This window comes from Streptomyces sirii (genome assembly GCF_045690365.1).
Lineage (GTDB): Bacteria > Actinomycetota > Actinomycetes > Streptomycetales > Streptomycetaceae > Streptomyces > Streptomyces sirii.
This window is the reverse complement of the sequence record NZ_CP147982.1, coordinates 971,223-1,086,304: the sequence shown is the minus strand read 5'-3', so window position 1 is coordinate 1,086,304 and position 115,082 is coordinate 971,223. Positions and strand designations below refer to the sequence as shown.

The following is a 115,082-nucleotide window of genomic DNA, read 5'->3' as shown; positions in this document are numbered from 1 at the left end:
CAGGACGGACCGGGCGTCCCCACTCTGCGCGACCGCGTCCGCCATGGGGCCGTTGGGCGCGACCCGCTGCCACCGGGACGCGGCCTGCTCGGCCAACTGCTGACGGATCGCCTGCATCGTCCGGGCGGCGCCGTCGAGGTCGCCGGACCTCTGCAGGGCGAAGGCCAGGGCGCCCCGCAGCCGTGTCGCCTCCTCGACGAGGTCGGCGCGCCCGGCCGAGATCACCCGCTGATAGGCGTCCAGCCCCTGGTGGGCGCAGGCCACCGCCTGCGCGGTGTAGCCGAGCCTGAGCAGGGTGTTGGCCTGGCGCTGACGGGCGTCGGCGAGGTCGGCATGCGCCGCCTCACCGCGCTCCACCAGGGACTCCACGGCCGAGGTCGCGGCGTCGAGAACCGCCAGCGAGTCCTCGTGGCGGCCCGCGTCGCCGAGAGCGGCGCTGAGCGTCTGCAGGCACAGCACCCGTGTGCGTTCCTCCTGCGGCGCGGCCGGGGTGCCCAGCAGGTCGAGGGCGGTCCGCGCCTCCCGGCAGGCCGCTTCCAGATCGCCCGTCCTGCGATGCAGTACGGCCCGCCCTCGATGAACCAGCACCTCGACGGTACGGGTGTACGGGTCGCCGTCAGCCCGCCCGGGCGCCGACTCCACGAGGCGCAGGGCCGCGTCGAACTCCCGGGCGGCGTCGGCCGCTTCGCCCGCCTCCAGGAGCGCGACGGCGAGCTTCTGGTGCGCACCGGCCCGTTCGGCGACCCAGCCGCGCCTGCCGTCCGTGTCGCCGAGCCGCCCCCACATCTCGACGGCGCGCCGGGCGAGCGCGACGGCGCTGCCGGGGTCCTCCAGATCGCGTACGAGGGTCGACTCGTGGTCGTGGACCTGGGCGAGGTAGCGGACGTACTCCAGGCGGCCGTCGCGCAGCACGCTCTGCTCCAGCGCCGAGCGGGCCGACCGGTACGCGGCCAGTGCCTCCTGCGGCCGACTGGAGTGTTCGTGGCCCAGAGCGGTCAGCAGCAGCGCGTGGCCCAGGTCCCCGGCGATGTCGTGGCGGCCGTGCACCTCCACCAGCGGCCGGTACAGCTCGACCGCCGCCTGGGCGAACGGTGCCGCCTCCCGCGGGCTGCCGGCGACGATCGCCCGGTTGAGGAGATTCCGCCCGCGGACCGCGTCGATGTCGGAGCGGCCGGGCGCGGCTCCGGCCTGGAGCAGCGCGTCGGCCTGCTCCCACAGGGCGTCGGCGTCGGCGCCGAGGCCCAGCTGCTCCAGGGCCGCCGCCCGCCCCGACAGGGCCGTGGCCACCCCCTCGTCGTCACCCGCGATGCGCAGCTCGGCGAGGGCCTGCTCATGCAGCCCGGCCCGCTCGCCCGGGTCCTCGACGGCGTTCGCCTTCGTGTTGAGCGTCATGCCCCGGACCCGCGCGGCTTCGACGGGGTCCGTGATGGCCGCCGCCGAGTCCAGGACGCGCTCGCAGACGGCCAGCGACTCGTCGGCGGCGCCCGACAGGCGCAGCACGATCGCCAGGGAGTGCAGCACCGCGAGCCGCAGCGCACCGCCGTCCGCCGAGTCGAGGGTCTCCAGCGTCCGCACGCTGCTCCGGTAGTCGCCCACGGCTCCCGGCAGGTCGCCCAGGCTGTGCCGGACCCGGCCCGATTCGGCGAGGGCCAGCGCGTGCAGATGGCGGACCGGCGGGGCGGGCGCGTCCACGGTGCCAAGGACGCGCCCGGCCTCGGTGAGCGCACGTAGATCCGCCAGGCCCTGGGCGGCGCGGCTGCCGTGTCCGCCCGGCCAGAACCGCACGGCGTCCGCGGGGTCCAAACCAGCCGCCTGGTAGGCCGATCCGAGCAGCTCGCGCGGATCGCGCCACGAGGCACCGCCCGGCATCCGCCGCACATACGCCCCTTGGGCGGGAACCCGCGGCCGGGAGGGCGGCGCGGCGCTCTCCAGCGTGATTCCGCACTCCTGTGCCGCGGTCCGCACCAGGCTGTCCGCCGCCTCCCGCAGCGACCGGGGACGCTCGTCCGGGTCCAGCCGGAAGCAGGAGCGCAGCAGGTCCGCCACCCCTTCCGGGATCGGGACGGGCCCCCGCGCCCCGTCCGCACTGCCCAGATACGCCTCCAGTGCGGCCCCGGCGACGGTCCCCGACGGCCAGGTGCGCCCGCCGGTGAACATCTCCAGCACCGTCGCGGCCCAGCTCCACAGGTCGGCGGACGGGCCCAGCGGCCGCCCCTCCGCCTGTTCGGGGGACACATAGCCCTGGGTGCCGCCCTCGGACACGGCACGCAGCGACGAGGGCTCGTCCGCCCGGGCGTCCTGCAACGCCTGCAGCACCACGGACTTGACCAGCTCGCGGGCCGCGTCGTCCATGGCTCCCGGCTCGCCGGAGATGAAGTCCGCCACCCGCTCCCGGTCGACGATCTCCTGGGTGTCGCGCGCGGGGCCGGTCGCCAGGCCGAAGTCGGTGATCCGCGCGGTGGCCCGCCCGGTGAGCAGGACGTTCGCCGGCTTGGTGTCGAGATGCAGCAGACCGTGGGTGTGCGCGGCGTCGAGGCCGTACGCGGCCTCGACGGCGACCCGGAGCACGGTGTGCAGGGCCTCGCGCGGGCCGCGGGCGTAGAGCCGGCCGTCGGCGATCCAGTCCGCGAGCGAGCCCTGCTCGGCGTACTCGCTGAACACCGCCATCTCGTCGGCGACGGTGCGGGTGAAGTGGCAGGGGGTGATGTGTGGGTGGGGCGGTAAACCGATCCAGCGCTGCGCCTCGGCGAGAAGGCGTCCCTGCTCCGCCGGGTCGTCGTGGCGGACGCGCTTGACGGCGTACCGTGCGCCGCTGCGCCGGCTCACCGCCAGCACGACCTCGCCGTACCCGCCGCGGCCCAGGATCCGCTCGATGACGAACTCCCCCAGGACGGTCCGGCCCACCTGCCAGGCCGCACCGCTCGGTTCGTGGCCGCCCCGGCCCGAGGGGCCGGAACGCGAGGTGGGTGCGGACATGGGGAATCCTCCAGTTCTCCGACCGGGCGGCCGGTGTCACACGGACTCGAGTGCCGCGCGGAAGTCGGCGGCGGTGGGGAAGTGGATCCGCGGATCGTCGACCAGCGCCGCGTCCACCACGCGGGCCAGCCGCGACGGCACCCCGCGCACCCGCTCCGGCAGCGGTACCGGGGCGGTGTTCCACACGGTCAGCCACGGGTCGCGGCCCGCCGCGAACTCCCGTGGGGCCTGGCCGCTCAGCGCGAAGTACAGCGACGCCGCGGCCGCCCACACATCCACATCGGGCCTGGCGTACTTGAAGTTGACCACCTGCTGCCGCGGCATGAACGCGGGCGTACCGGCCGATGCGCCGGTGTGCGTCACGCCGCTCACCCCGGCGAGTTCGTAGGACTTCGCCAGGCCGAAGTCGGCGATCTTGACCAGGGGCGCCGCGGCCGAGCCCGTCAGCAGGAGGTTCTGCGGCTTGATGTCGCGGTGGACGACGCCCCGGACCGCCACCCGCCCGCCCGCAGCGTCCACGGCGTCCAGCGGCGCCGAGTGCGCGTACCGCAGACCGTCGAGCACATCGAGGAACAGGGCGACGGCCCGCTCCGCGTCCAGTGGTCCCGCACGCCGCACCAGCTCGGCCAGGCTGCCGAGTTCGCACCGCTCCATGACGAGGAAGTACCGACCGTCGGCGTACCCGCAGGCGTGTGCGCGCACGATGTGCGGGTGTACGAGGGCCTCGGCGGTCCGCAGTTCGCGCAGCACACCGGCGTCCGCGCCCGGCCCTTGCGAGGACGGGCCGGCGAGCGGCCGGAAGAACTTCACGGCGCACCGTTCGCCGGTGGCCCGGTCGAGCGCCGAGTGCACCGTCCCCGCCCCGCCGCTGCCCAGCGGCTCACCGAGCGTCCATCGCTCCACCGTGAGCGGCGCAGCTGTCCGGTCCATCGGTGCTCCCCCGTTCCGCACCCGGTCGGGGGCAACGGCGCCGCCCCCGCTGACTCGTAGCGTAGAGGCCGCCCCGGTCCGGGCGGGCCGGTTCCCGGACAAAGCCCGCCCAGGGGTGGAACACTGGCAGCGCTCGCCGCGGGGGTCAGGGAGGAGAACAGGATGGCTCAGGAGCGCTCGACGGATCCGTTCAGCATTTTCCTCAACACCACGAGCCGGCCACAGGTGCACATGGGGGCCGCGCAGAGCTCCGAGCCCCTGCCGCCCGTCGCCATGGCGGTGCTCACCGCGCTGCGTGACCGGCCGCGGACGCAGGTGGACGCACTGCGCCTGGCCACCGGGCTCACCACGCTCCGCATCGCCGAGGTCGTGTCGATGCTGCTGCGCCTGGAGCTGATCTCGGTACACGGGGACGGTGCCGACGACGAGGTGGAGCTGACGGCGCGGGGCCGGGAGCTGCTCGCGGCGCGCTGAGCGGCCGCACCCAGGCACGGCACATTCGGGTTCACAACGATCGGCGGAGGAGGGGCATCCGGTGCTGGAGTTCGTCGCGGCGGGCGGGTTGGGCGCGCTCGTGGGGGCCGCGGAGCTGGGATCGCGCTACCGCGACCGGCCGTCGGCCCTGCTGGGCGTGGCGAGCGCCTGGCTCTACGTCCTGCTGAACGCCGCGGCGAGCGCCGGGTGCCTGTGGCTGGTCCATGTCTTCGACTGGAAGTTCGGCTCCACCTCCCCCGAGCAGACGGCCGCACTGCAGGTCCTGGTCGCCGGACTCACCGCGCTCGCCCTGTTCCGCAGCGCACTGTTCACGGTCCGCATCGGCGACCAGGAGGTCGGAGTGGGCCCGAACCTCATCCTCGTGGTGCTGCTGGGCGTGGCCGACCGGGGCGTGGACCGGATGCGGGCCAAGGACCGCTCCCAGCAGGTCACCCGGATCATGCGCGGAGTGCAGTTCACCAAGGCCCGGATCGCGCTGCCCGCCTTCTGTCTGGCGCTGCTGCAGAACCTGCCCGACCAGGAGCAGCAGGATCTGGGCGTCGCCGTGGAAGCACTGGCCGGCAGCGAGATGACGGACACTCAGAAGTCCTACGCTCTCGGCCTGTTGCTGATCAATGTCGTCGGTCCCGATGTGCTGCAGAGCGCCGTCACGGCGCTGGACCGGGAGATCAGAAGCGCTCCGGTGCCCGCTGCCCAGCTCCGTTGACATCCGGCGGACCGATGGCGAAAGCGGAGCCGAAAGGGGTCGGCTTCGCCAGCGCGCCCATCGGCCTACCGCCGGTCGAGGAACGTCTCGACGGTCCGGACGAAGTGCTGCGGGTCGTCCAGCCAGGGGTAGTGGCCGGCTCCCGGCTGGACGACCAGCTCGCCCCGGGGGAACAGTCGCGCGATATCGGCGGCGACGCGGGGGAGCGGGCCGCTGTCCAGTTCACCCGCGAGGACCAGGACCCGCGCGTCCCACTCGGCGAGGGCGGCCCGCGCCGCGGCCGGTTCGAACGCGCCGGCGCCCGCGTACCGCTCCCCGGCCTCGTCGTTGCACTGGGCCACCTCGGAAGCCGCGTGCGCCTGCGCGGCCGCGTCCCAACGGCCGTAGAAGAACGGGCCGATGGCGTCCCAGTCGGCGTCGCTCGTCGAGCCGGCCCAGACGGCTTCGTAGGCGGCGTACGCGGCCGGGAACCAGGGCTCCGCGGCGCGCAGGGCGGCCGCCTCGCGCCGGTGCTCCTCGGTGAAGTCGACGCCGAGGGCACGAGCCCGGGCGGTGACCAGAGTCAGGGTGCGGATCCGCTCCGGGTACCGAGCCGCGTACAGCAGGGCGAGATCGCCACCCGCGGAGTGCGTGAGCAGGTCGACACGGTCCAGGCCGAGGCACTCGCGGAGGGCCTCGACATCGTCGACCTGCCGGTCGCAGCGGTAGGTGGCCGGGTCGGCGGGGATCTGGGAGTCTCCGGTGCCGCGCAGATCGGGCAGGACCAGCCAGCGCCGCTTGGACAGTCCGCCGAGATCGCCGAGGTAGGCGGAGGCGCGCATCGGGCCGCCGGGCAGGCAGAGCAGCGGCTCGCCCTCACCGACCTCGTGGTAGGCGAGTTCGGTGCCGTCGACAGCGGTGAGAGTGGGCATGGCGCCATCCTCATCGCCGTACCAGGCCCCGACAAGCGAATCGGCGCGCCGCCCGCCGGGTTCGGCACGGCTCCCTTCGTCACCCCAACGCAGGAACTCCAGGCAAATGGGGAGGTCGCACGCGAGTCCGGCACGGTGCCCTGCTTAACATCACCGGCATCCCCGGGATATGCAGCCGGGCACCTCGCCACGAACAAGGTCTTTCCGTCAGGAGGCGGCATGAGTGCGGAATCGGGCTCGGCGCAGACACTCGTCATCCAGCCGACCGGAGGCACGGGGCAGCACGCCGGCCGCCGTGACACCTTCGCCCAGCCGCTGACGGCCCGGCTCCTCGACAGCGGCTCCCGCAGGCCGGTGCCCCATGCCGAGGTGACGTTCGCCTGGGTGTCCACGAGCGAGCAGGCCCTCTTCGAGGGGGACCGGCAGACCATCACGGTACGGACGGACGACGACGGCTATGCGCGGACGTCGCCGCTCGTGGCCGGCGATTCCGACGGCGTCGCGCTCTTCACCGTCACCGCCGCCGGTGCGGCCCCCGAGCAGGTCGAGGTCACGGTCGACCTGTGACGACCCCCGCCGGCCCCGGGTGCGGGCCGGAGGGGGTGTGGCGGCCGATGCGGGCTCAGTGCCGCTTGACGACGCGCTGGATGTTGTTCTTGCTCCCCTGCGCGGCACCGTCGACGAAATTGCTGCTGGTGGTGGACCCGTTGGTGCTGGTGACGTTGCCGCTGTCGTTCGGATTTCCGCGGTTGTGGAAGTTTCCGCCGTGCAGGGTGTTTCCGCTGTGCACCGGTCCGTTCAGACAGGCGCGGGAGTCCCTGGCGGGTGCGTGGTAGTTGATGTTGCCGAGCCGGTTGTTGCACGCCACACCCTGAGGCGCACCCGTAAGGGAGACGAGGTCGGCGCCCACCGCGGCGTCCAGCAGATCCGGAATGGGCTGGGCCCGGACGATTCCCGCGCTCAGCAGAACGAGGCCGCAGGCCCCGGCGATACTTCCCACCCGCACAACGCTTCTCACGATGCTCCTTGCCGTTCTCTCTTGTGATGCCGGAGGTATCGTCCTGCCGCCGACAGCCCGTCACGTCGGCAACCCGCTGGAGTCGAAACGCCCGTCGGGCACAATCAGCCGGGTGGCGCAATGGAAAGCCGCTGCCGTCCCGTCGCGCGCACGGCCACCTCTTCGTAATTCACTCCTACGGCCCCCTGTGCACGCGCCATGGCCCGCCGGGGAGCGGCCATTATGGCGGGGAGGGTTTTCCGCGGCGGAGTTCCTGAGGGTGGAAGGGGCGTAGGTGACGGAGGTAAAGGAGGCCGAACGGGCGGCACCGGAAAAGGACCGGTCGAAGCCGGGCCGGGTCGTGCTGGGGTGGCTCACGACGACCGATCACAAGGTCATCGGCAACCTCTATATGGTCACCGCATTCGGATTCTTCCTCTTGGCCGGAACGCTGGCCATGCTGATGCGGGCCGAACTCGCCGCCCCGGGACTCCAGCTGGTCTCCCACGAGCAGTACAACCAGCTGTTCACCATTCACGGCACGATCATGATGCTGCTCTTCGCCACCCCCATGTTCGCGGGCTTCGCCAACGCGGTGATGCCGCTTCAGATCGGTTCACCGGACGTCGCCTTCCCGCGGCTGAACGCCTTTACCTACTGGCTCTTTCTGCTCGGCGGCCTCATGGTGGTGTCGGGCTTCATCGTTCCCGGTGGGGCCGCGTCATTCGGCTGGTTCGCCTACGCGCCCCTGAACGGCCCGGTGTTCTCGCCCGGGCCGGGCGGCGATCTGTGGATCATGGGGCTCGTCGTGGCCGGTCTGAGCACGATCCTGGGCGCGGTGAACTTCATCGCCACGATCGTGTGCCTGCGCGCCCCCGGCATGACGATGTTCCGAATGCCGATCTTCAGCTGGAACGTGCTGTTCACTTCCATCCTGGCGCTGCTGGCGTTCCCGGTGCTGGCGGCCACCCTCCTGGTGCTGGAGGCGGACCGGAAGTTCGGCGCGCATGTCTTCGACGCCGCGAACGGGGGCGCCATCCTGTGGCAGCACCTGTTCTGGTTCTTCGGCCACCCGGAGGTCTATATCGTCGCGCTGCCGTTCTTCGGCGTGATCTCCGAGATCATCCCGGTGTTCAGCCGCAAGCCGATCTTCGGGTATGTCGGGATGGTCGGCGCCACGATCGCCATCACCATGCTGTCCGCCTCGGTGTGGGCCCATCACATGTTCGCGACCGGGGCGGTGCTGCTGCCGTTCTTCGCCGTACTGTCCTTCCTGATCGCGGTGCCGACCGGTGTGAAGTTCTTCAACTGGATCGGCACCATGTGGCACGGGAGCCTGTCGTTCGAGACCCCGATGCTGTGGAGCATCGGATTCCTTGTCTCCTTTCTGCTCGGTGGGCTCAGCGGTGTGCTGATCGCGTCCCCGCCGCTGGACTTCCAGGTCACCGACAGCTACTTCATCGTGGCGCATCTGCATTACGTGCTGTTCGGCACGGTCGTCTTCGCGATGTTCGGCGGATTCTATTTCTGGTGGCCCAAATGGACCGGGAAGATGCTGGACGAGCGGCTCGGGAAGATCCACTTCTGGATGCTGTTCCTCGGCTTTCAGGGCACGTTCCTGGTGCAGCACTGGCTGGGCGAGATGGGGATGCCCCGCCGCTACGCGGACTACCTGGCCGCCGACGGCTTCACCCTCCTGAACTCGATCTCCTCGGCCGGCTCCTTCCTGCTCGGCGCTTCCACACTGCCGTTCCTGTACAACGTCTGGCACACCGCCCGCTACGCACCGCAGGTCCGTGTGGACGACCCCTGGGGCTTCGGCAGATCGCTGGAGTGGGCGACCTCCTGCCCGCCGCCCCGTCACAACTTCCATACGATGCCGCGGGTCCGCTCCGATTCGCCGGCCTTCGATCTGCACCACCCGGAAGTCGGCGAGCACGTGCCCGTTCCCGCCGCTGGTCACCGGCCCTCGGCCGACCGGGAATCCCCTCGTCCCCCCGACACCCCGGCCGAGTGAGCGACGATGAAGATCGAAACGTGTCTCTTCGCCGGCGTCACCTTGTTCTTCTTCGTGACGGCGATCGGCTATACCTGGTGGTCGGACGCCGAACCGGCCGGCTCGACCGCGCTCACGGTGTCCTTCCTCATGAGTGCCCTGGTGTTCCTCTTCCTCTACGTGCAGCAGCGCAAGCACGGCTCCCGCCCCGAGGACCACAAGGACGCCGAAATCCAGCAGCGGTCCGGCCCGGTGGACTTCTTCCCGCCGCGCAGCATCTGCCCCGTGATGACCGCCGTCGGATACACCGTGGCCGCGCTGGGCGTGGTCTACGGGGTGTGGCTGTTCCTGATCGGCCTGGGTCTTCTGGCCGGCGGCGTCTTCGGTTTCATCTTCGAATACGGCGACCGCGAACCCTGACGCTCCTTCAGAACCTGCTCGACCTGCCGCCTTTACGGGAACCGCGAAGCCCGACGCTACGAGCCGTCGGCTCCCGGCCCGCCGGGGACCGCCGCGGCCTGCTGCTTCTGCTGCCGTACGGGCGGCAGGGCGACCTGGTCGCGGTAGTACCAGCGGCTCAGCGCGAGGCGCAGCCGTTGCCGCCGGGGAAGGGTTTCGGCGACTTCCGCGGGTGGCGCCTCCAGGGCCCGCGGTGCCTGCCGTGCGAGGGCCGAGTAGCGCTGCGCGGCGGGCAGCGGCCGGTGCTCCTCGTAGAGGCCGCCGTAGACGGACTGGTGCACCTGCCCGGTCTCCTCGCCCTCGGCCAGTCGCTCCCGATCGCGGTGCTGCAGTGCCAGACACAGCCACTTGGTCACCAGAAACCCGAGCAGCGGAACGACCACCACCGCCGCGCGCAGCACCCATGTCAGGGCATTGATCGACAGGCCGAACACGAAGGCGATGACGTCGTTCCCGCCGGCCAGTTGGAGCACCGCGTAGAAGCAGATCGCGGCGACCCCGAGAGCGGTACGGGTGTGCTGCTCGCGGGGGCGGTCGCACACATGCAGTTCACCGCGGTCGGCGGTCACCCACCGCTCGAAGAAGGGGTAGGCGTACAGCACACCGAAGAGCACGCCGGGCAGAGCCACCGCGGGGATGAAGACGTTCCACATGACGGTGTGCCCCCACAGGTTGGTCTCCCAGGGAGGCATCAACCGCAGCGCGCCTTCGAGGAATCCCACGTACCAGTCGGGCTGTGCGTTGGTGGACACCTGGTCCGCCTGGAAGGGGCCGTAGTCCCAGACCGGGTTGATCTGGCCGACCGCCCCGAGGACGGCGAAGACTGCCGACAGGATGAGGAGGAGTCCGGTGGACTTCGTGAGCCACAGCGGGAACATGGGCTGGCCGATCACATTCGTGTTGGTTCTCCCCGGACCGCGCCACTGTGTGTGTTTGAGATACACCACGAGAATGAGATGGACCGTCACGAGCCCGATGAGGAGGCCGGGTACGAGGAGAATGTGAAGGGTGTACAGGCGCGGAATGATGTCGTTGCCGGGGAACTCGCCGCCGAAGGAGAAGAAGGAGAGATAGGTTCCTACGACGGGAATGGAGCCGATGATGGTGTCCGCGGTACGCAGGCCGGTGCCGGAGAGCAGATCGTCCGGCAGGGAATATCCGCAGAATCCCTCCAGCAGGGCCAGGAGAAAGAGCGTCACGCCGATCAGCCAGTTGCCCTCGCGGGGCCGGCGGAAGGCGCCGGTGAAGAAGATCCGCAGCATATGCACGCCGATGCTGGCCAGGAACGTGAGGGCCGCCCAGTGGTGCACCTGGCGGAGGAGCAGTCCGCCGCGCACGTCGAAGCTGATGTGGAGGGTGGAGGCGTACGCCTGGGTCATCCGCGTGCCGTGCAAGGGGCGGTAGGAGCCGTGGTAGGTGATCTCGGCCATGCTCGGGTCGAAGAAGAACGCCAGGAAGACGCCGGTGAGCACCAGCACCAAAAGGCTGTAGAGCGCCAGCTCGCCGAGCAGAAAGGCCCAGTGGTCCGGAAACGCCTTGCGCAGGAGTTTCCCCGCCGATGCCGCCGGCAGCCGCTCGTCGAGGCGGCGGAAGCCTTTCTCAGCCGCGCCTTGCAGCCTGCGCCCGAGCCGTTCCGTGCGCTTCCGGAAAACCATGCACCGCGCTCCTCACGCGTCGACTGGCCGCTACGTGTTCCCTTCCACCGGATGGTGCTAGTCCGTAATGTACTGAGAATTGCACGGGGAGCACGGCAGGACCGACCGCCAGTCGTCGGCAGGCGGATCGTTCCTCATCAGTGCGTTCCTCCCCTTCGGGTGGTCGGTCTGCCGCGGGGGGCTGCTCCGCCTCGTCATCCTGGCAAGACCGCCGGCCGCCGGCCGCCCCGTACGCCGGTAGCGGACGGGGCGGGAGGCGGACGGAGCGGGACGGGCGAACGCCGGTGCCTGCGACGCGGCTCAGCCGAGCCCGGGGATCTGGGAGATCAGCAGGTCGATGAGTTTGATGCCGACGAACGGGGCGATCAGGCCGCCGAGTCCGTAGCGGGTGAGGTTGCGGCGCAGCAGGTCGTGAGCGGAGGCGGGGGTGTAGCGGACGCCGCGCAGGGCGAGGGGGATCAGGGCGACGATGATGAGCGCGTTGAAGATGATCGCGGAGGTGATGGCGGAGGTCGGGCTGTGCAGGCCCATGATGTTCAGGGCCGACAGGCCCGGGTAGGCGCCGGCGAACATCGCGGGGATGATCGCGAAGTACTTGGCGACGTCGTTGGTGATCGAGAACGTGGTCAGCGCACCGCGGGTGATCAGCAGCTGCTTGCCGATCTCGACGATCTCGATGAGCTTGGTCGGGTTGGAGTCCAGGTCCACCATGTTCCCGGCCTCCTTGGCGGCCGAGGTCCCGGTGTTCATGGCCACACCGACGTCCGCCTGGGCCAGCGCGGGCGCGTCGTTGGTACCGTCGCCGGTCATCGCGACCAGCTTGCCGCCCTCCTGTTCCTGGGCGATCAGGGCGAGCTTGTCCTCGGGGGTGGCCTCGGCGAGGTAGTCGTCGACGCCCGCCTCCTGGGCGATGGCCCTGGCCGTGAGCGGGTTGTCACCCGTGATCATGACCGTCCGGATGCCCATCCGGCGCAGCTCGGCGAAGCGTTCGCGGATGCCGTCCTTGACGATGTCCTTGAGGTGGATGACGCCGAGCACCCGTGCCCCGTACCGGTCGTGCACCGCGACCACCAGCGGAGTGCCGCCGGACGCCGCGATCGCGTCGGTGAACATCCGTGCCTCGGACGGCACTTGGCCGCCGAGACCGGTCACCCACTCGACGACCTGAGCCGCCGCGCCCTTGCGGATCCGGCAACCGGACCCGTCGGCCCAGCGCAGATCGACGCCGCTCATCCGGGTCTGCGCACTGAAGTCGACGTACGCGGCGTGTTGCAGCTCCCCCTCGGCGGGCGCCCGCAGCTCGTACCTCTCCTTCGCGAGGACGACGACGGAGCGGCCCTCGGGCGTCTCGTCGGCGAGCGAGGAGAGCTGGGCCGTGTCCGCGAGCCGGAGTTCGTCGATGCCGGGCAGCGGGACGAAGGCGACCGCCTCGCGGTTGCCGAGGGTGATGGTGCCGGTCTTGTCGAGCAGGAGGGTGTTGATGTCGCCGGCGGCCTCGACCGCGCGGCCTGACATGGCCAGGACGTTGCGCTGGACGAGCCGGTCCATACCGGCGATGCCGATCGCGGTGAGCAGCGCACCGATCGTCGTCGGGATCAGGGTGACGAGCAGTGCGACGAGCACCGCGGTCTGCTGGGCGGCGCCGGCGTAGGAGGCCATCGGCTGCACCGTGACGACGACGAGGACGAAGACGATGGTGAGCGCGGCGAGCAGGATGTGCAGCGCGATCTCGTTCGGGGTGCGCTGCCGGGTCGCGCCCTCGACCAGGGCGATCATCCGGTCCAGGAAGGACTGCCCGGGGCGGGAGGTGACGCGGACGACCAGCCGGTCGGACAGCACGGTGGTGCCGCCGGTGACGCCGGAACGGTCGCCTCCGGACTCGCGGATGACCGGGGCCGATTCGCCGGTGACCGCCGATTCGTCGACCGCGGCCACACCGTCGACCACCTCGCCGTCCGCCGGGATCACCTCGCCCGCCTCGACCACTACGAAGTCGAAGGGTTGGAGGTCGGCGGCGGCGACCGGTTCGGTCACGGCGCCCCGCAGGTCGATGCCGACCCGCCAGTTGTCCCGCAGCCGCCGGGCGGAGATGTCCGTACGCGCCTTGCGCAGCGACGCGGCCTGCGCCCTGCCGCGGCCCTCGGCGACCGCCTCGGCGAGATGCGCGAAGAGGACGGTCAGCCAGAGCCAGCCGCTGATGACCCAGGTGAAGACGGACGGGTTGATCAGCGCGGAGAGTGTGGTCAGGCCGGAGCCGCAGGCCACCACGAACAGGACGGGGTTGGTGGCCAGCGCCCGCGGGTGCATCTTGCGCAGCGCCTCGGGCAGGGCCGTCAGCAGCACCTTGGGGTCGAAGAGTCCACCCGGCTGCCGCCGTCGCCGCCGGCGGCCGCCCCGCGCCGGGGCGCCGTGCGGGGGGAGGGAGGCCGTCCCGTCGGCCGAGGAGGTCGGCGTGGTCGGGGCGTGGGGTGGGGCGGGAGCCATGGGAAGACTTTCTGGGAGCGCGGCCTCCTGCCTGGGCGGGCGGCCGGACGGCCGGGGGACGGTGGCCGAGGACGGCGGGCCGGTGGGCGGAGCGAGGCCGCTTCGCGCATCCGTCGGCCGAGATCGAACCTAGGGTGACGCCGGGCGCCACAAGCCCTGCCCCGTAGGGAATTTGCGGCTCTCTTACGGCCCGGCGCGAAAGACCCGGCCCGGCCTGACGCGACCTTGACGCCCGGTCGCTTCCCCGGCCCGTCCTGCGCGGGTGCTGCCACGACGTTCGCCACGCGGGAGGCGGCGTGCGGTGCTCGGCCGTTCTCCACTTCGCGCGCGGTATCGTCGAAATCGACCGCCGACCGTGTGGGGTGCCGTCAGCACGCCGTCTGGCCGGGCGAGGACCCTGTGAGGAGGCCCCCGTGGCGGAACTGCGCCGACTGGTCGTCCTGCGACATGCCAAGTCCGCCTGGCCGCCGGACGTGGAGGACCAGGAGCGGCCGCTGGCGAAGCGCGGACGGCGCGACGCCCCCGCCGCGGGCCGCTGGCTGCGGGCCGCCGACTGCGTCCCGGACCTGGTCGTCTGCTCCACCGCCGAACGCACCCGGCAGACCTGGGAACTGGCCACCGCCCAGTTCGACACGTCGCCCACGGTCCGTCACGACCCCCGGCTCTACGGCGCGACCGCCGACGAGCTGCTCGCCGTCGTCCGCGAAACCCCGGACAGCGTGCGCACCTTGCTGCTGGTCGGCCACAGTCCCGGAGTCCAGGACCTGGTCCTGCTGCTCGCCGCGGAGGCGCTCGGCGACGCCCTCGAACGAACCCGGGAGAAGTTCCCGACCTGCGCGATCGCCGTCCTCACCCAGCAGGGCGCCTGGCCGGCGGCCGCGCCGAGCACGGCGCTGCTCACAGATGTGGCGGTGGCGCGCGGGTCGCGCTGATGCCGATCAGGCCACCGTCGTACCGCCCTGGCGGCGCACCATCTCGGTGATCCAGACGGGCGCGAACGGAGAGGTGCAGCCCGGGGAGGTCGGGTAGTCCTTGAGCACCTCCAGGCGCTCACCGATGTCGATCGCACGGGCGCGGTGCTCGGCGTGCTCGATCCCGATCTGGGCCAGGCAGTGGTTCATCGCCCACTGCAGGCGATCCGGGGCGTCCTTCAGCTCCGCCTCGATGACGTCGAGCAGGCCCGTGAGGTCGAGGCCCGCGGGCTTCTTCGCCACGCGCTCGGCGGTCAGCGCCCAGCCGGCACCGGCGACCACGGGATCCGGATCGGCGGACCAGGCCCGGCGCAGCCCTTCGGCGTGCGGGTTCTTCTTCACCACGTAGTTCACGAGCCAGTCGTGCACCTTGGGTGTGCGCGCCTCGCGCACCATGGCGTCCAACTCGTCACGCTCGAACGCCTTCGGGCGGCAGATCAGGAGCGCCAGCAGTCGCGCCGCGCTGTCGTCCGTGGCCCAGAGCCGGCGCGCGAGTTCCGCTTGCGTCTTCAGCCGCTTCGCGAGCGCGCGCAGCTTGCCGAGGTTCACACCGTGATCGTCACCGTGCCTCTCGTTCACCTTGCTTACCTTGGGATCCTCCAGCGCGGCCAGCTCGGCCATCACCTCGGCGACCGTCGCCTGGGTCTGCGTCGTCTCGGCCACCTCGGCCTCCCGTCCCTCACGTGCGGAGATTCAGCCTATGACGGAACCCGGCCGGCTACCGTGCAGGCCGGTTCGGCTGCCATGACCGCTTCGGACGACTTCTTGGAGGCGCAGGTCTCAGAGGCGCACGATGACGAGGGCGATGTCGTCGCGTGCGCCGGCGCTGACGCCGAGGCGGGCCAGCAGGGCGTCGGCGAGGCGTTCCGGGCTGAGTCTGCTGCAGGGGGCGAGGGCGTCGGTGAGGCGGGCCAGGCTGGCGTCGATGTCCTCGTCGCGGCGTTCGATGAGCCCGTCGGTGTAGAGGACGAGGGAGTCGCCGGGGGTGTAGGACAGCTGGGCCTGGGGGCGGAGTACGAGTTCGGGGCGGGCGCCCAGAGGCGGGTCGGTGGCCCCGTCGAGGATGTCGTGGCTGCCGTCGGGGTGCAGCAGGACGGGCGGCGGGTGACCGGCGCTGCTGTAGACGATCCGGTGGTCGGCGGTGTCGACCAGCGCCTGGACCGCGGTCGTGGCCAGGGCGTTCTCGATGGAGCGGGCGTACAGGCCCAGCACCGTCAGCGCCCGTGCGGGATCGTGCACGGAGCGGGCGGCGGCGCTGAGGGCGCTGCGGAGCATGCCCATGACGGCGGCGGCCTCCAGGCCGTGCCCGACGACATCGCCGACCGCGACGGCGAATCCGTTCTCCGGGAGGTCGATGATGTCGTACCAGTCGCCGCAGACGTTCAGTGAGCCGATGGCGGGGAGGTAGCGCACCGCGATGTCGTGGTGCCGGGCGAGGTCCGGGGAGTGGAGCATGGCCTCCTGCAGGGTGAGGGCGACCTGGCGTTCGCGGGCGTGCGCCCGGCGGAGTTCCTCGTTGAGCCGTTGCAGCTCGCGCGCCCGGACGTACAGCTCGGCTTCCATCGCCTCCTCGCGTTCGCTCAACTGACCACCGGGCATCTGCCGGGCCCGGCGGGAGTGGACGAACGCGGTCACGTCCTCCACCCGGTGGATGATCCACGCCACCGTGCCGTCCGGCCCCAGGACCGGGGTGTTGATCGTCGACCACCACCGCTCCTCGAACACCCCCGGCCGGTCGCGGACGGCGATGTCGTACCGCTGGACGGCCATGGGGTCCGGCTCCCGGGAGACCAGCACCTGGCGCAGCGAGTCGGTCAGCTCCTGTACGCCCGCGGCCTCGGGGTCGGCGGGGTTGTCCGGGAAGGCGTCGAAGACGTACTGCCCGATCAGCTCGTCCCGGGTGCGGTCGGTCGCCCGGAGGTACGCCCGGTTGACGTCCACGATCATCAGCTCCGGATCGAGGACGAGGCATGCGCTCGGTGTCGCGGCGAACAGCGCCGCGTGATCGAGATCCGGTCTCCTCACGCGCGCCCGCCTGTCTTCCCGCAGCCCACGGACCCGCTCACCCGACCAATCTATGAGGCGCCGGGTACCCGCGCTCGCCGGGACGGCCGTGGCCGGCGCCCTTTCGGCCGGCGCGACCGGCCGACCGGGCCGCGCCGCGGGGCGCCTCAGGGCGAGCCGTCTCCCCAGCCCTGTTCCAGCAGGGTGAACACCTCGTGCAGGGCGCGCCGGGGGTCGTCGTGCCCGCGGACCAGGCGCGGGCTCTCCATGACGAAGTGGGCCAGCGCCGCGGCGCCGATATCGCCTTCGGGGGCCCCGGTCGCCTCGGCGATGGCGGCGGCCAGGGCGGTCTCGTGCCGCAGCCACATGCGGTCGACGTACTCCTGGAGTGCGGGGGTCGCGTTCACCAGCCGGATGAAGGCGGCCGCGTCCGGGGCGCCGTCGGCGAGGGACAGGCGGGTGCGCGCCACATGGTCGCGCAGGGCGTGCAGGACGGGTCGGCCCGGGGCCCGGTCGCGTACGGCGGCGACCAGGGCGGCCTCATGGTCCTCGTCCTGGTCGAAGACGAGCGCCTCCTTGCCGGGGAAGTGCTTGAACAGGGTGGTCACCGACACGTCCGCCGCTTCCGCCACGTCCCGGACGCCGACGTTGTCGTAACCGTGCTCCAGGAAGAGTCGCAGGGCGGCGTCCGCCAGGGCCTGGCGCGTTCGGGCCTTCTTGCGCTCGCGGCGCCCCGTCGTCTCGGTCATGCCGCCCACCCTACCCGGCACGGTTGACCTGATGCGAAAGTTTAGCCGTTACACCGGCGACTGCGCTGCGGGTCGCGGGAAGCCCGCGGCGGCTTCATACGGGCCGCTCGTACACGGAGACGTGGTAGCTGCTGGTGTCCTTCAGGCGTGCGCCGGACCACCCGCCGGCGCGGTGCCGCAGCCGCAGTCCGGCGGCCGCGGCCATCAGGTCCAGTTCGCCGGGGGAGGCGTAGCGGAAGGTGATCCGCACATGGCGCAGCCGGTCGTCGTCGAGGACCACGTAGTCGGAGACATAGCGCTGCTGGGCCGGGTGCACGGTGCGGGTGCGCAGCACGAAGTCCAGGCCGGAGGTGTCCACGGGCCGCGTCCCGGACGGCACCGTCGCCAGGGCCTCCGGCAGATGGGCGTCCAGGACGAAGAGGCCGCCCGGCCGCAGGCGTCGTGCGGCGTTGGCGAAGCAGGCGAGCTGGCCGGCCTGTGTGGTCAGTTCGCCGAACGTTCCGTTGGCGACGTAGACGATGGCGTATCCGCCGGACTCGTCCGCGGTGGGCGGGGCGGCGAAGTCGCCGATGGTCACCGGGATATCGCGGCCACCGGGCTCGGCGCGCAGCTGCGCGACCAGCTGCGGGGAGCTGTCGACGCCGTGTACGGCCAGGCCGTGCCGGGCGAGGGGCAGGGCGACACGGCCGGCGCCGATGCCGAGTTCGAGCAGGGGGCCGGGCGGGGCTTCCGCGGCGAGCGAGACCAGGAAGCCGACGGTGGCGTCCGTGGCGCCGGCCGCCGCGAACCAGTCGTCGTACCGGTCGGCGATATGCCGGGCGTACGCGGCCTCGGGCGGCACGTCCTGGGGGAGTGCTGGTGGCATGGTGTCCTCCGGTACGAAGGGGCGGTGGTCGGCGCGGACGGCGGCCGGGTGCGGGGCGGTGGTGGAGGAACGCGGCTTCGGCCGACACCACACCTCGTCCGAGCGAGCCCAAAGGCGTTCCCCGTACCCGGAGTTGGCGCGTGCCCGAGGCGCGGCACCGCACCGGAGTGCTCGATCTCCTCGTGCCCCATTCCGGACCTCACTTTGGGCGTGTGCGGCCCGTGACGGATTGTTCGGCGGGTCGCCGGCGGTCAGCCCACCAGTTACCCCGGCGCCGGTCGGCCATGTGGTCTGCCGGGCCGCGCAACCGGAATCCGGTCACCGGCGAGGGGCCGGCATCCGCGTGGTGCGTCACGCTGCGGAGGTGTACCGGGAATTGCCGGTGGGCGAGGTCGGCGGAGTTCCTTGCCGAGACGGTGCGGCGTATGTGCGATATCCGATCGGTGCCGGGCATCGTCAATTGCGCCACGGCCGACCCGGCGCACGGCACGGATACTTGTCCGGTTCCCTCGCGTGCCGGGCGGGGTGTGCGCTTATCCGTGCGCCCCGTGCGCTCTTTGTGCTCTCCGTGCCACCGGCGGATTTTCCGGATTCATTGCCATGGTCGCCGGCGGCGATCACAATGCAACGCTGTGATGTCCCCTTTTTCCGCTGTTTCCGCTCCTTCTGCCGCACCGCGGACCACCGCGGGAACGGGTGAAGCGGACGGCGACGTCCATGTCATTTCGTTCCCCAAGTGCGGCCGGACCTGGCTGCGTGTCCTGATGGCCAAGGCGATTTCCGAGGCCCGCGGGCTGCCGATGGAAATCTGCCGCGATCTGGAACTCACGGAATTCAGCGCGGTCGATTCCGCCGTTCCGCGCATCGTCTTCCGGCACGACGACCGGGTCGGCCGGCGGACCCCGGAACAGCTGTCCTGGGACAAGAGCTTCTACCGCGACCGGAAGGTCGTCCTCGTCCTCCGCGATGTCCGGGACACCGTCGTCTCCTGCTACTTCCAGCGGTCCCGCCGGAAGGACAATCCCTACTCCGGCGGGCTCGGCACGTTCCTGACCGAGCCGGAGGGCAGCGTGCGAACCTGCCTGACGTTCTGGAACATCTGGCACGCCCGCCAGGACGTGCCGGCGGCGTTCCTGCGCACCTCGTACGAGCGGCTGGCCGCCGACACCGCCGGCGAGCTCGCCCGCGTGCTGCGCTTCTGCGGGCTGCCGCCGGCCGGCGCGGAGGCGCTGCGCACGGCGGCGGACTTCGGGGACTTCGCCTCCCCGCGCACCATGGAACGCGCCGACGCGCCGGGCGCGGAGCGGCTGCGGCCGGCGGTGCCCGGCGACCCGGAGTCCTTCAGAACCCGCCACGGCGTCGTCGGGGGCTTTCGCGACCACCTCACCCGCGAGCAGACCGGCCATGTGAACGGTCTGGTGCGTCGCCGTCTGGTCCTGCCGTGGCAGGAGGCCGCCCTGGCGGCGGACCACTGGCGTGCGCCTCGTGCGCGCTGACGACCCACACCCCGTCGGAGGGTGGCCGCCCGCCCGCGCCCGGACGTGACATCGACAATGGCCGGTTTCCCGGTGTGAGCGGGGGTGCCGATACGGCTTGGCTGGAGGGGTCCGTATGCAGGCCGCACAAGGGGGACGGGTGTACGACTACATCATCGTGGGTGCAGGCTCGGCCGGGTGCGTGCTGGCGTCCCGGCTCACCGAGGACCGGGACGTCCGGGTGCTGCTCGTCGAGGCCGGGCCGGTGGACGACGCGCCGGAGATCCATGTTCCCGCCGCCTTCAACAAGTTGTTCCGCACGAAGTACGACTGGAGTTATCTCGGCGAGCGCGAACCGGGGCTGGGCGGCCGCCGCACCTTCCTGCCCCGGGGCCGGATGCTCGGCGGTTCGTCGTCGATGAACGCGATGATCTACATCCGCGGCCACCGGCACGACTACGACGGCTGGGGCGCCGCCGGCGCCGAGGAGTGGGGCTGGGACGACGTCCTGCCGTACTTCCTGCGCGCCGAGGACTTCCAGGGGCGCAGATCGCCCTGGCACGGGACCGGGGGACCGCTCACGGTCAGCGAGGGCCGCTCCCGGCATCCCTTGATGGCCGCCTACGTGGCCGCCGCCCAGGAGGCCGGCCACCCGTACACCGCCGACTTCAACGGCCCCGAACAGGACGGCGTCGGCTACTACCACCTCACCCAGCGCGAGGGTATGCGCTGCAGCACCGCGGACGCCTATCTGCGACCCGCCCTGACCCGGCCCAACTTGGAGGTGCTCACCGGCGCGACCTGCACGCGGGTGCTGTTCGACGGCGACCGGGCCGGCGGTGTCGAGCTGGACCGTGGCGGCGAGCAACTGCAGTTGCGCGCCGGACGGGAGGTGGTGCTCTGCGCCGGTGCGTACAACTCCCCACAGCTGCTGATGCTGTCCGGCATCGGCGTGGCCGACGAACTGGCGGCGCACGGCATCACACCTCGGGTGGACCTCCCGGTGGGGGAGAACCTCCAGGACCACCCGCACGTCGGCCTCTCGTACCTGACCGACACCGAGACCCTGCTGACCGCCGCGTCACCGGACAACGTCCGCCTCCTGGAGGCCGAACGCCGCGGCCCGCTCACCTCCAACGTCGGCGAGGCCGGGGGATTCCACCGGACCCGTGAAGAACTCGACGCCCCCGACATCCAGGTGCACGCCGCTCCGGTGATGTTCCACGACGAGGGCCTCGGCCCGGTCTTCGACCACGCCTTCATGTTCGGCGCGGTCCTGCTCACCCCCACCAGCCGGGGCAAGGTCTCGCTGCGGTCGGCGCTGCCCAGCGCCCAACCGCACATTCTGCACAACTACCTGGCCACCGAGGACGATCGCGCGACGATGGTACGGGCCGTGCGGATGCTGTTGGACATCGCCGACCAGCCGAGCCTGCGCAAGCACCGCAGGGCCGACTTCCGGGTCCCCGAGTCGCTGACCGACGACGGGCTGCTGGACTTCGCGCGGCGCGAGCTGCAGACCCTGTACCACCCGGCGGGCACCTGCGCCATCGGTCCGGTCGTCGACAGCCGGCTCCGGGTGCACGGTGTGCGCGGACTGCGGGTGGTGGACGCCTCCGTGATGCCGACCGTCGTACGGGGCAACACCAATGCCCCCACCATCATGATCGCCGAGAAGGCGGCGGACATGCTGCGCGACCTCCCGGCTCCGGCCTGACCTTCCCGGCGCCGAAGAGGCTTCTCCGTGTGCACAAGCCGCCTCGGAGTGGCCCGTTACCGGCCAGCCGGACCAATCCGAACAAGGCCTGCCCAAGGGCCGCCCCGCCAGGGATTACGGGCCAGCCCTTGGTAAGCAGTTCAATTAGTCGCGCTATCGCCCGACGTTATCGCCCGGCGTCGTGAGTTACTTCACAGTACAAATCCCTCTGTTAGGGCCCGTTAATGCGTGCGCGGAGCTGCCCTTTCCTATTCTCATTCGCGGTATCTGGTTACACTCACGCTCCATGCGAACCGCTACCCCCCACAGCATTCGCCCCGGTAAACAGCGCAATCGTCCGGTATTTGTCGACACGTCAGGCAGGCGTCGACGCCTGCTGGGACATGCAGCGCTGACCGCAGGGTGCATGTGCACCGGATATCTCGTGCTCCTCGCCGTCGTGTTCGGCGGCCTCCAGCAACCGGACGCCAAGCCGGCGCCGGGAAAGGCAGGACCGCTACCGGAGCAGACCGCCCACCACGAGCCCGGCGTCCCGGACGACGCCCGTCCTTCGGCTCCCGACCGCACCTCCGGACCGACGGTACCCGTCGGCCATCACACCTCCGGGCCGGCGGTACCCGTCGGCCACCACATATCCCGAGCCCCCGTCGAGACCAGACCCGCTCCGTGAGAAACGCCGGACCGGCGCGCGCCACCCGCTGGGTGTGAAGCCCGACCGGTCCCACCCGAGGCGTGTCCGTCCGCGCCCCCCATCCGTGCTCGCCGCTCCGGCGAGCCGGCGCGGACGCACGCCTCGCACGTGGCATGTCTCCTCGACGGAAAGGGCCCATTGTGGCGTTGTCAGGGCAGGCGCGGCACGCGCTGCGCCACTCCCCACGCTGGCACTGGTTACTACTGGTGCTGATCCTCCCCATAGTCGCTACGTCACTGCTCTTCGAAGGCTGGACCACCCACGAGGTCGACGGCGCACGCACCAGGCGCGCGTGCACCAGCCCCATACCGAAGTCCGCGGACAACGGAGCCCCCGTCCTGCGCGTCACCGGCACCGCCGCCGAGACCGCGCAGATGGCGCACCGGACCGCCGCGCTCACCTTCGACGGCGGGCCCGACCCGGTGTGGACACCTCGGCTGCTCGACCTGCTGCGCGCCCAGCACGCGCATGCGACGTTCTTCCTCTACGGAACCCAGGCGGCCCGCCACCCGGAACTGGTGCGGCGCATCCGCGACGAGGGCCATGAGATCGGCTCGTACACCTACACCGGCGGCGACTTGGGAAGTGCCTCCGGGCTCCGCTCCCAACTGGAGCTCTCGCTCACCCAGACCGCGCTGGCGGGCGCCGCGGACGTCAACACCCGGCTGCTGCGGATGCCGCACACCACCACCGCCGACACGATGTGCGGTGCGGAGTGGACGGCCGCGCGGCGCGCCACCGACCAGGGGTACCTGCTCGTCGCCGCCACGCACCGCTCCCGCAAGCCCCCGCTGGGCGTGGTGCGGCAGTTCAGCCACACCGCCCTGGGGTACCAGGAAGCCAAGCAGCTGCTGGCCGACCCGGAAGTGGGGCGGTTCACCACCGTCACGCGCGGGCTCGGACGGCCCTCGCTCACCACCAGGGCCTCCCTGCCCGAGCGCGTGCAGGGAGAGGCGCTGATCTGGATCCAGTCCATCGGGCACTCCTTCGCGCGCTCGATGACCTGGGCGCTGGGGATCGCGGGCGGGCTGGGAGTGCTCCGGCTGCTGCTGCTCGCCTTCCTCGCCCGTGTGCACGTACGGCGCCGGCGCCGGCACCGGTCGGGTGCGCCCTGGCTGCGCGCGGTGACCGATCCGGTGACGGTGCTGGTCCCCGCGCACAACGAGGAAGCGGGCATCGAGGCCACGGTGCGCTCGCTGCTGGCGTCCACGCACCGGGACCTGCAGATCATCGTCATCGACGACGGGTCGACGGACCGGACCGCGGAGATCGCCCGGAGTATCGTCGACCCCCGGCTGACGGTGGTGCAGCAGCCCAACTCCGGTAAGCCCGGGGCGCTCAGCACGGGCTTGGGCTACGCGCGTTGCGACATCATCGTGATGATCGACGCGGATACGGTCTTCGAACCGGACGCCCTCCACCGGCTCATCCAGCCGCTCGCCGACCCGACGATCGGGGCGGTCAGCGGCAACACCAAGGTGGGCAACCGGCGCAGCCTGCTCGGCCGATGGCAACACCTCGAATACGTCCTCGGGTTCAACCTGGACCGGCGGATGTTCGAGGTGCTCGAATGCATGCCGACCGTGCCCGGCGCCATCGGCGCCTTCCGCCGGGACGCGCTGCGCGCCATCGGCGGGATCAGCGACGACACCCTCGCCGAGGACACCGACCTCACCATGGCCCTGTGGCGGGTGGGCCGGCGCGTGGTCTACGAGGAGACGGCCATCGCCTGGACCGAAGTGCCCAGTACCTTCAGCCAGTTGTGGCGGCAGCGCTACCGCTGGTGCTACGGCACCCTGCAGTCGATGTGGAAGCATCGCCACGCCGTGCTGGAGGTCGGCCCGGCCGGGCGCTTCGGCCGTCGCGGGCTCACCTATCTCGCCCTGTTCCAGATCGTCCTGCCGCTGTTCGCGCCGGTCGTCGACGTCTTCGCCCTGTACGGGCTGTGCTTCGGCGACACCGGGCAGGCGATCGGGGTCTGGCTCGGCTTCCTCGTCGTCCAGCTGATCACCGCGGCGTACGCGTTGCACCTGGACCGCGAACCGCTCCGTGTGCTGTGGGCGCTACCGCTCCAGCTGTTCTTCTACCGGCAGTTGCTGTACCTCGTGGTCATCCAGTCCGTGGTCACCGCGCTGCTCGGCACCCGGCTCAAGTGGCACCGCATGCACCGTACCGGCACCGCCAACCAGCACCTGCTCTCGGAGCCCGTGCCGCATCTGAGCACCGTGTCGCCGAAGTGACCGAGGAGAGTGAGAAATGAGCGACTCGTCAGGCCGCCGGGCCGGCAGCGGCATATCCGACGACGGTGGCGGCGGCCCGTATCACCACGAGCCCGGAGCGCCGCCCCCACGGCCCCGGTCCCACCGCTCCCGGCGCCGGCGGCCCCTGCTGCGGATGGCCATCGCGCTGCTCGTGACGCTCCTGGCCATCCCCGCCGGCGCCCTGGCCTGGGCCGGCGGCAAGCTCGACAGCCAGGTCGACCTCGGCGCACCGGAACAGCGTCAGGACACCGGAAAGGGCACCAACTACCTCCTCGTCGGCTCCGACAGCCGCAGCGGGCTGACCGACCGGGAGAAGCGGGATCTGCACACCGGATCGGCCGGCGGCCGCCGCACGGACTCGATGATCCTGCTGCACACCGGAGCGGGCGGCACCACGATGGTGAGCCTGCCCCGCGACTCGTGGCTGACCATCCCGGCCTGGACCAGCCCCATGACCGGCAAGCGCCACGCCCCCGCGAAGAACAAGCTCAACGCGGCGTTCGCGCTCGGCGGCCCCAAGATGCTGGTGCGCACCATCGAGCACAACACCGGCCTGACGATCGACCACTACGTGGAGGTGGGCTTCGCGGGTTTTGTGAACCTCGTCAACGCGGTCGGCGGCGTCCCGATGTGCCTGGAGCGGGACCTGAAGGACGAGAAGTCCGGCGCCGACCTGCGGAAGGGCTGCCAGACCCTCGACGGCACCGCGGCGCTCGCCTTCGTCCGCCAGCGCCATCAGGAGGCCCAGGGCGATCTGGGGCGTACCCGCAACCAGCAGAAGTTCCTGTCCGCCCTCGCCCATCGGGCCGGGAGGCCGGGGACCGTGCTCAACCCGTTCGCCGTCTTCCCCGCGCTGGACGCGGGGTTGGACACCGTCGTCGTCGACCGGAACACCGGTTTGCTGGACCTCGCCTCGCTGTTCCAGGCCGTCCGCGGGGTCACGGCCGGTCAGGGCAAGCAGGTCAACGTCCCCGTGTCCGCCGTAGGCATCCCCACCTCCAAGGGCAGCGCCGTGCTCTGGGACCGGACACGGGCGGGACGGCTCTTCGGCGAGCTGAACGACGACCGGCCGGTGAGCCTGAAGGACGGGACGACCCGCTGAGGGCGACGGACCGGCCGGCGACCACCGGCCGGTCCGCTCCCGCGCGGCGTGCGCTCACGCCCGGGTCAGTGCCTGGGGGAAGCCGAAGACCTCGTCCGGGTCGTAGTCGCGGGCGATGGAGCGCAGACGATCCAGGTTCGGTCCGTAGTAGGCCGCCGGCCAGTCGGGCAGCGCCGGGTCGATGTAGTTCACATAACCGCCCCCCATGCCCAGGGAAGCGAGTTTGGCCACGACCTCGCCGACGCTGCGCGTCACTTCGGCTTCGGACGCCGCCGTCGCGCCCGCATAGATCTGCGCCGTGGCGAAGGCTTTACGGTGCGGGAAGGCGGTCTGCTGGACGCCCACGTCGGCCACCGCACCACCGAGCGGGTCGAGGATCAGATTCATGCCCGCACGGCCGGTGAGCAGGCCGACCACGGCTCCCGGATTGGCGGCGGGCGCGCTGAGGACCCGTGAGGAGGCGACGAAGGACTCCCGGTCGGGCTTGCCGGCGAAGAAGCGCATGGCCTTGAAGTAGTCGCGGTCCTCGACCCGCTTGGTCGGTACGACGCCGCAGCGTGCGATCAGGTCGTCCACCAGCGGATGGCAGGCGGTGCTCGGGCCGACGAAGCAGCCGGCCACCGCGCAACTCGGCTTGGTCCCACCCGAGATGTTGCAGTTCGCCCACAGCTCGCGGGGCGCATCCTTGATCCACGGTTGCCATGCGGTCAGCACCGCCGGCACCGTGTCCTCGGGGAACGCGAGCCGGAAGATCGTCAGCGCCGGAGCCGGGTCGGTCTGGAAGGTGAACTGGGTGACGACCCCGAAGTTGCCTCCGCCGCCCCCGCGCAGCGCCCAGAACAGGTCCGGTGCCCGGGAGGCCGACACGGTCAGGGACCTGCCGTCCGCGGTGACGATCTCGGCGCCCACGAGGTGGTCGCAGGTGAGGCCGAACTTCCGCTGCAGTACGCCGATTCCGCCGCCCAGGGCCACCCCGGCGATGCCGACGGTGAAGCAGGAGCCCCCGGGCATACAGCGGCCCGCCTGGCCGAGTGCGGTGTAGACGTCCCGCAGTGTGGCGCCGGCGCCGATGGTCGCGGTGCCGTCCGCCCGGACGTTCACGGCCGACATCCGGCGCAGGTCGAGGGTGAGGCCGCCGCGCGGCGCCGAGTAGCCGACGTAGGAGTGCCCGCCACTGCGGGCGGCCAGCGGAACCCGGTGGGCGGCCGTCAGCACCGCCTCGCGGACATCGGACACCGACTCGCACTGTGCCACCGCGGCGGGCACACGGTCGTCGTTGAGCGGATTGAAGAGCTTCCTGGCGTCCTCGAATCCGGGGTCTCCGGGCCGCAGTAACGCTCCGCGCATCCGTTGGCGGAGGCCGGCCCAGTCCACGTTGGCCGCGACGGCGGCCGTTCGTGCCGCGGTCCAGGTGGTGGACTCCTCGGCTTTCCGGGCCTGGGTGCCGGCCCGGGGCGCATGGAACAGATGGTTCCGCGCCATGGTCACCATCTCCCTCTGGTGGTTCGGGGAAAGCGGGGGAGAACGGGCGAGCGCAGATATCCGCACGTCCGTTCGATGCGGATATGTTCACGCTAACACGGTGTGATCACCCCCTCCAGTCGAGGAGGAGGCGCCCTTGTCGCGTGTCGGGCGGGTGGAGTCGAAGTGCGTCGTCACGCCGCCGTCATCACGCTCCGTGGGACTTCAGGGGGGCGGCTTTCGGGACACGCCGACTCGAAGGGGTGAATCCGTGCACCCATTGTGACGCTTCCGCCGCGCAGCCCGGGTTGGGGCGATCCTACGTTTGAGGCCTTCGGGGAGATATGCGTGTCCGCCCAAGGAAAGGCCCCTAGATGGACAGCTCGACGGACCAGCAGATAGTCCAGGTGAAGATCCACCCGGCCATCGGCATCGCCCGCGTCGGCAACAGTACCCAGCCGCCCTTCATCGGCCCCGAGTCGCCGGACGAACCGCCGCTGGCGGCCGGCTCTTATAAGGACGCCTCGGGCAGGATCATCCGGCAGGCGGCCCGTTTCCGGCTCTACGGCTACAACCAGGCGGGGACGGTCGTCAGGGAACTCACCCTGGACGACCCGGACGTGAGCGAGATCAAGTGGTCGGTGCATCTGGCCAACAAGAAGGCCGCCTGGTACCAGTTCCACATCCCGCTCGACATCCCCGAGGCAGGCAGCCTGACGGCCGACAAGCGGAGCCGACGGAACGCCACTGTCACCGGAGCGGCGCGCAAGGGCCTCGTGGCCGACCCCGGCCGCAAGACCATTCGCGCCTCCACGCACGAGACCGCCGCCTTCGACGGCAAGATCATGCAAAAGCCGGTCTCCCTGGGCTCGGCCTCCACCCAGGACGACGGCCGCCTGCTGGTCGTCGGCGGCGTCGGCACCTCGGCCTCGTGGGTCCAACCGGAGAAGCCGATCACCGGCGTCGCCAACAACGACACCTGGTACGACGACGTCTCCGACGGCCCGGTCACGGCGGAGGTCACCATCGGCGGCGCCACGAAGACGGCCTCCCCGGCCTGGGTCGTGGTCGCCCCGCCGCACTACGCACCCGGCGTGAAGACCGTCCGGACCCTCTACGACGTGCTCTACGACGTGTATGTCACCGAGCAGACGCTGCCGGTCGAGCCGAAGCCGTCGTACCCGGACGACATCGAACCGCTGCTGACCCGCTTCTGCGACCTGCAATGGGTCAACCACGGCTTCGCCACCCAGTTCGGCTGGAAGGGCCCGCACGACTTCCGCGACCCGGAGATGCGCAAGCGGCTCGCCGACCCGGGCGACACCAGCCGCGAACTGCGCCGCCAGATCTACATCCACATGCGCGACTACTCCCGGGACGGGATGTCCCCGCTGCCCTGGCCGTGGCTCTACGGCGACGCCATGTCCAGCAAGCCCAACTCCGTCCGGCAGCACATCAAGCTCTCGCCCACCCAGGACAAGATGCTGGCGCTCTGGGCCGAGGGCCACTTCACCACCGGCCCGCCCCGCAAGGGCTACCCGGACGTGGACCAGGCGCCCATCGCCGAACGGCCGGGCCTGCTGGACCGGGCCGCGCTGGAGAACTGCGCCGCCGACGCCTTCCACCCGGGCTGCGAGGTCACCTGGCCGATGCGGCACAAGACCATGTACTCCGAGCCGTTCCGCGTCCTGCACCGCGCGCAGGGCAGCCCGGAACCCGACTACGGCGATCACTTCGCGCTCCAGGAGATGCTGGGGAAGAACGGTCCGCTGCACGCGCAGGGACCGGGCGACCTCACCCGCTGGATGGCCGCTCCCTGGCAGTGCGACACGGCCAGCTGCCGTTCCGGTTATGAGGTACTCGCCAACCTGGGACCCCGTTACAGCCCTTATCTGCCGACCTTCTGGCCCGCCCAGATGCCCAACCACGTACTGAAGATGTCGGACTTCACCACCGTCAACACCAAGCCGAGCGGCGGCGACGACACCGCCAGGGAGAAGGCGTTCGAGCACCGGGCGGTGTGGCTGCGCGGTCTGACAGGCACCGATTTCAACAAGCAGCGCCGACAGATGATCAACGACTGGTACATGTTCGGCATCGTCGAGCCCCATGAATACACCGTGGGCGACGGCAAGTTCCCCAAGTACATCCAGGTCGAGTCGGAGCCCGGATTCGGCACGGTCCCCGACCACGCCAACCTGATCAACATCCAGGTGCCCGAGGCGGGTGTACCCCAACTGGCCGCCGCGGCCGGCACCTGGGGAGGCAGCATCCCGGCCGAGGACGTCGAAGCGGATCTCGTCCAGCAGGCGGTCCAGGAGGTCATGGCCGCGACCGGCCAGGACGAGGAGTCGATCGCCGCCGGATACCTGGAGAAGCTCGATCCCCTCCACGGCACCCAGCAGTGAGCCCCCCACCCGCCTACGACGTCGTGGTCGCGGGTGGTGGCCCGGCCGGCTGCGCGGCCGCGCTCGCCCTCGTACGGGCCGGGCGCACGGTCCTGCTGGCGGACTCGGGCACCGGCCCGCCCAAGACGGGCGAGGCACTGGTGTCCGTGGGGCGGCTGGTCCTGGCCGACCTCGGCGTCGACCAGCCGGTCCTGGGCACCGGCCATCTGCCCTGCCACGGCAACCTGTCCGCCTGGGGCTCCACCGAACTGCACGCCGTGGACGCCCTCCACGACCCCTACGGCCACGGCTGGCACCTCGACCGTCCGCTCTTCGACCGGCGGCTGCGCGCCGCGGCCCGCGAGGCGGGCGCCGAGGTCACCGAGCACACCGCAGTACGGCGCCCCGCCCGGCAGCCGGACGGCACCTGGCGACTGGCCCTGTGCGACCGCTCCGGCGGCAGCCGGGAGCGCACGGTCCGCTGCCGCTGGATGGTGGACGCCACCGGACGGGGCGCCGCGATCGCCGTCCGCTCCGGCGCCCGGCGGCGCCGCGGTGACCGGCTGACCGCCCTCCACCTCACCCTCGATCCGGCCCCGCGGACCGCGCTCGACGGCCGTTCGCTGGTCGAGTCCGACCAGGACGGCTGGTGGTACACCGCACTGCTGCCCTCCCGGCGGCGTCTGGTGGCCTACTTCACCGACCCCGACCTGCCCGGCGCCGCCGGTGGCGCCGAGCGGTTCCGCGACCGGCTGCTGGCGACCCGGCACATAGCGCACCGGGCCCGTCCGCACGGACTGCGCCCGCTGCCGCCACCCCGCCGAGCCCCCGCGCACAGCGCGCATCTGGACCGGGTGCACGGCGACGGCTGGACGGCGGCCGGCGACGCGGCGGTCGCCTTCGACCCGCTCAGCTCACAGGGCATCCTCACCGCCCTCTACACCGGGCTGAGCGCGGGCGAGGCGGTGGACGCCCGGCTGCGCGGCGACCGGTCGGCACTGGACGACTACGCGGCGAAGGTCACCACCGCCCGCACCGCCTACCAGCGCGGCCACCGTGCCGCGCACGCCCAAGAGACCCGCTGGAGCGAACGGCCCTTCTGGGCCCGGCGCCAGCGTGACACCCAACCGAACCCCCTCCGATGAAAGGCGACAACGCACCATGACCAGCCACCCCGATTCCGACCACGCCGGACACGAGCACATCCACCGCTTCCTGATCCTGGGCAAGGAAAAGCTCTTCTTCTACCACCTGGCGCTGTACAACCCGCAGTCCGGCCACAACTACCAGGCCGTGTTCAGCTTCAGCATCAAGGACAGCGGTGAGCTGAAGAAGATGTACCTCGACGACCGGGCCAAGCACGAGGACGAGCGGGTCTTCTACTCGCTGCGCTGTCCGCACCACTTCGAGCTGCCGGAGCTGAAGAACGGCAAGCAGTTCAAGGTCCACCTGGAGCGGGTGGTGGTGAAGCCGGACGGCAGCCGCGACTTCCAGCAGATGACCACGGCCGAGACCACGGTGGACTGCAAGAAGGAGGACGTGCTCTCCTTCCGCGAGCTGGGCGGCATGCCCTACCCCGAGTACCTCACCTACCTGGTGTTCGGCGAGGGCGACGAGATCCACCTCGCCCACCAGCTCGCGGAGCGCCCGAACTGGGACGAGGCCGTCACCATCCACCCCATGGGCGCCATCGACGCGGCGACGCTGAAGAAGGTCCCGACCCTGGTCATCGACTCGATCAAGGACGCCCACGGCAAGCTGGTCGAGAGCCCGCTGAAGAAGGGCCAGCAGTACCAGGGCAAGCTCAACGGGTCCGGTGCGACGGTCGACTTCACCGTCGGACGCCAGGGCTGGTGGAACCACACCAGCCTCAACAGCTGACCGCACCCCAGCTCTGAGTCTCTCCCCTGGCCCGGGTCGCGACGCCGGTCGCGGCCCGGGCCGGCCGGGACAACACACCTGGGGCCCGGGGTTACCGGGTCCGCTCGTACACCGTCACCCGGCGGCCGCCCGTCTCGGTGACGTCGACGGGGGTGAAGTGCCGGGCGAGGACGGCGCGTTTGACCAGGTCGCGTGGCGAGGGCGGCACCGGGGAGGAGGCGCTGTCGCTCTCGTCGTCGGCGTCACCGACGACGACGATGCGCCGATGGGCGAGCATGGCGGTCCGTATGCGTTCGGGGGCGGCCTCGATGCCGTACAACGTCCCGGAGGCGACCGGGCTTTCGGCCAGCGCGAGATCGTCGAGTCCGCGGAACGCGCCGGGCGTGACCAGCGCGGCGTCCCGCCGCTGGTCGGGCAGGAACACCACACCGTCCCCCGGGCGAGCGAGCGTCGCGACCTCGTGCGCGGCGACCCGTACGTCGTCCGTCCGGCTCGCCCACGTACGCAGCCCCAGCTCCAGCGGCAGCAGCGCCAGGAAGACGACCGCCATGACCCCGGCGAGCAGCGTCTCGCTCCGTGCCCGCCCCCAGTTGCGGCCCCGCGCCCGGCCGTACGCCGGCACCGCCCGTACCGCCCAGGCGAGGGTGGGACCGACCAGCAGCGACAGCCCGATGTACGAGAAGAGCACATAGCGGTCGACATAGAGCGGCTCGACGAGCAAGGAGGCCAGCAGCAACCCCAGCTGCGGCAGGGCGAGCAGCGGCAGCCCCACCGGGACCGGCGACGGCCGCTCCGGCGCGCGGCGCGGTATTCGCGCGCACACCAGGCCGACCACCAGCATCGCGGTCACCCCCAGCAGACTGGCCGCGGACGCGGGCGGTATCCACGCCACCTGCCCCGCCTGCGGACGGCTGGCGAGTATCAGCGGCAGCGTCCCCGGCACGATCACCGTCGCGGTCGGCAACCACCGTGCCAGCAGCGGGCGTCGGCCGCGGCGCAGGGCGAGGACGACGGTCACCCCGTGGGCCGCCCACGCGAACAGCGAGAGCCAGTTGAGCAGTGCGGTGACCAGCATGACCGCCGTGTAGGCGCCCCAGCGCCACCCCCAGGCGTCCCACCACCGGCGGCCGTCGCGGGCAGCCGTGCGCTCCGCCGGGTACACCGCGCCCACCAGCAGCCAGGTCGCCACCGCCACCCCTGCCGCCACCAGGGCGAAGGAGCGCCCCTCCTGCGCGTAGCGCTGCATCACCGGCAGCAGGGCCAGCACCAGTCCGGCCGAGAGCCCGGCCAGGGGGCCGGCGAGCCGGCGGCCGGTCGCCGCGGTGGCCGCCACGGCGACGACCAGGCCCAGCACCGACGGCAGCCGCAGCGCCGCCAGACTCGCTCCGAAGACCTCGAACACGGTGTGGATCAGCAGGTAGTAGAGGCAGTGGACGACATCCACCTGACCGACCAGGTGCCCTATCTCGGGTAGGGACCGCTGCGCCACCTCCCAGGTGGCAGCCTCGTCCCGCCAGATGGCGCCCTGGCGGCGCAGTCCCCACAGACCCAGTACGAGCGCCAGCAGCGCGGGCACCCCGCAGACCAGCATGCCCCGCGTACGGGACGCTCCGACGTGGCCGGAGGCGGCGCGTCCCCCGAGGGCGGCGGCGGTTCCCTGGCCAAGATCGAGAGACATGCCGGGCACTCTATACTTGATGCATACATGGCACGCCTGAGTGTGCAGATGCCGCGACACCCGATCACCCGGGCCCTTGCGCTCCGCCTCGCTCCGCCTCGCTCCGCCTCGGCTCTTCGTGCGACTTCCGGATGCCGAGCCGCACGGCACCAGACGCCGCAGGCTCATCCCCGCAGATCGGGAAGACACCCCCTAGACTCGCCGGATGGCGAAGTACTTCGACGTGCACCCCGAGAATCCTCAGCGGCGCACCCTCAGCAGTGTGGCCGACAGCATCCGCTCAGGCGCTCTCGTCGTGTACCCGACGGACTCCTGCTTCGCGCTGGGATGCCAACTGGGAAGCCGTGACGGCATCGACCGGATCCGCTCGATCCGCAACCTCGACGACCGCCACCACTTCACCCTCGTATGCCAGAACTTCGCGCAGCTGGGGCAGTTCGTGCACGTCGACAACGACGTGTTCCGCGCCGTCAAGGCCGCGACTCCGGGCAGCTACACCTTCATCCTCCCCGCGACGAAGGAGGTGCCGCGCCAGCTGATGCACCCGAAGAAGAAGACGGTCGGAGTCCGGATTCCCGACCATGTCGTCGCTCAGGCCCTGCTGGCCGAGCTCGGTGAGCCGCTGCTCTCCAGCACCCTGCTGCTGCCCGACGAGGAGGAGCCGATGACGCAGGGGTGGGAGATCAAGGAGCGGCTCGACCATGTCGTGGACGCGGTGGTCGACTCGGGCGACTGCGGCACCGAACCGACCACGGTCATCGACTTCTCCGGCGGCGGCTTCGAGATCGTCCGCCGGGGCGCGGGCGACCCGACGCGGTTCGAGTAGCCGCGGCCGGCTCCGGGCGCCCGGACGGTCCCGCGCGGTGCTCCCCGCGCGGCCGGGACGCCGTGCGCCTAGCGTGGGAAGTGGGAGAGGAGTGAGCCATCCCATGAGCGATTTCCCCGAAGGCGCCCCCTGCTGGGCGGACGCCATGTTCAAGGACGTCGAAGGAGCCAAGGGCTTCTACGGTGAGGTGCTCGGTTGGACGTTCGGCGAGTCCTCCGGCGAGTACGGCAACTACACCCAGGCCTACTCCGGTGGCAAGGCCGTCGCCGCCGTCGTCCCGCCGATGCCCGGCACCGAGGACGCGCCCTCCGCCTGGTGTCTGTACTTCGCCTCCTCCGACGTGCACGAGACCGCCGAGAAGATCAAGGGTGCGGGCGGCACTCTGCTCATGGAGCCGATGCAGGTCGGCCCCTTCGGCTCCATGGCGCTCGCCAAGGAGCCCAGCGGTGCCGTCTTCGGCGTCTGGCAGGCCGGCGAGCACCACGGGTTCGAGAAGACGGCCGAACCGGGCGCGTACTGCTGGGCCGAGCTCTTCACCCGCCGGCCGGACGCGGCCGACGACTTCCTCAAGAAGGTCTTCCCGTACTCGGCGCGGAAGATGGAGCCCGGTGACGACCCCGAGGCCCAGGGCATGGACTTCAAGGTCTTCAGCGTCGGTGGTACCGACAACCCGGTGCTGGGCCGGATGAAGATGGGCGAGGAGTTCCCGAAGGAGATCCCCAGCTACGTCCAGATCTACTTCGACGTCGAGGACTGCGACGACGCCGTCGCCAAGGCCAGGAAGCTCGGCGGCCGGCTGCACTTCGGCCCGATGGACACCCCGTTCGGCCGCTTCGCCGCCCTCACCGACCCGCAGGGCGCGGCCTTCGCGGTGATCGATATGCGCACGACGGTCGGTGACATGCCGAAGATGAGCGAGGCGTAGCGGCGGCCTGCGTCGCCACGTCTTCCGGGCCGGTGGGGCGCCGGGGTCGAGGAGGCCGACGAGGGCCTCGATGTCCCTGGCCTCCCACGCCTCTTTGAAACGCCGCACCAGATCGGCCTGCCCGGCCGCCGGAGCCGCCGGAGCCTGCGCCGCGCGCATCCGCCGCCGGGCCGAGGACGCCAGTTGCCGGCAGGCCGCCGGTGTCCGTCCGACGATCTGAGCGACCTCGGCGAAGGGGTATCGGAAGACGTCGTGCAGGATGAACGCCACACGTTCGGCAGGCGTCATCGACTCCAGTACGACGAGGAAGGCCATGCTCACCGACTCGTCCAAGGCGACCCGGTCGGCGGGGTCGGCCTTGTCGCCGCCCGCCGGCCCGCCGCTCCACTCCGTACGGTCGGGCAGCGGCTCGGGTATCCATGAGCCGACGTAGCGCTCGCGCCGGACCCGCGCCGAACCGAGCAGGTCCAGGCAGATACGGGTGGCCACCGTCGTCAGCCAGCCGCCGGGCGACTCGATGTCCTGCCACCGGCGCCGCGACATCGCGTACCAACGGGTGTAGGTCTCCTGGACGGCGTCCTCGGCCTCGGCCAGCGAACCGAGCAGCCGGTAGGCGAGATTGATCAGCTGGCGCCGTTCGCCGACGACCGCTCGGATCGCCCCGCCCCGTCCTGTACGCCTCCGGCTTCCTCGTACTCGCCTCGGTGTAGGTGGCCCTGGGCATCGCGCACCTGCCGTCGCTCCATGTCCCCCTGGGTGTGGTGATGTTCGGCCTGAGCGTGCTGCTGCTGGGTCGGGCACCGTCCGCCCGCTTGCCGGAGCGCCTCGGCAAGCGGGCGTAGCCGCCGCGCGCCGAGGAGTCCCGGGCGACTCGGGTCAGGAAAGGCGCAGATCGATCCAGGGAATGGTGTCCCCCGGCAGCAGGTACCGCTCGATCTCGACGAACCCGTGCTGGTGGGCGAACCGCAGACCGTCCTCGTTGGAGGACAGGACCACCGTTTCGATCACCTTGGCGCCCCACTCTCGCGCCCGGTCGAGCCCGCGCGCATAGAGCTCCTCGCCGAACCCCTGCCCACGGTGCGGAGCGAGTACGCGGGCGATCACCGTGGCCGTCGACGTGTCGTCCGACGGAGGGCGCACCGTGCTGCAGCCCACGAGAACGCCGCCGAGGTATGCGACCTCCAGGTGGTGGAGCTGTGCGCGTTCCCGTACGTCGTCGAGAGGCAGGAGGTGCGTAGGGATGATCACGTTGTGGACGTGCTGCCAGTCCTTGAGCGTGGCGTCATCGTCCGGCTGTTGGAAGCGAAGGTCAGACATCGCAGCAGAAGACCCGAGTGCGCCTCGGACGTCAACTCCATTTTGCCGCGTAACTGGTTGTCGGCCACCGCGCTACGGAGGTCAGCCCGCGTCCTTGCGTGTGGCGTAGCCGAGTGCGCGTTCGCCCAGCATCTCCTCGACGAGGTCGAGGAGTTCCAGTGCGGCATCGGCGATCTCGTCGGGCTTCTCACCCGCCTCGATGCGCCGGCCGATCTCGCTGTAGAGCAGTGCGTGGAACCAGCCGATCTGGCTGGCCACCAGGCGCGGGGTCTGGTCGTCGGGGGCGGCCGCGGTCTCCTCGGCGAGGACGTGGGCGAGCGCCTCGGTCATCTGCCGGCCGAGGTCCTCCAGGCGGGCGGTGAGGGTGGGGGCGGCCCGCATCATGCTGAAGACGCGGCCGAAGCCCGCGGTCAGGCCCACCTTGCGGTCACGGCGCCGCAGTTCGTCCCGGAGGTGGTCGAGTACGGCCCGTGCGGCGGACTCGCCCGGCCGCCGGTCGCGGACGATGTCGGCGAGCCGCCGCGGGGAGGCCTGGTCCGGCGGCAGGACCAGGTCTTCCTTGGCCTCGTAGTAGTTGTAGAGGGTGTTGACCGAGACGTCCGCCGCCGCCGCGACCTCGGCGATGGTGACGTGGTCGAAGCCCCGCTCCACGAACAGGCCGATCGCCACTTCGGAGATGCGCTGCCGCGTCTGCCGCTTCTTGCGTTCCCGCAGCCCTTCGCTCATACCGCAACCCTAATCGTCCTGCCGCAGTGCACTGCATCGCGCTGTGCTGCACCTTTGCGGGGCGCGCGGCGCGGGGCGCTGTCAGCGTGCCGGGAGCGGTGCGCGGTCGGGCAGGTGCTGGGGGAGCCACCGGGCCGAGACCCGCGCACGGGCGGCGAGGTGGGTGACGTAGGCGTCGCGGACCTCATCCGGTGTGCCGAATCCCGGCTCGTCGAGCAGCCAGGCGTCCGGGACGGCGGCGACGACCTCGCGCGGCACGGTCCACATTCGCGGTGAACGCGTCCAGCTAAGGGCCGTCCCGTAAATGATCTTTAGCGCGGGAGAGCGCGGTCAGTCGACTGGCGGGCCGCTCTCTATCCGGCTAGGGCGAGGTCCAGTAGCGCCCTGTCTTCCAGGGAAAGGCTCCAGCGCCGCCTCCTGCGGACCGCGTCCGCGCCTGCCCGCCGCAGCACGGTCACCAGCTTGGCGAACTGGCGCGGGCTCAACCCAGTGAACGGGGCTATCCAGGACGACGACTCCGACGCCGTGATCACACCAGCCACACCGTGATCACCCCATCCCGGCTGATCCCTCCGGGCGGGCGAAGGCGAGGATGTCGGGGACTGCTTCACACAGGCTCCCGAAGTGACGGTGCACGCCGTCCACCGCAACCGCAGCGTTGACCCCCCACACCGTCATACCGGCCCGCAGCCCTGCCTCGACTCCGGAGGGGGCGTCCTCAATGACCAGGCAGTCCTCGGGCTTGGCACCGAGTTGCTCGGCGGCCAGCAGGTAGGGCACGGGGGACGGTTTGCCCTCCTCCACCGCGGCGGCGTCAACTATGACGCGCGGGAGTGGCAGGCCCGTCCGGGCAAATCGCCCGCGCACCCGGTGCTCGTAGTTCGAGGTCACCAGCGCCCACGACGACGCGGGCAGGGTGCCCAGAAGCTCCGACGCACCGTCGAAGGCCGTATAGACGCCGGACCGAACGTCCTCGTCCTCCAGTTCATGCAGCACAGCCAGGCACTCCGTTGGATCCTGGTCCGGAGCTACCTGTGCGAAGGTCTCCGTCGGCCGCGTCCGCAGCGCCACCCGATAGACCTCATCCGCGTCCAGCCGGTATCGCCCCGCCCACATCTCCCAGACCCGGCGTTGGTTGTCCACGGCGTCGATCAACGTGCCGTCGACATCGAAGAGTACGTACTTCCTGGGGCTGGGCTGCACAAGCTCACTGGTCACGTCGTGATCATGCCAGGAAGCTCTGGAGATCATTTACGGGACGGCCCTTAGACGACCCTGGCGCACTCCATCGGATCGACGTCCAGTGCGCCCGGTGCGAAGTCGGCGGCGTCCATACCGAGGTTGAGGCCCGCGCTGGAGTGCAGCCGATCCTGGACTTCCTGGTGCGGTTCCTCGGCGGTGACCGCGGGGTCGAAGTCGACCAGCACCAACTCCGGTACCCGCAGCCCGAGTCGGCGGGCCGGCTCGCCGACGTCGACCTCGGCGACGAGCGCCTTGCGCCCGAGCCGTATGGCCTGGCAGGCCATACAGGCAATGCGGGTTGCCTCCAGCGGGTTCCACCGCCGACGTCGGCGGTGGAACCACATGGCCCAGGTTGTCAATAGCGTCTTGTGCGGTCCAGATGGTCTAGATCGGGAGCGTTTTCGCAGGTCAGGTCCTACCCTGACGGCCTGGCACCGCCGCTTGGTGAAGGGGAAGTGGACGTATCCGAACACCGCGGGACGCCCGCCGGCCCCGGACGAGGCGGGCAGGCCGTCGACACGAGCGGGTGCCACGACAGGGTATGGAATCAACGCGCGCGCTCGCCGCCCAGGCTCAAAGTCGCGGCGCCGGAGGATGTGGTGGCAGGCGGTACCAGGTCAGCGGCGATCACGACGTCCCGGTAGGCCACGTGTCCGGGGGGTAGAACTGACGCACCCAACGGCGGTATTGGCCGATGGCGCTCTCCCCAGGGGTGAGCTGGGGGTTTGGCTCGTACCGCTTCCGGTTCCAGATCCTGGCATCCTGGCCCATCTGGTGGGCTATGGTCCGCACGAGCGCTTGCCCCGCCACCGCGGACAAGGACATGGAGGCGGCCTTCCGGAGCCGGGGGGAATCCGCGCGCGAAGCGGCCTCTGTCACGACGGCTACACGCAAGTGCGTCTGCCATGGCCCGACCGGGGTCGCCATAAGCACTACCCCCAACGTCATTCCGACCTGGTGCAGCGTCACCTCCCCCGACGCCAGGCCAAGGCCGGACAGGACCAAGCCCTGCTCCACCGTTATGGTCGCCAAGCGGACGGACAGCCTGATGGCCGCGCTGAAGGATATGCGCAGCAACGGCCCTTCATCTACCGGCGGGGTCACCTCATGAAGGGAAACGTTGTGCACGATCGGCTGATGCTGGTAGTCGACGAAGCTCTCCATGACCTCCTGTGGGTGCGAGGCCAGGAGCGTGCTCCAGGAGGCGGCGGGCGCGAACCTGTCATCAGGCAGCTCTGAAGGCTCCCAGGCAGGCGGTGCGGCATCATGGCCGTGCCACACGTAGATGATCTTGCTCCGCTCGCGCACGGTGAACTGCGCCAGCGTCGCCCGGGGCGGGGCTCCGCCTGGGACCTTGACGCAGGATCCCTCGACGTCGAAGGCGAAGCGGTGGAACGGGCACACCAGATGCTCGCCATCAACTACCCCCCCGGCGCCGAGGTGGGCGCCCAGGTGGGGGCAGTGGGCATCCACGACCCGCAGGACGCCGCCCCTGGTGCGGTAGAGGACAACATCGCGGCCCATGAAGCGCCGGTTCACCACCGCGCCGGCCGGCACCTCACGGGACAGCGCCAGGCAGAACCATCCCGACGGGTACGGCAGTGGCACCCGGTCTCCCTCTCCCATGGCGAGGTCAGCCCGCAACGGAACGGCTCCCGGCCGCACTCGGTGTCGGAGCCTGGCCAGCGATTGCCTGTTCAAGGTCTTCCTCCTCGTCCCTTTGCTCACGGCCGCCACCCGAGCGGCCACTGCGCTAGTAGCGACTGGACCGCTCCTGACGGCGATCACCGCGCCGACCTGCCCCTGCAGTGTCAGCAGCCGTGCAGTTCCGGGCGGTCCTGCCCGGCAGCGCCCTTCGGTGCGGCCTTGCTGTCCGCGGCGGCCGGCCTGGGGCGCGGCCGCCACGGAGTCGAGCACGATCGTGTCTGTGGATGCCTTGCGCGTGCCTTTGGGGTGTCATCTACCTGCCACACCGGTCCACCGTGTCGCAGGAACTTCTACGGTAGGCGCCGAGGCGGCCTCGAGGGAGTTCCATGGACCAGTTCAACGGTGAACCGAAGGTGAACCGGAAAACCGCGCTCAATGACGAATTTGTGCTGCTGGTATTAGGATCCCCGCCTCGGTTCCACTCGCGCGACGGTCGCATGGGGCGCACGTCGATTTAGCTGCTCGGCGCGGGCCTGATACGGCAGCAGCGTATCCGGCTTCGGTTTCCCACCGGGGCGCGATCACGGTGAACATGGCTGTGACCTGGGGTGATTCCGTCCGAGCGAATGGGAACGGTGCTCTCCCGCCGTGATCCGCATCGTCACCTTTCGTATGCGCATTGGCGCGAGGCGACTCTTTTGGAAGCCCTGAAAGTGAGCAAGGCGACGATCTAGGAACTGATCCGGCCAGAGGGGTGCGAATGCTGCTAGCCTGACTGCCGCGAAAGGCGCTCATCTACGTCGCATCAATAAGACACTCAATCATTCATTATCGGCCCTCTTTTCAGATGGGCCTGAATGTGACTTGACGCACCTGGGGGAATCGCATGCGCAACGTGCTTGCACGCAAGAGGACCACCGCAGATCCCAGCGAGACCGTTCCTGTAGCGCCTGGCGGCCTCCCGGTCGTGGGTCATGCGGTGAAGGCACTCCGTGATCCAAGGGGGTTCCTGCGTTCGCTGCCCGCGGACGGCGACATGATGCGCGTCAACGTCGGCCCGCTCAAGGCGGTGATGGTCTGTGACCCGGAGTTGATCTCGCAGATATATCTCAACGATCGCACCTACGACAAGGGCGGTCTGCTGTTCGACAAGGCCAGGGAGGTATTCGGCGACGGTCTGGTGACCTGCCCGCATGCCATGCACCGACGGGAGCGCCGGCTGGTTCAGCCTGCGTTCCACCGCAGCCGACTTCCCGGCTACGCCCGGGCCATGACCGAGGGGACAATCCTGCGGACCAGTCCGTGGCGTGATGGTCAGGTCCTGGACATGCCGGCGGAAATGCTCAGCCTGACGATGCATAACATGTTGCAGGCGATGCTCGGCGGGATGGTGTCCCCAGAGGACCTGCGTCAGACGGTCGGCGACGCCATCGAGGTGCTGCACGCGACGTACCGGCAGACATTCAGCCCGGCGGTGCTGAACCGGATTCCGACCCCCGGCAACCGGCGCTATCAGCGGGCTGTGGCCGGACTCCACAACACCGTGACCGACATCATCGCCAAGGCCCAGGTGGACCCGGAGGACCGTGGGGATCTGCTCTCCGCGCTCCTGACAGCCCGCGATCCAGGCAACCCCGATGACCCGGCCGACGGCAGCCAGAGCGAGCGGCTCAGCAGCGCCGAACTCCGCAACGAGGTCCTGACCTTCCTGGTGGCAGGTTCGGAGACAACAGCGATTGCCCTGTCATGGGCGCTGTACCTTATCGCCTGCAATCCGGATATCGAGGAGCGGCTGTGGGCCGAGACCGATCGCGTCCTGGACGGCAGGCCGGTTTCCCTCGACCACCTGCCCGACCTGAAAATTGCTAACCAGATCATCACCGAGACGCTGCGGCTGTACCCGCCGGCTGGGATGCTATGGACCAGGCTCGTCACAGCAAACACCCACCTGGGCGGCTATGAAATCCCGGCCGGGACGACCATCGCGTACAGCTCTTACGCCGTGCACCGCCAAGCGCGCTACTACACGGACCCTGACGTCTTCAATCCTGACCGCTGGGACGCTGAAATGCTGCGTTCAGCACCGCGCAATAAGGCCTATCTCCCCTTTGGCGGCGGTGCACGCAAATGCATCGGCGACCAGTTCGCCATCGCTGAGGCTGTGCTGGCGCTTACGGAAATCGCCTCTCGCTGGCGCGTGGAAACCATTCCCGGACAGAAACCTCCGGCTATCACTCCCTCAATGGGACCACGTCATCTCAAGATGCGCCTGAGTGCCAGGACTGCACCAGAGCGCAAATCATAGCGCGAGCGCACGGATCCATTTGAGATAGTGCGGCAGGTTCTGCCGCCCAGGGAGATCGGCAAGCCGATCTCAAAGGTCGCCCGTGCCCTGGAGTGAGGAAGCCTCCAGGGTTTCCGGGGAATATCGACCTATTTCCGGCAGCGCGGCAGCGTTCCTTTTACGTGACGCGCCAGAAGGCCCGCGAGGACATTGTGCGGTGGATCGGGCTCCGCTAAATCCGGATCGTCTTTACTCTTTATCGGTTACTGGTCCCCGCATGGGGACCAGTATGAGTATCTTTGAGAATTTCTGAGAATTACAGGCAGCCGCGTAAATAACTGCAAGGTCCCCTGTCCGGAAACGCGAGGGGTCACTCATATGAAAAACGCGGACGGTCACGCGTGCGGAAAAATATGTGAAAGGCAGGCGCAGTGATGGTGAGTCAGGAGCGAGGCGACATGAGTGGTGCGAGGATTGCCGAGGGGCCGGGGGAGCCTGTTGCGGTGATTGGGGTGGGGCTCCGTCTCCCGGGGGGGATCACCACGTTGGGCGGGCTGTGGGATGCCTTGGCCGCTGGCCAGGATCTTGTGACGTCGGTACCCGGCGACCGGTTCAGTACCGATGATTTCGTTGTCAGCGATGGTGCGGTGCGACCGGGTAAGGCGTATACCGGGGCGGCCGGCATTGTCGGGGACGTGTGGGGGTTCGACCCGGAGTATTTTGGTATTTCGCCAAAGGAGGCAGGCCAGATCGATCCGCAGCAACGACTGCTGCTGGAGTGCGCGGTGGAGGCCTTCGATGACGGGGGCGTGGATCCGCGGCTGCTGGCGGGTTCGGACGTGGCGGTCGTGATGGGGCTGACCGTTCAGGACTACTGGGGTCTGCTGCTGCGACGTCCCGGGGTGATGAATTCGTTCGCCCCCACCGGAACGGGGGCGTTCAGTGCGGCGAACCGCCTGTCGTACCTCTTTGATTTCCATGGACCGTCCCACACGGTGGACACGGCGTGTTCGTCGTCCTTGACGGCACTGCATCTGGCGGCTGAGACGGTCCGTTCGGGCCGTTGCGAGGCTGCGTTGGCCGGCGGGGTGAATCTGGTGCTCGGCCCGGGCGGGCACGTCATCTCCAGCCAGGCGTCGATGCTCTCCCCGACGGGGCGTTGTCACTCGTTTTCGCAGGACGGCGATGGCTTCGTCCGGTCGGAGGGCGCGGGGGTGGTGCTCTTGAAGACGTTGAGCCGTGCTCTGGCCGACGGTGACCGGGTGCACGCGGTGATCAGGTCTTCGGTGGTCAATTCCGACGGGCGGACTCTGGGGATGTCCATGCCGGGCGCGGATGCGCAGGCGGCGATGTTGGAGCGTGCGTACGCCGAGGCTGGTGTGCGCGCTGACCAGGTGTCGTACGTGGAGGCTCACGGGACCGGGACGGCTGCGGGCGACCCGACGGAGTGCGAGGCTCTGGGGCGGGTTCTGGGGCGGCGGCGCGGCGGGAAGTCGTTGCCGATCGGGTCGGTGAAGTCGAATTTGGGTCACCTGGAAGCGGCGGCCGGCATGGCGGGACTGTTCAAGGCCATGCTGGTCCTGCGCGAGCAGCGGGTGCCCGCCACCTTGCATGCGGAACCGTTGAACCAGGCGATCGATTTCGGCGGGCTGGGGCTGGACCCGGTGACGGCGATGAAGCCGCTGGACGGTGGGGCTGACGCGCGGCGTATCGCCGGGGTCAATTCGTTCGGTATCGGCGGCTCGAACGCGCACGTGGTGCTGGAGTTGCCGGATGCGCCGCCGGCCCCGGGCGTCATCGGGGACGGGGCCGAGGGGACTGAGGGCAGGCAGCCGGGTGTGGCCGTGCCGGTGGTGGTCACCGGCCGGACGGATGCGGCGTTGCGGGAGTCGGCGCTGGCGATGGCCTCCTACCTGGAAGGCCTTGACGATTCCGCCCTGGTGGATGTCGGGTTCACCACGGCGCGGCGTCGTGAGCGCCGTGAGTTGTGCACGGCCGTGCTGGCCTCCAGCGGCGCAGCGGCCGCGAAAGCACTGCGGGAGACGGCGGAAAAGGGCGCGTCGGACGAGGCGGCATCGGCCGTCAGCATGGCCCGGGGACGTGTCGGGTTCATTTTCAGCGGGAACGGTACCCAGTGGCCGAGGATGGGTGCGGAGTTGCTGGGGCAGGACGCTGCCTTCACCGCCGAGGTTCGGGCTGTCAGCCGCGAACTGGAACCGCTGCTGGGCTGGTCGGTCGAGGCGGAAATGGCGACGCCGGACACCGGGCGGTGGGCGCTGACAGAGGTGGCGCAGCCGATGCTGTTCGCCCTGCAGGCCGGATTGATCATGTCGCTGCGCGAGCGGGGGGTGCGACCGCACGGGGTCGCGGGTCATAGCGTCGGTGAGGTCGCGGCCGCCTACTGCGCCGGAATTCTGGATCGTTCCCAGGCATGTCGCGTGATCGCGCACCGTAGCCTCGCGCAGGCGCCCACCTTCGGGACCGGGCGGATGGCGGCGTTGGCGCTGTCGCCTGCGCAGGCTCAGCGGTTGCTCGATGAGATGGGGGCGAGCGACCGTGTGGTGATCGCGGCTGTGAACTCCGGCAATGACGTCACCCTGGCCGGGGACAGCCAGACATTGGAGGCTGTTGAGGGTCGCTGTGTTCGCGACAGTGTGTCCTTCCGGTTCCTGCGCTTGGACTACCCCTTCCACAGCCCGGCCATGGATGTTGTCCGCGGCCCGCTGCTGGACGGCCTCGGAGAGCTTGAGGCCGGCCAGGGCGAGATCCCGATGGTCTCCACCGTCACCGGCCGCGCGCTCGCAGATCACGAGATGGACGCCGACTACTGGTGGCGCAACGTGCGTGAACCGGTCCAGTTCGCCGCGGCGGTCGAGGCGCTCGTCGGTGAGGAGCATGGCTGTGACGTTCTGGTCGAAGTCGGCCCTCACCCGGCGCTCAGCGGCTACCTGCGCCGCATCGCCGTCGATGAGGGAGCGTCGGTGGAGGTGGCGTCGACGCTGACCCGGATCAGCGCCGGCCCACAAGCGCTGAACGGCACCGTGCTGCACGCGGTCGCGGCTGGGGCGCAGCTGGACTGGGATCGGTTCTTCCCCCAGGGCGGACGCGTCGTGGATGTCCCGGGCTACTCGTGGCAGCGCCAGCGCTACCAGTTGGGAGACCCCTCGTGGTGGTCCGACCACGAGATGGCGCCGGTGACGCAGCCGGTTCCGTCCAATCCGCTGCTGGGCCGGCGCCTGCTTGCGGCCGACCCGACGTGGGGGCGGGAGCAGAGCGCAGCCTGGATCGCTGATCACAAGGTCGGCGACGCTGTCCTCATGCCTGGCACGGGCTTTCTCGACATGGCGCTGTCGGCGGCCCGCGAGGTGTCCGGCGGACCCGTGGAATTGCTCGACATATCCCTGGCCAGGTCGCTGGTCCTGCCCAGCGACCCCGGATCGGCTCCGGTACGCACCACCACCACCGTCCGTCCCGATGGGACCTTCGTCGTCGCCGGGCACACTGGTGCGGATATTGAGGCCGTCCAGCACGTGAACGGGCGGTGGCGCGGCTTGGCCGATGTCAGGCCTGCCCCGGTCGACGTGGCTGCTCTCGCCGGCCGCATCAGCGAACCCGTGGACATGTCCGACCACTACCGGGCCTGCGCCGCGGTATCGCTCAACTACGGGCCGGCATTCCGTACGCTGGCAACGCTGACTGTCAAGGACAGCGAAGGGCTGGCGAGGCTTCATACAGATCAGTTCGCCGGCACTGAGCATCAGGCCCGTGTCGTTCTCCTCGACGGCTGCCTCCAAGCGATGCTGCCGCTGTCCGCTCACGTCGTCTCCGGCTCCGCGCAGCCTTACGTTCCGCACCTCCCGGTGTCGGTGGGGAGCGTCCGCGTCTGGGGTCCCCTGCCCGCCACCGTCATGGCGTACATGCGGCTGACGTCCGTTACTGAGACCGGGCTCATGGCTGACATCACCGTCTGTGACACCGGCGGAACAGTCCTGCTCGGCCTGGGGGACGTATACGCGCGGCGCATCGAGAACAGCGGTTCTCCTGCGCCCGAGCTCTACACCGAGGTACTCAGGGCACGCCCGCGGATGACCGCGCTGCCCGGCACCCCCTGTCCGCTCCCTGCGCCTTCGCGCGTCGTCGATGAGTGCGGCCCGGTCGTCACCCGGCTCGATGACGCGTTCCGGGACCATGGCTATGACGGCCACATGGAAAGGTCTCGGCAGCTGAGCGCGCACTACATGGCGGCTGCGGTGAGCAGCATCCTGGACTCCGCGGTGGCACGAGGTGCGATCAAGCTCGACGGACCGGTCGGTGGACAGGCTTTCAGCCTCGATGACCTGAAGAGCGCCGGCGTCAGGGAGAGCCTGTGCCCGTTGGTGGAGATGATGTTGGCGATTGCGGTCCGGTACGGGCTGCTGACCGCTCGTGCCGAGGGGGGCTGGTGCCAGAGCGGAACACCGGCGCCTGAGGAGCTTTTGCAGGACAGGCTGAACGAATTCCCAGAGCTCATCGTGATGTGGCAGGCCGCTGCGTGGGTCGGGCGCAGCCTGCCCAGCGTCCTCACTGGTGAGGTGGAGGGGCTGGAGGTGCTGTTCGGCGAATCCGGTCCGATCGCGGCGCAGGTGTACAACCATGATCCAGGGCTCACGTACCTGTCCGATGCCGCCGTGGCATACATCCGCGCCGCCCTGGCCGACTGGCCGGCTGATCGGCCATTGCGGATTCTGGAGATCGGCGCCGGCACCGGGGGCTTCACCGCTCGCATCCTGCCCCACCTGCCGCCCGAGCGCACGCATTACGTGTACACCGACGTCTCCTCGGCGTTCTTCCCCAAGGCCGAGGCTCGCTTCGCCGCCTTCAACTTCCTCGAGTACCACGCCCTCGACCTGAGCGCTGATCCCACCGAGCAAGGGTTCGTAGCGGGATCCTTCGATCTCGTCGTCGCGAGCAATGCCCTGCACACAACGACCGACATCACCCAGGGGCTGCGTAACGCCGCCACGCTCCTGGACGACAACGGTCAGCTCGTTGCCCTTGAACTGCACACCAATTCCTACGTCGCGACATTGTTCGGCATCCTGGACTCCTTCTGGGATTCCTCCGACACCGATCTGCGGCCGACCGGCGCGGCGCTGACCCGCGACCAGTGGGGGGCAGTGCTGGAGCAAGCGGGCTTTTCCGCCAGCGCATTCCTGAGCGCACAGCCGGAACAGGAGGGCATTCCTGCATCGGTCATCGCGGCGGTCCGCACCATGGGCACTGAACCCGGCAGCACGCCGCGGGACCAGGACGCAGACGGCGCAACTCCCCCGTGCCTGCTGATCGCTGAGAGCGGGGACAGCTCTGCCGACCGCCTGGGCGACTTCGTGGCAGCCGCCCTGACCGCCACGGGAACACGCGAGGTGGTGCTCTCGGATCTCCAGCCGCAGACGGACTGGGCGGCTCTGCTGCCGGCCGCGGGGCCGGTCGACATCGTCTTGATCGCCGACGACACCGAGCAGACGACAGTCGAGCAGACCACCGCGCGTGCTGCCCGTGCCTGCGCGCAGCTGAGTGCCTTGGCAACCGCCTGTGCGCAGGCCGGCGAAGATCTTCAGCCCACCCTGTGGCTGGTCGCGGGCACGACTGCCGACAGGCTGGACGCCCCGATGACACATACCGGCGCGGCCCTATGGGGCGCTACCCGCACTCTGGCCAACGAACAGCCGCTGCTCACCGTCCGCAGGATCCGTGTCGTCAGCGGGACTGCGGGGTCGGCACGGCAGACGGCCGGCCACGTCGCGTACGAGATCACCCACCCCGATACCGAAGACGAATGCGTGATCACTCCGCATGGGCGCTTCGCTGTGCGGGTGCAGGCGCTGCCGGAAACCCGGCAGACACGCGCCCACGGCGCCACTGAGCAGTTTGCGCTAGCCGTCCACGGCGAAGCCGGCACCCCCCACAAGCTTGTCTGGCAGGACAGCAGCGTCCCCGCCCCAGGGCCGGATGAGATCACCGTCCGCGTGCAGGCCGCGGCCCTCAATGGCCGTGACGCTCTCTTCGCCACGGGGCGCCTGCTCCCGCCCCGTGGTGCACGTCCGGGCGACGTGCACCTCGGCTGCGAAGGCGCGGGGATCGTGACCGCCGTCGGAGACGACGTCACCGGCATCCTCCCAGGAGACCGGGTTGCCGGGATCACGCAGGGCGGCTGGCTGGCCTCGCACATCAACCTGCGCGCCGACCGGGTGGTAAAGCTCCCCGAGCAGGTCACCTTCGCCGCGGCGGCAACCCTTCTCATAGCTCAGCTGACCACGCACCATGTCCTGGGACACCTGGCCGGTCTGGGGCCTGGCGACAGCGTTCTCATCCTGGGTGGATCTGACGGGACGGGCCTGGCGGCCATAGATTTCGCCCGGCGCGCCGGGAGCCGCGTCATCGTCGGCGCCCCCACGCCGGCTCTGCGCGCCTTGCTGGATCTTCCGGGGGTCGACCATGTGGTGGACTCGGGTGCTCCCGGCTTCGCCGCGGAGGTCCGGCAGGTTGCCCAAGGCGGCGTCGATGTCGTACTCAATCTCAGCTCTCTCACTGCGGACCTGCGCCAGCGTGCGCTGGACCTCCTGGCGCCAGGGGGGCATTTCTTCGACGTCGGACCGCTCGCCGCGCCGTCACCGACGCCGCTGCACATGCCGCCCCTGGACCGCGACGCCACCGTTCACGCCATCGATGTCGTCGGCTGGTTTGAGCAGCCTTCACTCACGGTGGATCGCTGCCTGCAGGACCTGCAGAAGGTAATCGACAGCGGCGAATGCCGCCCAGTGCCCCACATGGTCTACCCTGCCGACAAGATTTACGCAGCCATGGACGGCGTCCTGGCTGGTCAGGAGGCCGGGAAGACTGTCATCGTCCTGGACGACGGCGTCTGCCTCGATCGCGCCCCCGAGCAGCCAGTGCTGGATCCCACGGCAACCTATCTGGTCGTCGGAGGCCTTGACGGCTTCGGGGCCGAGACCGCCCGGCACCTGGTCCGCCGGGGAGCGCGTCACCTCACGCTCGTCAGCCGACGTGGCACCGCACGCAACCAAGACGCCGCCGCCCTGGTCAGCAGCTTGAGCGACCAGGGAGTCCAGGTGGACGCGCGCGCTGTCGACATCTCCGACCCGAAGACTGTCGACCAGCTCTTCCGTGACCTTGACGCAAGCGGACGCCGGCTCGCCGGTGTGGTCCACGCTGCCATGGTCCTCGATGACGACGAGGTCACCGACCTGTCCGTCGAGCGTTACCTGACCGTCCTGAACCCCAAACTCACCGGAGCGCTTCTCCTCGACTCCCACACCCGCGAACGCAACCTCGATTTCTTCGCCATGTACTCATCGTTCGCTGCGTTGCTGGGCAACAGGAGGCAAGCGTCGTACAGCGCCGCCAGCCTCACCCTGGAGAACATCGCGCGCCAGCGCAGGCACGACGGCCTGCCCGCCACCGTCCTGCAGTTGGGCGCCATCTCCGACGCCGGATACGTGCTCCGCACCGGAATCACCTCAGTGATGAGCGATTACGGCATCCTTCCCATGACCTCATCCCAAGCACTGGACCGCTTGGACATGCTGCTTCACCACCCGGACACCACGGTCACCGCGGTCGTCGCCGAATCCCGGGGCCGTGAGCAAGCGCTCATGGCCTTCCTCCCCGCTGTCACCGCACCCCGTACCGCCACGCTGGTCCATACGCCGGATGCCGGCGCCGACGACAGCCTCTTGCCGCGCCTGCGGGCCGCTGCCACCGCAGAGGAAGCCCGCCCGATACTGCTCGACGCCCTCACTTCCTGGCTGGCCTCCGGTCTCCACACCACACCCGATCGCGTCGACGTCAGCCGCCGCATCGATCAACTCGGCGCCGACTCCCTCACCGCCACCGAACTCATGGGCCACATTCGCCGCCACACCGGTTGCGCGATCCCCGCCCCCGAAGTCATGACCGCATCTCTCACCAGCATCGCCGCCACCGTCCTCCAGCACCTGCGCCCCGAGAGCCAGTCATAACAACCCCGCGTTAGTCATCCAGAAAGCGGATTCGGCAGTGAGGCAGGCCGAATCCGCTTTCTGGACAACCTCGTGGAAGCAGCCCCTACTCCTAGTGGCTACGAACGGGCAGATATCCCGGGAGAGAACAGATGCCGCTCACGACAGCCCTCGCTTTTCCACCATTCAGCAACCCTTACCCTCCGGGGATCCTGCACACGCTGGCTCACACGAACGCGAGCGTGGCCGATGCTCTTGAGATAACAGACCAGATGCTCGCGGAAATCGGCCAGCCACCCGTAACACGCAGACTCACCACCGGAGCTTCTGGGCCAGCCCCCAGCCTGGAAACGGAATACGTCCATAACCTGGTTGCGGCAACACTTGTCCCGTACTCCGTATACATGTCGCTAGATCTGAAAGTTCAGCCATCCATCCTTCTCGGGCATGGCGCAGGCTTCAATGTCGGAAGTGTAATCACCGACCTCATGTCCATGGCGGAAACAATCGATGTTCTCCTCACGGGCTTCATCGAAGCCAAAAGGCTTTCACTGCGGGGTGGAATGCTCGCCCTCGCCGCCAACCAGCAGACCGCTTGGGCGATGTGTCGGCAGATCTCAGAAGACGGCCTCCACGTCGGCATGATCAACACCTCGAATCAAACGGTTGTATGCGGCCGAGACGGCGACCTGGACCTACTGGAGAGTCACGCGGAACGCAAAGGAATCCCCTGTAGACGTCTCGCTGCCCTCCTCCCCATCCACACCCCGCTGTTTAAGCCGGCAGCCCTCCAGGCAATCCTCCGGCAAAAAGAACGAACCGTGCAGCCCGTACTACCCCCTCTTTACTTCACTACCGAATGCCGACCCATCATCGAATCTGACACAGTCAGAAACGCGTCACTCGCCATCTGGACCAAACCCGCGAACCTGATCGAATCCGTCGCGGACCTTCAAGAGAACTTCGGTATCAACCACTTCATCGAAGTCAACACCACCCCGACACTCGCACCAATGATCATCCAAAACGCGCACCCGGGCACACGAGTCGACGGCCCGCCACCCGGCATAACGGATGCCGCAGACGTTCTCCCATTCCTCAACGGCGCTTACTGACCTCGATCTCGCATGACGGCTCGTCAGTCTCTCTGGCGGGCCGTTTCTGCGTTCGTGCGGAGTGTTTTCCGGGTGGTGGGCATGGTGGTGGCCCGGCTGCACGATCAGCCGCATGCCCACCTTCGGCCAGCCGCTGAGGACATCGCCGGCGAGTTCGGCGACCCAGGCCCGGATGACTCCGTCGGGTTCGACCACCGGAGCCCAGTCCGAGACGGGCACCAGCAGTACCACCTGGTGGAACGCCTGCACTGCCGCCTGATCGCCTGCAGATGGACCGGTCCGCCCCGGCCCGATCACCCGGTCGCGGACCTTTCCCCCAGAGTCGACGCCGCACGTGTGAAGTGCCTCACCATCGCAACGGCTACGGAGCAACGAGCTGCTGTATCTCCATAGTTGATAGCCTACGGCTATCAAGATCAGTCCGAGATTAGATTGGATGGCGGCTTGCTCCGGGACATACAGTCCTGTACATGACCACCCAATCCGCATTAACGGCCCTGCCGCGTCCGGCTCCCCGGCAGGCGACGGTGCCCTCACGGCACCGCGTGGGCCCTCAGCGGCTCCGCCTCGGCCTCGCCGCCTGCGGCGACCCTGAGGTCCGCGACTCCGTACGGATCAGCTTCGGCCGCATGCGGCAGACGGTTGCCGAGACCACCGGGCTCGATCCCATGACGATCAAGGCGTTCCCGGACTTCGGGATGCTGCTCAACAACGGCGCCGCGCTCCCGGTCGCTGAGCTGGACGAGCCGTGGGCGGAGGGGGTCCGGACTCGCATCCGTCCCGGCCTGTTCGACCACATCCCGACCGGGACCAGCCGATGAGCACTACCCGGGAGCACTCCGAGGCGCGGCTGCTGGTCCCCTCCCTGGTGTTCATCGCCCTGGTCGTCGCGGCAGTCGCCAGCCTCGGGGCGCCGCTCATCACCAGCGTGGCGACCACGTTCCACGTCTCGCTCGACAGCGCGCAGTGGACGCTGACCATCGCGCTGCTGAGCGGCGCGGTCGCCACGCCCATCCTCGGCCGGCTCGGAGCCGGACCACACCGACGAGCCACGATTCTCGTCACGCTGGCGGTCGTCGTCGCTGGCAGTGCGCTCACCGTGCTACCGCTGCCGTTCGCGTGGCTGCTCGTCGGTAGGGCCGCACAAGGCGTCGGGCTCGGTCTGACGGCGCTGATGATGGGCGTGGCCCGCGACCATCTCCCCGAGGAGCGCAGCGCGGCCACCATCGCCCTGGTCTCGGTGGTCTCCATAATCGGGGTCGGTGTCGGCTACCCTCTCGCCGGCCTGCTCACCGAGTTCGGCGGGGTGCGCGCCGCCTATGGCCTCGGTCTGTTCGTCACCGCCATTGCCTTCCTGGCCGCCTGGCGCTCCATGCCCAGAGCTCCCGAAGGCCGCTCCGCCCACGTGGACATAGCGGGCGCGCTCCTTTTGGCGGGTGGACTGTTCCTCGTCCTGTTCCTTGCCGGCCAGAAAAGCCTATGGAGCCATCACCTCGCCGTGGCGGTGGTCCTCGCCGTCGTTGCCGTGCTCTTGCTCTGCGCCTGGACCGTCTCCGGGCTGCGCGGTAAGAAGCCCCTGGTCGATCTCCGGGCGCTACGGCACCCGGCGGTTGCCGGAGCGAACGTCGCCATGTTCGTCGGTGCGATCGGCATGTACATCCTGCTCACGCTCATCACCCGGTACGCGCAGACGCCGCACAGTGCCGGCTACGGCTACGGGCTCACCACCTTCGTCGCCGGGCTGGTCCTCATCCCGTTCTCTGTGCTGGGGTTCGTTGCCGGCAAGCTCACGCCTCGGATGCTCGAACGGATCGACGGCGCCATGCTCTTGGCCGGCAGCGCTGTCGTTATCGGTGGCGGGTTCGTCCTCTTTGCCACAGCCCGGTCGAACCTGGCCGAGCTGTTCGCAGCAATGAGTGTGCTGGGCTTCGGTGTTGGCAGCTTCTCGGCCGCTATGCCCGGCGTCATCCTGGCCTTCACCCCCAAAAGCGAGACGTCCAGTGCCATGAGCTTCAACTACGTCGTGCGCAGCGTCGGGTACTCGCTCGGCAGCGCCATCGGTGGCCTGGTCCTCGCCGCCGGCACCGACACCGGCCGTATCTTCCCGAACGACAGCGCATACACCACGGCGGCGTTGGTCGGCATCGCCGCGATGGCGATCACGACGATCACCAGCCTTGTCCTGGCCCGCCAACGCTCGCCCGAGGCCGAACCGACCGCCTCCCCGGCCGGCGCGCCGAGCCCGAGCCGGTCGAACCAATGACCCGCTCGCCGGAAGGCGCCAGCACGCTTAAGACCGAAAGGAACTACTACTCAGGTTGAACTCGCCTTTGAGCCTTCGGCCAAGGCCGTGAAGTTATGGGCTGATGGCTTCTGGCGAGGGGATGTCGATGCTGATGGTGGCTTTGTAGCCGCGTCGGTCGACGCGCAGGCGGCGGGCGGGCATGGGCTGGTCCAGGACTGCTCGTCCGATGGCTCCGAAACTTCGGAGATGCGTTGCCGTGGCTGCGGCTTCTTGCGTTCCCGCAGCCGGTCAGCCCTATCCGGTGGCCGGACCGTACGGTGACGGGAATTCCGTCGGGAGCCAATCGGTGGAGTTACGGGCCCGGGCCGTGAGATGGGCGACGTAGGCGTCGCGGACCTCCGCCGCGGTGGCGAATCCCGGTTCGTCGGTGAGCCACGCGTCGGGAATGGCGGAGACCACTTCGTGCAGCAGTCCCGTGGTGATGCGGGGGGCGAACTCGGCGTTGGCCGCGGCCATGTCGGGCTGTCGGGTGCCGAGCGCGTGGTGCCGGAAGTCGTACGCCTTCACGGTGGCGTCGGCCGCGGTGTCCCAGCGGTGGTGGAAGACGAGGGCGGCACCGTGGTCGATGAGCCACAGGCGCGGGCGCTGGTGGCCGGAGGGCGGCCAGGTCATGAGGTTGGGGCTGTGGGCCGTGCGGTCGACGTTCGCGGTGAACGCGTCCAGCCAGATGACCCTGGCCGCCTCCGCCGAATCGACCTCGACGGCGTCCGCGGCGTTGGGGGCGAAGTCGGCTGCTCCCGGTAGATAGTCCATGCCGAGATTGAGCCCTGCACTGGCGTGCAGCAGATCCTGGACTTCCTGGTGCGGTTCCTCGGCGGCGACCGCGGGGTCGAAGTCGACCAGCACCAACTCCGGTACCCGCAGCCCGAGTCGGCGGGCCAGCTCGCCGACGACGACCTCGGCGACGAGCGCCTTGCGCCCCTGCGCCGAGCCGGTGAACTTGACGACGTACGTCCCCAGATCGTCGGCCTCGACGACACCGGGGACCGAGCCCCCGCTCCGCAGCGGCGTCACGTACCGGACGGCCGTCACCCTGCGCAGTGCATCCGACGCCGTAGCCATGCCTTCCCGCCCCTCCTCCGCCATCGGGCCGACCAGGCCCGTCACAGCTAATGCTGAAGCGTACTGTAAAACTGCAGTGCATTATAGTTTTCACTTCGGGGGCGGCACTCTGCGCGCCCTCACGCGACGGACATGACGGATCGCTTCGATGGGAGAGGTGGACATGACGGCGACGCCGGATGTGCATGATGCGGCGGTGCGACGTGCCAACGGGGCGCTTTCGACGTACACGCTCTCGGGCGAGGGCTGGCGCCGCGGCCCCAGTGAGACCTTGCAGCACGTCCTTGCCGATCTGCTGCACTGGTGCGACGACACCCAGCGCGACTTCGACGCCGCCCTGGCGCGGGCGCGCGCCCGGCACGCCGAGGAAGCAGGGCGGGCGGCCGGCTGACGCGGGGTGCGCACGCACGTCGCCCGAGGTGCCGCCCGGGGCCGGGTGTCGGGCTCCGGCCCCGGGCGGCTGCGAACCGTGCGGGTCAGCTGGTCTTGAGAGGGGTCGACTGGTCTTGCCGGGGTCAGCTGGTCTTCTCGACACCCTTGAGGAAGCCCATGCTGGGCATGAAGAAGTATTCGCCTCCCTTCATGTGCACGGACTGCTTCAGGCTCAGCGGGACCTTCTTGTCGGAGCCGTACTTCGCGGGCCACTGCTGTTTGACCACCTTGCCCTGGCCGACCACGGGGTCCAGGCCGGTGGGCGGTTTCGGCTGGACGAATTCGGGGGCGTTGGCCCAGGCCGACTGCATGAACTCAAACTGGTGCTCGATGTTGCTCTGGACGCACAGGAAGAGCAGGCCGACCTTGCCCTTCTGCTCATAGCTGATGGCTCGGCGGGAAATGCGGTGGGTCCGCTCCTGTTTGAGCGTTCCGCCCAACTTGGTGGTGTCCCCGCGCGGGTTCGTCTTGCGGATGTGCGCCTGGAACGGGCACTTCAGCCCGTCGGTGTCGGTGCTGAAGTTGAAGTTGTTGGGAATCTCCCTGTCGGCGCCGTCGGGCGTCGCCTTCTCCGAGACCGGGAAACCGTCGGGGAAGCGTCCCACCAGGTAGGCGCCGGCCAGTTCGCGGTCGGCGTGGTTGGGCTCGGTCCGGTTGTCCTCCTTGGCCAGGACCTTGGCCAACTCGTGCCGGTCCTGGTTGAACTGGTCGACGTTCTGTTCGAGCTTGCGGTACACCAGGAATGATCCGTAGCCGGTCTTCGCATGCCCGCCGGGGTCCTTCGCCAGAGCGAGCTTGAGCGGCGCCCCGGGGTTCCACTGCTTGCTGCTCTTGGGGATGTCCTTGGCGAAGAACAGTGGGTCGCTCACGCCGTCGACAAAGCCGAAGTGCTCATGGACGGGGCCGTTCTTCCCGCGCCGCAGGGCCCGGCCGATCTCGGTGTTCACCACCTTGCCGCCCTTGAGGGAGTCCGTGATGGCCTTGGCCTCCGCCGCGACCTTTCCGGGGTCGTCGTCCGCGATGATGACGAGCGCGTGCAGCTCCGCCTTGAAGGGTGCCTCCCAGTCCTTCCTGGGAGGATCGGAGAGCCGGCTCACCGCGCCGGCTGCGCCTCCGCCGAAGATGCCGTCCGTCGGCTTCTTGCCGCTCAGGCCGAGGGCGTCGTACCCCTTGGCCGACAACATGACGTTGATGAAGATGCCGCTGGGCTTCTTGGGCAGTTCAACACTGAGATACGCCTCGGGGTCCTCCTCCTTCTTCGATTTCTCGAAGATTTCGGCGCGGACGCGGGAATCGTCCCACTGCTTCAGCGCGGAGGTCACCTTGGTCTTGCTCAATTGGGCGAGCCAGGCCTTGGCTTCCTTCGCCTTTGTCGTGTCGAATGTGATGAAGAGGTGTCGGCTGTGGTCCCGGCCGTGGCTCTTCAGGATGTTTCCCTGAATATCGCCGAGGAGGGCCTTCTCCTCGGCGGTGAGTTTTCCCTTCGGATCGCTGGGGCCGATACCGGATTCCTTGTCGAAGTCGACGTCCATCGGTTGCTCCTTTCGTGCGGGTTGAGGAAGAGCGGCAACGCCGCGCCTTCCGCATTCCCGGTCGGGAGCTGCAGGCCACGGCGGGGACCTGGAGATCCCCCGTACGTCCGTGCGATTCATCCATATGGCCACGTCATATGACACACGCTGAGGCCGCACAGCGCGCGTATGTCGAGGGGCTGCATCTGCACCCTCGTTCAACGTCACCGCGCGGCTCGTCAAGAGCGTCCGAGAGCACCACCCCGAGCTGAAGCCGCCCTTCAAGTCGTAGGCGGACGCCGGCTCACCCGGGCGGCGTGGTCCGAGCACCCTCCGCATCGCCCGGGCCGCTGCCGATGAGCAGGGCGATCAGTCGCTCCGCCGGTTCGCGGGGGTGCGGGGCGTCGGCCCAGCCGGTCATCAGCAGGTGGTGGAGGGTGCCGACGAGAGCGAGTGCGACGGTCGCGGTGTCGGTGCCGTCCGCGAGGCGCCCCAGCCGCCGTTCGGCGTCCAGGTAGGCGGTGATCGCGTCCTGCATCGCCGTGAAGCCCGGCGCACCGGCCTCCAGTGCCCGGCGGATCCGGAGAGCGGCGCCGGAGCGCGTCATGGCCAGGCCGATGACCGCGGGTTCCAGGGAGCCCAGCAGGGCGAGCGCGACGGTGACGAGGTTGCCGGCCACGGTTGCCCGACCGGCTCGCCCGGGGAGTTCCGCGGCCTCTCGCGCGGTGCGCGCGAGCCGGTCCAGGGCCAGCTCGGCGACGAACTCGTCCAGGCCGTCGAAGTGCGCGTGCAGCAGCCCCTTGGCGCAGCCCGCCTCGGTGGTGATCGCCCGGCTGGTGAGGGCGGCCGGGCCTTCGCGGGACAGGACGCGCTCCGCGGCGGCGAACAGCCGCTCGCGGGGGTCGGGGATCGCTACCCCGCGTGGTGACATGGAGCCTCTCCTGATGTGAGCTCGCGGCGAACTCCCCGACAAGCAAAGGGGATTGCGAGTATGGGCAAGCGCCCATACTGTTTGGGCGAGCGCCCATTCTAGGTCGCGACAGATGTCGGAGCCAGCAGGAGGTCACGGATGCAACACCTCGTCAACACCGATCAGGCGCAGGCATGGAACGGCTACGAGGGCAGCCACTGGGCCCGCAACCAGGACCGCTGGGACGCCGTGAACGGCGGCTTCAACGCGCCCCTGCTCGCCGCCGCCGCCCTCACCGACCGCGACCGCGTCCTGGACATCGGCTGCGGAGCGGGGAGTACGACCCGGCTCGCCGCACGCCGGTCCGCCCGCGGCCGGGCCCTGGGCCTGGACCTCTCCGCCCCGATGCTGGAGCAGGCACGCCGGACCGCGGAGCGCGAAGACCTGGGCAACGTGACCTTCGAGCAGGCGGACGCGCAGGCCCACCCCTTCGAGGCCGGCGCGTTCGACGTCATGATCAGCCGCTTCGGAGTGATGTTCTTCGCCGACCCCGTCGCCGCCTTCGCCAACATCGGACGGGCCCTGCGCCCGGGCGGCCGCACGGCCTTCGTCTGCGCGACGCGCGTCGAAGCCAACGAGTGGCTGCGGGCCTTCTCCACACTGCGCGACATCCTGCCCATGGAGGGCTTCGGCGCGCCGGGAGGTCCGGGCATGTTCTCCCTGGCGGACCCGGACCTGGTGCGCGAGGTGTTGTCGGCCGCCGGATTCCAGGACATCGAGGTGGCCGAGGTCGAGGCCTACGGGACGTGGGGGCGGGACGCCGCCGACGCGGCCGCCCTGCTGCTGGAATCCGGCCCCGGACGCTATCTGACCAGCCAGGTCGGACCGGAGGAGCAGGAGCGCGCACGCCAGAGGCTGATCGACGTCCTGCGCCCCCACGAGGACGACGGCGCGGTACGGCTGAGCAGCACCGCCCTGCTGGTCACGGCCCACCGTCCCCAGTAGCCGGGCCGCCCGCCGGCAGGGGACCGGCAGCTCCGGCGGGCCGGTGGACGCGGCCGCTGAGCAGACTCCCCGCGCCGGGCACGAACGTCGGCAGGTCCAGTGCGGCCAGGATGCGGTACGCCGTGGCGGTGGCCGCCGAGAGCACCGGCAGGCCCGCCGCGTCCTCGACCGGCTGGATCGAAGCGAGCGACGGCATCTGGACGCAGGCGGAGAGGACCAGCGCGTCGGCGCGGGAGAGGTCCAGGCGCCGCCAGTGCGTGCGCAGGTCGTCGGGGTCGAGGCGGGCCACCGCCAGGTTGTCCGGCACCTCCAGGCTGAGCGCGTCCACCACCTCGGTGCCCGCGTCCTCGATGTACTCCGCGACCAGGCGGGTCAGCGGCTTCATGTACGGCGTGATGATCGCGACCCGCCGCGCCCCCAGGGCCTTGATGCCGTCGAGCAGCGCCCCCGCGCTGGAGACCACGGGGGCCGGGGCGCCCTGGTCGCGCAGCACGGTGGTGATCTCGTCCTCCGCGGCGCAGTGGTGCCCCGGGCCCTGCGCCATGATCGCCACGAGGCAGGCCGTGGCCACCACGTCGGGCCGCGCGTCGGCGAGTTCCAGCGCGGCCCGTCCGGTCTGCGCGTTCATGGCGCGCAGTTGCTCGGGCGTGACGTGCCGCATCCGCATCCGGCTGCTGTGGAAGACGAACCGGTCCTCGGGAAGGACGGACTCCCGCGCATGCAGCATGCGCGGCAGCTCCGTTTCCATGGTGAGGTTCGAGCTGGGCACGATCAGGCCGATGTGGTGGTCGGGGCGGGGCACGGCATCCTCCGGGTGTCCGGTGTGCAAAGGGTCGTTGACGAGCGGGACCGGGACCCGTGGCGTGCCGCGGCGCGCGGCTACAGGTCCTCGGGGAGCTGCTCCCAGTGGTCGGCGAGCGAGGTGAGCAGCTGCACGATCTCTTCGCGGCGCTCGGTACCGAACGGCTCCAGGAGCCGCTGGTCGAGCTGCCGCGCACGGCTGTTGGCGTCGTCGAGGGTCGCTCTGCCCTCCTCGGTCAGATAGAGCAGCTTGCGTCGGCCGTCGTCGGCGGCCGTCTTGCGGACGATCAGGCCCCGGTTCTCCAGCCGCCGGGCGACGTCCGCCATCGTCGAGGTGTCCAGGGCCACCGCCGACGCCATCGACCGCTGATCGTGCCCCGGCGCCGCGTCCACGGTCTGCAGTACCGCGAACTGCGGCCCGGTGAGTGTCGGGTCCACCGCGCGGATCCAGACCGCGAGATACGCCTGGTAGAGGCGCCGGACCTGGTAGCCGGGCGCGGTCGTCAGGGCGGCCGGAGGCCGGGGCGGGGTGGAGGTCGAGGGTGCGGTTTCGTCTGCCATGGGCTCACTTAAGCATGGCTCCGCGACGGTTCGGCAGCCGGAACGGGACGGTCCGGGAACCGGTCCGCGGACGGGGTGTCAGGTCAGCATCGGGCCCAAGGCCTCGCGCAGCGCCGCGAGCGCGGCCGGCGGGTTGTCCCAGAACAACATGTGCCCGGCGTCCGGAATCTCCACGAGCGCGGCGGACGGGTGCAGCCCCGCCGCCTCCTGCGCGCCCTCGGCGGTGACGACGGGGCTCTCGGCGCCGTACAGCAGCGCCGTGGGGCCCGGCACATCGGGCCACCAGTGGAAGAAGTCCTCGTGCGCGAAACCGCGATGGGTGGCCATGACGGCCTCCCGCCCGCAGCTGGCCAGCCAGCGGGCCCGCAGTTCCTGCTCCCGCCGCGGCCAGCGCGGCCACGACTCGGCCACCTCGTCCGCGTCCGTGCCGCGTACGGCCTGCGCCAACTGGTCCAGGAACGCCGTCAGCGCGGTCGGGTAGGACCCGCGCCCCGGTCCGCTCATCGGCGGGTCGCCCAGCACCGTGCCCCGCAGCGCGACCTTGCCGCGCACCGCCGTCACGGCCGCGATCCGCGCGCCCATGGAGTGCCCGAACAGCACCGGACGGTCCAGTCCGAGCCCGGTGACGACGGCTTCGGTGTCCTCGGCGTACGCGTCGAGGTCGTAGCGGCCGCCGTCGTCGGACAGCCCGCGGCCGCGGACGTCGAGGACCAACGGGCGGACCAGATCGGTCAGTTCACGGACGACGAAATCCATCGTGATCGCGGGGCTGGTGATGCCGGGCAGGACGACGAACGGGACGCCGGGGCCGCCGTAGTCCAGCACGTGCAGACGGGTGCCGCCCGAGCGCACCCAACGGCTCGTGGCGGGCACGTCGGCGAGATCGGCGAGCGCGGACTGCGGCAGACAGCGGGCGGGCGGGTTCGGCGGCACGGGAACCTCCAGTGGCGGATGGGGGAGTGGGGTCGGGATCACCGGGCCGAGCCCGGTAGCCCGGCGAGATAGCCGACCGCGTCCGCGAGGCCGATCACATCGCCGTACTTGGCCTGGATGTCGAAGAGATTCGCCTCGTGCGGGCCGGCCGCCCGGTCGCCGACGCACTCGCGCGCCACCAGCACCGAGAACCCGGACTGCACCGCGTCCACGGCCGTCGCCCGCACACAACCGCTCGTCGTCGCCCCGCACACCAGCACCGTGTCGCAGCCGAGGCCGGTCAGCAGGGCGGTCAGCGAGGTCCCGAAGAAGGCCGAGGCGCCCTTCTTCACGATCAGGTGGTCCGCGGGCCGGCGCGGAAGCCGGGGATCGACCACGACCTCCGCGCTGCCCTCGCGCAGCGCCCGCATGCCCTGCGCCTTGTGCAGCCAGGGGAGGGCGTCGCCCGTCGCCTCGGCCGGTGTGTACGCGATCGCGGTGAACACGACGGGCACGCCGGACCCGCGCCCCGCCTCGATCAACTCGCCGGAGGCGCCGACGACATCGGTCAGGTCCGCGCCGGACGGGAAGACGTCCTCGGTGAAGCCGCGGGTGAGGTCGACCACGACGATCGCGGGCCGGTCACCGCGGCGCACGGGGCCGCCGAAGCCCGCCCGGGCATAGGTGTGCTCGGTCTGCGGCCCGTACCGCGCGGCGCTCATGACGTCCTCCGCAGGGCGCGCAGCTCCCGGGCCTGGGCACCGAGCCGGCCGAGCAGCCAGCCCTCGAAGAGCCCGACCGCGAACGCCCCGGCGACCAGGCCGTACTTGGCGGCGGACGGGCCGAGCAGCGTCGCCAGACCGTCGAGTTCGGTGCTCTGCGCGGGGGCGGGGCGCGGCGCGGCGGGCGCGGTGGAGGCGGCGGCCGCGCCCCGGGGAGCCGCCGCGCCGGCCCGGTCCTGGTCCAGCAGACTCCCCAGATTCCGGGCGAACTGCTGCAGGATCCGGTCCGACACGGTGGCGATCGCGCCCTTGCCGAACTGGGCGATCTTGCCGCGGATCACCAGGTCCGTGCAGAGCTGGAGCATCGCGCCGCCGGGCGCCGGCACCACCTCCAGCGCGACCTCGGCCTCCGCGTCCCCGCTGCCGTGTGCGTCGGCCCCGCGGGCGTGCACCCGCAGCCGCCGCTGCTCGGCGTCGACGTCCAGGAACCGGACCGTGCCCGAGTACGCGGCGCTGATCGGGCCCACCCTGATCTTCACCCGGCCTTGCCAGACGTCGCCGTCCTGCCCGTCGAGCGCCGCGCCCGGCATGCACGAGGCGACCCGCTCGACATCGTTCATCAGGGCGAAGACCTCGTCCGGCGAGGCCTGCACCGGCACCTCGTGGGTCAGCTGCATACGTCACTTCTCCTTGCTGTCACAAAGACCCGCGCACGCCCCGCGCCGGGCCCGCGCGCACCCGTCGATCGCTTCGACGATGGTCTGGTAGCCGGTGCACCGGCACAGATTGGCGGCGACGACCTCCCGGATCTCCTCCTTGGTCGCCTCCGGCCGCTCGGCGAGGAACCCCTCGGCGAGCATCAGGAAGCCCGGTGTGCAGAACCCGCACTGCAGCCCGTGGTGCTCGCTGAACGCCCGCTGCAGATCGCCGAGCCCGTCGCCGTCCGAGAGCGACTCGACGGTACGGATCCGGGCACCCTCGGCCTGCGCCGCGAACATCAGGCAGGCGCGCACCGGCCGGTCGTCGACGAGCACGGTGCAGGCACCGCAGATGCCGTGCTCGCAGCCGACGTGCGTACCGGTCAGCCGCAGCTCGTGGCGGAGCACGTCGACGAGGGTGCGGCGCGGTTCGGTGATCACCTCGTGCTGCTCGCCGTTGACGTCGAGGGTCAACAGCTGCAACTCCCGCTGTGTCACGACTGCGTCATCGGTCATCGGGTGGCCTCCTGGTGCAGGGCGCGGTACACGGTCTCCGGGGTGACCGGCGTGTGGTCGAGCTCGACGCCCGTGGGGCGCAGGGCGTCGTTGACGGCGTTGAGGACGGCGGCGGGTGCCCCGATGGTGCCGCCCTCGCCGGCGCCCTTCGCGCCGGTCTCGGTGAAGGCGCAGGGCGTCTCCAGATGGTGGATCAGGACATCGGGGATCTCGTGCGCGGTGGGCACCTTGTAGTCCATGAAGCTCGTCGCCGACGGCTCGCCCTGGGCGTCGTAGGTGACCTGCTCGAACAGCGCGCCCGCGATGCCCTGCGCGATACCGCCGCGGCACTGCCCCTCCACCACCTGCGGGTTGATGGCGACTCCGCAGTCCTCCACGCAGACGTACCGGAGGATCTCCACCTGCCCGGTGCCCTCGTGCAGTTCGACGACGACGCCGTGGGTGGCGTTGGAGAAGGTGCCGTCGTTGAAGACGTCGAAGGTGGCGGTGGCCGACAGGCCGGGTTCGATGTCCTTGGGCAGCAACTGCGCCTGGAGGTAGGCGGTGTCGGCGATCTCTTCGTAGGTCATGACGGCGGAGTGGTCGTCGCGGCGGCGGACGCGGCCGCCCGCCAGTTCCACCTCGTCCGGGACGACGCCCCAGCGGGCCGCGGCGACGGCGCGCAGCTTGTCGCCCAGCTTCGCCGCGGCCAGGCGCACCGCGCTGCCGCCGACGGTGATGGAGCGGCTGGCGAAGGTGCCCCAGCCGTAGGTGATCCGGTCGGTGTCGCCTTGGTGGAGCCGCACCTTGGCCATGTCCAGGCCGAGTTCATCGGCGACGATCTGCGCCATGGTGGTCTCGTGGCTCTGCCCGTGGCTCATGGTGCCGGTGGTGACGGTCACCGCGCCGCTGGTGTCCATCCGCACCTCGGAGATGTCGAAGCCCGGCACGACCTGCATCTTGCGCTGGGCGAAGGTCGCCGAGCCGTAGCCGGTGCGCTCGCTGAAGCACGCGTAGCCGATGCCGAGGTGCCGCCCCTCGGCCGCCGCCGCGGCCTGCCGGTCGTACCAGCCCTCGTCCTTGACGAGCCGCTCGCAGAGATTCAGGGACTCCAGGTAGGAACCGGGGTCGTAGGTGATGGCGTTGACGCCCGTGTACGGGAAGTCGGTGATGACGTTGCGGCGGCGGATCTCGACCGGGTCCACGTCCAGTTCGCGGGCGGCGCGCTCGAAGAGCCGCTCGACGACCATCACGTACTGCGGCCGGCTCACGCCCCGGTACGGCGCGGTGGGCGCCTTGTTGGTGGTGACCGCCCGGCCGCGCACCCGGTAGGCGGGCACCCGGTAGACGCCGGGCATCTCGGCGGAGGCCATCAGCGGCTCGATGCCCGCCGTGAACGGATAGCAGGAGTAGGCGCCCATGTCGCACACCACGTCCGCGTCGAGCGCCAGGATCTTGCCGTCCGCGTCGAAGGCGGCCCGCACCTGGTAGTGCTGTTCGCGGGCGAGGAACGACGCGGACAGGGCGTCCTTGCGGTCCTCGATCCACTTCACCGGCCGGCGCAGCCGCAGCGCGGCCGCGGCGGCCGCGATCTCCTCCCGGCCGACGACGCACTTCTGACCGAAGCCGCCGCCCATGTCGGGCACCACGACCCGCACCGCACGCTCGTCCAGGCGCAGACTGCGGGAGGCCACCGTCCGCACCTGGTGCGGGACCTGGGTGCAGGTCTGCAGGACGAGCTGCTCCTCGCGGTCGTCCCAGTGCGCCACGACGCCGCGGGTCTCCAGCGGCAGCGCGTTCTGCCGGCCGGTCCTGGTGTCGACGTGGACGACGCAGGGCGCGGAGTCGAAGATGCCGTCGATGCCGTCCGTGGCGAACAGCGAGACGTCGACGAGGGTGTTGCGGGCGGCCTCGGCGTGGACGAGCGGAGCGTCCGGGGCGAGGGCCGCCTCCTCGGACATGACCGGTGGCAGCGTGGTGTAGGTGACCCGCGCCGCCTCCAGACCGTCCTCGACGGCGTAGGCGTCCCGGGCCACCACGATCGCGACGGGCTCCCCGACGAAGCGGACCTTGCCGCGGGCCAGGACGGGCATGGCGGTCGGTACGTACTCCGAGACGGGACGCCCCAGTTGGGCGGTGATATCGCCCAGCGCCAGGTCGTCCGCCGTGAACGCGGCCACGACACCCGGGACGCGGCGCACCGCCGAGAGGTCGATCGAGGCGATCTCGCCGTGGGCGACCGTACTGCGCACGAACTGGGCGTGCAGCATGCCGGGCAGCGCGATGTCGTCGACGAACCGGCCGCGCCCGGACAGCAGCCGAGGGTCCTCGCGGCGGGCCACCGACCTGCCCACCAGCTTTCGTTCCGTCATCGGGACATCGCCTCCTCACAGGCCCGTCGGACCAGCGTCCGGACCAGTCCCCGGCGGTAGTGCGTGCTGCCGGACGCGTCGGCGGGGGGATCGACGGCCCGTGCGGCGGCGGCCGCGCAGTCCTCGAAGGAGCCGCCGCCGGCCAGCACGGCCTCCGCCTCGGGCACCCGTACCGCCATGGCCGCCACCCCGCCGAGCGCCACCCGGCCGCCGCGTACCGTCCCCTCCTCGACGTCGAGGTCCACGGTGGCCGCCACCAGGGCGAAGTCACCGCGCCGCTCGGCGAATTCGGTGAGGGCCGCATGCGGGGCGGGCCGGGGGAAGACGATCTCGACGAGTAGTTCGTCCGGGTCCAGGGCGGTCGTGTAGTAGCCGAGGAAGAAGTCCGCGGCCGGGATGGTGCGCTCGCCGCGCGGGCCGCGGGCCACGAACTCGGCGTCGAGGGCCACCGCGAGCAGGCACCACTCGGCGGTGGCGTCGGCGTGCGCGATGCTCCCGCCGACCGTGCCGCGGGTGCGGATGGGCAGATGCCCGATCCAGCCCATGGCGTCCCGCAGGACCGTAAAGCCCGCCCCGAGCACCTCCGCGGGAGCGGTCTCCACCGTGTGGTGGGTGGTGAGCGCCCCGATGCGCAGACCGCCCCCGGCGTCCCGGTGGAGCCGGTCGAGCTCCCGGATACCGCCGATGTCGACCAGGTGCCGCGGGCGGGCCAGTCGGAAGTTCATCATCGCGACCAGGCTCTGTCCGCCGGCGATGGCCTTGGCGTCGTCACCGAGTTCGGCCAGCAGCCGGGTGGCTCCTTCGACGTCGGGGGCCCGGTGGTACCGGAACGGTGCGGGCTTCATGGTCCTCCTGCCGTACGTGGTGTGCTGTGGTGCTGAGGGGTCGTCAGAGCGGCGCCTGCTCGGCGACCGTCCGGGCCGCGGGCACCGACGGGTCCCCGCCGGCGCCGTCCAGGGCCTGGCCCTTGGTCTCCGGAGCCGCTACGGCCATCCACACGACGGCCACCAGCACGGCCACCGCCAGCACCGCGAACGTCACCGGGAGCCCCAGCACGGGCCACATCACCGAGCCGAACAGCAGCGGTGCGAAGCCGGTCAGCGCCCGGCTGACCGAGGAGGCCCAGCCGAAGCCGCTGGCCCGCAGGGGAGTGGGGTACAGCTCGGCGACGTAGGCGTACAGGGCGGGGATGGCGAGCTGCATCAGGAAGCCGAACACGGCGATCGTCACGACCGACCCGGTCGGCATCTTCATCACCAGCGCGAAGACCACCAGCGCGAGCGAGGCGATCGGCGCCGAGACCCCGATGAGCCACTTGCGGCCGATGACGTCGACGAGCGCGGTGGAGACCAGGACGCCGAGGATGCCGACACCGCTCATCAGAGTGGTGCTCATGAAGGCGGCCGTGTCACCGAGGCCCTCCTCCTTGAGGATGGACGGCAGCCAGCTCAGCGCCGCGTAGTAGACGAGCATGATGGTGGCGAACAGCAGCCAGGCCGCCGACGTGATCCGGGGACTGAACTTCCAGACGCGGCCCAGCTGTTCGGCGGCCGCGGCCACTCCGCGCGGCCCGGACGCGGCGACCGGCTCGGGAATGACGTACGGCTCGGCCGGGGCGCCGGTGCGGGCGACGAGATCGTCGATGACCTGCCGGGCCTCGGTCTCCCGGCCCTTCTTCGTCAGATAGATCGGCGACTCGGGGATACCGCGGCGCGCCCAGAACAGCAGCAGCGCGGGCAGCACCATCGTCGCCAGCATCCACCGCCAGTTCCCCTCCAGGGGCAGCATCGCCGTCGAGACGAACCCGCACAGCGTCACGCCGATCGGCCACCACAGATCGAGCGCCGTCAGCACCCGGCCCCGGTACTTGCGCGGCGAGAACTCGCCCACCAGCGCATAGTCGACGGGGATACAGCCGCCCAGCCCCACGCCGGCGAGGAAGCGCAGTCCGAGGAAGACCGGGTAGTTCGGCGCGAGCGCACCGAGCACCGAGAACAGCGCGAAGATCAGCAGGGTGACGCTGAAGGCCCGCTTGCGCCCGATCCGGTCGGCGACCGCGCCCCAGGCGACGGCGCCCACGGCCATGCCGACGAGGTTGGCGGTGGCCACCAGGCCGCGTGCGCTGAGCGAGAGGTCGAAGTGTGCCCCCAGCAGCGGCATGAGGAAGCCGTTCAGGGCGATGTCATAGGCGTCGAAGAGGTAGCCGAGGCCACCGATGATGAAGATCCTGCCCTGGACGGACCATCTCCAGGGGAGTTCCTGAACGATCTGATCTCCTGTTTTCACGTTCGCTCCACGGTGTTGCGGGTCGGTACGTGCCGCATCATCGCGGACGTGAAGCTCAGCGCCCTCGCATGCGGGTGTCGGATGCAGGTTCCTGCAAGAAGAAATTTCAACGGGCGAACTGGTAGGAGAATGCGCCGCTGTCGGGGTCGTTGAGCGGGGTGCCGCCCCACAGCCAGCGGTAGGAAAGGTCCGACTCGCCGTCGAAGTTCTGGAGCTTGGCGTCCCTGGCCCGCTGCTCCGGACCGTCGGGCAGGTGGTAGAAGGTCTTGTTCTGCAGTGAGGCCTCCTGGACCATTCCGGCGTGTCTGGCGCGCCGGTCGACATAGCGGCGCAGCGCCTCCTCGACGCCGCCGGCCGTGACCGCGCCCAACTCCTCGGCGAGGACGGCGGCGTCCTCCATGGCCTGCGAGGCGCCCTGTGCCTGGTAGGGCAGCATCGCGTGGCAGGCGTCGCCGAGGAGGACGACGCGCCCGTCCATCCACACCGGGTCACGCCGCCGGTGGTGGAGCGCGAAGACGGAGACGTCCTCCTTCGCCTTGGACAGCATCGCCGGTACCCGGTCGTCCCACCCCGGGAAGGCGTCGACGAGGTCCGCAGCCGTCGCGGGGAGCGCCCACTTCTCGCGGACCTCGTCCGTGCACGGCACACACGCCACGATGTTGAGGTACTCGCCGCCGCGGATCAGGTAGTGCACGAGATGCCGGTCGGGCCCGTACCAGATCGTGCTCTGATAGCGGTCCACGAGCCAGCGCGTCGCCGGGTCGGCCGCGATCAGATCGCCCGGGATCAGCGCCCGGTAGGCCATCTCACCGGAGAACAGCAGCGTGTCGGGGGCGCCCATCAACTCGCGTACCCGCGAGCGGATCCCGTCGGCTCCGATCAGCACGTCGCAGGCGTGGCGCCGGCCGTCCTCGGTGACCGCCACGGGTCGCTGCGGATCGGAGCGGTCCAGCTCGGTGACCTTGCTCGCGGTGTGCACCGCCACGACCGGGCCGGGGCCCGTGGAGTCGAGGCACGCGTCCAGCAGGACGCGGTGCAGGTCGGCCCGGTGGTAGTGCCAGTAGGGGGCGTTGAACTCGTCCTTGCAGCGCTGCCCCAGAGAGGTCATCCCGATGACGCTGCCGTCCTTCCAGCGGCGCCGCACCTGGTCGAGCGGCTCGGTGTGGATGGCCTCCAGCTGCCGGCGCAGTCCGAGGCCCAGCAGGATCCGGCTGGCGTTGGGTGCGGTCTGGATGCCCGCGCCGACCTCGCCGAGCTGCGGAGCCTGCTCCAGGACGGTGACCCGCAGACCGCGCTGCCGCAGCGCCAGCGCGGCGGTCAGCCCACCGAGACCTCCCCCTACGACGCCGACTTCGTACGACTGACTGGACGCCACTCTTCCTCCAACTCCCTGACGACTACGGACGGTTCGCGGTGTGATGAGGCGGCCTCAGCGGTCGGCGAGCCGTCCCTCGGTGACCACCTCGGTGCCGTCCACCGCGACGGTGCAGCCGCGCATGGCGATGTCGAGATGGGCGTAGGACTCTCGGCCCAGCACCGGATGGGGCCCGGTCGACCACAGGAAGTTCCCGGCGAAGGCGCGGGCGTCCATGCCCATCAGGTCGTCCTTGCCGTACATCGCCGTGGCGAACCAGTCGGCCGAGCGCATCAGGCCCCAGCCCATGTGGGAGAGGCTGCGCGCCCACTGGTCCTGCGCGTCCTCGAAGAACGTCGACAGCATCGCGGCCTCGGCGCCGCCGGAGACCTTCTCGATGTGGCCGCCGGCGATCTGCAGCGTGACGGGGTCGCGCACGTACTCCTTGAAGGGCAGCAGGATGTCGCCCTCGGCCAGCACGATCCGCCCGTCGGAGATCTCCGGCCAGCACAGCACCATCGTGCTCGGCCAGTGGTCCCAGCGGCCCGGATCGTCGGCGAACCCGCACTGGAACTCCGGCTTGGCGCCCGCCAGCTGCACGGTCAGGTCGGTGCCGGCGTCAGAGGTGACCCGCATGACGGACGACCGCTTCAACAGGTCGACGCCCTCTTGCACCTCGGCCTTGTCGCCCTCATGGGGCAGATTGCGGACGAGTACCTCGGGGGCGTCGCAGACGAAGATGATGCGGGTGCCCGCGCGCAGGATCTCCTGCTGGACCGGTGCGTGGATGAAGCCCTCGCGGGTCAGGTCGACGACCAGGTCCGCGGACTTCAGCAGGTCCTGCGCGGTGCTGTCGTTGAGGACGGAGACCAGGCCCGGACCCGCACCGGTGTGGGTGCTGGGCATCGGGGCGGGGCTGCCGCCCGGCACCGTCGCGGCGATGACATGCGCACCGCACGCCTTCGCCGCGCCGAAGGCCGCCGCCACGTAGTCGCCACGGCTGCCGGGCTCCGCGAGGATGACGACATGCTCGCCGCTGCGCACTTTGCACAGCCGCAGCTCGCGGGTGAACGCATCGAGCAGATCGACGGACGAGAGATCGAACACGGGGTTCCTCCCAGGGCTCGCTTACGGGTACCGATCACGGCCTTCGTGCCGGCCGCGGCATCCGGCGGTCCCGTTCGGGACCCGCCGGTCGAGGAGAACGGGGGAGCGCGGGGCAGGGCGAAACCGCCCCGCGGCACGGGGGTTGAGCAGCGGTTTCGACAGGATCGGGGCTGCCCCGACGGAGATAATCCGAACACGTACGATCTCCCTTTGGCAAGGGGGCGCGCACCGAGTCGACGCCGTACTTTCCTGACGACCCGACAGGGGAACGCGCCCCTGGAGGGGGATCGCGGAGGGCCTGGGCGCCGGGAACAGCACCGTCCCCCGGCCCCGCCGAGGAGGCGGGACCGGGGGACGGGAGGTGTGGGGTGGTTCAGGTGGCGAGATGGAAGCCGGCGCCGACTCCGCCCTGGGTGTTCATCGCGTCGATGATGCTCAGGATCGGCGAGCTGTGCTGGGCACCCCAGGCGTTGCCGACCAGCGTCTGACCGGAGACGACGGGGGAGCCCGAGTCGCCGCCGTCGGTCCAGATGAGGTGGGTGAACCAGATCCCGTTGGTCCCCAGCTTCTTTCCGCAGGTGAGGCCGGTTCGGTGACCCTCCTTGCACATGCGGGTGCCGTTGGCGGGCGGGGCGCCGATCGAGGTGATGGTCACCTGGCCGACGGTGCTGGTGGGAGCGACCCGGCTCTCGTCCAGCTTGATCACCGCGTAGTCCAGCCCCTTGGGGCCGGAGTTGAGCAGGTTGTTCGGCGTGCTGACGTACGTCACCGTGCCGATGGCGCCGGTCTCCAGGTCGGGGCGGCTGTCGGCGATCGGAGCGGGGGAGAAGGCCGTGCCCGCCGGCGAGGTGTCCCGGTAGACCCGCTCGCCGACCAGCTTGTTGCCCTGCTCGTCGATGAAGCAGTGGGCGTTGGTCAGCCCCACCAGGTTGCCGGCCGAGTCCCGGCCGACCGCGGTGAGGGTGCAGATGTAGTAGCTCGTGGGCGTCTCCGGTGTGGGCTTCAGCCGGAAGATGATGCCGGTGCCGCCTCCGACGGCCGTGCGGGTGACGGCGCTCGCGGACGGCGCCGCGGCGATGGTCGTGGCTGCCAGGAGGACGGCGAGGCCAAGGGCGCGTAACACACGTAACATGCGATCACTTCCCGTGTGGGCTGCAGTAGTCGGAACGAGGACTGCGGCCTCAGCCAATCGCGGAACCGACGCCTCAGGAGCGTCATCGTCTCTTTTGGACTATGTGATCCGTGTCACCCGTCCCTCCGTTCGCCCGGAGGGGCGCGAACTCCTCCAAGAATGCGCTCAGTTGACGGGACACCCGGCATGTCGATCGCGGGGCGCCAGGTCGGTCACCCGTACACCAGCGACCGCGCCTGCGCGTACCCCTCGCGGATGCGGCGGCCGGCCGAGCCGTCGGCCGGTACGGGGACCTGCCGTGCCGCGGCGAGCGGCCAGTGCGGCGGCTCGGGCGTCCCCGCCAGGGCCCAGGCGGCCTGCCGGGCGGCGCCCAGGGCGACGTACTCCCCGGGTTCGGGCACGGTGACCGGGGTGCCGAAGATCTCGGCGGCGATCTCGCCGACCACCGGAGCCTTGGCCGCCCCGCCGATGATGAGGACCCGTCGGGCGCTGACGTCCTGGGCGCGCAGCCGGTCCAGGGCGTCGGCCATGTTGCACAGCATGCCCTCGACGGCCGCCCGGGCGAGGTTCGGCGGGTGCATGTTCGCCTTGCGCATGCCCATCAGACTGCCCGCGGCCTCGGGGAGGTTGGGGGTGCGCTCGCCTCCGAGGTAGGGGAGCAGTACCAGGCCGGCGGCGCCGGGCTCGGCCTCGCGGGCGAGGGGGTCGAGGTCGTCGAGGGCGATGCCGAGCATACGGGCGGTGGAGCTGAGGACCCGCGCCGCGTTGAGGGTGCACACCAGCGGCAGGAAGCGGCCGGTGGCGTCGGCGAAGCCGGCGACGGCCCCAGTGGGGTCGCCCGTAGGGTGTTCGGACAGGGCGAAGGCGGTGCCGCTGGTGCCCAGCGAGATCACCACATCGCCCGGCTGGATGCCCAGTCCCAGGGCCGCGCCCATGTTGTCGCCCGTACCCGCCGCCACCAGGGCCCCGTGCGGAGTGCGGCCCGCGGCCTCGTTCGGGCGCAGCACACGGGGGAGTTCGGGAACCCGGCCGCCGAAGGCGAGGGCGAGCAGATCCCGCCGGTAGGCCCCCTCGGCCGGTGACCAGTAGCCGGTGCCGGAGGCGTCCCCCCGGTCCGTGACCGCTTCGGCACCGCTACCGGGACCGCCGCACAACCGCCAGGTCAGCCAGTCGTGCGGCAGCAGCACCCGGTCGGTGCGGTCCGCGAGGTGCGGCTCGTGCTCGGCCAGCCAGCGCAGCTTGGCGACGGTGATGGCCGCGACCGGAACGGTGCCGACCGCCTGGGCCCACTTCTCCGGCCCGCCGAGGTCGGCGACGAGATCCGCGGCGGACCGCGCGGAGCGGGTGTCGTTCCACAGCAGCGCATCGCGCACCGGCCGGCCGGCCCCGTCGAGGGCCACCAGGCCGTGCTGCTGTCCCGCGACCGCGATGGCGTCGGTGTGTTCCAGCAGACCGGCACCCGCTTCGAGCAGGGCCCGCCACCACGCCTCGGGGGAGACCTCTGTGCCGTCGGGATGGGCGGCGCGGCCCTGGTGGAGGACCTCCCCGGTGTCGGCGTCGCAGACGACGACCTTGCAGGACTGGGTAGAGGAGTCCACCCCGGCAACTGTGGGCATGACGATGTCGCTTCCGTGCAACGAGAGGAGACAGTAAGGGAGTTCAGGCCTGCGGACGGAGCTGGATCTTGCGGCCGGATCCGTCGCGGAACGTCTGCAGGGCGGCGGCGAAGTCGTCCAGCCCGAAGCTGTGGGTGATCATCGTGTCGGCGTCGATGACCCCCTTGGCCATCAGGTCCACGGCCCGCCCGAAGCTGTGCAGGACGGCCATCGACCCGACGATGGTGATCTCGTCGTTGTACACGCTGAACGGTGAGAAGGAGGCCTTGGCGGCGGACGGTGCGACGCCGAACTGCTGGAAGGTGCCACCGCGGCGCACCCGGCCGAGGCCGTCCTCGATCACCGGGATGACACCGGTGCAGTCGATCACGGTCTCCCAGCCCTGCGGCCGGTCCAGCGCCGCGGAGTTCACCGCCGTGGCGTCCGCCCCCAACTGCCGGGCGATCTCCAGCCGGTCGGTGTTGATGTCGACGACGGAGAGGGAGGCCGCGCCGGCTGCCTTGGCGAGCTGGAGCATCATCAGCCCCATGGTGCCCGCGCCGTAGATGAGGTAGTGGTCGCCGAGGCGGCGCGGCAGGATGTCGAAGCCGCGAACCGCGCACGACAGCGGTTCGATCAGCGTGCCCTGCGCGACGTCGACGCCCTCGGGCAGCCGGTAGCAGTTGGCCGCCGGGACCTTGACGTACTCGGCCATCGCGCCGTCCACGGTGTCGCCGATCGCGCCCCAGTTCTCGCACAGGTTGCCGTGCCCGATCGAGCAGTAGTGGCAGGCCCCGCAGAACAGCGACGGGTCGACGGCGACCTGCTCCCCGGTGCGCAGCCCGGTCACGCCCGCCCCCAGCGCGACGATCTCGCCGGTGAACTCATGACCGGGAATGATCGGGTACGGGGTGGGTGCGAACTCCCCCTGGACGATGTGCACATCGGTGCCGCAGATGCCCACCGCGGCGGGGGCGACGACGACCTCGCCGGGGCCCGGGGTGGGGTCCTCGACGGTGGTGACCTCGTGGTGCCCGGGGGTGTGGATGACGACAGCGCGCATGGATCGGGGCCTTTCTCGGGGCGGCGCTCGGGGGAGGGCGCTCGGGGATGCGGGGAGCTGCGGCGCGGGGGCGGCTCAGCTGTGGGGATCGACGGTGCGGACCTCGACGCCGAGGTCGCGGACGGGCCTGAGTTCGCTCTCCGCGGTCTCGGCGTCGGTGACCAGCAGGTCGTAGCCGCCGACATCGCCGTACGGATAGGTGGCGGTGCGGCCGAACTTGCTGTGGTCGACGGCCAGTACGGCGCGGTCGGCGGCCTGCAGATACGCCTGCTTGTTGTCCGCGTATTCGCGCACCGGGTGGAAGAGCCGGCCGCCGCTTATCGAGGTGGCGGTGACGAAGGCGACGGTGGCGCGGATGTCCTGGAGCTGCCGCCGGGTCTGCGGACCGGCGCAGGACTCGAAGTCCTCGTAGAAGCGGTCGCCGAGCAGCGTCACCTCGACCGGCGAGGCCGCCAGGAGGTAGGTGATGCGCAGCGAGTTGGTGATGACGCGGATGCCGTCGACGGTCGCGAGCCGGCGGGCGAGCGGGAAGAGCGTGGAGCCGCAGTCGATCAGCACCGTGTCGCCGGGGGAGACCTCCGCCACCAGCGCGTCCGCGATGGCGGTCTTGACCTCGACGTTGGCGTTCTCCCGGAAGCGCAGCGCGCTCTCCATGGCGACGTTGGAGAAGGCCGTGGCCACTCCGCGGCCCTTGCGCAGCAACTGCCGCTCATGGAGGTTGTCCAGGTCCCGATGCATGGTCATCACGCTGACGCGCATCCGCTCGGCGAGGTCGGCGATGCGGATCTCGCCTTCCTGGGCGACGTGACGCAGCACCGCCCGGCGGCGCTCCTCCACCTCTGCCTCGGAGCCGCGACTCGGTCGCATCGTGGGTACCCCCGTTCGTTTCCGCCGGCGGTCGCCGCCGTGCTCTCACCCTAGAACATCACACACTTTATGTGAAGCTCTTGAAATTCTCTGTGAGGTTGTTCAGTCTGATGGCCATGTTCGGGCGAACGCCCGGCCCCTCAGGAGGTCCCCGCCGTGCTGCGCACACCCCTAAAGCGCGATCTGCCGCTCCCCAGCCCCGTCCTCGGGATCCCCCGAGCCCTGATATGGGGCTATATCGGCGTTCTGCTGTTCATGATCGGCGACGGTGTGGAGACCAGCTATCTGCCCGCGTACTTCAAGACCGACCTCGGCTTCGCGGAGGCCGGCGTCGGCGTCGTCTTCACGGTGTACGGAGTCACCGCCGCGGTGGGAGCCTTCCTGGCGGGCGGACTGTGCGACCTGTGGGGACCGCGCCGGGTGATGATGGCCGGGGCGGCCTGCTGGGTGGTCTGCCACGCGGTGATGCTCGCGGTCGCCGTCCCCGCCCACTCCTACCCGCTGGTCCTCGCCACCTACGGCCTGCGCGGCTTCGGGTATCCGCTGTTCGCGTACGGGTTCATGGTCTGGATCATGGCGGGCGCCCCGGAGCGGCAGCTCGGCAAGGCGCTCGGCTGGTTCTGGTTCTGCTTCACCATGGGCTACCCCGTCCTCGGCTCCGCCCTGGTCTCGTTCCTCAAGCCCTCGATCGGCTTCTACCGCACGCTGTGGGTGTCGCTCGCGATGATCGTCGCGGGCACCCTGGTCGTCCTGCTCCTGCTGCGGGAACGCACCGGGTTCCAGGGGCTGTCCAGGGAAAGGGAGTCGGAGCGGGTCAGCCTGCCCCGTACGTTCCTGGGCTGCTTCACCGTCATGTTCGCCGAACCGCGCGTGGGCATGGGGGCCCTGGTCCGGCTCATCAACACCACCTCCCAGTTCGGCGTGTGGGTCTTCATCCCGCTCTTCCTCGTCGACCGGATCGGCTTCCGCCCCCAGGAGTGGGCCTCACTGCTGATCGTCATGATGGTCAGCAACCTCGCCTGCGTGGTGGTCTTCGGTGCGCTCGGCGACCGGTGGAGCCGGCGCAAGACCGTCGCCTGGCTCGGCGGCGTGGTCTCGGCCGTCGCCTGCCTGGCGCTGTACTACGTCCCCGAGGCCGTGGGGCACGACTACCTGTTCGTCGCGATCGCCGCGGGCGCGCTGGGCGTCGGCATGGCCGGATACGTCCCGCTGCCTCCGCTCATGACCGCACAGGCCCCCGAACGCAAGGGCCAGATCATGTCGGCCTACACGTTGGGCGCCGGCGCCAGCATGGCCCTCGGCCCGCTCATCGGCACGCTCTTCATCGGCCCGCTCGGCATCGGGGGAGTCATGTGGATCTACGCCGCCCTGCATCTGCTCAGCACCGTCCTCGTGCTGTGCATCAAGACGCCCGGGCCGCGCACGGACCCCGGCGCGCCCGCCGTCGTGCACCAGGCGGAGCGCCACGAGGCGGAGGCGTTGACAGTGCCTTCTCGGGGTCTTTAATGGAGAAAATGGTGGATATGTGATGCATGTGCTCACGTGAGCAGTGACGTGAGACGGCATCCCGTCCCGGAAGGCCAGGGCTGTCATGCGCACACACCACACCGGCCCGGAATACCTGGTGCAGACCGCGGCGATGGCCAAGAGGTTCTACCTCGAGGGCAAATCCAAGATGGAGATCGCGGAGGAGTTCGGGATCAGCCGGTTCAAGGTGGCCAGGACGCTGGAGTCCGCCCTCCGCGACGGCCTGATCCGACTGGAGATCCGCCTGCCCGCCGAACTCGACGCCGGTCTCTCCGACGCCCTGCGCACGCGCTACGGCCTGCGGCACGCCATCGTCATCGACTCCCGGCGGGAGGACCCGGACGACACGGTCCAGGCCACCCGCCGCCTCGGTGCGGTCACCGCCGACCTGCTGGCCGAGATCGTCACCGAGAACGACGTCCTCGGCCTCGTCTGGGGCCCCGAGGTCGAAGCCCTCGGCCTGGAACTGACCACACTCGCCCGGTGCACGGTCGTCCAGCTCTGCGGAGTCACCCCGCTGCGTCCGGTCAATGTGTCGGCCGTCGAGGCGGTGCGCAGGGCCGCGACCATATCGAGGGGCGTGGTCTACCCCATCTACGCGCCTCTGCTGCTGCCCGATGCCACGGCGGCCCGGATGCTGCGCGAGCAGCCCGGTGTCGTCGACGCGGTGCGCCGCTTCGGCGATGTGACCAAGGCCGTCGTCACGGTCGGCGGCTGGGGCCCGGGGCTCTCCACCGTCTATGACGCGCTCAGCGACGCCGACCGGGAGGACTACCGGCGCCGGGGCGTATGCGCCGAGGTCGCCGGCCGGCCGCTCGATGCCGAGGGACGCGACATCGTCCCCGAACTCACCGAACGGATCATCGCCATCAGCTTCGACGAACTGCGCAAGGTCCCCGACGTCATTCTCATGGCCGACGGTGTCGAACGGGCCACCGCCGCCGCGGCGGCACTCAAGACCGGCCTCTTCAACGGCGTGGTCACCGACGCCGGGGTTGCCGAGAGCCTGCTCTGAGCCGGCGCCCGCTCTGAGCCGGCGCCCGTGCGACCGGGGAAGCGCGCGCCGCGTCCATGGGCGCGGGTTCCTTGCTCCATTGGGGGGAGCGCGGAGGGAAACCGGCATTGTTGTCGCGGGCGGGTGAAAGGTGCCAGCCGTGAGAGCACGACGCCGTGGAAGGACCGGCCGTGGCCGCTTCGGCCGTGCGGTCGGTGGCGCCGCTGTGGTCCTGGCCGTGGCCGTGGCGGCCGGCGGCTGCTACCGGGGCGCCGGCGATGTCGGCAACCGCGGCCGCGACACCATCAACGTGCTGATGGTGAACAACCCGCAGATGGTGGATCTGCAGCGGCTGACGGCCGAGCACTTCACCAAGGAGACGGGTGTGAAGGTGAAGTTCACCGTGCTGCCGGAGGACGATCTGCGCGACAAGATGAGCCAGGACTTCTCCAGTCAGGCCGGGCAGTACGACGTGGCGAGCGTGAGCAACTACGAGACGCCGATCTACGCCCGCAACGGCTGGTTGACCGAGCTGGGTACGCGTGCCGCCAAGGACCCCGAGTTCGACCAGGGCGACATTCTCGCCCCGGTCCGCAAGTCCCTGACGGCGGCCGACGGGAAGGTGTATGCGGAGCCGTTCTACGGCGAGTCGTCGTTCCTGATGTACCGCAAGGACCTGTTCGAGGAGGCCGGGCTGGAGATGCCCGCCCACCCCACCTGGCGGCAGGTCGCCTCCTTGGCCGGGAAGCTGGACGGCCACCGCAAGGGCATGAAGGGCATCTGCCTGCGCGGCCAGCCCGGTTGGGGCCAGTTGATCGCCCCGCTGACGACCGTCGTCAACACCTTCGGCGGCACCTGGTTCACCAAGGACTGGCGGGCCCAGGTGGACGGCCCGGCGTTCACCAAGGCCACCCAGTTCTACGTCGATCTGGTGCGCGAGCACGGTGAGGCCGGTGCCCCGCAGGCGGGCTACACCGAGTGCCTGAACGACATGCAGCAGGGCAAGGTCGCGATGTGGTACGACGCGACGGCCGGGGCCGGTTCGCTGGAGAGCGCTGATTCGAAGGTGGCGGGGAAGGTCGGCTACGCACCGGCGCCGGTGGAGCGGACGGCCAACTCCGGCTGGCTGTACACCTGGGCGTGGGGCGTGCAGAAGGCCAGTAAGCACCAGGACGCGGCCTGGAAGTTCATCCGCTGGGCCTCCGGCCAGAAGTACGAGCAGCTCGTGGGCCGCACCCTGGGCTGGTCGAAGGTCCCCGGCGGCAAGCGGGCCAGCCTCTACCGCAACCCCGAGTACATCCGGTCCGCCCGTGCCTTCGCCGGCCCGACCGAGCGGGCGATCAGCTCGGCCCGGCCCGACGACCCGGGGCTCCAGCCCCGACCCGCGCCCGGGATCCAGTTCGTCGGTATCCCCGAGTTCGCCGACCTCGGCACCAAGGTCTCCCACGAGATCAGCTCGGCCATCGCCGGCAAGCAGAGCGTGTCCGCCGCACTCCGTCACGGCCAGCGACTGGCGCGGGAGGTGGCGCGTGCCTACGGAGGCCACTGACGCATCGCGGCCCGGCCCGCACACGACCTCCCACCCCCGCCGCACGGCCCTGGACCGGGCCAGGCTCCGGGCCCGCCGCGCGCCCCTGCTGCCCGCCCTCGTCTTCCTCGTCGTCGTCACCCAGCTCCCGTTCGTGGCGACGGTGGTGATCTCCTTCCTGCGCTGGAACGCCCTCGCCCCGGACAACCGCGGCTTCGCCGCCTTCGGCAACTACGTCGCCGTCTTCACCGACCCCGTGCTGCGCAATGCGGTGTGGACGACGATCCTGCTGACGGTGACCGTGGTACTGGTCAGCCTGCTGCTGGGGCTCGGCCTCGCGCTCCTGCTGGACCGCGGGTTCCACGGCCGCGCCCTCGTCCGCACCCTGCTCATCACGCCTTTTCTGATCGTGCCGGTCGCCTCCGCCCTGCTGTGGAAGCACGCCCTGTTCAACGCCTCCTACGGGCTGCTCAACGGCTCACTGACCTGGCTGTGGAGCTTGTTCGGCAGCGACGATCCACCGCAGCCGGACTGGTTGACCAGCGCTCCGCTCGCCGCCGTGGAGGTGTCGCTGATCTGGCAGTGGACACCGTTCATGATGCTGATCCTGCTCGCGGGGCTGCAGAGCCGGCCCGCCGACGTCGTAGAGGCCGCCCGGGTGGACGGTGCGTCCGCCTTCGACATCTTCCGCTACCTCACCCTGCCCCACCTGCGCCGCTACCTGGAGCTGGCCGCCCTGCTCGGGACCGTCTTCATCATCCAGAACTTCGACGCGGTCTTCACCATCACGTCGGGCGGCCTGGGCACCGCGAACCTGCCGTACACCATTTACCAGACCTTCTATCAGGCCCATGACTACGGACGGGCATCCGCGCAGGGCGTCGTCGTGCTGATCGGCTCCCTGCTCGTGGCCACCCTCGCGCTGCGCACCGTCTCGTCCCTGCTCCGCGAGGAGGGCTCCCGATGACCGGTGCGCCGCGTGCCGCACACCGGCTTCCCGCTCCCGCCCGTCGCCGACGCCGCCGCAGTGCGTACCTGGGGCTGCTCGCCTGGCTGTGCGCTCTGCTCTTCTTCGTGCCGGTGGCGTGGATGGTGCTGACGTCGTTCCACAGTGAGGCGGACGCGGCGACCAACCCACCGAGCGTGGGCGCCTCCCTGACCCTGCACGGCTACCGCGAGTTCTTCGGCGAAGGCACCGGCATCAGCCCCTGGCCACCACTGATCAACTCGCTCACCGCGTCGGTACTCTCCACCCTCATCGTCCTGGCCCTGGCCGTCCCCGCCGCCTACGCGCTGTCCATCAAGCCCGTACGCAAATGGAGCGACGTCCTGTTCTTCTTCCTCTCCACCAAAATGCTGCCCCTGGTCGCCGGACTCCTACCGATCTACCTCGTCGCCCAGAACACCGGCATGCTCGACAACATCTGGCTGCTGATCATCCTCTACACCTCCATGAACCTGCCGATCGCGGTGTGGATGATGCGCTCCTTCCTGTCCGAAGTACCCGCCGAAATGCTCGAAGCCGCAAGCCTCGACGGCGCCGGACTGCACACCACCCTCCTGCGCATCGTCGCCCCCGTCGCCATGCCCGGCATCGCCGCGACCGCCCTGATCTCCTTCATCTTCAGCTGGAACGAACTGCTCTTCGCCCGCGTCCTGACCGGCACCGTCGCCGGCACCGCACCGGTCTTCCTGACCGGCTTCGTCACCAGCCAGGGCCTGTTCCTGGCCAAGGTCTGCGCCGCCGCCACCGTCATCTCCCTCCCCGTACTCCTCGCCGGATTCGCCGCCCAGGACAAACTCGTCCAGGGCCTCTCCCTCGGAGCCGTGAAATGACGCCGGTTCACCGGGCACTCCCGCGCCACCGCGCACCGTCCCGCACGGCGCGGCAATACCGCTCGTCTGAGCGGAAACAGCTCATCTTTCAAAAATGCCGCCACAGGCTATTGACACCGCATTTCACGGATCTTTAATGGAAGGGAAATTGCATATATGAGCTGTTATTGCTCACATGAGCAAAAGCCGCCGATGCGGCAGCGTTGATCGCACGCTTGCTCGTTTGAAGGGTCAAGGAAATGACTGTTGTGGCTGAATTCGCCATCGCCCGCGATGTCGAACTGACCTCTGCCTCCTGCGCGTTGCCGGCAGTCCTGTCCTCCGCCCGGCAGGCGCGCACCTTCACCGCGGAATTCCTGCGACTGCGCGGCGAGGACGAAGAATTCATCGAAGCCGCCGTACTGATCGTCTGCGAGCTGGCCACGAACGCCATTCGCCACGGCGCTCGGCTGCTGGCCGAATACGGGCGCGAGCGGGGGCCGGATTCCGAGGTCACCCTCAGGCTGGCGCTGCAATCCGATGTGCTGCACATCGAGGTGCACGACGGATCGGTGATCCTGCCCGTCCAGCGTGCGGCCGGACGTGAGGAGGACTGCGGACGCGGGATGACGATCATCGCCGCGCTCGCCGAGTCCTGGACCTGCGGACCGGATCCCGCCGGCGGCAAGTGGGTCCGGGCGACGCTCCGGCGGCCGACCGAGGCCTTCCAAGACTGACCTGACCCTCCCGGACTCTCCCCGGCGGCCGCCGCCGGCCGGCCCGGTCGGTCTACCGCCCCCAGATCTTCCGGTACACCGCGCGGTAGCCGGGCGGGTCCCAGGTCGTCGCCCCGCGGCTGTTGGCGGCGGTGGCGATGTGGACGGGGGCGACGTAGCCGCTGGCGGGTGCGCCGGAGAAGGCGCGGTTGAACTCGTCGAGGATCTGCCAGCCCTGCTGGCCGAACGGCTCGGGAACGGTGGCCGCCTGGAACTGCCGGCTGTTGATGAGCTGGAAGGCGGAGGGATCGCCGTCGCCCGCGCCCATGTTGAACGGGGCGCCTCCGCCCTTCTTGCGGGCCGCGCGCAGGGCCGGGGCGGCATCGGCGAAGTACACGTCGTTGATGGCTACGGAGTGTGTCCAGGCGTCCGGGAAGCGCGAGAGGAGTGCAGAGACCTCCTGGGGGTTCGGCTGCTGGTGTCGGAGGTCGGGATGAAGGCCTCCACCGGACGACGCTGACCTGCGGGTATGTGGCTCAGTGCCTGTCTGGCCTGCGGATATCCACCTTTCACGGTCTTTCAGGTTCATGCCGCCTTACGCGTCGCGGGCCCGGCCCTGACCCATCGGACAGGCCCTATAGCTCCTCCGGGCGCTGGGAAAGCCGGATGGCCCGCACCCCTTCCTCATTGGCGCGATAGACCACGCCATCCGCGACAAGGGGCGGTGTCGATGCCGTCCCGTCCTCCCCCGAGCTCACCCGCCACCTGGCCCGGCCACTGCGGGTGTCATAGCCGTACCAGTCGTCCAAGTAGCCGACGATCAGGTGGTGCCCGGGGGCCGTGACGGCGGAGTAGGACGATTCGGTGCGTTCTGCCCGCCAGCGGGGGCGGCCGGTGCGCGCGTCGTACGCCTGGACAGTCGTGAGTTGATGGTCGAGGTCCAGGTCCTCGCTCCAGGTCAGATATACCGAGTCGGCATCGGCGGCGATCACGGGGCTCTCGTAGGACTTGGTCGAGAAGGCCGGCGCGGTCCAACGCACCGCGCCCGTCACGGCATTGAGTGCGTGCAGCCGTTGCTCGGCGTTCTTGCCGTGGCGCCCCCACAGCGCCCGCCCCCAGCTTCAGCCCCCGCCGCAGGCTGCGTCTGGCCCGGTGCGTCGTCGACGATGGCTGGCCGCTGCGAAGGGCCGCGGAACGCTTCCAAGTCAGCCACACAACAGCTTCACGCTGGGCCGGCCGCTACCGACTGCACGGCCGGGCAGGGATGAAAGACCGCTCCAGCCGCCCCCACCGCCAGCCCCGCCGCACACCTGCCGCAGTGGAACAACAGGTCATCCACCTACGACGGACGCACCGCATCGGCCCACTGCGGCTGGCCGTCCGTGCAGGCGTCGCCGCCTCCACCGCCCACCGCATCCTCAAGCGCCACAGCCTGCCGCCTCTGGCCGCCACGGACCGGGCCACCGGCGAACCCGTCCGCCGCTACGAACGCACCCGGCCCGCCGACAACGCCTGGGCCTACACCAAGAACACCTGGCGCCAGACCTGCCGCGACCTGGGCATCAGCCCCCGCTGGACGAGGCCCTGGCGGCCACAGACCAACGGCAAGGTGGAACGCCTTCACCGCACCCTGCTCGAAGAATGGGCCTACCAACAGCCCTACACCTCAGACACCGAACGACAGGCAGCGTTTCCCGACTGGCTGGACTGGTACAACTACCACCGACCCCACACCGGAATCAGCGGCCGAACCCCAGCCGGCCGCGGCACCAACCTCTCCGGACAACACACCTGGCTAAGGGCTGTCCCGTAACCCCTGGCGGGCGCACGACGACAGCTACGGCACCTCGCCGCGTTGTCGGAACGTCCGGATACGCCCAGTATCCGGACGTCCCTCCGCCTTGCGATGCACCGCATCTGACGCCGTGCGCTGATCCACCAGGGATTACGGGACAGCCCTTAGCGGTCGTCGGCGAGCCGGGTGCGATAGGCGAGGGTGAGGCAGGGAAGGGCGAAGCGGGCGCGTCTGTTCGAGGTGATCCGGGTGCGGATGAGGTGCTCTAAGTCCCGTTCAAATGTGAGCTGTTGGGGCCGGGCAGCGGTGATGTAGTAGGAGTGGGACCGGTATAGGTCGAGCAGTGAGTCGTGGGTGTGTTGAGCGATGTGGGGAAACTCCTTCCGGGCGGCCGGTGTGAAGGGCTGTTGCATGATCGGGCCTTTGACTTCGGTTTTTCCCGTACGGTCGTAGCGGGCGAGGAGCGCGGAGAGTTCGGCGGCCCATGGCGTGGTCTCGTCCCTGACGATCCATAGGGCGACGAAGCATCCACCGGGCTTGAGGACCCGGGCGATTTCGGCATGGGCGCGGTGCGGGGCGAACCAGTGGTATGCCTCGCCGGTGACGACGGCGTCGACGCTGTGGTCGGGCAGCGGGATGTCCTCGGCGGTTCCGTGGATTACCCGTGTCCCCGTGGTCTGACGCCAGTGGTGGCGCATTCTCGCGTCGGGTTCGATCGCGACGCAGTCATGGCCGAGTGCGGCCAATTGTCGGCTGAGGATGCCGGTGCCGGCACCGAGGTCGGCAACGCGGAGCGGTGGGGGACCGAGTGCCCACCTGAGCGCCTCGGTGGCGTACTTCGGGCGGGACCGGTCGTAGAGTCCGGCGACCTCACCGAAGCACATGCTGAAGACCGACTGATGCGCTGCCATCCATGCCCCTTCCACAGACCGTTCCACAGATTCCTCGGACCGGTTTCCGGGCGAACGATGTGAATCGGAACACCGCTGCCGTTGGCCGAGTGCGGGGGAGCGGACCGGTTGAGTCTGCCGGTGCCGGTAAGGCCGATCAAGACAGTGTCTGAGATGAGGCGTGTGGAGGGGAGGAACTGCGCTTCGGCCTGCTGGGCAGGGGGAAGGGTCGGATCATGTCGGTGATCGCGGTCTTGAGCGCTGCCCCAGCTGTCGCGGCAGCAGTCCGGGCGTTGACCAACGAGGGTTGTCATGTGGTGCCGGCCCAGCAGCTCTCCCAGCTGATCGGCGTGGAGGGATGTCGGTGGGCGCGTTTTGCACGCCACTGGGAGGAACTTACCCTCGACAGATTCATGGGTGATGGCGGTACGTACAGGTTCCGCCGCTATGGCGAATACCGGCTTGTCGTGCAGAGTGGTGAGTTGGTCCTTTCGCCGCACGGCCCCTTCGTGCAGCAGCGTGAGGTCAACCCGCTGAACGGTGGCGTCGAGCGGCACTTGGACCCGCTCACCACGGACTTCACCGGTGAGCCGCTTTTGCGGGATCTTCTGGTGTCCCTCGGCCGCATCTTCGCCGCCACGACCGATGGCACCGACCGCTGGCGCGTCAAGGTTCATCCGTTCCGGATCTCTGCCGGTCACGAGGTTGGTCTGCCGACCCCGGAAGGGCGCCATCGCGACGGGGTCACCTTCATTGCGTCCTTGCTGATCGACCGACACAACATCGGAGGCGGCGAGAGCACGGTCTACGACCACGACGGCAGGACACTTCTCACGACATCGTTGACCGAGCCCGGAGACCTTTTACTCGGCGACGACCGCCGGACATTGCACTCTGTCACGCCCGTCCATCGGCGCGATGCCACGGCCGCCGCCCATCGCGACGTCCTGGTGATGGCGTACACCGTCTGCGACGAGTAGAAATCGATCGCGGTAATGCGGAGCTATCGGGTGCGCAGGTAGCCCGATGACGGCGTCCCGTACTGGTGGGCTTGTCCCGACACCGGCCCGACCTCATTCAGAACCGGTGATCCGTGGCGTCCTGTGACGGATGGGCGGGCCGTAGTGCAGGGCTCCCACTGGTAGCCGGAGGACCAAGTCGCAAACAAGCCCTGACGAATCGACGTCCGGACCGGACCATCCGCCCCGGCCGCGACACCACCGACCCGCACTTAGCGTGTTGACGGCGCTCCCGTAGCCGGTTCACCCCCGCTGAATGGGACTCTTCGTCCCGGTCGACGACGGCTTCAACCGCACCGTGGGATTCTCGACAGCATCGGTACCGGCCTCGCCGCGAACCACACGCCAGGAGCAGGGGAACGCTGCCGCATCGCATCCCCACAGGCCGGCTCGGATACGTGGCCAGATATGCCCTACGTGACAGATTGGCCGATTGTAAGACCGCGACGTTGCCGGGGAGTTGGCGCGGGGGCATGATCACTGCTCGTATCTACCTGATCACTCATCCAGGAGCCGATACGTGATACGCCCAATCGCTTTGCGTGCTCTCCCTGCCGTCGCCGTGACCGGCGCCCCCGCCCTGCCCCTCGCCCAGGGAGCCCAGGCGGCCGCCCCGCCCCCGTCGCCCCGGCGGCCGCCGCTGTCGGCCATCCTGGCCAGGTCCGCCGGGGCGACAGCGACTTCATGCACTCCCATCCGCGCGTCGAGGTCCGCTACGGCGACCTCGACCCCCCGGACCGGGCCCGCGTCGTCGCCTCGGCGGCGACGCTGATGTAGCGAGGCACCGGTGCCGCCCGACCCGGGCGGCCCGCCGGCCCACCAGGTCATGACCGGCGACGGCCGCGCCGCCACCGCCGTTGCCGCATCTCCTTCCGCCTCGTGGCGGCGTTCCTTCCTGTCGCCGGCGCAGCGACCCAGGACAGCGCGGCTGAGGTCACGGAGCGGCTGCTTACCGCAAACCCCTCATTGCGTCGTCCGCTCGCATGCCCCGTTTCACGAGATTCCACAACAAGGGAGTTACTGATTTTCATGTACAAACGTCGGAGTTTACTCGCCTTCGCCACTGTGAGTGCGGCGATATGCACCGCTGGAGTCATGCCGTCGGTCAGCCATGCCGCCAGCGGCGGCGACGGGGCAAGGGAGGGGTCCTACGCCGAAACGCACGGCCTGACGGCGGAGGACGTCAAGAACATCAACGCACTGAACAAAAGAGCCCTGACTGCGGGTCAACCTGGCAATTCTCTGGCGGAATTGCCGCCGAGCGCCAGTGCGCTCCTCCGGGCCCCCGACGCTGTCGACGAGAGGGTGACCCCTCCCGCCGAGCCGCTCAACCGGATGCCTGACGCGTACCGGGCCTACGGGGGTAGGGCCACTACGGTCGTCAACAACTACATACGCAAGTGGCAGCAGGCCTACAGTCACCGCGACGGCAACCAACAGCAAATGACCGAAGAGCAGCGAGAAAAGCTGTCCTACGGCTGCGTCGGCATCACCTGGGTCAATTCGGGCCCCTACCCGACGAACAAATTGGCGTTCGCATTCTTCGACGAGAACAAGTACAAGAGTAACCTGGAAAACAGCAGACCACGCCCCAATGAGACGCAAGCCGAGTTTGAGGGGCGCATCGTCAAGGACAGTTTCGACGAGGGGAAGGGTTTCAAGCGGGCGCGTGATGTGGCGTCCGTCATGAACAAAGCCCTGGATAATGCGCACGACGAGGGGACTTACATCGACAACCTCAAGACAGAGCTCGCGAACAAAAATGACGCTCTGCGCTACGAGGACAGCCGCTCGAACTTCTTCTCGGCGCTGAGGAATACGCCGTCCTTCAAGGAAAGGGATGGAGGCAACTACGACCCGTCCAAGATGAAGGCGGTGGTCTACTCGAAACACTTCTGGAGCGGGCAGGACCAGCGGGGCTCCTCTGACAAGAGGAAGTACGGCGACCCGGATGCCTTCCGCCCCGACCAGGGCACAGGGCTGGTCGACATGTCGAAGGACAGGAATATTCCGCGCAGTCCCGCCCAACCCGGCGAAAGTTGGGTCAATTTCGACTACGGCTGGTTTGGGGCTCAGACGGAAGCGGATGCCGACAAAACCATATGGACCCACGCCAACCACTATCACGCGCCCAACAGCGGCCTGGGCCCCATGAACGTATACGAGAGCAAGTTCCGGAACTGGTCTGCCGGGTACGCGGATTTCGACCGCGGAACCTACGTCATCACGTTCATACCCAAGAACTGGAACACCGCCCCCGCCGAGGTGAAGCAGGGCTGGTCGTAACAGCCAGGTAGGAGGGCCGGGTCACCCGGCCCTCTCCCCCCCAGCCCGCCACACGCCGGCGTCGATGCGGTCCCGGTCTTCTTCGGTCACACCCCAGCGGTTCAGGTGAGCCAGGACGAAGCGGCGTACGGTGCGCACGTGGCTCTTCTCGGCGGGCAGGGCGATCACGGCGTGCCGGCATCCTGGTTCAGGAAGCAGAAGCGGCGCCGGTGCCGATGTGCCGGCGGGGGCGCGTCCTTGGGGTCCTGGGGGGACAGTCGCGGAGGGACAGGCGTGCGCGTGGTGCAGGGGGGAGGCCCTTCTCCCGTCGCGACGGCGTTGTTTTCCTGACGCCGTCTTCCTTCCTTACGCTGAGGCCGGCCGCACTGTTCGTCGCACTCGCTGTCAGGGAGAGGACGCATACGGCGCCTTACGACGGCGTACGGGCCGCGATGGCCAGCAGTCGTTCGGTGTCCTCGTGGCTGAGGAGCAGGGCCCGGCCGATCGCGGCCAGGGTTGGGTGCTCGCTGGGGGTGTACGGTCCGTCGGCCAGGGCGATGCGGGCGCCCTGCAGCAGGATGTCCTCGCTCCCGGCGGGGGCCAGGTGGGGGGCGAGCGGGTCGAGGACCTCGTGGAGTTCGATGGTGAGCGCGGTGCCGCTGCCATCGATGCCCTCCTTTCCGGCGGCGAGGACGGCGAGGGCGACGGTGTGCACGGCGTCGCGGAGCATCGCTGAGAAGCGGGTGGTGGTGGGGTGGCCGAGGACGTCGGTCCGGAAGCAGGTCCGGCAGGCGGCGCATTCGACCACGGTTCCCGCGGTGCCGCGGGGGAGGAGGGGGATGCCGAGGAGAGCGAACCGATGGCGGCCGATGCGGCGCAGGTAGCTACGGTCGCCGCCGCAGCCGGGGCAGAAGAACTCGCCGTCACCCTGTGCCTACTGGCCCACCGAATCCAGCAGCTCACCGACCAGATCCAGGACCTGGAACGCCGCCTGGCCTTGCTCGCGGAGCGCCACGCCTCGCAGCTGCTCACGGTGGTGGGGATCGGGCCGGACACGGCCGTCACTTTGCTGATCACGGTGGGGGACAACCCGGAACCTCTGCACAGTGAGGCGTCGTTCGCCGCGCTGTGCGGGGTCAGCCCCATCGAGCGCTCCTCGGGCGCGCGGCAGTACCGTCGCCTCAACCGCGGCGGGGACCGGCAGGCCAACGCTGCCCTGCACCGGATCGCGCAGACCCGCCGGCGCTATGACCCCTTCAAGTATGCGAAGACCAACGAGGGTGAGGAGAACGTACCTCCGGCCAACCATCCTCAAGCAGGGGGGCGGACTCTAGCCGCGTGGACCACAACCTGAGCTGCATCGCTCCTCGGGCGGGAGAGTGTGGGTCCGCATTTCTGAAATCGCCTTTATCAAGAGCCGCATGACGGTCTGGATGCCCGACCACCACCTGTTCGCAACCGTCCGCGAGATCCGGGTTGAAACGGGCCGCACGGCTAACTGATCGTTTCAAAATGGGTGGGTAGTTGGCGCACCGCCGCGCTGTCGGTGAGCCCGTCGGCCTCGCAGAGGTGCCTGTTGATCGACGCGGCCAGCCAGCGCAGTCGTTGCCTCAGTGGCACATAGGTAGACGCCGCCCACCAGCAGACGCCCCTGGACGGCTGCAGAAGCGGCTCACTCATCCACCGCGATGCACGTGCGCGGGAGAGGCCCGCCGTTCGACGGCGTCCAACGCCGGGGCGATGATGGCGAAGGCCCGGTTGGTCAGTTCGGAGGGGTCCTCGGCACTGCCGCTGTCACTCCACCGATGTAGCACGGTGTTGAAGGCGGTCAGAGTCATCCCGGCGGCTAGCTGCGGGTACAGGTCGGTGTCGGGGTCGAGCCCCAGGCGGCGCGCCAACTCCGCCGTCAGGTCGTCGCGCCACTGCGCCTGGCGCTCCAGGAAGCGTGCGAGCAGGGCGGGGGTACGCAGAATCAGCTGAACCACTCGCAGTGCTCTGTCGGAGTGGTCGGCGCAGGCGGCGATGGGGATCGAGACGGCGTGCTGCAGCGCCGCGGAGGGCCGCTCCTCGATGGGGCGGGCCGCCAACTCTGCGCGGATGCCCGTGCCCATGTCGGCCAGGAACTGGACGACCACGTCCTCCTTGGACGCGAAGTACCGGAAGAACGTTCGCTTGGACACGCCGGCTGTGGTCACGATCTCGTCGATGGTGACCGCGTCGAACCCCTTCAGCGCTAGCAACTGCAGTGCCGCTTCGGTCAGTTCGTCCGAGACGAGCTGACGTTTGCGCTGGGCCATGCTGATTTCAGGGCGGGTGCTCACCGGACGATGGTAAAGCCATGCCTCGTGTGGCACCTAGGCGCGTATTGACACCAAGTGCCACTAGGGGCACCGTATGCCGTATGACACAGCATCAGCGCTGGACTGCCGAGCAGATTCCGGACCAGACCAGGCGGGTGTTCGTCGTCACCGGGGCCAACAGCGGCCTCGGCCTGGCGACCACCCGTGGGCTCGTCCGCCAGGGCGGGCACGTGATCCTTGCGGTACGCGACGAGGGAAAGGGTCACCGGGCGGTCGCAGAGATCACCGCCGATCAGCCGGGCGCCAGCCTTGAGGTGCGCCACCTCGACCTGGCTGATCTCGACTCGGTCCGAGCCTTCGCTCATCAATTGCATACCGACCATCCGCGGTTGGACGTGCTCGTCAACAACGCCGGCGTGATGGCGCCGCCGCGGACGCTCAGCGCGCAGGGCCACGAGTTGCAGTTCGCCTCCAACCATCTCGGCCACTTCGCGCTCACCGGGTTGCTGCTCGACCTGTTGACCGTCGGCCGCGACCCCCGTGTGGTCACGGTAAGTTCGACCAACCACAGGCAGGGGCGCCTCTTCTTCGACGACCTCTCCGGCGAGCGCAAGTACTCGCCCATGGCCTTCTACAACCAGTCGAAGTTCGCCAACGCTGTCTTCGGATGGGAACTCCACCGGCGGCTGACCGCGGCCGGCGGCCCGGTGCGCAGCTTGCTCGCCCACCCGGGCTATACCGCCACCAACCTGCAGACGAGCGGGCCGGTCGGCGTGGTGAAGGTGCTGTTCGGCCGCATCCTCACTCCGCTCGCGCAGTCCCCGGACCAGGGTGCCCTGCCCCAGCTGTACGCGGCGACCGCCCCCGACGTGGAGAGCGGGCAATTCATCGGGCCGGACGGCCTGGCCGAGCTGCGCGGCGCACCGACGCGGGTGCAGTTGTCCCCCGCGGCGGCCGATGCCGAGACCGGCCGCCGTCTGTGGGAGTTGTCGGAAGAATTGACCGACGTGCCGTTCGTGTTTCCGACCCTGGTCTAACTGATGGGCGTTGGCTCGGGTGCCGTGGGGTGTCGCCACGGCGCTGTCTAGCATGGGCGGATGAGTATCTCCGGACTTTCGGTGGGCGCAAGGCGACGGCGCAGCGCCGAGCTGCGTGAGTTCCTACGGTCGCGGCGGGCGCGGCTGACGCCCGGGGATGTGGGGATGCCCGGGGGTGGCGGGCGCCGTACGCCAGGATTGCGGCGGGAGGAGGTGGCGGTGCTGGCCGGGGTGGGGGTGTCCTGGTACACCTGGCTCGAACAGGGTCGGGAGATCAATGTGTCGGCCGACGTCCTGGATGCCGTCGCGCGGGTGCTGCGGCTCGACGGCGCGGAGCGGGAGCATCTGTATCTGCTGGCCGGGTTGAACCCGCCGCAGTCGCCTCCGGCCGCCCGGGAGATCTCGCCCCAGCTGTTGCGGGTGATCGACGGCTGGCTGCCGCGTCCCGCCTACGTCATCGACCGGCACTGGCATCTGGCCGCGGTCAACCGTGCCGCCCGTGTGGTGTTCGGATACGGGGAGGACGACCACAACTGCCTGGTGAGTTTCTTCACCAACGCCCGCTTTCGGTCGGAGATTTGCCACTGGGAGGACGCCGCGCGGGCGATCGTCGGGCAGTTCCGGGCGGATGCGGCCCGTTACCCGGACGACCCGGAATTCGGCCGTATGGCCGCCGACATGTGCGCGGCGAGCCCCGCCTTTGCGGAGGTCTGGGCGGAGCATCCCGTCGGCACCGCGACCGAGGGCACCAAGGCACTGGCTCATCCGGCAGGCGGTGAGTTGGTCTTTGAGTACACCGCACTGCCGCTTGCGGACCTGCCGGGCCATCGACTGCTGCTCTACACCCCTGCGGCCGGGACCGGCACCGAGGCCCGTCTGGCCGCGCTGCTGGGCGTACGGGAGTCCGGCGCGGCCTGAAGTCCGCGGGCCCAGGGTGGTGGTGGCAGACCCAGGCTCAGCCGACACTGCCGGCCCTCGGCGAGCCGCTCGAGGATCGTCGTCATGAACCGATTCACGAACAAGACGGTCCTGGTCACCGGCGGCTCCAGCGGGATGGGGTTCGCTGCCGCACGGCGGCTGCTGGACGAGGGCGCGTATGTCGTCATCACCGGTCGTGACCAGGGCCGACTGGACTCCGCCGTCGCCCGGCTCAACGCCGCCGAGCGGGCTCTCGCGGTCCGCGCCGACGTGTCGTCCCTGGCCGATCTCGATCACCTGATGCGGCGGGTGGGGACCTGGCGGGGCGGTCTGGACGCCGTCTTCGCCAACGCCGGCGTCGGGATCTTCAAGCCCGCTGCCGAGATCACCGAGGCCGACTTCGTCCACACCGTCGACGTCAACTTCAAGGGTGTCTTCTTCACCGTCCACAAGGCGCTGCCGCTGTTGCGGGACGGCGGTGCCGTCGTCATCAACGCCTCGTGGACCCTGCACCGCGGGCTGTCCGTCGCGTCTGTCTACTCTGCGAGCAAGGCCGCCGTACACAACCTTGCTCGCACGCTCGGCGCCGATCTGGCGCCGCGTGGCATCAGGGTCAACTCCGTCAGTCCCGGCTACATCGACACGGCCATGTACCGGGGGGCGAACCCCGAGCCCGGCGCCGAGGCACGCGACGCCGCGCAGGTGCCCCTCGGCTCCCTCGGCCACCCCGATGACATCGCGGCGGCCGTGGCCTTCCTGGCCTCTGACGACGCCTCGTACATCACCGGTCAGGACCTCATTGTCGACGGCGGCCTCGCCGGCTGCGTACCCGCGGCATGACGAAGGACGGCACGACGATGACTCTTCGCGCGGGCGGACCCGCGCGACGGCCGAAACCCGCCGTCGCGCTGTCCGCCGTACTGCTGACGCTGCTGATCCTTCCGACCTCGGTGACCGGGGCGGGGGTGCTGTTCCCGCATATCGGGCGGGACACCGGTGCGTCGTTGGACGCCTTGCAGTGGGCGGTGCACGGCTACAACCTGACCTTCGCAAGCTGCATGCTCGCCTGCGGGTCGCTGGCCGACCTGTTCGGCCGACGCCGTGTGTTCGCGGTGGGTGCGGTGCTGTTCACTGTGGCGTCGCTGGTGAGCGCGGCGGCGAGCAACATCTTCCTGCTCGATGCGGCGCGCGGCCTTGCCGGTTTGGGGGCTGCCGCGCTGCTGACCGGTGGGTGTTCGCTCCTGGCTGCGACCTTCGAGGGGCCGGCGCGTCACCGGGCGTTCTCGGCCGTCGGCATCGTGACAGGTGGTGGACTCGCCCTGGGAGCCATGGCGGCAGGGGCGCTGGCGGACACCTTGGGCTGGCGTGCGTTTTTCGGGCTGCACGCGGTGCTGATGCTGCTGGTCCTGTCCGCCGTCCCGTTCCTGGGCGAGTCACGCAGTGTGACGGCGGCCCGGGTGGACTGGCTGGGCACCGCAGCATTCGTCAGCAGTCTCTTCCTGCTCATGCTCGGCACGGTGGAAGGGCCTCAGTGGGGGTGGGGCAGCGCCGGCGTACTGGGCCTGCTGGCCGGATCAGTGGCACTGATGGTGGCGTTCGTCCTGGTGGAGCGGCACGCCCGGTATCCGATGCTCGATCTGAAGCTGCTGCGCAACGCCAGGTTCATGGCACTGTGTCTGATCCCCGTGGTGGTGACGTTCTCGTTCGTGATCCTGCTGCCGCTGCTGCCGAACTACCTCATGGTCGCGAACGGCGCCGGCAGCCGGGCGGCGGGCACCACGATGCTGGTGATGGCGCTGCCGATCCTGGTGACCCCGCTTCTTGCCGGAAGGCTGATCAAGTGGGGGTTGTCGACCCGGGCCGTGTTCGGCCTCAGCCTGATGTGCCTGACCATCGGTCTCGCGTGGCTCGCCCTCGTCCTTCGACCAGGTGTGGGCCTGGCGGCACTGGCCGGGCCGATGATCACGCTCGGCGTCGGGCTCGGCCTCAACTTCGGCCTGGTCGATGGCGCGGTGCTGACCGTCGTGGCTCCCGAGGCCACCGGAACAGCGGCCGGCTTTCTCAACACGCTGCGGCTGGGCAGCGAGGCCGTCGTCATCGCTGCGGTCGGAGCAGCACTGGTCGATCTCGTACGGGACGGGCTGGGCGATGGGCTGCGACGATTCCCCGCCTACCGCGGTGGCGCCGGTGAGTTGGCCAACAGTGTCAACGCGGGCGACCTCACCGGTGCGCTGTCCGGGCTGCCGACCGAAAACCGGCCGGCATTCTTCGACTATGTCACGCACGGGCTCACCGGTGCGTGGCAGACAGTCCTGTGGACGAGCGCGGGAATCTGCATGGCTCTGTCCTTGGCGATCTACGCCATGCTGGCCGAGCCCGAGCCCGAGCCCGAGCCCGAGCCCGAGCCCGAGCCCGAGCCCGAGCCCGAGCGTGATCCGGCCACCGCAGGCGAACCCGCGTCCGAGGCGACGACGGCTGCCCGGTTCCGGTAACGCAGGGGCCGCACGGCGTCTCGTTGTACCGGGCACCGGAGCTCTGGTACCGGCCCCCGGCCCCCGGCCCACGACCCCCGACCCCCGGCTTGAGAATTCCCGGTGCGGCGAGGTCCCCCTTGCCCTCATGAGACGCAGATCGCCCGTTCCCCCGCCCCGCTCCCCTAGCGCGACGGTATCGACCCCGTGCGGGTGCGGTTGCCGGCCGATCCGGGTGGGGTCTGGGGGACGGTCCGGGAGCATCTGGTCGACCGGTTTGCGGGGGCCGTTGGGGTCGGGCGGGTGGAGGAGATGCTGCGGGCGGGGCGGTTTGTGGGGGTAGACGGAGCGTTGAGCGGGGGTGAGCCCTATACGGCCGGGGGGTATGTATGGTTTCACCGGGATCTTGCGCCGGAGGTGGCGGTTCCGTTCGAGGTGGGGGTGGTCCACCGGGGCGAGCGGATCGTGGTGGCCGACAAGCCGCATTTTCTTGCCACGACGCCGCGGGGGCGGCATGTCACCGAGACCGCGCCGGCCCGGCTGCGGCGTGATCTCGGGCTGCCCACGCTGCAGCCCGCGCATCGGCTGGACCGGCTGACGGCGGGGCCGGCGCTGTTCGTCGTACGGCCCGAGGACCGGGGGCGTACCAGGGGCTGTTCGCCGGGCGGCGGGTGCGCAAACGGAAGATCAAGCAGGAGGTTGTAGATCGTGTCTAGTGCGGTCCAGGTGGTCCAGGCGGTCCAGGACTTGGGCGTAATTGGCAGGTCAGGACCTTGTGTACAGGGGCGTCAACTCTGTTGGTGAGAGCGCGTGAGAGGTGAGGAACCCCTGCCGGCCTGATCCGGCGGGGGTTTGCGTGTGACGGCGGGGTCGCGCTGTGCGGTGTTCGACGGGTCTTGGTTGTGCTCCGGTTCGCCGCTTCCGACTCTGCGGGGATACTCGAACGCTCTTGTCTCTGCGGCGGTGGAGCTGCTTCGCCGGAGGTGGCTGCACCGCCGCGGCCGGGCGGCCTTTACTTGTGGGCGCTGATCACGCCGCCGTTGCTGAGCACGATGTACACGCCGTTGGCGTCGACCCCGACGTCGTGTCCCTTCGTCTCCAGAGTGGCGGCCACGCCCTCGAAGCCGATGATCTGCGCGCGGTACCGCAGCTCGCCGACCTTCGTGACCTTGGCCTTCCAACCGCCCGCGAGCTTGAAGGTGCCCGGTCCCTGGTGCTCGCCGCCCATCCAGGAGTGGACCTCGCCGCCCATCGTGAGCACGACGAACATGCCGTTGGCGTCGAGCCCGGCGTCGGCGTCCTGCCCTGTCGTCTCCATCGTGGCCACGACCGAACCGTGGCTGACGATCTTGGCGCGGTAGCGCTGGGAGCCGAGGTCGTAGATCTTGGCCGTGCTGCCGTCCACCAGGGTCTGGGTGCGGACCGGGGATGCCGCATTGTTCGTGGCGGACTGCGCGCCGCCCGACTGCTTGCCCGCGGCGTCCGCCTTGGTGTCGGCCTTGGCGCCGGTGCTCGCCTTGGCATCGGAGCTCTGCACTCCGGACCAGCCCGAGGCGGTGGACTTGGCGGCGGCAGAGCTTGTGCTCGTGTGGCCCGCGGACTTCGCGTCGGCGGCGTCCGAGCCGGAGCAGGCGGTGAGGGTGAGGCCGGCGGCTGCGGTCAGGGCCGCGGCGGCAATGCGCAGGGTGCGGCGACGAGCGGTGCGAACACTGGTGCTGGAGCTCATTTTCGGGTCCCCCGGGGCGGTCGGTGTCGTTGGTTCTCGATACGTCACCCACTCTGACCGGGGCCGCTATTGCAAGGCTGCCACTCCGCTAACGACCGACTGACACGGGTGTGAGCAGTGAGGACGCCAAGGAGAAACCGAGATACTTCGGGAGTTTCTCCAATGGGGAGTCGCGGCTTCAAGCCGAAGCGCAGCGGCGCGAAGGTCGCCGTCATCGCCGGGGCGATCGCCGCGACGGTGGGGGCCGGCGGGTACGGCGCGTACAGCCTCATGAGCACGAGCGACAGCGCTTCCGGCGAGAACCAACCCGTACCGGTGAAGACCGGCCCGCCCAGCGCGGTCGAGGTCCGCGCCACCGCGCGGGACTTCCTCGACGCCTGGGCGGCGGGCGAACCGGACCGCGCCGCGGCTCTGACAGACGACCGTGAGGCCGCGGCGACCGCGCTGACCGGCTACCGGAAGGACGCCCACATCGCAAAGGTGTCTCTGAAGCCGGGCACGCCCACTGGGGCGACCATGCCGTTCAGTGTCAGCGCCGAGATCTCGTACGAGGGAAAGCGCGCCACCTGGACGTACGGATCCGAGCTCGGCGTGGTCCGTGAGAAGAAGACGGGCAAGGTGTGCTCTCCAAAGGCACGCCGGGCACTCTCCGTACGACACTCGACTCGAAGCTCCAGACGATCACCGAGAAGGCAGCGGGAAAGCGCCCGAAAGCCGCGGCGGTCGTCCTCGACTCCTCCACGGGCGAGATCCTCGCTGCCGCCAACTCCCCTGCTCACGGCTTCAACACGGCCTTCCAGGGCTCCTTCGCCCCCGGCTCCACGATGAAGGTCATCACGTCGGCGCTGCTGATCGACAAGGGCCTCGCGGCCTACGGCGAGCCGCACCCCTGCCCCAAGTACGTGACATACGGCGGCTGGAAGTTCCAGAACGACGACAAGTTCGAGATCAAGAACGGCACCTTCGAGCAGAGCTTCGCCCGCTCCTGCAACACCGCCTTCATCAGCCAGGCCGAGAAGCTCGACAACGACGAGCTGACCAAAGAGGCGCGGGACGTCTTCGGGATCGGGCGGACCTGGGGGATCGGCGTGCCGAGTTTCGACGGGGCAGTGCCGGTGCAGACCGGCGCCCCGACGGCTGCCTCGCTGATCGGCCAGGGCGGAGTCCGGATGAACCCGCTCACCATGGCGTCGGTGGCGGCCACCGTCCGTTCGGGAGCTTTCCACCAGCCGTACATCGTCGACCCGTCGGTCGACAACCGGCAGCTCGCCAAGTCGTCCCACCCGCTGTCCGCGGACACCGCGAAGCAGCTGCGCTCCCTGATGCGCCTGACCGCGACCTCCGGCACCGCGGCTGAGGCGATGGCGGGGCTGGACGGGAAGATCGGTGCGAAGACCGGATCGGCGGAGGTCGACGGGCAGAAGAAGCCCAACGGCTGGTTCACGGCCTACCGGAACGACCTGGCCGCCGCAGCGGTCGTCCCCGCGGGCGGGCACGGCGGATCTTCGGCGGGCCCGATCGTCGCGCAGATCCTGCGCTCGGCGGACTGAGCTGCGGTAGGCGAGCGCAGGGAGCGCACAGGTAGACGAGACGTCGCGGCAACGTCGACCTGGCATCCCGGGGCGGCCTTCACGGCCGCGGTTGAACCAAGCAGCTCCGGTGCCGGTCGGGGCGACGGGTCGGTCAGAGCCCGCTTACGGAGCCCCGTCGGTCTCCATCGCCTCAAGCGGTGGCTAGGGTGCTGGTGCGAGCAAGATGTGAAGGGTCGAATTCCGTGAACATGCGTTACGAAGCCCACCTGCGCCAGGCTGGGCGGTGGTGGAACGTCGACATTCCTGAACTGGCTCTCTACAGCCAGGGGCGCACTCTGGGGGAGGCCGAGGCTCGCGCCCGCGACATCATTGCAGGGGCGCTCCAGGTGCCGGCTGACGACATCTGCGTGGATCTGGTCATCCCGGAGGCAGCAGGCCCACTGCAGCATGTCCGGCAGGCTCGCGCCGAACTGATGACGGCCATCGCCGCAGAGCAGCAAGCATTGGGCGAAGCCGTCCATGTTCTCGTCACGCAGCTCGGTCTGAGCCAGCGGGACGCGAGCCGGATACTGGGCATCCCGCAGGAGCACGTCTCTCACATCGTTGGCGGCCAACTCTGACGACCTGAAGTGGCGCAGCTCTGCGGCCATGATCGCGGTGCCCCGGGCCCCAGCAGCCATTCCTCGGCGGTTCACCGACCACGTAAAACGACCTGACGCTACCCCTCTCGGGGCCGCCGGCCCCTTCTTCCCCTTGGCTGCGGTCTTCTCCTTGGTGGTCGGGGGAGTCGGCGGTGCGTTGTCTGCAGAGGGCGTGACAGCGGTCGATTTCCCGTGCCGACGAGGTTGGGGAGGTGGAGGGAGAGGGACCGTCCGGGGACGATTTTGGCGCCGGGGGCGTGGGCGAACCGTCACACACTCGCTTCACCAGCGTCCAGCAACAGGCTTTGGCTAGCAGAACCAGCCTCGAAAGGACTTCTCGCCCTCCTCCGCGTCGGAGTTCCGCCGCGCCACCACCGCCAGCAACCGCTCGACCGAGCGCTGCCATACAGCGGCACGCGTCGGCTCTCCGGCCTGCGCCCACGACGGGACGTAACGCTTGCGCCGCCGCGGCTGGTACGGAGGACGGTCCGGGGCGTCGGCCGCCGAGCCGAAGAAGTCCCCGCCCTTGCGCTTGAAGCCGTCCGTGCCCCACGCCTGCCTCTGGCGCTGCTCGGCCGACGCCTTCTGCAGGTGCGGAATGTGCTTGGCGCAGTGGATGTACGCCTCCTCAACCGTGATCTCGACCCACAGCTGGGCTCGGCGCCCGGGCACGGGGTCGACCGGCAGCTCGGGCTGGGCGCGGCGCATCTCCTCGTCGGAAACGATCCGGGCCCGCCCATTGACGTGCAGGCCGATCCGGTCCTTCAGGAAGTCGATCATCATGATGCCGACGTGGGGGTTCTCCTCGATGTTGCCGAGGCTGGCGAGCACGCCGTTGCCCCGGTACTCGGGGTAGACCAGCGTCCTGTCGTCGAGGACCTGCAGGAAGCCGGGCGGCCCGGCCCGGAAGGTGCTGTCGCACTCACCGTGGCGGTCGGAGGTGGCCAGGAAGCACATCTCCTGGCGCGCCACGAAGTCCCGCATCCTGGTGTTGAGCCGGTCCAGGACCTGCTCGTCGTAGAACTTGTCGGCGCGTGCGGTCGTGCCCATGCGCTCCTGGAGTTCGTGCTCGCCATCGCTGCCGGGGCGGACACGGCGGTTTGCAGCGGGCATGGGATCCACCGCGGGAATCGGGCCTGCCGTGGCCATTTGGTCCGGCACTCCCACCTGGTCCTCCTCGAGCGCCGCCTGAACGCCACCGGCTGCCTCGGCGTTCACTCGTATGTTCACGTCCGCATCTCCTCCGTACCTGGTCCCGTGCCACGACGAGCTCTTCGAGGGAGTCGCGCCGTGTGCGGTGGGCCGGTACGACGTTCTCCACCAGGGTGTCGACGCCACTGCGGATCAGGCCGGGCGGCAACGTGTGGGTCACACCGACGCCGAGAGTAGATGCCGGACGCGGGCGGGGCTGGGCGGGGGGCTCCATCCCCGCCCGCGTCCGGCGTGGATCCTGCAGCCGGGGGGACCTTGGATCCGTCGTGTGCCGACGATCACATCGGCACACTCAGTTCTGCGCCGTCGGCTAATCAAATGTCACACCCGCAGGTCGAGCGAATGACGGAATTCTCGCGAGTGCCCATATCGGATGAATTGCGCTCGCCGTGTAACGCAACGGCACCCCTCCGACGCAGAGCTGAATGCGGGCGTGTGTGCAGCGACCCGTATGCGGCCACGGCAGGGGTGTCTCTCGTGAAGAAATTCACTCTGATCTGCGGCCTCTCACCCATACCGTCAAGGCGGCGCCCGCGTCAGATTGGACTCCAGTGAATAACACCCAACCCATGCCGGGAAATCAGCCATACGACCACAGCCAGGGCGGCAACCACCGCCGCGACCGCAACCGGGACGGCTCCGCAGCAAGGCGGACAGCCCTGGTCATCCACACCATCGCCGACATCGCCGCCGTGTTCCTGGGCCTGTGGATCCTGCTCTACCTGCTCGAAGCCAACCAGGCGAACGTGTTCGTCGAGTTCGTGGAGGGCATGGCGGACGCGCTGGCCTGGTGGTCACAGGACATCTTCACCATGGACACAGAGGGCGTTCGCGTCCTCCTCAATTACGGTCTGCCGGCCGTGATCTATCTGCTGGCGGGACACGGAATAGCCGCACGGATACGCCGCCTCTGACCCTGTTGCCGCCGATCCAGACCTGTGAAGAAACGAAGGCGGTTCAGCAACAGGTCTGAAACCGGGTCACCTTCACACCTTCCACAAGAATGTGGCGACGAACTCAAGGCTCCTGTACGGCGCCTCGCGTGGAACGCAGCAGGAATGAAAGAACGTCTGCCGCAGCGATGGTGTTTTGCTTCGAGGTACATGTGTAGCGCCGGTTTGGGGTTGATCCGCGGCTGAGTCGCCGCACTGGCCTGGGCGAAGAAACTGACGGACGAGGATCGCCGTGCCCGGCCCAAGCCACGTGGCCCACGCCGCCAACTGGCCGGGAACAGCATCCTGAGCAGCAGCGCCCATGCCTGCCCCGACAGCGCGCCGGTGGAGCGCGGATGAATGATCAGCGCCGAGCGCTTGGCGACAGTGCCGCCCAGCCGCAGCTGTACTGAGCACCAGCAGGTACGGATCCGGGGAGTTGCTCACTGGAGTCGTCATCTGGCGCCGGCAGCGCCTCGACGCCAGGGAAGAATGATCACGGCCAGGGCAGCCACCCCCCACAGGAGACACCCTGGCCGTGATCACACGGGCGCTGCGAGAGCGCCCGTACCCCGTTCTGCGCCGCGAGGCGCCGACGCGTTACTCAGCCGAGCAATACGTCCGCTACGTGACGTCGTATCCGCTATTCAGGCTCGCGATCGTGGGGTGCGCTCGGCGGTCAGTGACGGCTTCGGGCCGCGGCGGGGCTGGTCCCGCTCCCCCCGCAGCCCCCCGCACCCGGGCCTGGGAGAAGCACTTCACCATCGTCCGCTGGGACATGCGCGGCGCAGGCAAGACCCTCGGCCGCGGCGGCGCCGACGGCCAGGGCGAGCTGAGTTTCACCAGGATGTACGAGGACGCAGTCGAGCTCACCGACTACGTGCGCACCCGGCTCGGCGTCGAGCAGGTTCTCCTGCTCGCCAACTCCTTCGGCAGCGCCTTCGGATTGCGCCTGGCCCGCCAGCACCCCGACCGCTACAGCGCCTATGTCGGCACCGACCAGAAGATCCACGACGCAGGCCAGGACAGCACCGAGCACCTGTCCCTGCTGGCCCGGCTGCGCGCCGCCGGCAAGCGCAAGGAACTGGCCGCCGTCGAGGAGATCGGCCCCGACCTGCGCACCTGGACCCCTGAACAGCACGGCACCTACTCCAAGATCGTCGCCACCGCCGACCCGCTGACCTTCCGCACCATGAAGTCCGTGGTCATGAAGTCGCTCTGGTTCTCCCCGCTGCACACCCTCGGCGAGCTGGGCACCCTCGGCCAGGGCATGAGGCTCTCCGAGCAGATCCTCCCCGCCACCGCTGGCTTCGACGACCGGGCCGACGGCACCTGCTTCGAGCTGCCGTTCTTCGTCTTCCAGGGTGACCGGGACGTGCTCACCCCGACCGACCGCGCCCGGCGCTTCTTCGACGACGTCGAGGCCCCGATCAAGGAGTTCGCGCTGATCGAGAACGCCAGCCACTTCGCGTCCTTCCGCCACCCCGACCAGTTTCTGCACCTGATGTTGACCAAGGTCCGGCCCGTGGTCACCAGCCGGACGCACGTCGTCGCGCGGTAGCTGGCGCGGAGGGGCGGGGCCGCCGGACCAGCCCCCCGCCGACCCTCCCCAGGGAGGGGAACCGAGCGAGAGAACGACGAAGGCCCGGACCGCTGGGCAGTCCGGGCCTTCGCCTGCCCTGACGGGCAGGCGGAGGATACGAGATGCGAACTCGTGAGGGGTTGCCCCCAACACGCTTCCCAAATGTTCGTCCGGCTGTCCGGCGGTGACCGCAGGCGCCCCGACCTGCGGTGGGGCGGCTTGCTCACCAGGTTCCGGACGCTGCTGGACGGGGGTGAAGGCAACCAGAACTGCAACCAGGCGGGTCGCCTGCCGTCGCGCGAGACCGGACGGGCGGCGAGATCACGAGGTTGCCGCGGTGGGGTGGTTGCCAAGGGCGGCGGCGAGGAGGGTGCGGAGGTGGTCGGCCTCCGGAATCAGTGTGGCCTCGATTTGGTCGTCGGAGTGGCCGGCCAGGGTGAGTTCCTGGATGCGCCGGAACAGCAGACGGTCCGCCGCGGCGATCAGGGCGGCGGCGGCCCGGGGCGCGATGGCCGGGGCCGGATCCGGGGCGGTGGTGGTCAGCGCTGCGGCGAGTTCCTCCTCTCGCTGGTCGTGCAGTTCGCGCAGCCGGGCGCTGAGGGTGGGGCTGTCGGTGACCATGCGGGCGAACGCGGGGCCGGTGAAGCCGACGACGGGGCTGTGTTCCAGCAGGGCGGTGCGGAACGTCCGGCCCAGGGCGGTCAGAGGCTCTTCGCCGGGCTCGCGCTCGGCGACGGCCCGGGCCAGGCCCTGGGTGAACGCCTCGTGGTGGTCGAGGGCCAGGTCTTCCTTGCGGGGGAAGTAGTTGGTGACCGTCTTCTTGGACACGCGGGCCGCGGCGGCGATCTCGGCGATGGTGGTCTGCTCGAAGCCCTGCTCGATGAAGAGCCTGGTGGCGCAGTCGGAGATCAGCTGCCTGGTCTCCTGCTTCTTGGACTCACGGAGCCCCATCTCGGTAGTCATGGAGCAATCTTACATCCAGCGTAAAAATATGCTTGACCGACTGAGTGCCCCTGGCTAAAGTTACGTCCGTTGTAAAATTCCCCCGAGTGAACGGATCTGGATGCGCAAGCTCACTTACTTCATCGGCGCCACCATCGACGGCTACATCGCCGCCCCTGACGGCGACTTCGACTTCTTCATGCCGCACGTCACCGAGGACTACCTCCCGCACCTGATCGCCGAGTACGCGGAAACCCTCCCGACCCCGGGCCGCGCCGCCCTCGGCATCCCGGACGCGCCCAACACCCGATTCGACACCGTGCTCATGGGCCGCAGCACCTATGCCCCGGGGCTGGCTGCCGGCCTCACCAGCCCGTACGCCCACCTGCGGCAGATCGTCCTCTCCCGCTCGCTCACCGCCAGCCCGGACCAGGCCGTCGAGGTCACCAACGAGGACCCGCTCCCCCTGGTGCGCAAGCTCAAGCAGGAGGACGGGCTCGGGATCTGGCTCTGCGGCGGCGCCGATCTGGCAGGCCAACTCCTGCCCGAGATCGACGAGCTGATCGTCAAGCAGTACCCGATCGTGGCGGGCTCCGGCATCCCGCTCTTCCGAGCCGACTTCTCGCCGCGCGCCTTCAAGCTCACCGACAGCCACGTGTTCGAGGGCGGGAACCTCGTCCTCACCTACGCGAAGACGTCCGACTAGCAGCGCACCCGTCCAGGCCCCCCGCACACCATTCACCACCCGAACCTGCCAGGAGCCACCTTGCGCGTCACCGCCTCCACCCTGTCCCTCACCGTCGCTGACGTGGACGTCTCCCGCGACTTCTTCTGCACCCACCTCGGCTACCAGGTCGCCATGGCCGCCGACGGCTTCGCGTCCCTGACCCGCGGTGATGCCGCCGCCGACATCGTGCTGCTCCGCCGCGGCACCGAGGTTCTCCCGCCCGAGCAGCGCGACCAGCAGGCCACGGGCCTGATCCTCGCGCTCACCGTCACCGGCATCGAGGCCGAGGAGCGGCGCCTGCGCGAGGCCGGCGCCCCGATCACCATGTCGCTGCGCGAAGAGCCCTGGGGCGAGCGGCTGTTCCAGCTGACCGACCCGAACGGCGTCGTCGTACAGTTCGTCGAATGGGCCGCGCAGGACGAGCCTACGCAGGACGAGCCCGCGCAGAGTGAGGAGTTCGCCATGCTCGTGATCACCCCCGCCGCCGAGAACGTCACCGCGTCCCCGAACGCCCGCATGACCGGTCTGGCCGCCCCCAGCCGGGGCAGCACGGAACTCAGCACCTGGACCGTCTCGATGGAGGCGGGCCAGACCGGCCCCGAGCACGTCATCAACCGCGAACAGGTCTGGACGGTGACCGCCGGCGTCCTCGACGTCACCTGCGCCGGCCGCACCGAGAAGATCTCGGCCGGCCAGACCCTCGTACTCCCACCGGACGTGCTCCGCCAGGTCCACGCCCCGCAGGCGGCCGAGGCTCACGTCGCAATGCGTGCCGACGGTGTGGCCTCCGTGCCCGGCGCCGACGGCACCCGCGTCCTGCCCTGGGCCCAGTGACGGCTCGGCGCAGGACCGACCCAGCGCCACGCAGGACCGACCCGCCCCCTCGCAATCCCTTCTCGGACGGAGACAGCTTGTCCCTGCGCATCACCGCCCTGACCGACCCCGAGGAGACCTCCGTCGGCCGCCGCCCGGCCTGGCTGGCCTCCGACCCCGACGGCAGTCCCGCCGGGTACGCCTTCCTGCGCCTGTTCACCAGGGAGGGCCAGCGCCACCTCGCCGAACTGGACGTGTCGGTCCACCCTGCCGAACGGCGCGGGCGGGTCGGCACCCTGCTGCTCGAGGCGGCCGTCGCCGCCGCCCGTCAGGACGGCCGCAGCACCGTCATCGCCCAGGCCGCGGCCGGATCCCCCGGCGCCGCCTTCCTCACCGCCGGCGGATTTCGCGCCGCACTGGCCCTCACGTACGCCCGGCTGCCGCTGACCGACGCGGGCCTCCCCGCACCTCACCGCCCTCGCCGAGAAGCCGCACCCCGGCTACCGGCTGACGGCACTACGGCACGGCGGTGCTGCCCGAGCACCGCGGCCGTGGCCTCGCCCGCTGGATGAAGGCCGCCTCGATCGTCGAGGCCCGCGAACGCCACCCCCGCCTCGGCGGCCTGCTGACCGACACCGCCGACAACAACCCGCACATGCGGCGCGTCAACGATGAGCTCGGCTACCTGCCGACGCACACGGCTTACGAGTACCAGCTCGACCTGTAGGCCGGCGCTGCCGCCGTACGCCGCGCAGCCGCCGAATCACCGACCTGAGCCGGAATCCATGGAAAGAGGAGTACGAATGCGTGTGTTGCTGTCGGCCTATGACTCGCGTGGGGGCGTCGAACCGCTGGTGGGACTCGCGGTGCGATTGCGGGAACTCGGCGCGGAGGTGCGGGTGTGCGCGCCGCCGGACGAGGAGTTCGCGAAGCGGCTGGCCGTGGTCGGCGTGGGGATGGTTCCGACCGGCCCGTCGGTGCGCCAGTTGGTGACCGGGAAGACGCCGCCGTCGCCGGGGGGTGTGCCCCGGCGCGCGGCCGAGTTGGTCGCCGCGTTGTATGACAAGGTCACCGCGGCTGCCGAGGGGTGTGATGTGCTGGTGGCGACCGGCCTCGTGCCGGCCGTGGCCGGCGTGAAGTCGGTGGCCGAGAAACTGGGCATCCGCTACGTGTACGCGAGTTACCAGCCGGTCAGCCTGCCGTCGCCGCACCACCCGCCGATGCCGCGGCCGGGGCGGCCGCTCCCGTCGGATGTGACCGACAACCGAGTGCTGTGGGACCGGGACGCCCAGGACGCGCAGGCGGTGTTCGGCGAGGCGATCAACACCCATCGGGCGTCGATCGGCCTGCCCCAGTTGGACAACGTCCGCGACCACGTCTTCACCGACCAGCCGTGGCTGGCCACGGACCCGATCCTGGCTCCGTGGCGGCAGCCGGCGGACCTCGACGTGGTGCAGACCGGCGCGTGGGTCCTGCCGGACGAACGCCCGCTGCCCGCCGAGTTGGAGGAGTTCCTGGACGCTGGCACACCACCGGTGTACGTGGGCTTCGGCAGCATTCCCCTGCGCGATCCGGAGGACGTCGCCCGGGTGGTCATCGAGGCGATCCGCGCGCAGGGCCGCCGTGCCGTCGTCTCACGCGGCTGGGCCGACCTGGCCCTGATCGACGACCAGGACGACTGCTTCGTCGTCGGTGAGGTCAACCATCAGGCACTGTTCCACCGGGCGGCCGCCGTCGTGCACCACGGCGGCGCGGGCACGACGACGACGGCCACCTGGGCGGGCGCGCCTCAGGTGGTGGTACCCCAGGGAGGGGACCAGCCGTATTTCGCCGGCCGGGTGGCTGACCTGGGCATCGGCGCGGCGCACGACCGTCCGACTCCGACCTTCGAGTCCCTGTCAGCCGCGCTCAAGACGGCCCTGACCCCCGAGACCCGCGCGCGAGCGACCGCCGTGTCCGGCACGTTCCGCACCGACGGTGCGACGGTGGCCGCGAAGCTGCTGCTCGACGCCGCCGGCCAGGAAAAGCCATCCATGTCCGCGTGAACCACGCGACCACACACGTCGAAGGGCCCCACTGGGAACGGTGGGGCCCTTCGGCCTCGTGCCCGGTGAGGCATTGGCGGAGGATACGAGATGTGAACTCATGAGGGGTTGCCCCCAACACGCTTCCCAAATGTTCGTCCGGGGGTTCAGGGACGGGCGGGGGTGTCCTGACCTGGGGCGGAGTGGGCGCTGGGAGCGTTTGCGGACGGTGCCGGACAGCCGTGAATGCAACCAGAACTGCAACCAGAGGAGGGGACGCCGTCGGCCACGCGCGCGGATACGGCACCCGCAGCGAACGTGCCGCTTCGTTCGACGATCACGCGTCGAGTCTCCCGCAGGGGCGCGTCAACGAAAGAGGGCGCATGAACGGTCAAAGCCGGCATGCCCAAGGCCGACCGAACACTTCGAGCACAGTGCCTTTCTGGACGAGTAGTCGAAGGCTCGCTCCAGAGCCGGGCCGATACCGACCAGCGTGCCCGCAGCCGGTTGAGGAGCCGTACTCGGTCCGCAATGAGGTCAGCCCGGTGCCTGGTCAGCAGGTGGAGCTCGCAGACGAGCTCCAGCGGCGTCCACAGGGTCGTGAAGCCCCGGCCTGTCGAAGCAGTGTCGGCGATGACCAGTGCATCTTTGGCATCGGTCGTCCACCGCTCCGAAACCGTGATCAACCTCGCGATGATCGACCTCATAAGCCGCAGGCTCACCCGCGAAACCACCCCGAACTGGCGGTATGCCTGAACTCCGAGTGCGTCAGTCGAATGCGTGGGCCCGCTGATGCGGACCAAAAGGACCGAAGCTCAGCCCGCTCTCATCGAGGGCATTGAACGGTTGCCCGGCTCGCCTCGAAGACGAAGCACACGCCAACGTTCCCAGTTCGACCCCCTTGAGGGACAGACCCCGCAGAGCACCCGTGGAGGACATGGTCAGCGCCTACATCAGGAAGAAGCGCACTTCACCCCGCCCTGTCACCGCCCAGCCGCCAACACCTCGCGCCGTCACCCGGTGGGTTCTCAGCCGACCAGAGACCCTCACCGACACCGAACACATCCGGCTGAAGGAAGTCCTGGCCCACTGCCCTGAACTCGAAGCCCTCACCGGCCATGTCCGGTCCTTCGCCGAAATGCTCACCGAGCGCCAAGGCCACCGTCTCCCGCAATGGCTCGACGCCGTCCGCAGCGACGACCTGCCCAGCCTTCACACCCTCGCGGCCGGCATCGACCGCGATCGCGACGCCGTCATCGCCGGACTCACCTTGCCCTGGAGCTCTGGCGCAGTCGAAGGCCATGTCAACCGGATCAAGATGCTCAAACGCCAGATGTTCGGCCGCGCCGGCTTCGACCTCCTCCGGAAGCGCGTTCTCCTGGCGTGATGAGCCCGGGAGGAAATGCTAGGCGGGCTGGACCAACCGAGGCGAGAATGACGTGGTGCTGATCGTGAATGCCGTCCTGGAAACCCCAGACACCGTTGACTTCTCTTTCTGGCCGGTGGCTGACCTGCCTCCGTACCAGTTCATGGCTCTGTCAGGCAGTATGTCCCCGCTCGAAGTCGGCACCGCGACGGCCATGCTGGCTGACTACAACTCGCGGACAGGTGACGACGATCGCCCCCTGACGGACGCCGGCGAGGCGATTCGCCGCCTGCTCGAGACAGACAAGGTCATCGCACCAGGAGGCTTGCGCGTCCACGACACCCGAACCAACGTCACCGTCCGGCCAGGATGTTGTTGCGGCCTGGAGGACTGGCGCGAGTGGCTCGACGTCGCAAACGGAGAGACTCTGTGGCTCGGCCATGACCCTTCACCAAGGCTTGAGCACGCCGACGAGGCCGTGCAGCTGTGGCCGGACGGAGCGGACGCTCAAGAAACTCCTTCCGGGCTGCCCATCGAGATCATGGTGGGTGACCTACCGGCAATCCTGCAGACCGTGCAAGAGGGACTGCAAGGCTTTCTCTATCTCACCAAGCAGTGGGCCACTCGCCACGTTCCGACTCTCGCCGAAGACCTGACAGCCAGACTCGACGAAGATCTGGCCATCAGCGCACCACTGCCAGATACCAGCGGCCAACACGCAACGTAACCGATCACGAAATCTGTGCCAGAACCTGACTCACGACAGCAGTTGTTCGCGGCTGCGGGAGGCACCTGCAGCGCCGAGGTTTCGTTTTCGACGGGTTCGGAAGGCACCCCGCCCAGAGCCACTCAAGAATCGAGCACGGCGGCGACGGCCTCGATCTCGACGAGTTGATCCTTGTAGCCGAGCACCGTGACACCCATCAAGGTGCTGGGCACATCATGGTCAGCGAACGAGTCCCGGACTACCTCCCAGGCGGCCACCAGATCCTCCCGCCGGGCGGATGCGACGAGAACCCTTGTACTGATGACGTCCTGGAGTGACGCACCCGAGGCGGTGAGAGCAGCCTGCATGTTCTCGATGGCTTTCACTGCCTGGCCTGCGTAGTCACCGATCGCTGCCGTGGAGCCGTCGTCGTTCAGGGGACACGCCCCGGCGAGGAAGATCAAGCGTGACTCGGCGGGCGCCGTGGCCGCGTAGGCGTACTCGGCAACGTCGGACAGGGATGTGGAGCGGATCAAAGTGATGGCACGAGGCACGGCCGTCGGGTCCTTTCTCATCAGGTGTTGAGCGCGGACCATCCTGCCAAGGGCCTGTTGGCTCCCGCCTTCCCTTTTTCTCGTCGGCCTACGACAACGCCGTCACTTCTGCTCGACATTCACGAACCGGGTGATCACCAACTGACTCCGGAACCCATCGAGAAACGCCGCTCCTGGAGATCGACGAAGCCAGTCCTCCTGTACCGCGATGGGTGCGCACGTCCAGCACGTCGTCCCCGCACCCGCGGGTAGTCCTGGGCGGGCGTGGCCGCGGTCGGTGCGCTGGCGGTCGTCCCCGCACGCGCGGGGGTAGTTGGATGGGTAGGACTGAGTACTACAACGACCCCACCGCCCCGAAAGCGAACACCCTCATCCCCGCCGGCAACCTCCTCGTCGTCGACGACACCAGCGCGATCCTGCTTCAGCGCCGTCGCGACACGCTGAATTACCGGAGTTGGGTGCCCTCTTCGTTGAGTCACTTCCAGTGCCCTGCCACATCGGGCACCGAGGGAGCGATACCGGGGGTTCTGGGACGCTCGGACACTCCCGCCCGCAGGAGACGACCTGCGCACCAGCGCCGTGCCCCCCTGCTTACGCCGGAAAGGGCTACCGTCGCCTCACCCGACGGCCGGCTGTTCGCCACCGTGCAGCAATCCGAGCCCAGCTGCCAGATCAAGGTATGGGGCAACCGCAGCCGGACCCAGCTGGCGTCCCACTGACGGGTCCCGTCGACGGGGCCCGTCAACGAGATCGTCGAGATCGCGTTCGCCGTAACTCCGTTTCCAGGGAGCCCGAGTACATAGCAAGGGCGTCGACGCGGGTGAAGCAGCGGCGCTCGGGTGGCCATGGGCAGATGATGTTGCCGTAGGCGGCGTCAGGGGAGGTATGGGTCTGACTGCACACCCCTTCCAGCGCCGTGCGGAGCCGATCATGCTGGCCCGGTGCGGCTAGGAACTCGGCGATGACGAAGAGGGACATGGCCCGGGGTCGCCTTCAAGAGTGGCGGGCGGGGCCGCTGCCCGCGCCGGAGACTGTGATCGCGGTGGCGATCTCCTCGATGTCGGCAGGGGTCAGCTCCAGCGAGCCCGCTCCGATCCAGCCGTCCACCTGGGCGGCCTTGCGCGCGCCCACGATCGCTCCGGTGATGCCGGGCCAGGCGAGCACCCAGGCGATGGCCACCTCGGCCACGGTGCGCCCATGGCGTTCAGCGATCGGCCGCAGCGCCTCGGCGAGCTGGAGGTTGGCGGTCAGGCCGGTCATGAAGTCGTGGTGGGCGGTCCGCCAATCCTCGGCGGGCAGGCCGGCCACACGCTCGGCGGAGAAGGCCCCGGTGAGCAGGCCGGATTGCAGCGGCGAGTAGACGATCACGCCGGTCTCGTGTGCGCGTGCCCAGGCAATCTCAGCGGCGGACGACCGGTTGATCGCCGAGAACGGCGGCTGGATGACGTCGACGTGGGCGATCTGCTCGGCTGCCTGGAGCAGGTCGGGCGTGTGATTGGAGAGCCCGATCGCCCGTACCTTGCCTTCGGCCTTCAGGTCGGCCATGACCTGCCAGTACTCCTCCAGCGGCGTGGCGTTGGGCGACACCGCTCCGAAGCCGCCACCGGCGTACTCCAGCGATTCGCCGGTGTCGGGATAGTGCACCTGGTACAGGTCGATGTGGTCGACGCCCAGCCGCCGCAGCGAGTCATCGAGCTCGCGGCGGACGCTGCCCGGCTTCATGATCCGCCGAGGCGCGGCCGACGGATTGTCCGGGTCCCAGACCAGGCCGACCTTGGTGAAGATGTACGGGCGATCGGCCTGCGGCAGGTCGGCGATGGCCTTGCCGACCAGTTGCTCCGAATGGCCCAAGCCGTACACCGCGGCGGTGTCGATCCAGTTGACGCCCGCGTCCAGCGCGTGGCGGATCGCGGCGACCGACTCGGCGTCGTCCGTGGCGCCCCAGCTGAAGGTCCAGCCCGAGCCCGACACGGCCCAGGAACCGAAGCCCAACCGGGTAATCTCCATGCCGGTACGGCCAAGCATGACAGTCATAAGTGATGCGCTCCCGTGAATCAGAATGCCGGAACCGTTCCGGCGGATTCAACTCTCGGCGTTCCACGCGAGGTCAGGCAGTGCCCGGCGCTGCCTAGGCACGTCATGACCAGGCACACCTAAAACCAGAAAATAATGGAACATATGATCTTCGACCGACGCGCCGAGCTGGGTGAATTCCTCCGATCGCGCCGCGCCCGGCTTCGCCCCGAGGAGTTCGGCCTGACCTCCTACGGACGGCAGCGCCGGGTCCCCGGGTTGCGCCGCGAGGAGCTGGCGCAGCTGGCCGGGGTCAGCGTCGACCACTACGTACGCCTGGAGCAGGGCCGGAACCTGCGGTTCTCGGGGGAGGTCCTGGACGCGGTGGCCAAGGCCCTGCGCCTGAACCCGGCCGAACGGGAGCATCTGCACCTGCTGGCGCGCCCCGTCCCGGCTGCCGCCGAGGAACCCACCGGCAGCCCGCCGCTGCGCCCGGGCATACACAGCCTGCTCTCCGCGATCAGCGACGCCCCTGCCTACGTGGTCGACCACAGGACCGACGTGCGGGCCTGGAACCGGCCGGCCGCTGCGCTCATCACCGACTTCGGCGAACTTCCCGCCGCAGAGCGCAACATGGCCAGGCTGGTTTTCCTCGACGACGGCGTGCGCGACCTGTATGTCGACTGGTGGGCGCGGGCTCGCGACGTGGTGGCCTTCCTCCGGCTGGACATTGCGCGCCCGCCCGGCCCTCCTGCCGCCCAGGCCCTGATCGAGGAACTGTCGGCCGTAAGCCCCGAGTTCGGCCAGATCTGGGCGGAGCACGACATCAAGGCCCGGGAGCACGGTAGTTACCGGTACCGGCATCCCCTGGTGGGCGAGCTCGAATTGACCTACGAGACCCTCCGGCTGCCCGGCCACCCCGACCTCGCCCTGATCGTCCACACGGCCGAGAAGGGATCGCCCTCCCAGGAAGCACTCCGCATCCTGACCCGCTAATCCCCGTATTTCGGTACTCATGCCGAGGGCGATACGGATGTCTTAGCAAGGGGTAAAGCTTAGGGCTCGCAGAGAATCAACATGCTGATTTGATCTCCGTGGGGCTGTTGTCCGCGAGGAGCGCTGTGACGTCAGCGGGCGTCCGGAATCTGGCTGTCGAGGTGGGATGGTGTAGCCGTGCTCGGCCAAGAGGGGCTGGACTTGGCGAACGGCCCTGGTGAGGGTGCTGCCGTTGACTCCGAAGAGCTGGGCGAGCAGGTCTCGGGTGCCGAGTTTGCGCAGGTAGAGCACGGTGGCCAGGACTCTGTCGGCGGTGGTCAGCTTGTCCTTGGCCCCTGCGCCGCGAGCGCGGATGCGCTCGCCTCCTCGCTGCTGGAGCCGTCCTTGCTCACGTAACTCGGCCAGTCTCTGGTCCAGTTGGTCGACGAGTTCGTTCAGTGCCGGTTCGGGCATGCCGGTCAGCTCCGGGTTGCGCAGACACCTGGTGCAGGGCTGCAGGGACCGGCAGCTGGCCGGCCGCGGGTTCTCGGCTGCGCTGGCGGTGTCCCGAGCTTGAGGGCGGAGGGTGTAGTTCCAGTCGCCGTGGAAGCGGTGCCGGTGCATGGGCAGAGCGTCGACGTCGCTGTCGGTGACCTTGATGCCGGTGTCGTAGGTGCCCAGGTCGAGTTCGGCCTGGACTTTCAGCCCTGCGCGGGTCGTGGTTGCCGCGATGCTCTTCACGATCACGTCGTGGCTGGTCAGCGGGCGACCGCGCCAGTTCATGGAGATGTGGGAGAACAGCCGGTGCTCGATCTTGTTCCATTTCGAGGTGCCCGGCGGCATGTGGCAGACCGTGATGTCCAGGCCCGTCTCGGAGGCCAGGGCAGCGAGTTCAGTCTTCCAGGCGCGGGTGCGGTAGCCGTTGGAGCCGCCTGCGTCCGCAGTGACCCACCGGGCTTCCGTACCCGGCCCAACGGTTCTTCGCCGGCCTCCAACTCGTCCACGCCCTTGCGGCCGTCGTCTCGCTGACCTGGGCCGCCTGCGCGACCGCCCGGATACCGCCGTGCCCCGGGATCCGAGCTTCGGCCCCCATCAGCAGCCGCCGCTGCCGCTCGTCCAGATGCGGGAACAACACCGCGAACTTCACAGCGAGTTGACCACGAACCTCATCGGAGACGCCCATACCAGACCAACGAGCCGAATCACGTGAAGCAACACGTTGATTCTCTGCGAGCCCTTAGCAGGCCGAATTGGCAACCGGATGCCGCTCCTGATCTGGCTTACGCCGTGATTCAAGGGGGCTGCCGGCGGAGTGGCCCGTCGCCCGCCTCCCACTTGTGGGGATGGCCACTCGTTCGAGTGGTTGGCGGCTTTGGGGATGTCGCCGGGATCAACCCCGGATGGATCACCGCTTGTCAGTGAAGTCAGTCCGACACTCGGGGCTTGCGGTTACCGCGCTCTGTGGGGAGCTTTTGCCTGGGCTGTGAGAGTGCTCAGGCTTGTCGGAAGCCATGAGCAATTGTCAAAATCTGTGGACCGGTTGAGGTTGCTCATGCCGCGAAGGTCTCGGGGCGTTCGACGAGACAGCCACGTTCGAAGCGGGCTCCGGCGCGGACGAGTGCAACGAGATGGGGTGCGGCGAACGGCGGCTGGCGCGGTGAGAGCTGTGCCGACCGCCATCGGCATGCGGTCTGCAGTGGTCGGCGCTCGGGCCGGTCCCCGTTCGATTCTCCCCAGATTCTGTTGTTGGAGGACCTGTGCAGCTCCGGCATACGGTCGAAGTTCGTGCCGTGGATCGTGCCACGAGGGTAGGCGCCAACGAGTTCGCCGCCCTCGACGAGATCGTGATGGGCGCCCTGCGAGGGGCGGGGCTGAGTGTGGTGTGTCCTGGGTCTTACCTGCCCCAGATCTTCCGGTACACCGCGCGGTAGCCGGGCGGGTCCCAGGTCGTCGCCCCGCGGCTGTTGGCGGCGGTGGCGATGTGGACGGGGGCGACGTAGCCGCTGGCGGGTGCGCCGGAGAAGGCGCGGTTGAACTCGTCGAGGATCTGCCAGCCCTGCTGGCCGAACGGCTCGGGAACGGTGGCCGCCTGGAACTGCCGGCTGTTGATGCGCTGGAAGGCGGAGGGATCGCCGTCGCCCGCGCCGATGTTGAACGGGGCGCCTCCGCCCTTCTTGCGGGCCGCGCGCAGGGCCGGGGCGGCGTCGGCGAAGTAGACGTCGTTGATGGCTACGGAGTGTGTCCAGGCGGCCGGGAAGCGGGAGAGGAGGGAGGACACTTCCTGGGGGGTTCGGCTGCTGGTGTCCGAGATCGGGATGTTCTCCTCGGCCAGGATCCGCACGCCGGGGCAGGTGGCGAGTTCCTTCTTGATCAGCTCGGACTTGTTCCTGGCGAACGGGATCGAGGCGTCGGTGAACACGACGACTCCGGCGTTGCCGTGGGAGTGCGCGATGATCCAGTCGGCGCTGATGCTCGCGACATCGCCGACCCTGGTGGTGACGTTGCTGAAGAGTTCGGGGTCCTTGCTCGGGCCGGGGGAGTCGACCGCGTGCCAGCCGACGAGCGGGATGTGTTCCGCGTTGGCCCTCGCGACCTGCTGCGACGTCAGATGGGGGTCGAAGCCGCCGATGACGATGCCCGACGGCTTCAGCGCGATGGCCTGGCTGAACGCCGCCTGGATCCCGGCGGGCGTGCCCTGGCCGTCGATCACCCGGACGTCCCAGCCGATGGCCTTCGCGGCCTCCTCCACGCCCTCGGCGGCGCCCGCGACGCCCGGGTTGTTCATGGTCTGCGCGACGTAGATGATCTTCTTGCCGGATACGGCCTCGGGGCCGCCGGTGGGGCCGTTCCCCGTGCGGCCGGTCTTCTCGGCCTGCGCAACGGCTGCCTTGGCCCTGGCCAGGGTGGTGGGGCAGCCCGATGTGGTCGGGCGCGGCGAGACGGGGCTGCCGCCGCTCGACGCGCCGCGTTCGCAGCCGACGAGGACGGTGGCCGCCACTGCCACGGCGACGGCGCCGCGCACGGAGTTCACGAGGTGGCCTCGGGTACGTCGTGGCGCGTGCGAGGCGGTTCGGTCCGTCGCTGCCGCAGCTGCCGCCGGGCGGCGTAGCCGGCCATGCCGACGGCCAGGAGCAGGGTGGCGCCGTTGAACAGCGGGGTGACCCAGAACTGGGCGCCGAGCTGGCCGATGCCGGCGAGGCCGATGGCGAGGATCGTGACGGCGACCAGGGTGCCCAGGGCGTTCGGGCGGCCGGGTGTGATCGCGGTGGAGCCGAGCAGCGCACCGACGAAGGCGGGCAGCAGATAGTCCAGGCCGACGCTGGGGTTGCCGATGCGCTGCTGCGCGGCGAGCAGGATGCCGGCGACGCCGACGATCAGACCGGATCCGGCGAAGGCGTAGACGACATAGCGGCGGGAGGGGATGCCCAGCAGATCGGCGGCGCGCGGGTTGGAGCCGATGACGTACAGATACCGGCCGAGCGGCAGGCGTTCCAGCAGCACCCACAGCACGGCGGTCAGGGCCAGGACGTAGAAGGCGGGCACCGGCAGGCCCAGGAACCTGGAGTCGTACAGGTCGGTGAAGGCGGCCGGGAGGCCGTGCGGGCCGGGGACGATCCGAGCCCCGTTGGTGATCCAGCCGGTGAAGGCGTACAGGATGCTGCCGGTGCCCAGGGTGGCGATAAAGGAGTTGATCTTCGCGAATTCGACGACGACCCCGTTGAAGACGCCGACCACCGCCCCGCCGAGGAGCACCACGAGGCAGGCGGCCGGCCAGGACCACGCTTCGTTGACGATCAGCTGCATCGTCATGACGTGGGTGAGGCCCAGGCCGTAGCCGATGGACAGGTCGAACTTGGCGGTGACGATGGGGACCATCGCGCCGAGCGCCAGCATGGCGGGGATCGACTGGTTGGACAGCACCGCGGAGATGTTGTCCAGGGT

94 protein-coding genes and 13 pseudogenes (2 of these 107 cut by a window edge) are annotated in these 115,082 nt (G+C 69.7%); 53 read left to right on the top strand and 54 right to left on the bottom strand.

Translation table 11 applies throughout. The features are described 5' to 3' along the window. Together WAB15_RS05125 and WAB15_RS05120 are read right to left on the bottom strand one after the other, a co-directional pair. Positions 1-2,976 carry the 5' portion of a protein kinase domain-containing protein gene (locus tag WAB15_RS05125; protein ID WP_407285478.1) on the bottom strand. Its footprint begins 543 nt before the window's first position, so only the first 2,976 of its 3,519 coding nucleotides appear in the window; its start codon is at positions 2,974-2,976; the stop codon falls past the left edge of the window. A gap of 36 nt (positions 2,977-3,012) precedes the next feature. Further along, positions 3,013-3,906 carry a serine/threonine-protein kinase gene (locus WAB15_RS05120; RefSeq protein WP_407285477.1) on the bottom strand — a complete coding sequence of 298 codons (894 nt, stop codon included), beginning with the start codon at positions 3,904-3,906 and terminating at the stop codon, positions 3,013-3,015. Positions 3,907-4,068: 162 nt separating this feature from the next. Here WAB15_RS05120 and WAB15_RS05115 point away from each other — a divergent pair, with 162 nt between their 5' ends. Continuing rightward, positions 4,069-4,380: a hypothetical protein gene (locus WAB15_RS05115; RefSeq protein WP_399144569.1), complete on the top strand. Its 312-nt coding sequence runs from the start codon at positions 4,069-4,071 to the stop codon at positions 4,378-4,380. Positions 4,381-4,441: 61 nt separating this feature from the next. Next, positions 4,442-5,107: a hypothetical protein gene (locus WAB15_RS05110; RefSeq protein WP_407285476.1), complete on the top strand. Its 666-nt coding sequence runs from the start codon at positions 4,442-4,444 to the stop codon at positions 5,105-5,107. A 65-nt stretch (positions 5,108-5,172) separates the two neighbouring features. Here WAB15_RS05110 and WAB15_RS05105 read toward each other — a convergent pair whose 3' ends face one another. After that, positions 5,173-6,018: an alpha/beta fold hydrolase gene (locus WAB15_RS05105; protein ID WP_407285475.1), complete on the bottom strand. Its 846-nt coding sequence runs from the start codon at positions 6,016-6,018 to the stop codon at positions 5,173-5,175. 219 nt (positions 6,019-6,237) lie between these two features. Here WAB15_RS05105 and WAB15_RS05100 point away from each other — a divergent pair, with 219 nt between their 5' ends. Then, complete coding sequence (locus WAB15_RS05100) at positions 6,238-6,585, top strand: Ig domain-containing protein (protein ID WP_399144573.1); 348 nt, start codon at positions 6,238-6,240, stop codon at positions 6,583-6,585. A gap of 55 nt (positions 6,586-6,640) precedes the next feature. Here the strand turns inward: WAB15_RS05100 and WAB15_RS05095 are convergent, their stop codons facing one another. Next, positions 6,641-7,036, bottom strand: coding sequence for a hypothetical protein (locus WAB15_RS05095; RefSeq protein WP_407285474.1), 396 nt, complete (start codon positions 7,034-7,036; stop codon positions 6,641-6,643). A 391-nt stretch (positions 7,037-7,427) separates the two neighbouring features. Between WAB15_RS05095 and WAB15_RS05090 the strand changes: the two genes are divergently transcribed. Continuing rightward, positions 7,428-9,032 (top strand): cbb3-type cytochrome c oxidase subunit I, encoded by a 1,605-nt coding sequence (locus WAB15_RS05090; RefSeq protein ID WP_399145046.1) that lies wholly within the window; start codon positions 7,428-7,430, stop codon positions 9,030-9,032. A 6-nt stretch (positions 9,033-9,038) separates the two neighbouring features. After that, positions 9,039-9,431 (top strand): cytochrome c oxidase subunit 4, encoded by a 393-nt coding sequence (locus tag WAB15_RS05085; protein WP_399144575.1) that lies wholly within the window; start codon positions 9,039-9,041, stop codon positions 9,429-9,431. Between the two features lie 56 nt (positions 9,432-9,487). Here the strand turns inward: WAB15_RS05085 and WAB15_RS05080 are convergent, their stop codons facing one another. Both WAB15_RS05080 and kdpB read right to left on the bottom strand, forming a co-directional pair. Continuing rightward, complete coding sequence (locus WAB15_RS05080; protein WP_407285473.1) at positions 9,488-11,125, bottom strand: cytochrome bc complex cytochrome b subunit; 1,638 nt, start codon at positions 11,123-11,125, stop codon at positions 9,488-9,490. A 300-nt stretch (positions 11,126-11,425) separates the two neighbouring features. After that, entirely contained in the window at positions 11,426-13,609 is a 2,184-nt protein-coding gene (kdpB, locus tag WAB15_RS05075) for a potassium-transporting ATPase subunit KdpB (protein ID WP_407285472.1), read from the bottom strand. 422 nt (positions 13,610-14,031) lie between these two features. Between kdpB and WAB15_RS05070 the strand changes: the two genes are divergently transcribed. Then, on the top strand, positions 14,032-14,541 hold the full coding sequence (locus WAB15_RS05070) for a SixA phosphatase family protein (protein ID WP_407289167.1): 510 nt from the start codon (positions 14,032-14,034) through the stop codon (positions 14,539-14,541). A gap of 6 nt (positions 14,542-14,547) precedes the next feature. Here WAB15_RS05070 and WAB15_RS05065 read toward each other — a convergent pair whose 3' ends face one another. From WAB15_RS05065 to WAB15_RS05050, 4 genes are all read right to left on the bottom strand, one after another. After that, positions 14,548-15,201 (bottom strand): DNA alkylation repair protein, encoded by a 654-nt coding sequence (locus tag WAB15_RS05065; RefSeq protein ID WP_407289166.1) that lies wholly within the window; start codon positions 15,199-15,201, stop codon positions 14,548-14,550. A 159-nt stretch (positions 15,202-15,360) separates the two neighbouring features. Continuing rightward, positions 15,361-16,605, bottom strand: coding sequence for a PP2C family protein-serine/threonine phosphatase (locus WAB15_RS05060; protein WP_407285471.1), 1,245 nt, complete (start codon positions 16,603-16,605; stop codon positions 15,361-15,363). A 146-nt stretch (positions 16,606-16,751) separates the two neighbouring features. After that, on the bottom strand, positions 16,752-17,333 hold the full coding sequence (locus WAB15_RS05055; protein WP_399144579.1) for a TetR/AcrR family transcriptional regulator: 582 nt from the start codon (positions 17,331-17,333) through the stop codon (positions 16,752-16,754). 94 nt (positions 17,334-17,427) lie between these two features. Then, positions 17,428-18,198 (bottom strand): class I SAM-dependent DNA methyltransferase, encoded by a 771-nt coding sequence (locus WAB15_RS05050; protein ID WP_407285470.1) that lies wholly within the window; start codon positions 18,196-18,198, stop codon positions 17,428-17,430. A gap of 284 nt (positions 18,199-18,482) precedes the next feature. On the opposite strand from WAB15_RS05050, the gene WAB15_RS05045 reads away from it, so the two are divergent. From WAB15_RS05045 to WAB15_RS05025, 5 genes are all read left to right on the top strand, one after another. After that, positions 18,483-19,694 (top strand): sulfotransferase domain-containing protein, encoded by a 1,212-nt coding sequence (locus WAB15_RS05045; protein ID WP_407285469.1) that lies wholly within the window; start codon positions 18,483-18,485, stop codon positions 19,692-19,694. Between the two features lie 115 nt (positions 19,695-19,809). Then, the gene (locus WAB15_RS05040) at positions 19,810-21,390 is read left to right on the top strand and encodes a GMC family oxidoreductase (protein WP_407285468.1); all 1,581 of its coding nucleotides are present in this window, start codon (positions 19,810-19,812) and stop codon (positions 21,388-21,390) included. A 406-nt stretch (positions 21,391-21,796) separates the two neighbouring features. Next, entirely contained in the window at positions 21,797-22,060 is a 264-nt protein-coding gene (locus WAB15_RS05035) for a hypothetical protein (protein WP_407285467.1), read from the top strand. 134 nt (positions 22,061-22,194) lie between these two features. Continuing rightward, positions 22,195-24,321, top strand: coding sequence for a bifunctional polysaccharide deacetylase/glycosyltransferase family 2 protein (locus WAB15_RS05030; protein ID WP_407285466.1), 2,127 nt, complete (start codon positions 22,195-22,197; stop codon positions 24,319-24,321). 16 nt (positions 24,322-24,337) lie between these two features. Further along, positions 24,338-25,444, top strand: coding sequence for an LCP family protein (locus WAB15_RS05025; protein WP_407285465.1), 1,107 nt, complete (start codon positions 24,338-24,340; stop codon positions 25,442-25,444). A gap of 54 nt (positions 25,445-25,498) precedes the next feature. Here WAB15_RS05025 and WAB15_RS05020 read toward each other — a convergent pair whose 3' ends face one another. Next, positions 25,499-26,926, bottom strand: a complete 1,428-nt coding sequence (locus WAB15_RS05020; RefSeq protein ID WP_399144584.1) for an FAD-binding oxidoreductase — start codon at positions 26,924-26,926, stop codon at positions 25,499-25,501. 353 nt (positions 26,927-27,279) lie between these two features. Between WAB15_RS05020 and WAB15_RS05015 the strand changes: the two genes are divergently transcribed. The 3 genes from WAB15_RS05015 to WAB15_RS05005 are packed head-to-tail and all read left to right on the top strand — an operon-like array spanning position 27,280 to position 31,173. Further along, positions 27,280-29,313: a LodA/GoxA family CTQ-dependent oxidase gene (locus WAB15_RS05015; protein ID WP_399144586.1), complete on the top strand. Its 2,034-nt coding sequence runs from the start codon at positions 27,280-27,282 to the stop codon at positions 29,311-29,313. Then, positions 29,310-30,437 (top strand): NAD(P)/FAD-dependent oxidoreductase, encoded by a 1,128-nt coding sequence (locus WAB15_RS05010; RefSeq protein WP_399144587.1) that lies wholly within the window; start codon positions 29,310-29,312, stop codon positions 30,435-30,437. Before WAB15_RS05015 ends, WAB15_RS05010 begins: the two co-directional genes overlap by 4 nt. 16 nt (positions 30,438-30,453) lie before the next feature. Beyond that, positions 30,454-31,173 carry a hypothetical protein gene (locus WAB15_RS05005; protein ID WP_399144588.1) on the top strand — a complete coding sequence of 240 codons (720 nt, stop codon included), beginning with the start codon at positions 30,454-30,456 and terminating at the stop codon, positions 31,171-31,173. Positions 31,174-31,264: 91 nt separating this feature from the next. Here the strand turns inward: WAB15_RS05005 and WAB15_RS05000 are convergent, their stop codons facing one another. After that, positions 31,265-32,851 carry a hypothetical protein gene (locus tag WAB15_RS05000; RefSeq protein ID WP_407285464.1) on the bottom strand — a complete coding sequence of 529 codons (1,587 nt, stop codon included), beginning with the start codon at positions 32,849-32,851 and terminating at the stop codon, positions 31,265-31,267. 205 nt (positions 32,852-33,056) lie between these two features. Here WAB15_RS05000 and WAB15_RS04995 point away from each other — a divergent pair, with 205 nt between their 5' ends. Next, entirely contained in the window at positions 33,057-33,677 is a 621-nt protein-coding gene (locus tag WAB15_RS04995; protein WP_399144590.1) for an L-threonylcarbamoyladenylate synthase, read from the top strand. 103 nt (positions 33,678-33,780) lie between these two features. Next, positions 33,781-34,602, top strand: a complete 822-nt coding sequence (locus WAB15_RS04990) for a VOC family protein (RefSeq protein WP_407285463.1) — start codon at positions 33,781-33,783, stop codon at positions 34,600-34,602. 36 nt (positions 34,603-34,638) lie between these two features. On the opposite strand, the pseudogene WAB15_RS04985 reads toward WAB15_RS04990, so the two are convergent. Then, positions 34,639-35,259, bottom strand: a pseudogene (locus tag WAB15_RS04985) (sigma-70 family RNA polymerase sigma factor); the annotation flags it as partial. On the opposite strand from WAB15_RS04985, the pseudogene WAB15_RS04980 reads away from it, so the two are divergent. Then, positions 35,256-35,444 (top strand): annotated as a pseudogene (locus WAB15_RS04980) (hypothetical protein); the annotation flags it as partial. The pseudogenes WAB15_RS04985 and WAB15_RS04980 sit on opposite strands and share 4 nt — an antisense overlap. Positions 35,445-35,478: 34 nt before the next feature. Here the strand turns inward: WAB15_RS04980 and WAB15_RS04975 are convergent. The 7 genes and pseudogenes from WAB15_RS04975 to WAB15_RS04945 form a co-directional block, all read right to left on the bottom strand. Next, positions 35,479-35,919 carry a GNAT family N-acetyltransferase gene (locus tag WAB15_RS04975; RefSeq protein ID WP_399144594.1) on the bottom strand — a complete coding sequence of 147 codons (441 nt, stop codon included), beginning with the start codon at positions 35,917-35,919 and terminating at the stop codon, positions 35,479-35,481. 81 nt (positions 35,920-36,000) lie between these two features. Next, entirely contained in the window at positions 36,001-36,645 is a 645-nt protein-coding gene (locus tag WAB15_RS04970; RefSeq protein ID WP_407285462.1) for a TetR/AcrR family transcriptional regulator, read from the bottom strand. 81 nt (positions 36,646-36,726) lie between these two features. Further along, the gene (locus tag WAB15_RS04965; protein WP_407289368.1) at positions 36,727-36,903 is read right to left on the bottom strand and encodes a hypothetical protein; all 177 of its coding nucleotides are present in this window, start codon (positions 36,901-36,903) and stop codon (positions 36,727-36,729) included. Between the two features lie 116 nt (positions 36,904-37,019). Beyond that, positions 37,020-37,187, bottom strand: a pseudogene (locus WAB15_RS04960) (IS5/IS1182 family transposase); the annotation flags it as partial. A gap of 7 nt (positions 37,188-37,194) precedes the next feature. Beyond that, on the bottom strand, positions 37,195-37,863 hold the full coding sequence (locus tag WAB15_RS04955; protein WP_407285461.1) for an HAD family hydrolase: 669 nt from the start codon (positions 37,861-37,863) through the stop codon (positions 37,195-37,197). Between the two features lie 50 nt (positions 37,864-37,913). Continuing rightward, positions 37,914-38,147, bottom strand: a pseudogene (locus tag WAB15_RS04950) (hypothetical protein); the annotation flags it as partial. A gap of 367 nt (positions 38,148-38,514) precedes the next feature. Continuing rightward, complete coding sequence (locus WAB15_RS04945; RefSeq protein ID WP_407285460.1) at positions 38,515-39,495, bottom strand: aromatic ring-hydroxylating oxygenase subunit alpha; 981 nt, start codon at positions 39,493-39,495, stop codon at positions 38,515-38,517. A gap of 425 nt (positions 39,496-39,920) precedes the next feature. Between WAB15_RS04945 and WAB15_RS04940 the strand changes: the two genes are divergently transcribed. The 6 genes from WAB15_RS04940 to WAB15_RS04915 all read left to right on the top strand — a co-directional run bounded on the left by WAB15_RS04940 (position 39,921) and on the right by WAB15_RS04915 (position 53,193). Continuing rightward, positions 39,921-40,052 (top strand): hypothetical protein, encoded by a 132-nt coding sequence (locus WAB15_RS04940; protein WP_399144598.1) that lies wholly within the window; start codon positions 39,921-39,923, stop codon positions 40,050-40,052. A 368-nt stretch (positions 40,053-40,420) separates the two neighbouring features. After that, positions 40,421-41,839 carry a cytochrome P450 gene (locus tag WAB15_RS04935; protein WP_407285459.1) on the top strand — a complete coding sequence of 473 codons (1,419 nt, stop codon included), beginning with the start codon at positions 40,421-40,423 and terminating at the stop codon, positions 41,837-41,839. A gap of 437 nt (positions 41,840-42,276) precedes the next feature. Next, the gene (locus WAB15_RS04930; RefSeq protein WP_407285458.1) at positions 42,277-49,836 is read left to right on the top strand and encodes an SDR family NAD(P)-dependent oxidoreductase; all 7,560 of its coding nucleotides are present in this window, start codon (positions 42,277-42,279) and stop codon (positions 49,834-49,836) included. Between the two features lie 131 nt (positions 49,837-49,967). Beyond that, positions 49,968-50,930 carry a hypothetical protein gene (locus WAB15_RS04925; protein ID WP_399144601.1) on the top strand — a complete coding sequence of 321 codons (963 nt, stop codon included), beginning with the start codon at positions 49,968-49,970 and terminating at the stop codon, positions 50,928-50,930. Between the two features lie 470 nt (positions 50,931-51,400). Then, positions 51,401-51,751 (top strand): hypothetical protein, encoded by a 351-nt coding sequence (locus tag WAB15_RS04920; protein WP_407285457.1) that lies wholly within the window; start codon positions 51,401-51,403, stop codon positions 51,749-51,751. Continuing rightward, a complete protein-coding gene (locus WAB15_RS04915) occupies positions 51,748-53,193 on the top strand; it encodes an MFS transporter (RefSeq protein ID WP_407285456.1) in 1,446 nt (481 codons plus the stop codon). Before WAB15_RS04920 ends, WAB15_RS04915 begins: the two co-directional genes overlap by 4 nt. Positions 53,194-53,469: 276 nt before the next feature. Here the strand turns inward: WAB15_RS04915 and WAB15_RS04910 are convergent, their stop codons facing one another. Then, positions 53,470-54,297: a HipA family kinase gene (locus WAB15_RS04910; protein WP_399144604.1), complete on the bottom strand. Its 828-nt coding sequence runs from the start codon at positions 54,295-54,297 to the stop codon at positions 53,470-53,472. Positions 54,298-54,493: 196 nt separating this feature from the next. Here WAB15_RS04910 and WAB15_RS04905 point away from each other — a divergent pair, with 196 nt between their 5' ends. After that, a complete protein-coding gene (locus WAB15_RS04905; RefSeq protein WP_407285455.1) occupies positions 54,494-54,688 on the top strand; it encodes a hypothetical protein in 195 nt (64 codons plus the stop codon). Positions 54,689-54,812: 124 nt separating this feature from the next. Here WAB15_RS04905 and WAB15_RS04900 read toward each other — a convergent pair whose 3' ends face one another. Next, a complete protein-coding gene (locus tag WAB15_RS04900) occupies positions 54,813-56,261 on the bottom strand; it encodes a Dyp-type peroxidase (protein WP_407285454.1) in 1,449 nt (482 codons plus the stop codon). Positions 56,262-56,544: 283 nt separating this feature from the next. Beyond that, a complete protein-coding gene (locus WAB15_RS04895) occupies positions 56,545-57,171 on the bottom strand; it encodes a TetR family transcriptional regulator (RefSeq protein ID WP_407285453.1) in 627 nt (208 codons plus the stop codon). 138 nt (positions 57,172-57,309) lie between these two features. Here WAB15_RS04895 and WAB15_RS04890 point away from each other — a divergent pair, with 138 nt between their 5' ends. Further along, entirely contained in the window at positions 57,310-58,155 is an 846-nt protein-coding gene (locus WAB15_RS04890) for a class I SAM-dependent methyltransferase (RefSeq protein ID WP_407285452.1), read from the top strand. Here WAB15_RS04890 and WAB15_RS04885 read toward each other — a convergent pair. The 15 genes from WAB15_RS04885 to WAB15_RS04815 form a co-directional block, all read right to left on the bottom strand. Next, positions 58,133-58,957 (bottom strand): aspartate/glutamate racemase family protein, encoded by an 825-nt coding sequence (locus tag WAB15_RS04885; RefSeq protein WP_407285451.1) that lies wholly within the window; start codon positions 58,955-58,957, stop codon positions 58,133-58,135. The two genes, WAB15_RS04890 and WAB15_RS04885, sit on opposite strands and share 23 nt — an antisense overlap. 77 nt (positions 58,958-59,034) lie before the next feature. Then, positions 59,035-59,517: a MarR family winged helix-turn-helix transcriptional regulator gene (locus WAB15_RS04880; RefSeq protein ID WP_399144611.1), complete on the bottom strand. Its 483-nt coding sequence runs from the start codon at positions 59,515-59,517 to the stop codon at positions 59,035-59,037. A gap of 78 nt (positions 59,518-59,595) precedes the next feature. Beyond that, positions 59,596-60,450, bottom strand: a complete 855-nt coding sequence (locus WAB15_RS04875; RefSeq protein ID WP_407285450.1) for an alpha/beta fold hydrolase — start codon at positions 60,448-60,450, stop codon at positions 59,596-59,598. Between the two features lie 38 nt (positions 60,451-60,488). Beyond that, on the bottom strand, positions 60,489-61,151 hold the full coding sequence (locus tag WAB15_RS04870; RefSeq protein WP_407285449.1) for an isochorismatase family protein: 663 nt from the start codon (positions 61,149-61,151) through the stop codon (positions 60,489-60,491). Next, entirely contained in the window at positions 61,148-61,828 is a 681-nt protein-coding gene (locus tag WAB15_RS04865; protein WP_407285448.1) for an SRPBCC family protein, read from the bottom strand. The genes WAB15_RS04870 and WAB15_RS04865 overlap by 4 nt, the downstream gene beginning before the upstream one ends. Positions 61,829-61,831: 3 nt before the next feature. Continuing rightward, complete coding sequence (locus WAB15_RS04860; RefSeq protein ID WP_407285447.1) at positions 61,832-62,365, bottom strand: (2Fe-2S)-binding protein; 534 nt, start codon at positions 62,363-62,365, stop codon at positions 61,832-61,834. Further along, complete coding sequence (locus WAB15_RS04855) at positions 62,362-64,716, bottom strand: xanthine dehydrogenase family protein molybdopterin-binding subunit (protein ID WP_407285446.1); 2,355 nt, start codon at positions 64,714-64,716, stop codon at positions 62,362-62,364. The genes WAB15_RS04860 and WAB15_RS04855 overlap by 4 nt, the downstream gene beginning before the upstream one ends. Further along, the gene (locus tag WAB15_RS04850) at positions 64,713-65,561 is read right to left on the bottom strand and encodes an FAD binding domain-containing protein (protein WP_399144618.1); all 849 of its coding nucleotides are present in this window, start codon (positions 65,559-65,561) and stop codon (positions 64,713-64,715) included. The genes WAB15_RS04855 and WAB15_RS04850 overlap by 4 nt, the downstream gene beginning before the upstream one ends. Positions 65,562-65,604: 43 nt before the next feature. Then, positions 65,605-67,002, bottom strand: coding sequence for an MFS transporter (locus tag WAB15_RS04845; RefSeq protein ID WP_407285445.1), 1,398 nt, complete (start codon positions 67,000-67,002; stop codon positions 65,605-65,607). A 106-nt stretch (positions 67,003-67,108) separates the two neighbouring features. Continuing rightward, positions 67,109-68,377, bottom strand: a complete 1,269-nt coding sequence (locus WAB15_RS04840) for an FAD-dependent monooxygenase (RefSeq protein WP_399144620.1) — start codon at positions 68,375-68,377, stop codon at positions 67,109-67,111. A gap of 54 nt (positions 68,378-68,431) precedes the next feature. Continuing rightward, a complete protein-coding gene (locus WAB15_RS04835) occupies positions 68,432-69,463 on the bottom strand; it encodes a hypothetical protein (protein WP_407285444.1) in 1,032 nt (343 codons plus the stop codon). A gap of 373 nt (positions 69,464-69,836) precedes the next feature. After that, positions 69,837-70,586: a trypsin-like peptidase domain-containing protein gene (locus tag WAB15_RS04830; RefSeq protein ID WP_407285443.1), complete on the bottom strand. Its 750-nt coding sequence runs from the start codon at positions 70,584-70,586 to the stop codon at positions 69,837-69,839. Positions 70,587-70,807: 221 nt separating this feature from the next. Beyond that, a complete protein-coding gene (xylB, locus tag WAB15_RS04825; protein WP_399144622.1) occupies positions 70,808-72,211 on the bottom strand; it encodes a xylulokinase in 1,404 nt (467 codons plus the stop codon). Positions 72,212-72,254: 43 nt separating this feature from the next. Continuing rightward, positions 72,255-73,253, bottom strand: coding sequence for a zinc-dependent alcohol dehydrogenase family protein (locus WAB15_RS04820; RefSeq protein ID WP_407285442.1), 999 nt, complete (start codon positions 73,251-73,253; stop codon positions 72,255-72,257). Positions 73,254-73,328: 75 nt separating this feature from the next. Then, positions 73,329-74,120: a DeoR/GlpR family DNA-binding transcription regulator gene (locus WAB15_RS04815; protein ID WP_407285441.1), complete on the bottom strand. Its 792-nt coding sequence runs from the start codon at positions 74,118-74,120 to the stop codon at positions 73,329-73,331. Positions 74,121-74,276: 156 nt separating this feature from the next. On the opposite strand from WAB15_RS04815, the gene WAB15_RS04810 reads away from it, so the two are divergent. The 6 genes from WAB15_RS04810 to WAB15_RS04785 all read left to right on the top strand — a co-directional run bounded on the left by WAB15_RS04810 (position 74,277) and on the right by WAB15_RS04785 (position 80,721). Beyond that, positions 74,277-75,626 (top strand): MFS transporter, encoded by a 1,350-nt coding sequence (locus tag WAB15_RS04810; protein ID WP_407285440.1) that lies wholly within the window; start codon positions 74,277-74,279, stop codon positions 75,624-75,626. Positions 75,627-75,711: 85 nt separating this feature from the next. Further along, the gene (locus WAB15_RS04805) at positions 75,712-76,662 is read left to right on the top strand and encodes a sugar-binding transcriptional regulator (RefSeq protein ID WP_399144626.1); all 951 of its coding nucleotides are present in this window, start codon (positions 75,712-75,714) and stop codon (positions 76,660-76,662) included. A gap of 139 nt (positions 76,663-76,801) precedes the next feature. Then, on the top strand, positions 76,802-78,190 hold the full coding sequence (locus tag WAB15_RS04800; RefSeq protein WP_399144628.1) for an ABC transporter substrate-binding protein: 1,389 nt from the start codon (positions 76,802-76,804) through the stop codon (positions 78,188-78,190). Between the two features lie 49 nt (positions 78,191-78,239). Next, a complete protein-coding gene (locus WAB15_RS04795; protein ID WP_407289165.1) occupies positions 78,240-79,136 on the top strand; it encodes a carbohydrate ABC transporter permease in 897 nt (298 codons plus the stop codon). Then, positions 79,133-80,005 carry a carbohydrate ABC transporter permease gene (locus WAB15_RS04790; RefSeq protein ID WP_399144629.1) on the top strand — a complete coding sequence of 291 codons (873 nt, stop codon included), beginning with the start codon at positions 79,133-79,135 and terminating at the stop codon, positions 80,003-80,005. The genes WAB15_RS04795 and WAB15_RS04790 overlap by 4 nt, the downstream gene beginning before the upstream one ends. 248 nt (positions 80,006-80,253) lie before the next feature. Continuing rightward, positions 80,254-80,721 (top strand): ATP-binding protein, encoded by a 468-nt coding sequence (locus tag WAB15_RS04785; RefSeq protein WP_407285439.1) that lies wholly within the window; start codon positions 80,254-80,256, stop codon positions 80,719-80,721. 52 nt (positions 80,722-80,773) lie between these two features. On the opposite strand, the pseudogene WAB15_RS04780 reads toward WAB15_RS04785, so the two are convergent. Both WAB15_RS04780 and WAB15_RS04775 read right to left on the bottom strand, forming a co-directional pair. Further along, a pseudogene (locus WAB15_RS04780) lies at positions 80,774-81,195 on the bottom strand (sugar ABC transporter substrate-binding protein); the annotation flags it as partial. Between the two features lie 140 nt (positions 81,196-81,335). After that, positions 81,336-81,752, bottom strand: coding sequence for a PQQ-binding-like beta-propeller repeat protein (locus tag WAB15_RS04775; RefSeq protein WP_407285438.1), 417 nt, complete (start codon positions 81,750-81,752; stop codon positions 81,336-81,338). A gap of 86 nt (positions 81,753-81,838) precedes the next feature. Between WAB15_RS04775 and WAB15_RS04770 the strand changes: the two genes are divergently transcribed. Next, the gene (locus tag WAB15_RS04770) at positions 81,839-82,513 is read left to right on the top strand and encodes an integrase core domain-containing protein (protein ID WP_407289164.1); all 675 of its coding nucleotides are present in this window, start codon (positions 81,839-81,841) and stop codon (positions 82,511-82,513) included. A 146-nt stretch (positions 82,514-82,659) separates the two neighbouring features. On the opposite strand, the gene WAB15_RS04765 is transcribed toward WAB15_RS04770, so the two are convergent. Continuing rightward, positions 82,660-83,406 (bottom strand): class I SAM-dependent methyltransferase, encoded by a 747-nt coding sequence (locus WAB15_RS04765; protein WP_407285437.1) that lies wholly within the window; start codon positions 83,404-83,406, stop codon positions 82,660-82,662. A gap of 215 nt (positions 83,407-83,621) precedes the next feature. Between WAB15_RS04765 and WAB15_RS04760 the strand changes: the two genes are divergently transcribed. Beyond that, the gene (locus WAB15_RS04760; protein WP_407285436.1) at positions 83,622-84,365 is read left to right on the top strand and encodes a 2OG-Fe dioxygenase family protein; all 744 of its coding nucleotides are present in this window, start codon (positions 83,622-83,624) and stop codon (positions 84,363-84,365) included. Between the two features lie 1,068 nt (positions 84,366-85,433). Next, on the top strand, positions 85,434-86,690 hold the full coding sequence (locus WAB15_RS04755) for a protein-glutamine gamma-glutamyltransferase (RefSeq protein ID WP_407285435.1): 1,257 nt from the start codon (positions 85,434-85,436) through the stop codon (positions 86,688-86,690). 21 nt (positions 86,691-86,711) lie between these two features. Here WAB15_RS04755 and WAB15_RS04750 read toward each other — a convergent pair whose 3' ends face one another. Then, positions 86,712-86,858: a hypothetical protein gene (locus WAB15_RS04750; protein WP_407285434.1), complete on the bottom strand. Its 147-nt coding sequence runs from the start codon at positions 86,856-86,858 to the stop codon at positions 86,712-86,714. Positions 86,859-87,099: 241 nt separating this feature from the next. Continuing rightward, entirely contained in the window at positions 87,100-87,549 is a 450-nt protein-coding gene (locus WAB15_RS04745; RefSeq protein ID WP_407289163.1) for a TerB family tellurite resistance protein, read from the bottom strand. Here WAB15_RS04745 and WAB15_RS04740 point away from each other — a divergent pair. Beyond that, the gene (locus WAB15_RS04740) at positions 87,529-88,023 is read left to right on the top strand and encodes a transposase (RefSeq protein ID WP_407285433.1); all 495 of its coding nucleotides are present in this window, start codon (positions 87,529-87,531) and stop codon (positions 88,021-88,023) included. The genes WAB15_RS04745 and WAB15_RS04740 overlap by 21 nt on opposite strands. Positions 88,024-88,345: 322 nt before the next feature. Here the strand turns inward: WAB15_RS04740 and WAB15_RS04735 are convergent, their stop codons facing one another. Continuing rightward, the gene (locus WAB15_RS04735) at positions 88,346-88,966 is read right to left on the bottom strand and encodes a TetR family transcriptional regulator (RefSeq protein ID WP_407289162.1); all 621 of its coding nucleotides are present in this window, start codon (positions 88,964-88,966) and stop codon (positions 88,346-88,348) included. 104 nt (positions 88,967-89,070) lie between these two features. Between WAB15_RS04735 and WAB15_RS04730 the strand changes: the two genes are divergently transcribed. The 5 genes and pseudogenes from WAB15_RS04730 to WAB15_RS04710 all read left to right on the top strand — a co-directional run. After that, entirely contained in the window at positions 89,071-90,006 is a 936-nt protein-coding gene (locus tag WAB15_RS04730; RefSeq protein WP_407285432.1) for an oxidoreductase, read from the top strand. A gap of 60 nt (positions 90,007-90,066) precedes the next feature. Further along, positions 90,067-90,924 carry a helix-turn-helix transcriptional regulator gene (locus WAB15_RS04725; protein WP_399144635.1) on the top strand — a complete coding sequence of 286 codons (858 nt, stop codon included), beginning with the start codon at positions 90,067-90,069 and terminating at the stop codon, positions 90,922-90,924. A gap of 84 nt (positions 90,925-91,008) precedes the next feature. Next, positions 91,009-91,764: an SDR family NAD(P)-dependent oxidoreductase gene (locus tag WAB15_RS04720; protein ID WP_399144636.1), complete on the top strand. Its 756-nt coding sequence runs from the start codon at positions 91,009-91,011 to the stop codon at positions 91,762-91,764. Beyond that, positions 91,761-93,416, top strand: a complete 1,656-nt coding sequence (locus WAB15_RS04715) for an MFS transporter (protein ID WP_407285431.1) — start codon at positions 91,761-91,763, stop codon at positions 93,414-93,416. The genes WAB15_RS04720 and WAB15_RS04715 overlap by 4 nt, the downstream gene beginning before the upstream one ends. 127 nt (positions 93,417-93,543) lie before the next feature. After that, positions 93,544-94,075 (top strand): annotated as a pseudogene (locus tag WAB15_RS04710) (pseudouridylate synthase); the annotation flags it as partial. A 332-nt stretch (positions 94,076-94,407) separates the two neighbouring features. Here WAB15_RS04710 and WAB15_RS04705 read toward each other — a convergent pair. Then, entirely contained in the window at positions 94,408-95,121 is a 714-nt protein-coding gene (locus tag WAB15_RS04705; RefSeq protein WP_407285430.1) for a hypothetical protein, read from the bottom strand. A 162-nt stretch (positions 95,122-95,283) separates the two neighbouring features. On the opposite strand from WAB15_RS04705, the pseudogene WAB15_RS04700 reads away from it, so the two are divergent. Together WAB15_RS04700 and WAB15_RS04695 are read left to right on the top strand one after the other, a co-directional pair. Further along, positions 95,284-96,671 (top strand): annotated as a pseudogene (locus tag WAB15_RS04700) (penicillin-binding transpeptidase domain-containing protein). 224 nt (positions 96,672-96,895) lie between these two features. After that, positions 96,896-97,273 (top strand): hypothetical protein, encoded by a 378-nt coding sequence (locus WAB15_RS04695; protein WP_407285429.1) that lies wholly within the window; start codon positions 96,896-96,898, stop codon positions 97,271-97,273. Between the two features lie 330 nt (positions 97,274-97,603). Here the strand turns inward: WAB15_RS04695 and WAB15_RS04690 are convergent, their stop codons facing one another. Next, the gene (locus WAB15_RS04690) at positions 97,604-98,407 is read right to left on the bottom strand and encodes a pyridoxamine 5'-phosphate oxidase family protein (RefSeq protein ID WP_407285428.1); all 804 of its coding nucleotides are present in this window, start codon (positions 98,405-98,407) and stop codon (positions 97,604-97,606) included. A gap of 668 nt (positions 98,408-99,075) precedes the next feature. Here WAB15_RS04690 and WAB15_RS04685 point away from each other — a divergent pair. Both WAB15_RS04685 and WAB15_RS04680 read left to right on the top strand, forming a co-directional pair. Further along, positions 99,076-99,420 (top strand): hypothetical protein, encoded by a 345-nt coding sequence (locus tag WAB15_RS04685; protein ID WP_407285427.1) that lies wholly within the window; start codon positions 99,076-99,078, stop codon positions 99,418-99,420. Between the two features lie 556 nt (positions 99,421-99,976). Beyond that, on the top strand, positions 99,977-100,999 hold the full coding sequence (locus WAB15_RS04680) for an alpha/beta fold hydrolase (RefSeq protein WP_407285426.1): 1,023 nt from the start codon (positions 99,977-99,979) through the stop codon (positions 100,997-100,999). Between the two features lie 342 nt (positions 101,000-101,341). On the opposite strand, the gene WAB15_RS04675 is transcribed toward WAB15_RS04680, so the two are convergent. Then, the gene (locus WAB15_RS04675; protein WP_407289161.1) at positions 101,342-101,971 is read right to left on the bottom strand and encodes a TetR/AcrR family transcriptional regulator; all 630 of its coding nucleotides are present in this window, start codon (positions 101,969-101,971) and stop codon (positions 101,342-101,344) included. A gap of 112 nt (positions 101,972-102,083) precedes the next feature. Here WAB15_RS04675 and WAB15_RS04670 point away from each other — a divergent pair, with 112 nt between their 5' ends. The 4 genes and pseudogenes from WAB15_RS04670 to WAB15_RS04655 all read left to right on the top strand — a co-directional run bounded on the left by WAB15_RS04670 (position 102,084) and on the right by WAB15_RS04655 (position 105,547). Beyond that, a complete protein-coding gene (locus WAB15_RS04670; protein WP_407285425.1) occupies positions 102,084-102,668 on the top strand; it encodes a dihydrofolate reductase family protein in 585 nt (194 codons plus the stop codon). A gap of 60 nt (positions 102,669-102,728) precedes the next feature. Beyond that, the gene (locus tag WAB15_RS04665) at positions 102,729-103,523 is read left to right on the top strand and encodes a VOC family protein (RefSeq protein ID WP_399144648.1); all 795 of its coding nucleotides are present in this window, start codon (positions 102,729-102,731) and stop codon (positions 103,521-103,523) included. 77 nt (positions 103,524-103,600) lie between these two features. Further along, positions 103,601-104,229, top strand: a pseudogene (locus tag WAB15_RS04660) (GNAT family N-acetyltransferase). Between the two features lie 76 nt (positions 104,230-104,305). Continuing rightward, positions 104,306-105,547: a glycosyltransferase gene (locus tag WAB15_RS04655; RefSeq protein WP_407285424.1), complete on the top strand. Its 1,242-nt coding sequence runs from the start codon at positions 104,306-104,308 to the stop codon at positions 105,545-105,547. Between the two features lie 417 nt (positions 105,548-105,964). On the opposite strand, the pseudogene WAB15_RS04650 reads toward WAB15_RS04655, so the two are convergent. Beyond that, positions 105,965-106,185 (bottom strand): annotated as a pseudogene (locus tag WAB15_RS04650) (transposase); the annotation flags it as partial. A 4-nt stretch (positions 106,186-106,189) separates the two neighbouring features. On the opposite strand from WAB15_RS04650, the pseudogene WAB15_RS04645 reads away from it, so the two are divergent. The 3 genes and pseudogenes from WAB15_RS04645 to WAB15_RS04635 form a co-directional block, all read left to right on the top strand. Beyond that, positions 106,190-106,282, top strand: a pseudogene (locus WAB15_RS04645) (IS5/IS1182 family transposase); the annotation flags it as partial. A 184-nt stretch (positions 106,283-106,466) separates the two neighbouring features. Next, a pseudogene (locus WAB15_RS04640) lies at positions 106,467-106,913 on the top strand (transposase); the annotation flags it as partial. A 52-nt stretch (positions 106,914-106,965) separates the two neighbouring features. Further along, positions 106,966-107,619: a hypothetical protein gene (locus tag WAB15_RS04635; RefSeq protein ID WP_399144650.1), complete on the top strand. Its 654-nt coding sequence runs from the start codon at positions 106,966-106,968 to the stop codon at positions 107,617-107,619. 122 nt (positions 107,620-107,741) lie between these two features. Here the strand turns inward: WAB15_RS04635 and WAB15_RS04630 are convergent, their stop codons facing one another. After that, the gene (locus tag WAB15_RS04630) at positions 107,742-108,152 is read right to left on the bottom strand and encodes a RidA family protein (RefSeq protein ID WP_399144652.1); all 411 of its coding nucleotides are present in this window, start codon (positions 108,150-108,152) and stop codon (positions 107,742-107,744) included. Positions 108,153-108,469: 317 nt separating this feature from the next. On the opposite strand from WAB15_RS04630, the pseudogene WAB15_RS04625 reads away from it, so the two are divergent. Next, positions 108,470-108,592, top strand: a pseudogene (locus tag WAB15_RS04625) (NUDIX hydrolase); the annotation flags it as partial. 553 nt (positions 108,593-109,145) lie between these two features. On the opposite strand, the gene WAB15_RS04620 reads toward WAB15_RS04625, so the two are convergent. After that, positions 109,146-110,186 carry an aldo/keto reductase gene (locus WAB15_RS04620; protein ID WP_407285423.1) on the bottom strand — a complete coding sequence of 347 codons (1,041 nt, stop codon included), beginning with the start codon at positions 110,184-110,186 and terminating at the stop codon, positions 109,146-109,148. A 144-nt stretch (positions 110,187-110,330) separates the two neighbouring features. Between WAB15_RS04620 and WAB15_RS04615 the strand changes: the two genes are divergently transcribed. Continuing rightward, positions 110,331-111,161, top strand: a complete 831-nt coding sequence (locus tag WAB15_RS04615) for a helix-turn-helix transcriptional regulator (protein WP_407285422.1) — start codon at positions 110,331-110,333, stop codon at positions 111,159-111,161. Positions 111,162-111,203: 42 nt separating this feature from the next. Here the strand turns inward: WAB15_RS04615 and WAB15_RS04610 are convergent, their stop codons facing one another. The 4 genes and pseudogenes from WAB15_RS04610 to WAB15_RS04595 form a co-directional block, all read right to left on the bottom strand. After that, entirely contained in the window at positions 111,204-111,614 is a 411-nt protein-coding gene (locus WAB15_RS04610; protein ID WP_407289160.1) for a transposase family protein, read from the bottom strand. Between the two features lie 99 nt (positions 111,615-111,713). Continuing rightward, positions 111,714-112,088 (bottom strand): annotated as a pseudogene (locus tag WAB15_RS04605) (ISAzo13 family transposase); the annotation flags it as partial. A 946-nt stretch (positions 112,089-113,034) separates the two neighbouring features. Then, a complete protein-coding gene (locus WAB15_RS04600) occupies positions 113,035-114,171 on the bottom strand; it encodes a substrate-binding domain-containing protein (protein ID WP_407285421.1) in 1,137 nt (378 codons plus the stop codon). Continuing rightward, positions 114,168-115,082, bottom strand: the 3' portion of a protein-coding gene (locus WAB15_RS04595) for an ABC transporter permease (protein ID WP_399144665.1). Its footprint extends 126 nt past the window's final position; only the last 915 of its 1,041 coding nucleotides appear in the window; the start codon falls outside the window, past its right edge — the gene reads right to left on this strand; the stop codon is at positions 114,168-114,170. The genes WAB15_RS04600 and WAB15_RS04595 overlap by 4 nt, the downstream gene beginning before the upstream one ends.

What these genes read in the sequence shown, in the direction of transcription:
- WAB15_RS04865 (WP_407285448.1), bottom strand. Translation starts at nt 61,828, where the DNA reads ATGCAGCTGACCCACGAGGTGCCGGTGCAGGCCTCGCCGGACGAGGTC.
- WAB15_RS04620 (WP_407285423.1), bottom strand. Translation starts at nt 110,186, where the DNA reads ATGACTGTCATGCTTGGCCGTACCGGCATGGAGATTACCCGGTTGGGC.
- WAB15_RS04615 (WP_407285422.1), top strand. Translation starts at nt 110,331, where the DNA reads ATGATCTTCGACCGACGCGCCGAGCTGGGTGAATTCCTCCGATCGCGC.
- WAB15_RS04805 (WP_399144626.1), top strand. Translation starts at nt 75,712, where the DNA reads ATGCGCACACACCACACCGGCCCGGAATACCTGGTGCAGACCGCGGCG.
- WAB15_RS04675 (WP_407289161.1), bottom strand. Translation starts at nt 101,971, where the DNA reads ATGGGGCTCCGTGAGTCCAAGAAGCAGGAGACCAGGCAGCTGATCTCC.
- WAB15_RS04705 (WP_407285430.1), bottom strand. Translation starts at nt 95,121, where the DNA reads ATGAGCTCCAGCACCAGTGTTCGCACCGCTCGTCGCCGCACCCTGCGC.
- WAB15_RS05105 (WP_407285475.1), bottom strand. Translation starts at nt 6,018, where the DNA reads ATGCCCACTCTCACCGCTGTCGACGGCACCGAACTCGCCTACCACGAG.
- WAB15_RS04900 (WP_407285454.1), bottom strand. Translation starts at nt 56,261, where the DNA reads ATGGACGTCGACTTCGACAAGGAATCCGGTATCGGCCCCAGCGATCCG.
- WAB15_RS04920 (WP_407285457.1), top strand. Translation starts at nt 51,401, where the DNA reads ATGACCACCCAATCCGCATTAACGGCCCTGCCGCGTCCGGCTCCCCGG.
- WAB15_RS04910 (WP_399144604.1), bottom strand. Translation starts at nt 54,297, where the DNA reads ATGGCTACGGCGTCGGATGCACTGCGCAGGGTGACGGCCGTCCGGTAC.
- WAB15_RS04870 (WP_407285449.1), bottom strand. Translation starts at nt 61,151, where the DNA reads ATGAGCGCCGCGCGGTACGGGCCGCAGACCGAGCACACCTATGCCCGG.
- WAB15_RS04760 (WP_407285436.1), top strand. Translation starts at nt 83,622, where the DNA reads ATGTCGGTGATCGCGGTCTTGAGCGCTGCCCCAGCTGTCGCGGCAGCA.
- WAB15_RS05050 (WP_407285470.1), bottom strand. Translation starts at nt 18,198, where the DNA reads ATGCCACCAGCACTCCCCCAGGACGTGCCGCCCGAGGCCGCGTACGCC.
- WAB15_RS04755 (WP_407285435.1), top strand. Translation starts at nt 85,434, where the DNA reads ATGTACAAACGTCGGAGTTTACTCGCCTTCGCCACTGTGAGTGCGGCG.
- WAB15_RS04610 (WP_407289160.1), bottom strand. Translation starts at nt 111,614, where the DNA reads ATGCCCGAACCGGCACTGAACGAACTCGTCGACCAACTGGACCAGAGA.
- WAB15_RS05040 (WP_407285468.1), top strand. Translation starts at nt 19,810, where the DNA reads ATGCAGGCCGCACAAGGGGGACGGGTGTACGACTACATCATCGTGGGT.
- xylB (WP_399144622.1), bottom strand. Translation starts at nt 72,211, where the DNA reads ATGCCCACAGTTGCCGGGGTGGACTCCTCTACCCAGTCCTGCAAGGTC.
- WAB15_RS05030 (WP_407285466.1), top strand. Translation starts at nt 22,195, where the DNA reads ATGTCTCCTCGACGGAAAGGGCCCATTGTGGCGTTGTCAGGGCAGGCG.
- WAB15_RS04715 (WP_407285431.1), top strand. Translation starts at nt 91,761, where the DNA reads ATGACGAAGGACGGCACGACGATGACTCTTCGCGCGGGCGGACCCGCG.
- WAB15_RS05090 (WP_399145046.1), top strand. Translation starts at nt 7,428, where the DNA reads ATGGTCACCGCATTCGGATTCTTCCTCTTGGCCGGAACGCTGGCCATG.
- WAB15_RS04735 (WP_407289162.1), bottom strand. Translation starts at nt 88,966, where the DNA reads ATGGCCCAGCGCAAACGTCAGCTCGTCTCGGACGAACTGACCGAAGCG.
- WAB15_RS04855 (WP_407285446.1), bottom strand. Translation starts at nt 64,716, where the DNA reads ATGACGGAACGAAAGCTGGTGGGCAGGTCGGTGGCCCGCCGCGAGGAC.
- WAB15_RS04940 (WP_399144598.1), top strand. Translation starts at nt 39,921, where the DNA reads ATGGACCAGTTCAACGGTGAACCGAAGGTGAACCGGAAAACCGCGCTC.
- kdpB (WP_407285472.1), bottom strand. Translation starts at nt 13,609, where the DNA reads ATGGCTCCCGCCCCACCCCACGCCCCGACCACGCCGACCTCCTCGGCC.
- WAB15_RS04670 (WP_407285425.1), top strand. Translation starts at nt 102,084, where the DNA reads ATGCGCAAGCTCACTTACTTCATCGGCGCCACCATCGACGGCTACATC.
- WAB15_RS04895 (WP_407285453.1), bottom strand. Translation starts at nt 57,171, where the DNA reads ATGTCACCACGCGGGGTAGCGATCCCCGACCCCCGCGAGCGGCTGTTC.
- WAB15_RS04970 (WP_407285462.1), bottom strand. Translation starts at nt 36,645, where the DNA reads ATGAGCGAAGGGCTGCGGGAACGCAAGAAGCGGCAGACGCGGCAGCGC.
- WAB15_RS05100 (WP_399144573.1), top strand. Translation starts at nt 6,238, where the DNA reads ATGAGTGCGGAATCGGGCTCGGCGCAGACACTCGTCATCCAGCCGACC.
- WAB15_RS04915 (WP_407285456.1), top strand. Translation starts at nt 51,748, where the DNA reads ATGAGCACTACCCGGGAGCACTCCGAGGCGCGGCTGCTGGTCCCCTCC.
- WAB15_RS04820 (WP_407285442.1), bottom strand. Translation starts at nt 73,253, where the DNA reads ATGCGCGCTGTCGTCATCCACACCCCCGGGCACCACGAGGTCACCACC.
- WAB15_RS04925 (WP_399144601.1), top strand. Translation starts at nt 49,968, where the DNA reads ATGCCGCTCACGACAGCCCTCGCTTTTCCACCATTCAGCAACCCTTAC.
- WAB15_RS04850 (WP_399144618.1), bottom strand. Translation starts at nt 65,561, where the DNA reads ATGAAGCCCGCACCGTTCCGGTACCACCGGGCCCCCGACGTCGAAGGA.
- WAB15_RS04890 (WP_407285452.1), top strand. Translation starts at nt 57,310, where the DNA reads ATGCAACACCTCGTCAACACCGATCAGGCGCAGGCATGGAACGGCTAC.
- WAB15_RS04720 (WP_399144636.1), top strand. Translation starts at nt 91,009, where the DNA reads ATGAACCGATTCACGAACAAGACGGTCCTGGTCACCGGCGGCTCCAGC.
- WAB15_RS04765 (WP_407285437.1), bottom strand. Translation starts at nt 83,406, where the DNA reads ATGGCAGCGCATCAGTCGGTCTTCAGCATGTGCTTCGGTGAGGTCGCC.
- WAB15_RS05020 (WP_399144584.1), bottom strand. Translation starts at nt 26,926, where the DNA reads ATGGCGCGGAACCATCTGTTCCATGCGCCCCGGGCCGGCACCCAGGCC.
- WAB15_RS04690 (WP_407285428.1), bottom strand. Translation starts at nt 98,407, where the DNA reads ATGCCCGCTGCAAACCGCCGTGTCCGCCCCGGCAGCGATGGCGAGCAC.
- WAB15_RS04990 (WP_407285463.1), top strand. Translation starts at nt 33,781, where the DNA reads ATGAGCGATTTCCCCGAAGGCGCCCCCTGCTGGGCGGACGCCATGTTC.
- WAB15_RS05025 (WP_407285465.1), top strand. Translation starts at nt 24,338, where the DNA reads ATGAGCGACTCGTCAGGCCGCCGGGCCGGCAGCGGCATATCCGACGAC.
- WAB15_RS04930 (WP_407285458.1), top strand. Translation starts at nt 42,277, where the DNA reads ATGAGTGGTGCGAGGATTGCCGAGGGGCCGGGGGAGCCTGTTGCGGTG.
- WAB15_RS04740 (WP_407285433.1), top strand. Translation starts at nt 87,529, where the DNA reads ATGGCGGCCGATGCGGCGCAGGTAGCTACGGTCGCCGCCGCAGCCGGG.
- WAB15_RS04975 (WP_399144594.1), bottom strand. Translation starts at nt 35,919, where the DNA reads ATGTCTGACCTTCGCTTCCAACAGCCGGACGATGACGCCACGCTCAAG.
- WAB15_RS04790 (WP_399144629.1), top strand. Translation starts at nt 79,133, where the DNA reads ATGACCGGTGCGCCGCGTGCCGCACACCGGCTTCCCGCTCCCGCCCGT.
- WAB15_RS05085 (WP_399144575.1), top strand. Translation starts at nt 9,039, where the DNA reads ATGAAGATCGAAACGTGTCTCTTCGCCGGCGTCACCTTGTTCTTCTTC.
- WAB15_RS05055 (WP_399144579.1), bottom strand. Translation starts at nt 17,333, where the DNA reads ATGACCGAGACGACGGGGCGCCGCGAGCGCAAGAAGGCCCGAACGCGC.
- WAB15_RS05045 (WP_407285469.1), top strand. Translation starts at nt 18,483, where the DNA reads ATGTGGTCTGCCGGGCCGCGCAACCGGAATCCGGTCACCGGCGAGGGG.
- WAB15_RS05120 (WP_407285477.1), bottom strand. Translation starts at nt 3,906, where the DNA reads ATGGACCGGACAGCTGCGCCGCTCACGGTGGAGCGATGGACGCTCGGT.
- WAB15_RS04880 (WP_399144611.1), bottom strand. Translation starts at nt 59,517, where the DNA reads ATGGCAGACGAAACCGCACCCTCGACCTCCACCCCGCCCCGGCCTCCG.
- WAB15_RS04860 (WP_407285447.1), bottom strand. Translation starts at nt 62,365, where the DNA reads ATGACCGATGACGCAGTCGTGACACAGCGGGAGTTGCAGCTGTTGACC.
- WAB15_RS04815 (WP_407285441.1), bottom strand. Translation starts at nt 74,120, where the DNA reads ATGCGACCGAGTCGCGGCTCCGAGGCAGAGGTGGAGGAGCGCCGCCGG.
- WAB15_RS04995 (WP_399144590.1), top strand. Translation starts at nt 33,057, where the DNA reads ATGGCGAAGTACTTCGACGTGCACCCCGAGAATCCTCAGCGGCGCACC.
- WAB15_RS04685 (WP_407285427.1), top strand. Translation starts at nt 99,076, where the DNA reads ATGCCGGGAAATCAGCCATACGACCACAGCCAGGGCGGCAACCACCGC.
- WAB15_RS05065 (WP_407289166.1), bottom strand. Translation starts at nt 15,201, where the DNA reads ATGGCCGAGCTGGCCGCGCTGGAGGATCCCAAGGTAAGCAAGGTGAAC.
- WAB15_RS05005 (WP_399144588.1), top strand. Translation starts at nt 30,454, where the DNA reads ATGACCAGCCACCCCGATTCCGACCACGCCGGACACGAGCACATCCAC.
- WAB15_RS05115 (WP_399144569.1), top strand. Translation starts at nt 4,069, where the DNA reads ATGGCTCAGGAGCGCTCGACGGATCCGTTCAGCATTTTCCTCAACACC.
- WAB15_RS04935 (WP_407285459.1), top strand. Translation starts at nt 40,421, where the DNA reads ATGCGCAACGTGCTTGCACGCAAGAGGACCACCGCAGATCCCAGCGAG.
- WAB15_RS05035 (WP_407285467.1), top strand. Translation starts at nt 21,797, where the DNA reads ATGTGCACCGGATATCTCGTGCTCCTCGCCGTCGTGTTCGGCGGCCTC.
- WAB15_RS05015 (WP_399144586.1), top strand. Translation starts at nt 27,280, where the DNA reads ATGGACAGCTCGACGGACCAGCAGATAGTCCAGGTGAAGATCCACCCG.
- WAB15_RS04725 (WP_399144635.1), top strand. Translation starts at nt 90,067, where the DNA reads ATGAGTATCTCCGGACTTTCGGTGGGCGCAAGGCGACGGCGCAGCGCC.
- WAB15_RS05080 (WP_407285473.1), bottom strand. Translation starts at nt 11,125, where the DNA reads ATGGTTTTCCGGAAGCGCACGGAACGGCTCGGGCGCAGGCTGCAAGGC.
- WAB15_RS04655 (WP_407285424.1), top strand. Translation starts at nt 104,306, where the DNA reads ATGCGTGTGTTGCTGTCGGCCTATGACTCGCGTGGGGGCGTCGAACCG.
- WAB15_RS05000 (WP_407285464.1), bottom strand. Translation starts at nt 32,851, where the DNA reads ATGTCTCTCGATCTTGGCCAGGGAACCGCCGCCGCCCTCGGGGGACGC.
- WAB15_RS04730 (WP_407285432.1), top strand. Translation starts at nt 89,071, where the DNA reads ATGACACAGCATCAGCGCTGGACTGCCGAGCAGATTCCGGACCAGACC.